This window comes from Micromonospora sp. NPDC047756, from assembly GCF_055587245.1.
Genome location: NZ_JBVJGQ010000003.1, coordinates 671,209 through 786,551, shown reverse-complemented (window position 1 = coordinate 786,551; position 115,343 = coordinate 671,209). Strand labels below are relative to the sequence as shown.

At 71.5% G+C, this 115,343-nt stretch carries 91 protein-coding genes, 5 tRNA genes and 2 pseudogenes (1 of these 98 running past the window's edge); 54 read left to right on the top strand and 44 right to left on the bottom strand.

Annotation, left to right across the window (positions count from 1 at the left end; translation table 11 throughout):
- Window positions 1–13: the start of a peptide-methionine (R)-S-oxide reductase MsrB gene (gene msrB, locus ACZ6NZ_RS12935; RefSeq protein WP_030336225.1), read on the bottom strand. 392 nt of this gene lie to the left of the window's left edge; only the first 13 of its 405 coding nucleotides appear in the window; the start codon lies at window positions 11–13; its stop codon lies off the left edge, out of view.
- 47 nt (window positions 14–60) lie between these two features.
- Between msrB and ligD the strand changes: the two genes are divergently transcribed.
- Window positions 61–1,092, top strand: a complete 1,032-nt coding sequence (gene ligD / locus ACZ6NZ_RS12930) for a non-homologous end-joining DNA ligase (RefSeq protein WP_465858372.1) — start codon at window positions 61–63, stop codon at window positions 1,090–1,092.
- A gap of 13 nt (window positions 1,093–1,105) precedes the next feature.
- Here the strand turns inward: ligD and ACZ6NZ_RS12925 are convergent, their stop codons facing one another.
- Window positions 1,106–1,411: a hypothetical protein gene (locus ACZ6NZ_RS12925; RefSeq protein ID WP_465858371.1), complete on the bottom strand. Its 306-nt coding sequence runs from the start codon at window positions 1,409–1,411 to the stop codon at window positions 1,106–1,108.
- 67 nt (window positions 1,412–1,478) lie between these two features.
- Between ACZ6NZ_RS12925 and ACZ6NZ_RS12920 the strand changes: the two genes are divergently transcribed.
- From ACZ6NZ_RS12920 to ACZ6NZ_RS12870, 11 genes are all read left to right on the top strand, one after another.
- Window positions 1,479–1,667 carry a hypothetical protein gene (locus ACZ6NZ_RS12920; protein ID WP_357221000.1) on the top strand — a complete coding sequence of 63 codons (189 nt, stop codon included), beginning with the start codon at window positions 1,479–1,481 and terminating at the stop codon, window positions 1,665–1,667.
- A 74-nt stretch (window positions 1,668–1,741) separates the two neighbouring features.
- On the top strand, window positions 1,742–2,992 hold the full coding sequence (locus ACZ6NZ_RS12915; protein ID WP_465858370.1) for an HNH endonuclease signature motif containing protein: 1,251 nt from the start codon (window positions 1,742–1,744) through the stop codon (window positions 2,990–2,992).
- A 121-nt stretch (window positions 2,993–3,113) separates the two neighbouring features.
- Window positions 3,114–3,743 (top strand): hypothetical protein, encoded by a 630-nt coding sequence (locus tag ACZ6NZ_RS12910; RefSeq protein WP_465858369.1) that lies wholly within the window; start codon window positions 3,114–3,116, stop codon window positions 3,741–3,743.
- Window positions 3,740–4,354, top strand: coding sequence for a YdeI/OmpD-associated family protein (locus ACZ6NZ_RS12905; protein ID WP_465858368.1), 615 nt, complete (start codon window positions 3,740–3,742; stop codon window positions 4,352–4,354). The genes ACZ6NZ_RS12910 and ACZ6NZ_RS12905 overlap by 4 nt, the downstream gene beginning before the upstream one ends.
- A 48-nt stretch (window positions 4,355–4,402) precedes the next feature.
- On the top strand, window positions 4,403–4,882 hold the full coding sequence (locus ACZ6NZ_RS12900) for a DUF2975 domain-containing protein (RefSeq protein ID WP_465858367.1): 480 nt from the start codon (window positions 4,403–4,405) through the stop codon (window positions 4,880–4,882).
- Window positions 4,882–5,097: a helix-turn-helix domain-containing protein gene (locus ACZ6NZ_RS12895; RefSeq protein WP_030336216.1), complete on the top strand. Its 216-nt coding sequence runs from the start codon at window positions 4,882–4,884 to the stop codon at window positions 5,095–5,097. Before ACZ6NZ_RS12900 ends, ACZ6NZ_RS12895 begins: the two co-directional genes overlap by 1 nt.
- Window positions 5,094–5,258 (top strand): hypothetical protein, encoded by a 165-nt coding sequence (locus ACZ6NZ_RS12890; RefSeq protein WP_366607196.1) that lies wholly within the window; start codon window positions 5,094–5,096, stop codon window positions 5,256–5,258. The genes ACZ6NZ_RS12895 and ACZ6NZ_RS12890 overlap by 4 nt, the downstream gene beginning before the upstream one ends.
- Window positions 5,259–5,373: 115 nt before the next feature.
- Entirely contained in the window at window positions 5,374–8,562 is a 3,189-nt protein-coding gene (locus ACZ6NZ_RS12885) for an FtsX-like permease family protein (RefSeq protein WP_465858366.1), read from the top strand.
- Window positions 8,559–11,267 carry an FtsX-like permease family protein gene (locus tag ACZ6NZ_RS12880; protein WP_465858365.1) on the top strand — a complete coding sequence of 903 codons (2,709 nt, stop codon included), beginning with the start codon at window positions 8,559–8,561 and terminating at the stop codon, window positions 11,265–11,267. The genes ACZ6NZ_RS12885 and ACZ6NZ_RS12880 overlap by 4 nt, the downstream gene beginning before the upstream one ends.
- A 1-nt stretch (window position 11,268) precedes the next feature.
- The gene (locus ACZ6NZ_RS12875; protein WP_366607201.1) at window positions 11,269–12,264 is read left to right on the top strand and encodes an ABC transporter ATP-binding protein; all 996 of its coding nucleotides are present in this window, start codon (window positions 11,269–11,271) and stop codon (window positions 12,262–12,264) included.
- An 11-nt stretch (window positions 12,265–12,275) separates the two neighbouring features.
- On the top strand, window positions 12,276–13,001 hold the full coding sequence (locus ACZ6NZ_RS12870) for an ABC transporter ATP-binding protein (protein ID WP_465858428.1): 726 nt from the start codon (window positions 12,276–12,278) through the stop codon (window positions 12,999–13,001).
- Between the two features lie 258 nt (window positions 13,002–13,259).
- Here ACZ6NZ_RS12870 and ACZ6NZ_RS12865 read toward each other — a convergent pair whose 3' ends face one another.
- Window positions 13,260–13,712 carry a GNAT family N-acetyltransferase gene (locus ACZ6NZ_RS12865; protein ID WP_465858364.1) on the bottom strand — a complete coding sequence of 151 codons (453 nt, stop codon included), beginning with the start codon at window positions 13,710–13,712 and terminating at the stop codon, window positions 13,260–13,262.
- A 297-nt stretch (window positions 13,713–14,009) separates the two neighbouring features.
- Between ACZ6NZ_RS12865 and ACZ6NZ_RS12860 the strand changes: the two genes are divergently transcribed.
- Together ACZ6NZ_RS12860 and ACZ6NZ_RS12855 are read left to right on the top strand one after the other, a co-directional pair.
- Window positions 14,010–17,990 carry a LamG domain-containing protein gene (locus ACZ6NZ_RS12860; protein ID WP_465858363.1) on the top strand — a complete coding sequence of 1,327 codons (3,981 nt, stop codon included), beginning with the start codon at window positions 14,010–14,012 and terminating at the stop codon, window positions 17,988–17,990.
- Window positions 17,991–18,079: 89 nt separating this feature from the next.
- The gene (locus ACZ6NZ_RS12855; protein WP_465858362.1) at window positions 18,080–24,769 is read left to right on the top strand and encodes a polymorphic toxin-type HINT domain-containing protein; all 6,690 of its coding nucleotides are present in this window, start codon (window positions 18,080–18,082) and stop codon (window positions 24,767–24,769) included.
- Window positions 24,770–26,037: 1,268 nt separating this feature from the next.
- Here ACZ6NZ_RS12855 and ACZ6NZ_RS12850 read toward each other — a convergent pair.
- Both ACZ6NZ_RS12850 and ACZ6NZ_RS12845 read right to left on the bottom strand, forming a co-directional pair.
- Window positions 26,038–27,579 carry an alpha/beta hydrolase gene (locus tag ACZ6NZ_RS12850; RefSeq protein ID WP_465858427.1) on the bottom strand — a complete coding sequence of 514 codons (1,542 nt, stop codon included), beginning with the start codon at window positions 27,577–27,579 and terminating at the stop codon, window positions 26,038–26,040.
- Window positions 27,580–27,667: 88 nt separating this feature from the next.
- Entirely contained in the window at window positions 27,668–28,783 is a 1,116-nt protein-coding gene (locus ACZ6NZ_RS12845; protein ID WP_366607214.1) for an ATP-dependent DNA ligase, read from the bottom strand.
- 135 nt (window positions 28,784–28,918) lie between these two features.
- Here ACZ6NZ_RS12845 and ACZ6NZ_RS12840 point away from each other — a divergent pair, with 135 nt between their 5' ends.
- Window positions 28,919–29,131, top strand: coding sequence for a hypothetical protein (locus ACZ6NZ_RS12840; RefSeq protein WP_124858806.1), 213 nt, complete (start codon window positions 28,919–28,921; stop codon window positions 29,129–29,131).
- Between the two features lie 147 nt (window positions 29,132–29,278).
- Window positions 29,279–29,701 (top strand): SRPBCC family protein, encoded by a 423-nt coding sequence (locus ACZ6NZ_RS12835; RefSeq protein WP_465858361.1) that lies wholly within the window; start codon window positions 29,279–29,281, stop codon window positions 29,699–29,701.
- Here the strand turns inward: ACZ6NZ_RS12835 and ACZ6NZ_RS12830 are convergent.
- Window positions 29,676–30,170 (bottom strand): GNAT family N-acetyltransferase, encoded by a 495-nt coding sequence (locus ACZ6NZ_RS12830; protein WP_465858360.1) that lies wholly within the window; start codon window positions 30,168–30,170, stop codon window positions 29,676–29,678. The two genes, ACZ6NZ_RS12835 and ACZ6NZ_RS12830, sit on opposite strands and share 26 nt — an antisense overlap.
- 97 nt (window positions 30,171–30,267) lie before the next feature.
- Here ACZ6NZ_RS12830 and ACZ6NZ_RS12825 point away from each other — a divergent pair, with 97 nt between their 5' ends.
- Window positions 30,268–30,771: a DUF1990 family protein gene (locus tag ACZ6NZ_RS12825; protein WP_357226770.1), complete on the top strand. Its 504-nt coding sequence runs from the start codon at window positions 30,268–30,270 to the stop codon at window positions 30,769–30,771.
- Window positions 30,772–30,792: 21 nt separating this feature from the next.
- On the opposite strand, the gene ACZ6NZ_RS12820 is transcribed toward ACZ6NZ_RS12825, so the two are convergent.
- Window positions 30,793–31,713, bottom strand: a complete 921-nt coding sequence (locus ACZ6NZ_RS12820) for a DNA-3-methyladenine glycosylase family protein (protein WP_465858359.1) — start codon at window positions 31,711–31,713, stop codon at window positions 30,793–30,795.
- 399 nt (window positions 31,714–32,112) lie between these two features.
- On the opposite strand from ACZ6NZ_RS12820, the gene ACZ6NZ_RS12815 reads away from it, so the two are divergent.
- The 5 genes from ACZ6NZ_RS12815 to ACZ6NZ_RS12795 are packed head-to-tail and all read left to right on the top strand — an operon-like array spanning window position 32,113 to window position 41,607.
- Entirely contained in the window at window positions 32,113–33,975 is a 1,863-nt protein-coding gene (locus ACZ6NZ_RS12815) for a stealth family protein (protein WP_465858358.1), read from the top strand.
- On the top strand, window positions 33,965–35,938 hold the full coding sequence (locus ACZ6NZ_RS12810) for a PIG-L family deacetylase (protein WP_465858357.1): 1,974 nt from the start codon (window positions 33,965–33,967) through the stop codon (window positions 35,936–35,938). The genes ACZ6NZ_RS12815 and ACZ6NZ_RS12810 overlap by 11 nt, the downstream gene beginning before the upstream one ends.
- The gene (locus tag ACZ6NZ_RS12805) at window positions 35,935–37,584 is read left to right on the top strand and encodes a stealth family protein (RefSeq protein ID WP_465858356.1); all 1,650 of its coding nucleotides are present in this window, start codon (window positions 35,935–35,937) and stop codon (window positions 37,582–37,584) included. Before ACZ6NZ_RS12810 ends, ACZ6NZ_RS12805 begins: the two co-directional genes overlap by 4 nt.
- Window positions 37,581–39,824: a glycosyltransferase family 4 protein gene (locus ACZ6NZ_RS12800; protein WP_465858355.1), complete on the top strand. Its 2,244-nt coding sequence runs from the start codon at window positions 37,581–37,583 to the stop codon at window positions 39,822–39,824. Before ACZ6NZ_RS12805 ends, ACZ6NZ_RS12800 begins: the two co-directional genes overlap by 4 nt.
- A gap of 25 nt (window positions 39,825–39,849) precedes the next feature.
- Window positions 39,850–41,607, top strand: a complete 1,758-nt coding sequence (locus ACZ6NZ_RS12795) for a stealth family protein (protein ID WP_465858354.1) — start codon at window positions 39,850–39,852, stop codon at window positions 41,605–41,607.
- Window positions 41,608–41,685: 78 nt separating this feature from the next.
- Here the strand turns inward: ACZ6NZ_RS12795 and ACZ6NZ_RS12790 are convergent, their stop codons facing one another.
- The 9 genes from ACZ6NZ_RS12790 to ACZ6NZ_RS12750 all read right to left on the bottom strand — a co-directional run bounded on the left by ACZ6NZ_RS12790 (window position 41,686) and on the right by ACZ6NZ_RS12750 (window position 52,297).
- Complete coding sequence (locus ACZ6NZ_RS12790) at window positions 41,686–42,333, bottom strand: hypothetical protein (protein WP_366607228.1); 648 nt, start codon at window positions 42,331–42,333, stop codon at window positions 41,686–41,688.
- A gap of 206 nt (window positions 42,334–42,539) precedes the next feature.
- Window positions 42,540–43,322 (bottom strand): anti-sigma factor family protein, encoded by a 783-nt coding sequence (locus tag ACZ6NZ_RS12785; RefSeq protein WP_366607230.1) that lies wholly within the window; start codon window positions 43,320–43,322, stop codon window positions 42,540–42,542.
- Window positions 43,319–44,011 carry a sigma-70 family RNA polymerase sigma factor gene (locus tag ACZ6NZ_RS12780; protein ID WP_030488630.1) on the bottom strand — a complete coding sequence of 231 codons (693 nt, stop codon included), beginning with the start codon at window positions 44,009–44,011 and terminating at the stop codon, window positions 43,319–43,321. Before ACZ6NZ_RS12780 ends, ACZ6NZ_RS12785 begins: the two co-directional genes overlap by 4 nt.
- A gap of 125 nt (window positions 44,012–44,136) precedes the next feature.
- On the bottom strand, window positions 44,137–44,994 hold the full coding sequence (locus ACZ6NZ_RS12775) for a spermidine synthase (RefSeq protein ID WP_465858353.1): 858 nt from the start codon (window positions 44,992–44,994) through the stop codon (window positions 44,137–44,139).
- 18 nt (window positions 44,995–45,012) lie between these two features.
- On the bottom strand, window positions 45,013–45,972 hold the full coding sequence (locus tag ACZ6NZ_RS12770) for a hypothetical protein (protein ID WP_366607234.1): 960 nt from the start codon (window positions 45,970–45,972) through the stop codon (window positions 45,013–45,015).
- A 37-nt stretch (window positions 45,973–46,009) separates the two neighbouring features.
- On the bottom strand, window positions 46,010–48,484 hold the full coding sequence (locus ACZ6NZ_RS12765) for an AAA family ATPase (protein ID WP_465858352.1): 2,475 nt from the start codon (window positions 48,482–48,484) through the stop codon (window positions 46,010–46,012).
- Window positions 48,484–49,632 carry an exonuclease SbcCD subunit D gene (locus tag ACZ6NZ_RS12760; RefSeq protein ID WP_366607238.1) on the bottom strand — a complete coding sequence of 383 codons (1,149 nt, stop codon included), beginning with the start codon at window positions 49,630–49,632 and terminating at the stop codon, window positions 48,484–48,486. Before ACZ6NZ_RS12760 ends, ACZ6NZ_RS12765 begins: the two co-directional genes overlap by 1 nt.
- 18 nt (window positions 49,633–49,650) lie before the next feature.
- Window positions 49,651–51,402: an ATP-binding protein gene (locus tag ACZ6NZ_RS12755; protein WP_366607240.1), complete on the bottom strand. Its 1,752-nt coding sequence runs from the start codon at window positions 51,400–51,402 to the stop codon at window positions 49,651–49,653.
- Window positions 51,403–51,550: 148 nt separating this feature from the next.
- A complete protein-coding gene (locus ACZ6NZ_RS12750) occupies window positions 51,551–52,297 on the bottom strand; it encodes a pyrimidine reductase family protein (RefSeq protein WP_465858351.1) in 747 nt (248 codons plus the stop codon).
- 150 nt (window positions 52,298–52,447) lie between these two features.
- On the opposite strand from ACZ6NZ_RS12750, the gene ACZ6NZ_RS12745 reads away from it, so the two are divergent.
- The 6 genes from ACZ6NZ_RS12745 (at window position 52,448) to ACZ6NZ_RS12720 (ending at window position 59,105) form a co-directional block, all read left to right on the top strand.
- The gene (locus ACZ6NZ_RS12745) at window positions 52,448–53,011 is read left to right on the top strand and encodes a plasmid pRiA4b ORF-3 family protein (RefSeq protein ID WP_465858350.1); all 564 of its coding nucleotides are present in this window, start codon (window positions 52,448–52,450) and stop codon (window positions 53,009–53,011) included.
- Between the two features lie 326 nt (window positions 53,012–53,337).
- On the top strand, window positions 53,338–54,624 hold the full coding sequence (locus ACZ6NZ_RS12740; protein WP_465858349.1) for an ABC transporter substrate-binding protein: 1,287 nt from the start codon (window positions 53,338–53,340) through the stop codon (window positions 54,622–54,624).
- A gap of 109 nt (window positions 54,625–54,733) precedes the next feature.
- Window positions 54,734–55,705: a carbohydrate ABC transporter permease gene (locus tag ACZ6NZ_RS12735; protein ID WP_465858348.1), complete on the top strand. Its 972-nt coding sequence runs from the start codon at window positions 54,734–54,736 to the stop codon at window positions 55,703–55,705.
- 10 nt (window positions 55,706–55,715) lie between these two features.
- Window positions 55,716–56,558 (top strand): carbohydrate ABC transporter permease, encoded by an 843-nt coding sequence (locus tag ACZ6NZ_RS12730; RefSeq protein WP_465858347.1) that lies wholly within the window; start codon window positions 55,716–55,718, stop codon window positions 56,556–56,558.
- Complete coding sequence (locus ACZ6NZ_RS12725) at window positions 56,555–57,976, top strand: GH1 family beta-glucosidase (protein ID WP_465858346.1); 1,422 nt, start codon at window positions 56,555–56,557, stop codon at window positions 57,974–57,976. The genes ACZ6NZ_RS12730 and ACZ6NZ_RS12725 overlap by 4 nt, the downstream gene beginning before the upstream one ends.
- Window positions 57,977–58,058: 82 nt before the next feature.
- The gene (locus ACZ6NZ_RS12720) at window positions 58,059–59,105 is read left to right on the top strand and encodes a LacI family DNA-binding transcriptional regulator (RefSeq protein ID WP_366607257.1); all 1,047 of its coding nucleotides are present in this window, start codon (window positions 58,059–58,061) and stop codon (window positions 59,103–59,105) included.
- Between the two features lie 247 nt (window positions 59,106–59,352).
- Here ACZ6NZ_RS12720 and ACZ6NZ_RS12715 read toward each other — a convergent pair whose 3' ends face one another.
- Window positions 59,353–60,564, bottom strand: a complete 1,212-nt coding sequence (locus tag ACZ6NZ_RS12715; protein ID WP_366607259.1) for an acyl-CoA dehydrogenase family protein — start codon at window positions 60,562–60,564, stop codon at window positions 59,353–59,355.
- A complete protein-coding gene (locus ACZ6NZ_RS12710) occupies window positions 60,564–61,643 on the bottom strand; it encodes a phosphotransferase family protein (RefSeq protein ID WP_465858345.1) in 1,080 nt (359 codons plus the stop codon). Before ACZ6NZ_RS12710 ends, ACZ6NZ_RS12715 begins: the two co-directional genes overlap by 1 nt.
- Window positions 61,644–61,793: 150 nt before the next feature.
- Between ACZ6NZ_RS12710 and ACZ6NZ_RS12705 the strand changes: the two genes are divergently transcribed.
- Together ACZ6NZ_RS12705 and ACZ6NZ_RS12700 are read left to right on the top strand one after the other, a co-directional pair.
- A complete protein-coding gene (locus tag ACZ6NZ_RS12705; RefSeq protein WP_366607263.1) occupies window positions 61,794–62,495 on the top strand; it encodes an ACT domain-containing protein in 702 nt (233 codons plus the stop codon).
- Window positions 62,496–62,584: 89 nt separating this feature from the next.
- Entirely contained in the window at window positions 62,585–63,649 is a 1,065-nt protein-coding gene (locus ACZ6NZ_RS12700) for a GNAT family N-acetyltransferase (RefSeq protein ID WP_465858343.1), read from the top strand.
- A gap of 10 nt (window positions 63,650–63,659) precedes the next feature.
- On the opposite strand, the gene ACZ6NZ_RS12695 is transcribed toward ACZ6NZ_RS12700, so the two are convergent.
- A complete protein-coding gene (locus tag ACZ6NZ_RS12695) occupies window positions 63,660–63,938 on the bottom strand; it encodes a VOC family protein (RefSeq protein ID WP_465858341.1) in 279 nt (92 codons plus the stop codon).
- A 213-nt stretch (window positions 63,939–64,151) separates the two neighbouring features.
- On the opposite strand from ACZ6NZ_RS12695, the gene ACZ6NZ_RS12690 reads away from it, so the two are divergent.
- A complete protein-coding gene (locus ACZ6NZ_RS12690) occupies window positions 64,152–67,082 on the top strand; it encodes a glycoside hydrolase family 9 protein (protein ID WP_465858339.1) in 2,931 nt (976 codons plus the stop codon).
- Between the two features lie 68 nt (window positions 67,083–67,150).
- Here the strand turns inward: ACZ6NZ_RS12690 and ACZ6NZ_RS12685 are convergent, their stop codons facing one another.
- The 4 genes from ACZ6NZ_RS12685 to bioB form a co-directional block, all read right to left on the bottom strand.
- On the bottom strand, window positions 67,151–69,304 hold the full coding sequence (locus tag ACZ6NZ_RS12685) for an acyltransferase family protein (RefSeq protein WP_465858337.1): 2,154 nt from the start codon (window positions 69,302–69,304) through the stop codon (window positions 67,151–67,153).
- Window positions 69,305–69,382: 78 nt separating this feature from the next.
- Complete coding sequence (locus ACZ6NZ_RS12680) at window positions 69,383–69,889, bottom strand: GNAT family N-acetyltransferase (protein ID WP_355007074.1); 507 nt, start codon at window positions 69,887–69,889, stop codon at window positions 69,383–69,385.
- A 5-nt stretch (window positions 69,890–69,894) separates the two neighbouring features.
- Complete coding sequence (gene bsaP / locus ACZ6NZ_RS12675; RefSeq protein ID WP_465858335.1) at window positions 69,895–70,086, bottom strand: biotin synthase auxiliary protein BsaP; 192 nt, start codon at window positions 70,084–70,086, stop codon at window positions 69,895–69,897.
- 5 nt (window positions 70,087–70,091) lie between these two features.
- Entirely contained in the window at window positions 70,092–71,087 is a 996-nt protein-coding gene (bioB, locus tag ACZ6NZ_RS12670; protein WP_269680392.1) for a biotin synthase BioB, read from the bottom strand.
- Between the two features lie 156 nt (window positions 71,088–71,243).
- Here bioB and ACZ6NZ_RS12665 point away from each other — a divergent pair, with 156 nt between their 5' ends.
- The 4 genes from ACZ6NZ_RS12665 to ACZ6NZ_RS12650 all read left to right on the top strand — a co-directional run bounded on the left by ACZ6NZ_RS12665 (window position 71,244) and on the right by ACZ6NZ_RS12650 (window position 75,464).
- Complete coding sequence (locus ACZ6NZ_RS12665) at window positions 71,244–72,380, top strand: 8-amino-7-oxononanoate synthase (protein ID WP_465858332.1); 1,137 nt, start codon at window positions 71,244–71,246, stop codon at window positions 72,378–72,380.
- A gap of 76 nt (window positions 72,381–72,456) precedes the next feature.
- Window positions 72,457–73,161 (top strand): dethiobiotin synthase, encoded by a 705-nt coding sequence (gene bioD / locus ACZ6NZ_RS12660; protein WP_465858426.1) that lies wholly within the window; start codon window positions 72,457–72,459, stop codon window positions 73,159–73,161.
- 54 nt (window positions 73,162–73,215) lie between these two features.
- A complete protein-coding gene (locus tag ACZ6NZ_RS12655) occupies window positions 73,216–74,787 on the top strand; it encodes a sensor histidine kinase (RefSeq protein ID WP_465858330.1) in 1,572 nt (523 codons plus the stop codon).
- Complete coding sequence (locus ACZ6NZ_RS12650) at window positions 74,787–75,464, top strand: response regulator transcription factor (protein ID WP_366607283.1); 678 nt, start codon at window positions 74,787–74,789, stop codon at window positions 75,462–75,464. The genes ACZ6NZ_RS12655 and ACZ6NZ_RS12650 overlap by 1 nt, the downstream gene beginning before the upstream one ends.
- 37 nt (window positions 75,465–75,501) lie before the next feature.
- Here the strand turns inward: ACZ6NZ_RS12650 and ACZ6NZ_RS12645 are convergent, their stop codons facing one another.
- The 5 genes from ACZ6NZ_RS12645 to ACZ6NZ_RS12625 form a co-directional block, all read right to left on the bottom strand.
- On the bottom strand, window positions 75,502–76,278 hold the full coding sequence (locus tag ACZ6NZ_RS12645; protein ID WP_465858328.1) for an ABC transporter permease: 777 nt from the start codon (window positions 76,276–76,278) through the stop codon (window positions 75,502–75,504).
- A complete protein-coding gene (locus ACZ6NZ_RS12640; protein WP_465858326.1) occupies window positions 76,275–77,207 on the bottom strand; it encodes an ABC transporter ATP-binding protein in 933 nt (310 codons plus the stop codon). Before ACZ6NZ_RS12640 ends, ACZ6NZ_RS12645 begins: the two co-directional genes overlap by 4 nt.
- 89 nt (window positions 77,208–77,296) lie before the next feature.
- Entirely contained in the window at window positions 77,297–78,145 is an 849-nt protein-coding gene (locus ACZ6NZ_RS12635) for a polysaccharide deacetylase family protein (RefSeq protein ID WP_465858324.1), read from the bottom strand.
- Between the two features lie 24 nt (window positions 78,146–78,169).
- Window positions 78,170–79,360: a cytochrome P450 gene (locus tag ACZ6NZ_RS12630; protein ID WP_465858322.1), complete on the bottom strand. Its 1,191-nt coding sequence runs from the start codon at window positions 79,358–79,360 to the stop codon at window positions 78,170–78,172.
- A 9-nt stretch (window positions 79,361–79,369) separates the two neighbouring features.
- Entirely contained in the window at window positions 79,370–80,038 is a 669-nt protein-coding gene (locus ACZ6NZ_RS12625; RefSeq protein ID WP_465858320.1) for a class I SAM-dependent methyltransferase, read from the bottom strand.
- 150 nt (window positions 80,039–80,188) lie between these two features.
- Between ACZ6NZ_RS12625 and ACZ6NZ_RS12620 the strand changes: the two genes are divergently transcribed.
- Window positions 80,189–81,082 (top strand): hypothetical protein, encoded by an 894-nt coding sequence (locus ACZ6NZ_RS12620; RefSeq protein ID WP_465858318.1) that lies wholly within the window; start codon window positions 80,189–80,191, stop codon window positions 81,080–81,082.
- Between the two features lie 163 nt (window positions 81,083–81,245).
- Here the strand turns inward: ACZ6NZ_RS12620 and ACZ6NZ_RS12615 are convergent, their stop codons facing one another.
- The 3 genes from ACZ6NZ_RS12615 to ACZ6NZ_RS12605 form a co-directional block, all read right to left on the bottom strand.
- On the bottom strand, window positions 81,246–84,176 hold the full coding sequence (locus tag ACZ6NZ_RS12615; protein ID WP_465858316.1) for a M36 family metallopeptidase: 2,931 nt from the start codon (window positions 84,174–84,176) through the stop codon (window positions 81,246–81,248).
- 140 nt (window positions 84,177–84,316) lie between these two features.
- The gene (locus ACZ6NZ_RS12610) at window positions 84,317–84,898 is read right to left on the bottom strand and encodes a TIGR03086 family metal-binding protein (RefSeq protein ID WP_465858314.1); all 582 of its coding nucleotides are present in this window, start codon (window positions 84,896–84,898) and stop codon (window positions 84,317–84,319) included.
- A gap of 70 nt (window positions 84,899–84,968) precedes the next feature.
- Window positions 84,969–85,571: a TetR/AcrR family transcriptional regulator gene (locus ACZ6NZ_RS12605; RefSeq protein WP_366607301.1), complete on the bottom strand. Its 603-nt coding sequence runs from the start codon at window positions 85,569–85,571 to the stop codon at window positions 84,969–84,971.
- A gap of 387 nt (window positions 85,572–85,958) precedes the next feature.
- On the opposite strand from ACZ6NZ_RS12605, the gene ACZ6NZ_RS12600 reads away from it, so the two are divergent.
- The 3 genes from ACZ6NZ_RS12600 to ACZ6NZ_RS12590 all read left to right on the top strand — a co-directional run bounded on the left by ACZ6NZ_RS12600 (window position 85,959) and on the right by ACZ6NZ_RS12590 (window position 86,224).
- A tRNA-Gly gene (locus ACZ6NZ_RS12600) sits at window positions 85,959–86,031 on the top strand.
- 34 nt (window positions 86,032–86,065) lie between these two features.
- Window positions 86,066–86,136 (top strand) — tRNA-Cys (locus ACZ6NZ_RS12595).
- Between the two features lie 13 nt (window positions 86,137–86,149).
- Window positions 86,150–86,224 (top strand) — tRNA-Val (locus ACZ6NZ_RS12590).
- Window positions 86,225–86,286: 62 nt separating this feature from the next.
- On the opposite strand, the gene ACZ6NZ_RS12585 is transcribed toward ACZ6NZ_RS12590, so the two are convergent.
- The 3 genes from ACZ6NZ_RS12585 to ACZ6NZ_RS12575 form a co-directional block, all read right to left on the bottom strand.
- Complete coding sequence (locus ACZ6NZ_RS12585) at window positions 86,287–86,928, bottom strand: winged helix-turn-helix domain-containing protein (RefSeq protein ID WP_465858312.1); 642 nt, start codon at window positions 86,926–86,928, stop codon at window positions 86,287–86,289.
- A 308-nt stretch (window positions 86,929–87,236) separates the two neighbouring features.
- On the bottom strand, window positions 87,237–87,971 hold the full coding sequence (locus ACZ6NZ_RS12580; RefSeq protein ID WP_465858310.1) for a GNAT family N-acetyltransferase: 735 nt from the start codon (window positions 87,969–87,971) through the stop codon (window positions 87,237–87,239).
- A 378-nt stretch (window positions 87,972–88,349) separates the two neighbouring features.
- Window positions 88,350–88,592 carry a DUF6458 family protein gene (locus ACZ6NZ_RS12575; RefSeq protein WP_124819826.1) on the bottom strand — a complete coding sequence of 81 codons (243 nt, stop codon included), beginning with the start codon at window positions 88,590–88,592 and terminating at the stop codon, window positions 88,350–88,352.
- Window positions 88,593–88,738: 146 nt separating this feature from the next.
- Between ACZ6NZ_RS12575 and ACZ6NZ_RS12570 the strand changes: the two genes are divergently transcribed.
- Both ACZ6NZ_RS12570 and ACZ6NZ_RS12565 read left to right on the top strand, forming a co-directional pair.
- Window positions 88,739–88,811: transfer RNA gene (locus ACZ6NZ_RS12570), tRNA-Gly, on the top strand.
- Window positions 88,812–88,837: 26 nt separating this feature from the next.
- Window positions 88,838–88,912, top strand: a tRNA-Val gene (locus ACZ6NZ_RS12565).
- Window positions 88,913–88,984: 72 nt separating this feature from the next.
- Here ACZ6NZ_RS12565 and ACZ6NZ_RS12560 read toward each other — a convergent pair.
- Genes ACZ6NZ_RS12560 through ACZ6NZ_RS12545 form a run of 4 tightly spaced genes read right to left on the bottom strand, consistent with a single transcriptional unit; the run spans window position 88,985 to window position 96,564 of the window.
- Window positions 88,985–91,744 (bottom strand): FtsX-like permease family protein, encoded by a 2,760-nt coding sequence (locus ACZ6NZ_RS12560; RefSeq protein ID WP_465858308.1) that lies wholly within the window; start codon window positions 91,742–91,744, stop codon window positions 88,985–88,987.
- Entirely contained in the window at window positions 91,741–94,905 is a 3,165-nt protein-coding gene (locus tag ACZ6NZ_RS12555) for an FtsX-like permease family protein (protein ID WP_465858306.1), read from the bottom strand. The genes ACZ6NZ_RS12560 and ACZ6NZ_RS12555 overlap by 4 nt, the downstream gene beginning before the upstream one ends.
- Before the next feature lie 7 nt (window positions 94,906–94,912).
- Window positions 94,913–95,635 (bottom strand): ABC transporter ATP-binding protein, encoded by a 723-nt coding sequence (locus ACZ6NZ_RS12550; protein WP_465858304.1) that lies wholly within the window; start codon window positions 95,633–95,635, stop codon window positions 94,913–94,915.
- A complete protein-coding gene (locus ACZ6NZ_RS12545) occupies window positions 95,632–96,564 on the bottom strand; it encodes an ABC transporter ATP-binding protein (protein WP_465858302.1) in 933 nt (310 codons plus the stop codon). Before ACZ6NZ_RS12545 ends, ACZ6NZ_RS12550 begins: the two co-directional genes overlap by 4 nt.
- Before the next feature lie 204 nt (window positions 96,565–96,768).
- On the opposite strand from ACZ6NZ_RS12545, the gene ACZ6NZ_RS12540 reads away from it, so the two are divergent.
- From ACZ6NZ_RS12540 to ACZ6NZ_RS12530, 3 genes and pseudogenes are all read left to right on the top strand, one after another.
- Window positions 96,769–97,287, top strand: a complete 519-nt coding sequence (locus tag ACZ6NZ_RS12540) for an RNA polymerase sigma factor (RefSeq protein WP_366607314.1) — start codon at window positions 96,769–96,771, stop codon at window positions 97,285–97,287.
- Window positions 97,284–97,751 (top strand): hypothetical protein, encoded by a 468-nt coding sequence (locus tag ACZ6NZ_RS12535; protein WP_465858300.1) that lies wholly within the window; start codon window positions 97,284–97,286, stop codon window positions 97,749–97,751. Before ACZ6NZ_RS12540 ends, ACZ6NZ_RS12535 begins: the two co-directional genes overlap by 4 nt.
- Window positions 97,752–97,844: 93 nt before the next feature.
- Window positions 97,845–98,237, top strand: a pseudogene (locus tag ACZ6NZ_RS12530) (Rossmann-fold NAD(P)-binding domain-containing protein); the annotation flags it as partial.
- 115 nt (window positions 98,238–98,352) lie between these two features.
- On the opposite strand, the gene ACZ6NZ_RS12525 reads toward ACZ6NZ_RS12530, so the two are convergent.
- The 4 genes from ACZ6NZ_RS12525 to ACZ6NZ_RS12510 all read right to left on the bottom strand — a co-directional run bounded on the left by ACZ6NZ_RS12525 (window position 98,353) and on the right by ACZ6NZ_RS12510 (window position 103,505).
- Window positions 98,353–99,198 carry a universal stress protein gene (locus ACZ6NZ_RS12525; RefSeq protein ID WP_465858298.1) on the bottom strand — a complete coding sequence of 282 codons (846 nt, stop codon included), beginning with the start codon at window positions 99,196–99,198 and terminating at the stop codon, window positions 98,353–98,355.
- 11 nt (window positions 99,199–99,209) lie between these two features.
- On the bottom strand, window positions 99,210–101,603 hold the full coding sequence (locus ACZ6NZ_RS12520; protein ID WP_465858425.1) for a phosphoketolase family protein: 2,394 nt from the start codon (window positions 101,601–101,603) through the stop codon (window positions 99,210–99,212).
- A 67-nt stretch (window positions 101,604–101,670) separates the two neighbouring features.
- Window positions 101,671–102,531, bottom strand: a complete 861-nt coding sequence (locus ACZ6NZ_RS12515) for a universal stress protein (RefSeq protein ID WP_465858296.1) — start codon at window positions 102,529–102,531, stop codon at window positions 101,671–101,673.
- Window positions 102,532–102,623: 92 nt separating this feature from the next.
- Entirely contained in the window at window positions 102,624–103,505 is an 882-nt protein-coding gene (locus tag ACZ6NZ_RS12510) for an NmrA/HSCARG family protein (RefSeq protein WP_465858294.1), read from the bottom strand.
- Window positions 103,506–103,589: 84 nt separating this feature from the next.
- Between ACZ6NZ_RS12510 and soxR the strand changes: the two genes are divergently transcribed.
- From soxR to ACZ6NZ_RS12465, 9 genes and pseudogenes are all read left to right on the top strand, one after another.
- Window positions 103,590–104,069, top strand: a complete 480-nt coding sequence (gene soxR / locus ACZ6NZ_RS12505; protein WP_366607327.1) for a redox-sensitive transcriptional activator SoxR — start codon at window positions 103,590–103,592, stop codon at window positions 104,067–104,069.
- A 31-nt stretch (window positions 104,070–104,100) separates the two neighbouring features.
- A complete protein-coding gene (locus ACZ6NZ_RS12500; RefSeq protein WP_007457155.1) occupies window positions 104,101–104,337 on the top strand; it encodes an HTH domain-containing protein in 237 nt (78 codons plus the stop codon).
- Window positions 104,337–104,915: a Clp protease N-terminal domain-containing protein gene (locus tag ACZ6NZ_RS12495; protein ID WP_465858424.1), complete on the top strand. Its 579-nt coding sequence runs from the start codon at window positions 104,337–104,339 to the stop codon at window positions 104,913–104,915. The genes ACZ6NZ_RS12500 and ACZ6NZ_RS12495 overlap by 1 nt, the downstream gene beginning before the upstream one ends.
- A gap of 93 nt (window positions 104,916–105,008) precedes the next feature.
- On the top strand, window positions 105,009–106,013 hold the full coding sequence (locus ACZ6NZ_RS12490; RefSeq protein ID WP_366607330.1) for a diacylglycerol/lipid kinase family protein: 1,005 nt from the start codon (window positions 105,009–105,011) through the stop codon (window positions 106,011–106,013).
- The gene (locus ACZ6NZ_RS12485; protein ID WP_465858291.1) at window positions 106,006–107,007 is read left to right on the top strand and encodes a YihY/virulence factor BrkB family protein; all 1,002 of its coding nucleotides are present in this window, start codon (window positions 106,006–106,008) and stop codon (window positions 107,005–107,007) included. The genes ACZ6NZ_RS12490 and ACZ6NZ_RS12485 overlap by 8 nt, the downstream gene beginning before the upstream one ends.
- A gap of 68 nt (window positions 107,008–107,075) precedes the next feature.
- On the top strand, window positions 107,076–108,566 hold the full coding sequence (locus ACZ6NZ_RS12480) for a phosphatase PAP2 family protein (RefSeq protein ID WP_465858289.1): 1,491 nt from the start codon (window positions 107,076–107,078) through the stop codon (window positions 108,564–108,566).
- An 11-nt stretch (window positions 108,567–108,577) separates the two neighbouring features.
- The gene (locus tag ACZ6NZ_RS12475) at window positions 108,578–109,387 is read left to right on the top strand and encodes an endonuclease/exonuclease/phosphatase family protein (protein WP_465858287.1); all 810 of its coding nucleotides are present in this window, start codon (window positions 108,578–108,580) and stop codon (window positions 109,385–109,387) included.
- 547 nt (window positions 109,388–109,934) lie between these two features.
- Window positions 109,935–110,606, top strand: a pseudogene (locus ACZ6NZ_RS12470) (hypothetical protein); the annotation flags it as partial.
- A gap of 51 nt (window positions 110,607–110,657) precedes the next feature.
- Window positions 110,658–111,722, top strand: coding sequence for an FG-GAP repeat domain-containing protein (locus ACZ6NZ_RS12465; RefSeq protein ID WP_366607682.1), 1,065 nt, complete (start codon window positions 110,658–110,660; stop codon window positions 111,720–111,722).
- A 357-nt stretch (window positions 111,723–112,079) separates the two neighbouring features.
- Here ACZ6NZ_RS12465 and ACZ6NZ_RS12460 read toward each other — a convergent pair whose 3' ends face one another.
- On the bottom strand, window positions 112,080–113,042 hold the full coding sequence (locus ACZ6NZ_RS12460; protein WP_465858285.1) for a TIGR03557 family F420-dependent LLM class oxidoreductase: 963 nt from the start codon (window positions 113,040–113,042) through the stop codon (window positions 112,080–112,082).
- 375 nt (window positions 113,043–113,417) lie between these two features.
- Between ACZ6NZ_RS12460 and ACZ6NZ_RS12455 the strand changes: the two genes are divergently transcribed.
- Window positions 113,418–114,779, top strand: coding sequence for a cellulase family glycosylhydrolase (locus ACZ6NZ_RS12455; protein WP_465858283.1), 1,362 nt, complete (start codon window positions 113,418–113,420; stop codon window positions 114,777–114,779).
- Window positions 114,780–114,834: 55 nt separating this feature from the next.
- Here ACZ6NZ_RS12455 and ACZ6NZ_RS12450 read toward each other — a convergent pair whose 3' ends face one another.
- A complete protein-coding gene (locus tag ACZ6NZ_RS12450) occupies window positions 114,835–115,155 on the bottom strand; it encodes a DMT family transporter (protein WP_465858281.1) in 321 nt (106 codons plus the stop codon).
- Window positions 115,156–115,343 lie beyond the last annotated feature (188 nt).

Sequence of the window (115,343 nt, the reverse complement as noted above, 5' to 3'; positions counted from 1 at the left end):
CGTCAAGACTCACCCGTCAACGGTACGTCGAACGTCGGGGGCGTGGCATAAGGTCGCGGGATGGGTGGCACCAAGGCTGCGGCCGCCGAGATCGAAGTAGCCGGGCACACCGTCCGGTTGAGCAGTCCGGACCGGGTGATCTTCCCGCAGCGGGGGTTCACCAAGGCGGACGTCTTCCACTACTACCTCGCGGTCGGCGACGGGATCATGCGCGCCCTGCGGGACCGGCCGACCACCCTGCAACGCTTCCCCGAGGGCATCGAGGGCGAGGCCTTCTTCCAGAAGCGGGTGCCCACCCGGGGCGTGCCGCCCTGGGTGACGACCGCGCAGATCACCTTCCCGAGCGGTCGGAGCGCCGCGGAGCTCTGCCCGGCCGACCTGGCGCACGTGGCCTGGGCGGCGCAGATGGGCACGATCGTCTTCCACCCGTGGCCCGTGCGGGCCGCCGACGTCGACCGCCCCGACGAGCTGCGCATCGACCTGGACCCGCAGCCCGGCACCGACTTCGCCGACGCCGCCCGGGCCGCCGGCGAGGTCCGCGCGCTCCTCGACGAGCTGGGCGCGACCGGCTGGCCGAAGACCTCCGGCGGTCGGGGCGTGCACGTCTACCTGCGCATCCAACCCCGCTGGACGTTCACCGAGGTGCGCCGGGCCACCATCGCGCTGGCCAGGGAGGTGGAACGCCGCAACCCCGACCTGGTCACCACGGCCTGGTGGAAGGAGGAGCGCGGCACCCGGGTCTTCGTCGACTTCAACCAGATGGCGCGCGACCGCACGATCGCCTGCGCGTACTCGCTGCGGGCCAACGCGCGGGCCACCGTCTCCACCCCGGTCACCTGGGACGAGCTGCCCGACGTCGACCCGGACGACTTCGACCTGCGCACCGTGCCGACCCGGCTCGCCGAGCGGGGTGACCCGCACGCCGGGATCGACGACGCACCGTGGGACATCACCCCGCTGCTGGAGTGGGCCGAGCGCGACGCCGCCGCCGGCCAGGGCGACCTGCCGTACCCGCCGGACCACCCGAAGATGCCCGGCGAACCCAAGCGGGTGCAGCCCAGCCGCGCCAAGCGCACCCCCGACGGTCCGTGACCGCCCCGCCGCCTCACGGCGGTGGCAGGGCCGTCCACGCCAGGAACCTCTCGAACAGCTCCCGTGGGTCGGGTCCCGGCTCGGGGTTGAGCTGGTAGAGGTCGGCCGTCGCGTCGAACAACTGGCTCGCCAGGTAGATCGACAACCCCACCCGATCCGTCCCGTACTGCACCCGCAGCAACATCCGAGCGAGTGGGCACGGCCAGGCGGCGGCGCACACCCGACAGAGCCACGTGGGCCGGCGCGGCAGGTGCTGGTGCACCGGATGCTGGTTGCGCAGCGGCCCGTCTCCAGGCGGCTCCCCACTCGACGTAGACATGCCCTTTACGGTGACCGGTAAGTTGCCCCGGGTCAAGGAGTCGGGTCATCTGTTTACCGTCCGGCATATGGATCTGGTGGGCGCTGCGGAGATTCGCGCGATGCTCGGTGGCATCAGCAAGCAGCGCGTTTATGTGATCACCAGCCATCGGAACTTCCCGGAACCCGTGGCCGACCTGGTCCAGGGCAAGGTCTGGCGGAGGTCGGACGTGGTGGCCTGGATCCGGGAGCACCGGCCGGAGTTGGCCGAGGGCTGACCCGGGCCTGATTGGGTCGCCCAGGGCGCTTCGTGCGGCCGCTTGTTGTCGTACACCTGTTCTAGAGTTTGCCTGTGATCGATGAGTTGGCGCGGGCGGAGGGTGCGGTGGCGGCCTGCGCCGACGCCTCGGCCTGGGCCCTCGCCGAGCACGATCTGATCGCGGTGCTCGATGCCACGCACCGGTTGCAGCAGCGGCTGGCGGCGGTGCAGTTGGCGGCGGTCCGCGAGTTGGACGGTCGGGGCACCGCTGTCGCGCAGGGCGCGTCCTCGACGGCTGTGTGGTTGCGCCACCGCCTGCGCCTCGACGTCGCCGCAGCGCGTCGGCTGGTCGGTCTCGCCGCCTCGCTCGACGTGGCTCCGCCCGCCGCGCGCGACGCTCTGGCGAGCGGCGCGGTCAGCGTGGAGCAGGCCCGGGTCATCGCCGACACGGCCGCCACGGTGTCGGCGTCGGCGGGCGTCGAGGTGGCCGACAAGGCGGTCGGCGTGCTGGTCGAGTGGGCGGCGCAGTTCGACCCCAGCCTGCTGCGTCGGATGGGCACCCGGATTCTCGACCACGTCGCCCCCGACCTTGCCGACGCCGCCGCTGCGGCGGCGCTGGCCGCCGAGGCCGCCCGGGCTGACCGCGACCGACACATCACCGTCTCCGAACAGGTCGGCGGGCGGCTCCGGCTCAGCGGCACGCTCGACGCGGAGGCCGCCGCGCTGCTGCGTGCCGTCATCGACCCGCTCAGCGCACCCGTCGGGCCCGACGACAACCGCTGCGCCGGGCAACGTCGCCACGACGCCCTCGCGGACGTGTGCCGGCTGGCACTTCGTGCCGGTGAGCTGCCCGAGAACGGCGGTGACCCGGCCCAGATTGTCGTCAGCACCGACTACGACGGGCTGACGCGGCAGTTGGGCGCCGGCACCCTCGACGTCGGTCTGCGGCTCACCCCCGACACGGTGCGCCGGCTCGCCTGCGACGCCGCCGTCCTGCCCGCCGTGCTCGGCGGCGCGGGCCAGGTCCTCGACGTGGGCCGGCAACGCCGCCTGATCACGGGGCCGCTGCGACGGGCACTGGTGTTGCGCGACGGCGGCTGCGCCTTCCCCGGCTGCGACCGGCCGGCGCGCTGGTGCGCCGCGCACCACATCCGGCACTGGGCCGACGGCGGCCCGACCAGCCTCGACAACGCGGTGCTGCTCTGCGGCCACCATCACCGGCACGTGCACCAGGCCGACTGGGTGGTTCGGCTGGGGGACGACGGCCACCCGGAGTTCGTGCCGCCGGCCTGGCTCGACCCCGACCAACTCCCGCGCCGCAACCACTACCACCGACGAACGTAGGCGGAACGGCATCGACCAGGCGGGAAAGCTGCTGGGTTGTGGGGTGGGCCTTCGGCGGTCTGCCGCTCGGTGACGATCTGCCGTCGACCATTGTGGATCTTGTCGTACTAGTCTGTGCCGCATGGCCTTACGACCGGACGAGTTCTACAACCGCGCGGTCGCCGCCGCGGACGAGGAGCGCCGCCTTCCCCGGGCGCGGATGACCGGGTGGGAGATCAGTCCGTTCGAGTCGGACGGACTTCGAGTGTCGCCGCTACGGCCTCCGGTGCTGCCGGAGCCGGCACGGCACGGCGAGGACCCGGCGGACTGCGATACCTGCCGCAACCGGGACGAGGGAATCTGGTTCAACGAGCGTTGGCGGTTGATCCGAATCCCGGGTGTGGGCGTCCCGCTTCTGCTCATGCTGTTGCCGCTCGATCACCACGACATGGAGGATCTCCCTGACGCGCTGGCTGCCGAACTTGGGCTGTTGAGCACCCGGATCGTTCGCCACATCCGAGCGCTGCCGCACGTCTCGCGGGCGCACGTCTACCGCTTCGGGGATGGCGGGGCTCACCTGCACGTCTGGTTCTTCGCTCGGCCCGAGGGGCAGGCTCAGTTGTTCGGGTCGTGGCTGATCGCCTGGGACGACCTGCTGCCGGAGTACCCGTCGGACGTGGCGGACGCCGACGCCGCGGCCGTCGTGGACGCGTTGATCGAGTCCCACGGAGGTCACCGGCTGTCAGACCCGGCGGATAGCTTGCCCGCATGACGAGCGCCGAGCTGGATGAGCTGATCGTCGCGGACGCCGACGCCCTGCGCGTGTGGTTGTCGGCCAACCACGCCACGTCCCCCGGTGTCTGGCTCGCCCTGACCAGGAAGGGCGGCACGGTCACGACGGTGACCTGGCAGCAGGCGGTCGACGAGGCTCTCTGCGTCGGCTGGATCGACGGGCAGGGTCGCAAGCGGGATGAGGAGTCGTCCTGGATCCGGTTCACCCCACGTCGGCCCCGCAGTGTCTGGTCCCAACGCAACGTCGCCAACGTTGCCCGGCTGGAGGAGCAGGGGCTGATGTTGGCGGCGGGCCGCGCCGCGGTGGACGCCGCGAAGGCGGATGGGCGGTGGGCGGCCGCCTACGCCCCGCCGTCCGAGGCGGAGGTGCCGGCCGACCTGTTGGCCGCCATCGCCGCCGAGCCCGCCGCCCAGGCCATGCTCGACGTGCTCACCAAGGCCAACCGGTTCGCTCTGATCCATCGTCTCAACGCCGTCAAACGGGCCGAGACCCGCGAGCGCAAGATCGGTGAATTCGTCGCCATGCTGGCCCGTCACGAGACGTTCTACCCCCAGAAGGCGAAGCCGGCACCCGAGCCGACGCTGCCGTGACCGAGACAACCGATTGACTTTCGATAGGTAACGAGCGAAACTCGATGCATGGTTAAAGAGCATCGAGCGGTTGCCGCTCTCCGAGTTTTCCTCGTGGTGCTGTTCGGGGTCCTGGTGGTGTTCCAGACCCTCTCGCTGCCCGGGCAGTTCAGGTACATGGCCGAGCAGTCGCCGCAGGACGCCCACCTCAGGTGGCCGGCGACCGCCGTGACGGTCTTCTGGGTGCTCTGCGTCCAGGTGATCATCGTCGCGACCTGGCAGCTGCTCAGCCTGGTCAAGAACGACCGCATCTTCACCGAGGCGTCCCTCAAGTGGGTGGACGCGATCGTCTGGTCCATCGCCGCCGCCTGGGTGGTGCTGGTGGCGGTCTTCCTCTGGGTCGGGTTCAACGCGGACGACCCGGGGCTGCCGCTGCTGCTGTTCCTGCTGACAGTGGGCGTCAGCGTGCTGGGGCTCCTCATGGTGGTGATGCGGGCGCTGTTGCGGCAGGCCACCACCCTGCGGACCGACATGGAAGCGGTGATCTGATGCCCATCGTCGTCCGCATCGACGTGGAGTTGGCCAAGCGGAAGATGAGCGTCGGAGAGTTCGCCGAGCGCGTCGGGCTCACCCCCGCCAACGTCGCGGTGCTGAAGAACGGCCGCGCCAAGGCGGTCCGCTTCAGCACCCTCGAAGCGATGTGCCGGGTGCTCGACTGCCAACCCGGAGACCTGCTGGAGTGGGTCGAGGAGGAAACCCCATGAGGTACGTCCTGATCGTCGGCGTCGTCCTCTCGGTGGCGCTCGGCATCACCGTCGTGGTGCTGGGCGGGGCCGACGACTCCCCGGGACTGCAGCTCATCGGCGTCATGCTGGTGCTCTGCGCGGTGGTCTTCGGCATCCGCAACCGTCGAGGCCGCAACTAGCCGTCCCACCCGACAACTCTCTCCGTAATAACGATCATGTAACGGGCGCGAACCTTTCCCGGTAGGTGGCCTGTCTTGATGGTCGTCGGCCCGCCAGGGCCAGGGGAGGCGTCGGATGAAGCTGGTGTGGAGGCGGGCCCGCGAGGCACGAGGGTTGCTCGTCGCGGCGGTGATCGCTGCCCTCGTCGCCGTCGCGTTGGTCACGGGGCTGTCCGACTACAACCGTCGAGCGGTGGACGCCGGGCAGCGGGCACTGGTCGCCGCCTCGCCCGCCGAGGAGCGCGGCCTTCTGGTCAGCGGCTCGGGTGGGCGGGACGCGGCCGAGTTCGCAACCCGGGACAAGGCGGTCCGAGCCGAGTTCGCCGGCGGGCTCGGCGGCGTCCCGGTCAGCGTCACCGCCGCCCGTTACGGCACCGGCCGGGAACTGACCGGCGACCTCGGGCAGATCCCGCGGACGGCCGACGAACCGGTCTTCGCGAATCTGGCCACGTTCGCCGACCTCGCCAACCACGCCGAGCTGACCAGCGGAGCCTGGTCCAGCCCCGGAGCGAACCCCGTCCAGGTGAGCCTGCCCGAGCGGGTCGCCGGCGCACTCGGCCTGACCGTCGGCGACCGCGTCCCGGTGCGCGACCGGGCCACCGAACGACGCGGGGAGTTGGTGCTCGCCGGCACCTGGCGGCCCCGCGACCCGGCGGACGCGTACTGGTTGCTGGCTCCCGGTGTGGGGGCGGGCAGCGCCGGTTCCGGCACCTCGTACGGACCGTTCACGCTCGACCCGGCCGACTTCGCGGCCACCTTCCCCGGCTCGGTGTCGGCGTCCTGGCTGGCCCAACCGGACCTCGGCGCCGTTGACACCGCCGACCTGCCCGCCGTTCGGAAAGCCCTCGCCGAGGCGGTCACCGCAGTGCCCGAGGCCGCCCAACTGGGCAGCTCCGGGCAGACGGTGACCAAGATGCCGCAGTTGCTGGACCGGATCGGCCGCGCCGACCTGGTGGGTCGCTCGTCGCTGGCCACCCCGCTGCTGCTCATCCTGGTGCTCGCCGGGTACGCGCTGGTGCTGGTCGCCGCGCTGCTGCACGAGGACCGCCGCCCACAGACCGCGCTGCTGCGCGCCCGCGGCGCCGCCCGTCGGCAGTTGGCCGGCCTGGCCGCCCGCGAGGCGACCCTGGTGATCGCCCCGGCCGCCGTGCTCGGTCCGCTGATCGCCGGTGAGGCGTTGCGGTACATCCGACCCGGCGGGTCGGGTGATCTCTATACCGCCGGCGGCAACGCCACCCTGGTCTGGGCGGCGGCAGCGGCTACCGCGGCCGGCTGCCTCGTCGCCATGGTCCTTCCGACGCTGCGTGGCGCCGGGACGTACGTCGCCGACATGGCGGCCCGATCCCGACCGAACCGGGCCGCGAGCGTCCAACGCGCCAGCGTCGACCTGGTGCTCGTGGCGCTCGCCGTGCTCGCCTGGGTGCAGCTACGCCGGTACGCCTCCCCGCTGGCCGGCTCGGGTGGACAGCTCGGACTCGACCCGCTGCTGGTCGCCGCCCCGACGCTCGGCGTGCTGGCCGGTGCCGTGCTGGCGTTGCGGGTGCTCCCGCCGCTCACCCGGTTCGCGGAGCGGTTCGTCGACCGACGTCCCTGGACCGCCACCATGTTCGGCATGTGGCAGGCCGGACGGCGTCCGCACGCCGGCCCGGTGCTGCTGCTCGCCCTCGCCGTCGGCGGTAGCACCCTGGCCTGGTCGCTGATCAGCACCGGCGAGCGGTCCCAGGTCGAGCAGGCTGGCCACTCGGTCGGCGCCGACCTCCGGGTGACCGAACGGACCGGGGGCGCCCCACCGACCCGGGCCGGTGAACTCGCCGCGCTACCGAGCGTGGACCGGGCGCTGCCGGTGTGGCGGGACGAGATCCGGGTCGGACGGGAGAACCTGCCGGTGACGGTGATCGGGGTCGACCCGGCCACCGCCCCAGGCGTCGTCCGGCTGGCCGACCGCCTCGGCGACGGATCGGTGTCGGAGCAGTACCAGCGCATGATCGACGAGCGCGGGACGCCCGCCGGTGTCGAACTGCCCGCCGGGGCGCGGGCGATCACCGGCACGGTCCGTACCCCGGTGAGCAGCGCCGCCCGGTCGGTGAAGGTCGCGGTGACGCTCCTGGTCACCAGCTCCGACGGGCTCGCCCTGCGGCTGCCGGCGGCCAACGCCGACGGTGACGGCCGGGCCACCCGGTTCTCCGTGCGACTGCCCGACGTGGGTGGAGCGCGGCTGCGGCTGGCCGGGTTCGAAGCCGACGGTGGGCTGGCGGCCGGCAACGCCTACCGACTCCAGTTGGACGGGTTGGCGGTGGTCGACGCCGACGGCACGAGCCGACCCGCCGACCTGAGCGGCGACTGGATGCTGGCCGCCCCCGGTGTGGAGTCCACGCCGGTGCGGACCACCGCCGCCGGCTTCGCCGCCGTCCACTCCGTGGAGGTGATTCCCGGCGGGCAGTTCGCGTACCAGCCGCCCACCCGGTTCGCCGTGGTGGCGGGCGGGGAGAGCAGGCCCGCGCCGGTGCTGATGACCCCCCAGGTACGCGAAGCCCTGAGCCTGAACGTCGGCGACACCGTCGACCTCACGCTCCCCGGGGTGACGATGCCGGTGCACCTGGTCGGCGAGCTGAGCGCCGTGCCGACGACCAGCACCGCTGCCGGCGTGCTGTTGGACCTGCCGGCTGCGGTCGACGCGATGATCCGGAGCAGCGGCGCGGTGCGACCCGTTCCGGAATGGTGGGTCGGCGCCGCCGACGCGAACGCCGCCGCCCAGGCGGTCAGCGCGCTCCCGGGCGTCACGGTGCTCAACCGGGAGGCGGCCATCGAGGCGGCCGCCGACGACCCGTACTGGCGCGGCTCCCGAACCGGCATGCTCGCCGCCGCGCTCGGCGCGGTGCTCCTCGCCCTCGTCGGCCTGGTGGTGGACGTGTGGGCCACCGCCCGGCGTCGGCTCGGCGAGTTCGCCGTCCTGCACACCCTCGGCGCCACGCCTCGGCTGATGGCCCGGGCGCTGCTGGCCGAGCAGACGTTCCTCGCCGGCATCGGCGTGGGCGTCGGGTTGTTACTCGGCACCGCGGTCGGCGCGACGATGGCCCCACTGGTCATCCTCACCCCGGCCGCCGGTCGGCCGACACCCCCGGCGGCGTTCGTGCTGCCCTGGGTGCCGATCGGCCTGACCGCGGTCGGTCTGCTGCTGGCGGCGCTCGCCTTCAGCGCGTTCATCGCCGCAGGCATCCGTCAGCGGGTGGCGGCGGTTCAGCTGCGAATCGGGGGAGAACGATGAGCGTCGGGGCGGCCGTCCGGCGGGTCCGGGCGTACGGGGGGCAGTTCCTGCTGCTGGCGGTGCTGACCCTGGTGGTCACGCTGTTGATCAGTGGCGTGCCCCGGCTGGTCAACCGGCTCGCCGAACAGGGGCTGCGAGCACAGCTCACCAGCGAGCCGGCCGCCCGCCGGGACATCTCGTACACCACCAGACTGGAGCCCGCGACGTCTCGGCGGACGGCGATGGGCAACGCCGCCGAGCAGTTCGACGCCCTCGCCGCGGAGATGCCGCCGCCGGTGCGTTCGGCAGTGACCGAGCGGTGGTACAGCGTCGAGACCGCGGAGGCCCGCGTGGTCGGGCCGGACCTGGCGGCCCGCAACCTGCTGGTCGACATGGGCCTGCGGGCCATGCCCGACATCCAGGGCGCGAGCACCCTCGTCGAGGGGGCTTGGCCGAGCGAGACCTACGTTCCCGACCGACCGATCGAGGTGGCGCTCGACGTCGACGTGGCCCGCAAGCTCAATTTGCGCGCCGGCAGTCAACTGCGCATCGGCCGCGCCGACGACAAGGGCAGACTCGTCGACGCCGCCCCGCTGGTGGTGTCCGGGCTGTTCCGCCCCGTCGACCGCGCGAATGGCATCTGGGACGGGCTGCCACAGCTGCTGCAGATCATCGAACCGCCCGGGGACGGCATGCCGTTCATTCTGTTCGGCGTCGTCGCGCAGTCGGTCTTCAACAAGCGGGCCGCGGCGGGCTGGCCGATCCAGTCCACGTGGCGGTACCGACTGGGCGTCGACCGGATCGACGCACAGAAGCTGGACGAGCTGATTGACGGCTTGCAGGTGATGCAGCGCAACCAGCCAGCGGAGGTCACGTTGACCCAGGGCGTCGACGTTCCGTTGCGCGCGTTCGCCGCCCAGATCAACGCCGTCCGGACGCTGCTCGCGGTGATCGCGGCCGGCGTCCTGGCCACCCTGGCGGGGCTCATCGTGCTCGCGGCCAGTCTCGCCACCAGACGGCGTCGCTCGGAGTTCGCGTTGCTGCGCGCCCGTGGCGGCGGAGCCACCGCTGGCGCCCGGCGCAGCCTCGCCGAATCGGTGCTGGTGGTCCCGATCGCCGCCGTGCTGGGCTGGTGGCTGGGCACCCTGGTCCCCGGTGCCCCGGACCCGACCACGCCGTACGTCATCGCGGTGACCGTGCTGGTGACGCTCGCGCTGCCGGTGGCGACACTGGCCGTACCGGCCGGCGGTGCGGCGCGCCGGGACCTGATCCGGGTGCGCCCGTCGGCCCGTCGGCTCACCGCCGAGGTCTCCCTGCTGCTTCTGGCCGGGCTCGCGGCGGTGCTGCTGCGTCGGCGTGGCCTGACCCTCGGCGAGGTGGACCCGCTGCTTGTGTCGGTGCCGGTGCTCCTGGCGGTCGCGGCGGCGGTGCTGGCGCTGCGCGCGTACCCCTGGCCGTTGTTGCTGGTCAGTCGGCTTGCCGCGCGGACCCGGGGCAGCGTGGCCTTCCTCGGCACGGCCCGAGCCGGACGCTCGGCGGTCGCCGCCCCGCTGGTCGTGGTGGTGTTGGCCATCGGCACCGCGGCGTTCTGCGCGGTGGTGGCCGCCGGCGTCGACGCCAGCCGGGAACGGGCCGCCGCGCAGATCGTGCCCGCCGACGCGGTGATCCGCGGGGAGCGCTTCGCGCCCGACACCATCGACGAGCTGGGCCGCCTGCCGGGGGTCCGGGCCGTCACCCGGGTGCTGTACGAGGACGATGAGCGGTTGGCGTCCGACGAGGTCGGCACCGACGCCTTCATCGGGCAGACGGACGTGCTGCTCGTCGACGGCTCGGGGTTGGACAAGGTGGCCCGCGAATCGCAGGTGGACCTGTCGGTTCCGGCCGCGCTGCGCACCGCCGCTCCCGGTCCGGGGCCGCTGCCGGCGATCGTCTCACCGGCGGTCGCCGCCGACCTGGCCAAGGCCGGGCTGGACGACTCCGCCTTCATCTCGGTGCAGGGCCAGCGGTACGAGTTCCGGGTGGCCGGCACCGCCGACGGGTTCCCGATGCTGGCGGCGAACGCCAACCGCTTCGTGATCCTGCCCTGGCAGGCCCTGCCGACGCGGAACACCACACCCGTGCCGACCAGCCTGCTGATCGCCGGGAACTCGCTCGACGCCGAGGCCCTGCGGGTCGCCGGCGACGAGGGGCAGGAGCGTTACCAGCGGGACGGCGCGGTCACCGGTAAGGAACGGCTGATCGGGGTCACCGTCGACACCCGGGCGGACGTACGCCGGGACCTTGGCGAGGGCGGCGCGAACGGCGTGCTGGCCTTCGGCTTCGTGGCCGGGGCCGTCGGCGGCACCGTGCTCGGGCTGTTGGCCATCGCGTTCACCGTGCTGGCCGGAGCGCGCGCCCGGGGTCAGGTGCTGTCCCGGCTGCGTACCCTCGGCCTGTCCCGCCGGCAGTGGCGAGGGCTGCTGCTCGTCGAGTTGACCCCGCTGGTCGCGGTGTCGGTGCTGACCGGCGCGCTGGTCGGTGCGGTACTGCCCCTGCTGCTCAACCCGGTGCTCGGCCTGTCCGCGTTCACCAGTGGTGTGCCGGTCCGGGTGGCTTTCGAGCCCAGCCTGGTCGCCGCGGTGCTCGCGCTCGGGGCGGTCGCCCTCGGCTTCGCGGTCGCCGTCGAGGCCCTGAACAACCGCCGGTTGCGCCTCGGAGAGGTGCTTCGGCTCGGAGAGGAGAGCTGAGATGACCGCTACCGCCCAGACTCCACTGGTGCCTGACCTGGCAGCCCTGCAACAGCGGGCGGCACTTCGCGCCGCCGAGCGGGCCGGCGGGCAGGACCGCCTTCGCGGGCACATCGTCTGCGACGGCCTGGTGCGCATCTTCAAGACCGAGGGGGTGGAGGTGGTCGCCCTGCAGGGGCTCGACCTGGTCATCGACCGGGGTGAGCTGGTGGCGATCGTCGGTGCCTCCGGTTCGGGCAAGTCGACCCTGCTCAACATCCTCTCCGGCCTGGACACCCCGACCGCCGGCATCGCCCGGGTGGCCGACTACGACCTGCTCTCGCTCTCCGCGAAGCGACGGCTGAGCTACCGCCGGCAGCTGGTCGGGTTCGTCTGGCAGCAGACCGGCCGCAACCTGCTGCCGTACCTCAACGCCCTGGAGAACGTCGAGCTGCCGATGCAGTTGGCCGGCAAGCGCAGCAGCAGGGCCCGCCGGGAGCGGGCCCGGGAACTGCTCGACCTGGTCGGTGTCGGCTACTGCGCCGACCGGCGCCCCGGGCAGCTCAGCGGTGGCGAGCAGCAGCGGGTCGCGGTGGCGGTGGCGGTGGCCAACGACCCGGAGGTGCTCTTCGCCGACGAGCCGACCGGTGAGTTGGACGAGGCGACCGGCGCGGAGGTCTTCGCGGCGCTGCGCACCATCAACGCGGAACTGGGCGTGACCATCGTGGTCGTCACCCACGACCACGCCGTGGCCACGCAGGTCCGTCGGACCGTCGCGATCCGCGACGGCCGGACCGCCTCCGAGGTACGCCGGACCGCGCGGATCGACGCGGACGGCAACACCGAGCTGGTCAGCGAGGAGTACGCGGTGCTGGACCGCAACGGTCGGATGCAGTTGCCGGCGGCGTTCGTCGACGCGCTCTCGCTGAAGGAGCGGGTCCGGCTCGACCTGGAGCCGGACCATGTGCAGGTACGGCCCGGCGACCGGGCCTCGGACGGGCGGGGGGCAGGGGCATGAGCCGACAGAACATGGTGGTGACCGGCGCGGCCGGGTTCGGCGGCGCGTCCGGGGAGCACCCCGGCGAGGTGGTCCGGGTCAGTGGGGTGAGCCGGACCTTCGGTCGGGGCGAGCACGCCGTGCACGCCGTGCGGGACGTGTCGTTCAGCGCCAACCGGGGCGAGCTGGTCGCCATCCGGGGTCGGTCCGGGGCCGGCAAGACCACGCTCCTGAACCTGATCGGCGGGCTGGACCGGCCGGACAGCGGTCAGGTGGTGGTGGCCGGGCACGAGGTGACCTCGGCCGGGGAGGCGGAGCTGCTGCGGTTGCGCCGGGGCACTGTCGGGTTCGTGTTCCAGACCTTCGGACTGGTGCCGATCCTCTCCGCCGCCGAGAACGTGGGCGTGCCGTTGCGGCTGGCCCAGGTGCCGGCCGCGGAGCGGGAGGAGCGCGTCGCGGTGCTGCTGGAGCTGGTTGGCCTGGGCGGGCACGCCGCGCAGCGCCCGTACGAGCTCTCCGGCGGGCAGCAGCAGCGGGTCGCGGTGGCCCGCGCGTTGGCCAACGAGCCGGACCTGCTCATCGCCGACGAGCCCACCGGTCAGCTCGACTCGGAAACCGGTCGGTCCATCATGGACCTGCTGCGCGCGGTGGTGCACGCCCGCGGCATGACGGCCCTGGTGGCCACGCACGACCCGGCCCTGATCGACCTCGCCGACCGGGTGCTGGCCCTGCGCGACGGCCGCCTGGTCGACGGCTGACCCTGCTGGGCAGTGGCCTGCGCGACGGCTGCCTGGTCCACGACCCTGCCGGGCAGTGGCCTGCGCGGCTCGCTGTGGAGCTGATGTCGTCAACGAATCGCCACGGGTGACTCGTCTACGACATCAGCTCCACAGCGTTCGTACTGACGAAGAAGTTCCCCTGCCGCGTCTGGGCGTGGCCCGGCCGGCCAGGCGGCAGGGGACGTGCCCCCGGTCGGGGCGACTTTCGCCCCCAGGCCGGGCGGGCGTGACGGCGGGTCAGAGCGCGAGCTTCATGCCCTCGTGGCTGGCCACGAAGCCGAGGCCCAGATAGAAGCGGTGCGCGTCCTCGCGGGTCTTGTCGGTGGTGAGCTGCACCAGCGCGCAGCCACGCTCGCGAGCCTGGTTGACGGCCCAGATCATCAGCTGTCGGCCCAAACCCTGACCACGCCGGTCGGAGCGAACCCGGACCGACTCGATCAGCGACCGCTCGGCGCCGTGCCGGCCGAGGCCGGGGATGTAGGTGATCTGGAGGCAGCCGACGAGGTCGCCGCCCTGCTCGGCGACGATCAGCGCGTTGCGCGGGTCGGCGGTGATGTCCGCGAACGCTCGCTCGTATGCCTCGTCGACGTCGGTGAAGTCGCGGGCCTTGCCCAGCACGTCGTCGGCGAGCAGGGCGATGACGGCGGGCAGGTCCGCCCGGTCCGCAACCCGGAAGATCACGTCACTCATCCGGTGACAATCTCACAGTGCCGGGAATGGGAATGGGCCGGTGGCGACCGTTCAATTTCTGTCGATTCGCCATCCTTCGGTCCATCGCATCGCACATATTTTCGCCGTCCTTGGACGATTTTCGATGCATCCCCACGGCCGTACGGTGAAGCCAATTGATGGCCGATATTGATCGTTCTTACCCATGGTGTTGGGGTCGAACCCTCTGTAGCGTGTGCCGCACATTCGTTGATCACTTTGCCTCACGGGGGTTTGGCAGTGCCGTCGACTCGTTCTGTTTGGCGTGCGTCCACTGTGGTGAGCGCACTGTTGGCGTCCCTGCTTCACGTGGTCTGGCAGGCTGATCGCGCCGCCGCGGAGCAGCCGGATTCCTGTGCGGTCAGGGTGTCGCCGACGGCCGAGTCGGAGCGCGCCGCCCAAGCCTTGGCAGAGTCGTGTGACACGTCCGTCGAGGTGCTCGCGGCGGCAACGGAGACGACCAAGGTCTTCGCCCAGCCGTCCGGTGACTTCACCTTCGAGGCGTGGGCCGAGCCGCGTTGGACCAAGCGGAACGGGTCCTGGCGGCAGGTCGACACGACGCTGACGGTGGGGGTCGACGGCCTCGTGCGCCCCGTCGCGTCGACGGCCGACGTCGTGTTCTCGACCGGTGGAGCGGGTCCGTTCGCCACCATGGCCGGCGCCGGCACCACCTTCTCGCTCGGCTGGCCGAGCCCGCTGCCGGCGGGCGTCATCGACCGGGACACGATCACCTACCCCAACGTCCTGCCCGACGTCGATCTGGTCGTCCGCGCCGAGAAGTCGGGATTCGCCCACCTGCTCGTGGTGAAGACCCCAGCCGCCGCCAAGAACCCGGCGGTTCGTGAGACGCGGTACGTCGTGGGCGGCTCCGCCGACGTGGCAACCGGGAGCGGGGGAGTCGTCATCTCCGGTCCCGACGGCGTGCTCGCCGCCGCGCCGCCAGCGCTGGCCTGGGATTCGGCTCTGCCGCCGGTGGAGTCAGGGGCTCGGCGGTCGGGGCTCGGTTCGTCGAGCGCCGCCCGTGCGCCGGGTGCGCGTTCCAGCGTCCGCGGCCCGGCGGAGACCGCTGCTGTCACTCCGGTCTCGGTACGGGTCGACGACACGACGATGACGGTGGCCGCAGCTCCGGAACTGCTGGCCAGTGACCACTTTCCAATCTTCATCGACCCCGCCTACGACAAGAAGCCGTCCCGGTGGGCACCGGTGAACGACTCGAACGCCGGCACGGCGTGGACCTCCGGAACGGCCTGGCCCCGGGAGATCGTGCGGGTCGGATCCAACTGGGACAACCATGGCGACATCTGGCGGTCGCACTTCCAGTTCGACACCACGGTTCTCGCCGGCAAGCGACTCACCGGGACGGCCAGCGTCGACGCGTACGCCGTGCACTCGGGTGACTGCGACGGCGAGTCGGTCGGCCTCTGGCAGACGGGGAACCTGTCCAGCTACACAAACAGCTGGGACGGCATGGCGGGCCGCTGGATGCACGGCGGCGCCCTGCAGACAAAGTCGGTCAAAGCCAACGGCAGCAGTTGCGGCCAGTCGGCCAACTGGGTGGCGTTCAACGCGGCGGCGATCAAGGAGAAGATCCAGGACAACGCCGACGACGGACTGTCGGCGATGACGTTCGGTCTGCGGATGGGCACCGAAAGCGGCGGCCGCTGGGCGAAGTTCGACCCGAGCAACGTGAAGATGGTCGCGAGCTATCAGCACAAGCCGACATCTCCGGTTGCGATTCGTACGGCTCCGGGCGGCACCTGCAGCAAGACGTCGCCGGGTCCGTGGGTCAACGTCGCCACCCCGACGCTGTACGGGAAGGCCAGCGACGGCGACGGCTCGGTGAAGGTCGTCTTCGACCTGAACGGGCCGACGAGCCCGGCGGAGCACTTCTCCGCGTGGACCACGTCGGGCGGGGAGCGCGGCTGGGCCACCCCCACGCTTGCCGAGGGCGACTACAACTGGCGGGTACGCGGGACGGACGAAACCGACCCCACCGGCTGGACCGGCCTGTGCTACTTCCGGGTGGATCGCACCGGTCCCACCACCCCGATCGTCACGCGCACCTCGGGGACCCCGACCGTCGGGCAACCGGTGACGCTCAGCTTCACCTCGTCCGACGCGCGATCCGGGATGAAGCAGTTCGCCCACGGCATCGGCGTCGACGCAAGGCAGACGTTCGTGGCTGCGACGGGCACGACGTCCATCACGTTCACCCCGGAGGCCGGCCGCACCGTCGTGTACGTGTGGGCGCAGGACAACGCCGGAAACTACTCCGCGAGGGCCGCCTTCAACTTCTTCACCGGCCGCATCACCGAGGCGCAGAACCAGGGTGCCTGGCGGCTCGACGGGGACGGCCTCGACGACTCCGGTGAGGGCCGTGACCTGGTGCTCGGCAGCGGGGTCGGCTACGGACCAGACCGGAAGGGGAGCGCGAACGCCGCGTTGACCTTCAGCAGCGCGGGCTGCGCTCAGGCGTCGCCGGCGGTGCGCACCGACGCCGAGTACACCGTCGCCGGTTGGGTGAACCTGGCCTCGAAGAATGGCAACAAGGCCATCGTCGCTCAGACCGGTTCCGTCGCTTCCGCCTTCGTCCTGAGTTACAACGCCGACGTCGATCGGTGGCGGATCTCGCTGACCAACGCCGACAGCTCCACCGTCACGTACGCGACGGCCGATGGGGCGGCTGCCGCCATTGGCGTGTGGCAGCACGTCGCCGCCACCGTCGACCCCGTGGCGAAGGTCGTCCGCCTCTACGTCGGCGGCGCGCTCGCGGCGGAGAACGCCATCCCCTTCACGCCGTGGAACGCCAAGTCGCGGCTCCTGCTCGGTTGTGCCGGTGGCGCGTCCACGACGTTCCACCACATGACCGGCTCGGTCGATCACGTCGGAGTCTGGCAGGGCCTGCTCTCCGAGGCGCAGATCGCGCGGGCGGCCACCGAACTGCCCGCCGGTCAGGTCGGTAGGTGGCAGCTGCGTGGTGACGGTGTCGACTCGACCGGCTTCGCCCGGGACGCCACTGTCCCGGCGGACCTGAACTGGGCGGACGACCCGTTCGGCCGGGTGGAGTCGGCGGCGCAGATGAACGGCAACCAGTGCCTCGGCACGGCCGGACCGGTGGTACGAACCGATGAGTCATTCACCGTCGCGACGTGGGTCAGACTGACCGATGTGTCGGCCGGTACGCAGACCGCGCTCGGTCAGGACAACGAGCAGGTCAGTGGCTTCCTGCTGGGCACCAGACAGGCCAACGACGGCGCGCGGGTCTGGTCGATGGTCATGAAGGACACGAGCAGTGTGTCGTCGGGTTCGGTGACGGCCAAGGGCAGTGCCGCCGGCAGTTCCGGTAAGTGGACGCATCTGGCAGGCACGTATGACGCCACCAGCAAACGGCTGAGCCTGTACGTCAACGGGACGCTCGCCGAATCCGTGACGCGCAACGCCGCGGGCTGGCAGGCCAACGGGCCGTTGACGATCGGCTGTGGGCGCTACGACAGCAAGGTGGTGGATCGGATCAACGGCGCGGTCTCGGATGTGCGGGCATGGCGTGGAGCCCTGACCGCTGCCGAGGTGGCCGCCGTGCACGGTGGCAACCCGGCGGTCAAGCTGGAGGGGATGTGGCCCCTGGACGGCCCGGCCAGCGACACGCCGACCTACCTGACCGACTGGTCCGGCAACGGCCGGAACCTCACCATCACCGGCCCGTACGCGTGGACCCGCGATCGCGGTTTTGGTCGGGACGGAGCGCTCGGGCTCGAACTGGCCGAGGGCTCCTGCGCGGAAACGTCCGGACCGACGGTTCGCACTGACGCCTCGTTCACGGTCTCGGCATGGGTTGTGCTGGACCAGACGACCGGCCACCACTCGGTCGTCACGCAGATCGCCACCGCCGCTCCCGGCTTCTTCTTCGGATACAACCCGGGGCCCAACCGCTGGCACTTCGGGATGCCCTCGGCGTCCGGTGGCACTCCCACCTGGCACATCGCCGCATCGCAGCAGGCCCCGGAGCTCGGCAAGTGGACCCACCTGGCCGGCGTCTACGACCTGGCGAAGGGCAAGGTCCGTCTGTACGTCGACGGCGTGCTGCAGGACGAACAGGACGGCCCTTCCTCGCCCTGGATGGCGAGCGGCCCCACCCTCGTCGGATGCAACGGAAACGTGAGCGGTACCCGGTTCTCCCGGCTGGGCGGCGTCGTCGACGATGTCCGGCTCTGGACCTCCACAGTCGATCCGGACCGGATCGCTGATCTCGCAGCTGGCTGACCATCTCGGGGTGAGGGTGCGGCTGGACGCCGCGGGCCTTGCCGTACCTGCCGACCTCCCTTGCACCCCTCGCCCGTCAGGAAGAGGCCATGCCGAATTCTCCCACCCTCCTTTCCCGTCCCCGACGGTTGATCGCCCTGGGCAGCCTCGCGGTGCTGGTGGCGTCGACTCTCACGGTTCCCCAAGCCGCTCAGGCATCCCCGGTTCCTTCCGGGGACCGTCCCGTCAAGGCGACCAAGGCGGAGACCGCCCGCCGGGTGCCGGTCGACCGGACCCCGCTTCCGGACGACGGCGGCAGGTGGGCGGGGCCGAAGCACGCGACCTGGCCGAAGGCGGGTGCGGCCACGCTGGCGGTCGCCGAGACGCGGCGCGAGCGGCAACTCGAGGGCGATCGGCAGTCGGCGTCGGCGGTGCGGGGCCTCGCCGGTGGCTTGCCGGTGACGGCCTCGACCGTCACCGGTAAGCGTGTCCCTACCCAGGCGCGCGTGGAACTCCTGGACGAGCAGCACTCCCGCCGACTCGGGGTCAGCGGCCCGGTAATCGTGGTGAACGGCGACGCCGGGACGGTCGACGCGGCCTTCGACTACGCACAGATCCGGCAGCTCTACGGCGCGGGCTGGGGTGAGCGGCTGACCCTCAAACGGCTGCCGGCCTGCGCGGCGACGACCCCGCAGCGGTCGGAGTGCCAGGAGACCGATCGGGTTGACGCGACCAACGACCCGGTCACCAGCACGTTGTCGACCAGGGTCGACTTCTCCGGTGCGGCGCCGATGGTCTTCGCCATCACCGCCGAGGAGTCCTCGGAGGAGGGCGACTACAAGGCCACCGACCTGAAGGCGTCCGGATCCTGGACCGCGGGAGACAGCTCCGGAGGGTTCTCCTACTCGAACCCGCTGCGCCTGCCGCCGGCAGAGGGTCCGCTGCCGGAGATGTCGTTGGACTACTCGTCACAGGTGGTCGACGGGCGGATGGCCGGCGCCAACAATCAGGCGTCGTGGGTCGGCGACGGGTGGGATTACGCGCCGGGCTTCATCGAACGTACCTACGCCACCTGCACCGACGACCGCGACGCGGTCGCCGGCAAGGATCCGAACAACAAGGACAAGAAGACCTACGACCAGTGCTGGAAGGGTGACTCACCGAACGTCACGGTCTCGCTCAACGGCACCAACACGTCCCTGATCAAGGATGACGCCTCGGGAGCCTGGCGGGCGCAGAGCGACAGCAACTGGCGGATCCAGTTGGACGGCAGTCCGGCGACGTCGGGCAGCGCCACGACCGAACGCTGGACGGTCACCACGCCCGACGGCACCCGCTACTTCTTCGCGGGCGAGGCCGCCGCGACCGACTCACGGTGGACGATGCCGGTCTTCGGCAACCACTCCGGCGAGGACTGCCACGCCACCGACTTCAAGGACTCGTCCTGCAAGCAGGCCTGGCGCTGGATGCTCGACAAGACCGTGGACGTGCACGGCAACACGGTCCGCTACTACTACCAGGGCGAGACCGGTCACTACGGCGCGGCTGACGACAAGAACAACCGGCAGTCGTTCACCCGGGGCGGTTACCTGACGCGGATCGACTACGGGCTGCACGCCAACTATTCGAGCGTCGCCGCCACCGGGCGGGTGGTGTTCAGCGTCGCCGACCGGTGCCTGGTGACCGAGTGCCACAAGGACGGCAAGCCGGTCAAGGCGAACTGGCCGGACGTGCCATGGGACAAGGAATGCGCCGAGGCCCCCTGCACGGACAAGCTGGCACCGGTCTTCTTCAGCACCAAGCGACTCACGAAGATCACCACCCAGGTACGTGACGGCAGCGCGTTCCCCGACGTCGAGTCGTGGAGTCTGAGCCACGAGTTCAAGGCGCCGAAGGTGGCCGGTTCGGCGTCGCTGTGGCTCAAGGAGATCGTGCACGCCGGGCACGTCGGTGGCACCGTCACGGATCCGCCGGTGCGGTTCACCGGGGTGGAGTTGGTGAACCGGGCCAATGTCCTGGCGGGTGCGCCGCTGTTTTCCCGATGGCGGATCCAGAACATCCGCACCGAGTCGGGTGCTGACATTCACGTCACGTACTCCGAGGCTGACTGTGACCTGAACGACCTGCCGGGTTCACCGGAGACCAACTCACGGCTGTGTTACCCCGTGTACTGGACTCCGGACGGCTACACCGACCCGAAGCGGGACTGGTTCCACAAGTACGTCGTCACCGAGATCTCCGAGATCGACCGGACCGCCGACCAGCCGGCGATCACGACGCGGTACGAGTACAGCACCGACGGGGGCGGCACGAGCGTCCTGTGGGGCTACGACGACGGTGAGTTCACCAAGAAGAAGCACCGCACGTACGGGCAGTGGCGCGGCTACTCCCAGGTGGTCACGAAGGTCGGTGAGCCGGGTCGGGGCGTACCGCTGACGACTCGCAAGCGGTTCTACCGGGGCCTGGACGACCAGCCGTTGCCGGGCGGTGGCCGGCGCACCGTGCAGGTGTCCGACTCGGAGTCCATCACGTTCTCGGACCATCCGGCGCTGGCCGGTGCCGCGCTCGAGGAGGCGACCCTCGACGGGTCGGACGTCGTCGAGGCGTCCACCACGCAGTACTGGACCCGCCAGACCGCCGCGCGGACCCACACCGGGGGCACCGACCGGGCGTACTTCACCGGCCCGTCGGTCGTGAAGACCCGCAAGTTGCTGGCGCCGAACAAGTGGGCGCGGACCGAGACCCGCACCACCTACGACTCGGACGGCCAACCGGAGACGGTGTCCGATCTGGGGGACACCGCCCGTACCGGCGACGAGACCTGCAGCACCACCACGTACGCCAAGAACGGCACCGCGTGGATCCGCGCGGCGGTGTCCCGGGTGGAGACGGTCGCCAAGTCGTGCGGGGCGACGGTGAACCGCCCGGCGGACGTGATCTCCGACGTGAAGACCTACCACGACGGATCGGACACCCACGGCTCCGCGCCCAGCAAGGGCCTGGTGACCCGCGAGGACACCCTCGACACCTGGAACGGCGGACCCGTCTACGCCACCACCTCCCGGAGCAGCTACGACGCGCTCGGGCGGATCGGAAGCGTGACGGACGCCCGGGGCGGGGTCACCACCACCACGTACACACCCGCCGGTCCGGGGCCGGTCACCCAGACGGTCACCCTCAACCCGCTCCAACACAAGACGACCACCACCCAACAGCCGGCCTGGGCCGAGCCGACATCGGTGGTGGACGCCAACGACAAGCGCACCGACCTGACACACGACCCGTTGGGGCGGCTCACCAAGGTGTGGCTGCCGGGTCGGGCCAAGGCGACCAAGACTCCGAACCTGGAGTTCGGCTACCAGGTACGCGCCGACGGGCCGCTCGCCGTCACCACCAAGCGACTCGGACCCAACGAGACCTACATATCCGAGATCGGGCTCTTCGACTCGCTGTACCGGCCTGTCCAGACGCAGGAGGACTCCCTCGGTGGGAAGCGCCTGGTCGAGTCGACCGGCTACAACGACCGGGGCCTGGAGGCGCATCGGGCAGGTCCGGCTTACCTCACCGGAGCGCCGACCAACGAGCTGCTGCAACTCAACCCGGGCGAGGACCGCGTCCGCACGGTCCTGAGTCATGACGCCCTCGGACGGGTCGTCAACGAGGGCACCTGGTCGGGCCACAGCCAGTTGTGGGCGACGGTCACCAGCTACGGCGGCAACCCGGACGGGTGGCAGGTGTCGGTCACCCCGCCGCGGGGCGGCACGGCCACCGCGACCATCAGCGACGTCCACGAGCGGACCACCGAACTCCGGCAGTTCCACGGGATCACCCCGAGCGGCGGGTACGACGCCACGAAGTACACGTACACCCCGCGCGGAGACCTGGCGACCGTGACCGGCCCGACCGGCAAGGTCTGGGAGTACGGGTACGACCTGCGCGGCCGGGAGGTGCGCACGCTCGACCCGGACAAGGGCGAGACGACCCTCACCTACGACAACGACGACGACGTGACCTCGTCGAAGAACGCCCTCGACGACGTGGTCTCCACCGAGTACGACGTCCTCGGACGGCAGAAGAAGCGCCTGGTCAACGGTCAGCTCGCCGCCGAGTGGGCGTACGACACGGTGGCCAAGGGGCACCTGTCCAAGCAGGTGTCGACCGTCGACGGACACCAGTTCGTCCGGGAGATCTTCGCGTACAGCGACGCCTACCAGGTCGCCGACGAGGAGGCGCGCATCCCGGCGATGTCGGGCCTGGGGACGGCGGCCGGGACGTACGTCTCGACGTACACCTTCAAGGCCGACGGGTCGCCGGACCGGATGAACGTTCCCAAGACCGGTGCCCTGGAGCGGGAGACGATCGGCCACACCTACGACGACCTGGGCAATGTCACGCGACTGGTGGGCACGTCGTACCCGTCGGGAACCAACACCGTCTACGTCGACGCCGCCACCTACTCGCCCTACGGCGAGGTCCTGAAGCGCACCCTCGGCGTCAACAACAAGCCGCAGGCGTACCAGACCTACGTCTACGACGACCCGACCCGCCGGCTCAAGGAGTTCTATTTCGACCGGGACGCGACGGTCAACAACGTCGCCGCCCTCGCCTACGACTACGACCACGAGGGCAACGTCCTGTCGATGGCGAACACGCCGCTCGACAACGACGACAAACCTCGACCTGGCGACAGTGACGTCCAGTGCTTCCAGTACGACCAGTTGAGGCGCCTCAGCCAGGCGTGGACGCAGGCGACCACGACCTGTGCCGCGGAGCCGACCGCGGGCGCCATCAGCGGTAAGTCGCCGTACTGGAAGGCGTACGCCTACCACGCGGACGGTTCCCGCAAGTCGGTCACCGACCGTCGTACCGGTGTCGCCTCCGACTACGGGTACGCCGCAGCCAACGCCGCCCAGCCACACGCGGTTCGGACCGTGACCACCGGCAGCCGGGTGGACCACTACGACTGGGATGCCACCGGCAACCTCACCTACCGCAAGGTCGACGGGGTCACCGAGAACCTGGAGTGGAACCCTCAGGGCAAACTCCAGAAGATCACCGGACCGGGCGGCGAGACCCGGATGGTCTACGACGCCGATGGCAACCGGATCGCCCGGATCGACCCGAACGGTCAGGCCACCGTCTTCGTCGCCGGGCAGGAGTTGGTCGTTCAGGGTCAGGACACCACGGCGACCCGGTACTACCAGCACGCCGGCGACACGGTCGCCTCTCGGGCCGCGTCCACCGCGACGGGTCCGACGGACCTGACCTGGCTCGCCTCCGACCAGCACGACTCGGCGCACTGGGCGGTCAACTCGGTCACCCGGGTGGAGACGGTCCGATACTCCGACCCGTTCGGAAACGCCCGCTCGGGCGGCACCGGCGGCACCTGGCCCTCCGGCCAGCGAGGTTTCGTCGGCGGCATCAGCGATCCGACGGGCCTGTCGCTGCTGGGTGCCCGGTTCTACGACGCGGCGCTGGGCGCGTTCATCTCCGTCGACCCGGAGACTGACGAGTACGACCCGCAGCGGATGCACCCGTTCGCCTACGCGAACAACAACCCGGTCACCTTCGCCGACCCGGACGGCCTCTTCTTCGGGAAGATCAAGAATGCGGCCAGCCGGGCCGCCAACGCGGTGGCAAACACCGCCAAGTCTGCGGTCAAGACCGTGGTCAACAACGCCGGCACCATCTCCGCGGTCGCGGGCGGGATAGCCATGGTGGCGGCGGTGCTGCCGCCCCCGGCCCAGGTGGTGGCGGCCGCTGCCGCCGCCGTGTCGGCGGTGGCAGGCGCGATCGACACCGCGAAGACCTGCAAGGGTGGCGACACGGCGGGCTGTGCCATGGGCATCGCGTCGATGGTGCCGGGCGTCCGGCAGGCGAAGACGGCTGCTCGTGGCGTCGGCGCGGTCAAGAAAGCTGCGAAGGGGAAACGGCCGAGCGGTTGTAACAGCTTCCTGCCCGGTACGCCGGTCCTGATGGCCGATGGCAGCTACAAGGCCATTGAGGAGATTCAGCTCGACGACGTCGTGTGGGCGGCCGACCCGGAGTCGGGCAAGGAAGGCGCCCGACCGGTCACCGCCCTCATCACCGGCGACGGGCAGAAGAAGCTGGTCGACATCAGCATCGACTCCGACAGTGACGGCGTGGCCGACGGCACGGTAACCGCCACCGACGGCCACCCGTTCTGGGTCGACAATCAGGGTGAGTGGCTGCGGGCGGAACACCTGAAGCAGGGTGATCTGCTACTGAGCCCGGACGGTGCTCGGGTCAGCGTCATCGCGGTCGTCGCCTATGGCGCGGTCGCGACGGTTCACAACCTCACCGTCGACGACATCCACACCTACTACGTCCTGGTCGGCGATACCGACGTCCTCGTCCACAATGACACCATCATTGAGGGATGCCCGGTGGATCTGGGGCGGGTATCCACGGGAGAGGCCTTTGAGCAGGCAACGGCCGCCCGAGACAGGCTTATCAGCCTGATGGAATTCACGATGACGAGATCGAAGATCAGAGGTCATTCGACTGTCGTTGGCGCCGTTGACATTCGTACCGGCAACTGGGTGGCTGCCGCTAAGAGTACGGCGAAGGGAAAGAACTATTGTTCTGAGACCCTTTGTCGCAACGCGCTGGTCAAGAGAGGCGCCCGGCCAAAAGATATTCGTTATAGTGTTGCGCTTCGACCCGCAAGTAAGAAGCCCATCAACGTCTGCAAATTTTGTCAGCGATGGTCTCGCCCAAAGAACTATCCGACAACGATCGGCTTTGACCCGGGCTCATGGGGGCGAGGCGGCATCTAGTACTTCAATCGACATCGTAAAGGCGGCTCGGTGTGGGCTTGCCGGGGTAGTGGCTGATGACGTCGTGCTGGGTGATGAGGGGGTGCAGTGGTTTCAGTACGGCCGGCGATGGCCGGCCATCCCGACAGGGGCGGGTAGCGGCGGGCTCGACTGCAGAGCATCGGGGAGATCTATCTCGCCGATGCTTGGTTGGGGCGGATCAGCGGCCAGCGGTGCGCGAGGTGGGCGTCGATGTCCTGTGGCGGCACGGCGCAGAGCGGTCCGTGGCGTCCCCTCTGCGCCTCGACCCGAGGGCACCAGTTGATAGGCGATGGCGGCCAGAAGCAGCCAGCAGATCAGGTCGTGGAACAGTGGCCGGTGATCAGCCGACGCGGGGGGTCACGGCCATGACATAGCCCAGTCGCGCCTGACGGGTATTTGCCGCAGCCGTGGGTCATGGCCGTAAGCCTCGTCGCTGACCACCCTTTGATGAACGTGGATTAAGTGCTGGTCGTAGGGCCCGTCAGGTTCCCCGAACACGAATAGTGCGATGAGGTGGTCCGTCGGCGGTCCCAAATCCCGTCTGAATTAATTCCATGCCCGTGTCGGCGAACCGCCATCGCTGTGACTGAACGATGTCACCACGGAGCCACTCCTGGCGCACGACGGGCCGGCGAAGTTGGGTCTCAAACCAGGACGCTGTTGCCTCTGCGCACTCCTCGACAGTTCCTGCAACCTCGAACGCTAGTTCTGTTGCCTGCTTCGGGAGATTCAGAATAGTGCTGTGGATTCGGTCCCCGCGCACGCGTCCCCCACCCAGGTACGCCCCCAGGCAAAACAGAACGCGACCGTCGAGACCGTCGACAACGTCCATCCAGGCCAACATCTCGTGCCCATCTGCATCCCATGCGGCTACGTCGGCATCGTCTTGCGGGTCAGGCGCCAGGAGATACGTGTCGGCGGGATCTCCAGGCCATGCCGTTGCGCGACGACGCAATATCGCGATAAACGCGGCAAGGTGCGGAGCAAGCGGTTCGTCGTACTCAAACCACTCTGCCATGCCCACAAGCACAGAGTAGCCGAGTGAGTCGTCCGGGGCTCATCGTTGCCGCGGTCACCAAGGGTGAGGCCAAGTATAGAAACCACCGACGGCTTGGGGGCAGCCGTTTTGCCGATCGGCTAGTGGGATCACGCATTTGGCGTTTTCGTCCACTTGAAGGCGTGACGATCAGGGCTTACCGAGCGGGGTCCAATGCCAGTGAAGAAACCTCTAAGCGGCGCGCGGATGGCTAACGGGGTGGGCAGCGCAGGCCCTCGCGAGGGACGGTCAGGTCGATCAGGTAGGCGTTGACCGCGTTGGTGATGCAGGACGTCTGCGGGTAGGCGGTGTGCCCCTCGCCCTCCCAGGTCAGCACCCGACCGACGCCCAGCATCGACGCGAGCCGTGGGGTCTGCTCGTACGGCGTCGCCGGGTCGCCGGTGGTGCCGATCACCACGATCGGCGGTGCGCCGTTCGCCTTCCCGGTCGGGTAGGGGTCACGCCCGCCCGGCCATTCGACGCAGCTCAGCATGCCGACCGCCAACGCCGGCCCGAACAGCGGGTATTTTCCGCGCCACTCGGACTGCAACTGCCGGATCTGCTGCCGGCTCGGCTTCTCCGTCTCGTCGGCGCAGTTGATGGCCAGGTTGGCGTCGAACAGGTTCGAGTAGTGCCCGTTGTCCTCCCGGCCGGCGTACGCGTCGGCGAGTCGGAACACGTCCTTCGGGTCGCCCTCGGCGAGCTTGTCGATCGCCTGGGCCAGCTCCTGCCAGCCGGATTCGGTGTAGAGCGAGGAGATGACGGCGTAGAACACCCAGCCGGCGGTGGCCTCCCGCCCGTCGTCGCCGCGTACCGGGGAGACCTTGGCCTTGTCGATGGCCGAGGTGACGGCGGCGCGGGCGTCCGGGGCGATCGGGCAGCGGCCGGCGTTCGCCGCGCACCAGCGGGTGAAGTTGGTGAAGGCCCGTTCGAAGCCGCGGGCCTGGCTCTCCGAGCCCTCGACCAGCCGCTGCTGCGGGTCGACGGCACCGTCGAGCACCAGCGCCCGCACCCGCTGCGGGTAGAGCTGGGCGTACGTGGCACCGAGCAGGGTGCCGTACGAGTAGCCCAGGTAGGTGAGCTTGTCGTCGCCCACGGCGGCGCGCACCGCGTCCATGTCGCGGGCGGCCTGTTCGGTGCCGTACAGCGGCAACTGGTCGCCGTAGCGGTCGCCGCAACCGCGACCGATCCGCTGGCTCAGACCGACGAAGCCGTCGAATGCCGACTGGCTCGCCGGGTCCGGGTCGAAGCCGAAGCTGGCGTCCAGATCGGCGTCGGAGATGCACTTCACCGGGCTGGAGCGGGAGACCCCGCGCGGGTCGAAGCCGACGATGTCGAAGCGCTCGGTGATCGAGGCGGGCAGCCCGCCGAACTGGGCGCCGAAGGAGAGGTAGACGGCGGTGTCGACACCGGAACCGCCCGGGCCGCCCGGGTTGATGACCAAGGAGCCCACCCGGTCGCGCTGCTTGGTGGACCGGGCGCGCAGCAGGGCGATCTCGAAGGTCTGCCCGGCGCCGGGGCCGGCGCTCGCGCCGTTGCCGGTGCCCCAGTCACGGGGCACCTGAATCCGGGTGCACTCGTAGCGCATGTTCGGTGCGCCCCGCCCGACCAACTCGTCGGGCACCTCCGGGCAGGGCCGCCAGTTCGGTGCGCTGCCGGTCGGGGCGGCCGCGCCCTCCACCTCGGTGCGCGGCGCGAAGGCCGGCAGTGTGCAACCGGCGGTGAGCAGCGCGGCGACGACGAAGGCGGCCAGAGTGCGACGGCCCCCGCGGCTGGACGCCCTCCGAGGCTGGTCGGCGGTGCGGATCACGTGGTCCTCCGGAATCGGGTCGACGGCCAGGCTACGCCGAGCCGGTGGCGGCTCGGTCCACGGTGGCCGTCGGGTCGCCGCGCAGCACCTGGTCCACGTCGAAGCGGATCGGCCGGTCGAGCTGGTCGTAGCGACAGGATCGGGGGTCGCGGTCCGGGCGCCAGCGGACGAACTGCGCGGTGTGCCGGAACCGTTCGCCCTCCATGGCGTCGTAGCCCACCTCGACGACCAGCTCGGGGCGCACCGGCTCCCACTCCAGGTTCTTCGTGCCGGTCCACCGGCTGACGCCACCGGGAATGCGTTGGCCACGCTCGTGGTCGCCGTGCACCCACGGGTGCTCACCGGCGATGTCCCGATAGGGCGCCAGCTCGTCGAGCAACTCGGCGCGGCGGGCCATGCTGAACGACGCGCTCACGCCCACGTGGTGCAGGACCCCGGCGTCGTCGTACAGGCCGAGCAGCAGCGAGCCCACCACCGGCCCGGACTTGTGCCAGCGGAAGCCGGCCACCACCGCGTCCGCGGTGCGGGCGTGCTTGACCTTGAACATCAGTCGCTTGCCCGGCTCGTACGGCAGGTCGGCCGGCTTGACGATCAAACCGTCCAGCCCGGCGCCCTCGAAGACGTCGAACCAGCGCCGCGCGGTGTCCGGGTCGGTGGTGACCTGGGTGACGTGCACCGGCGGGCGCACCCCGGCCAGCGCCTCGACCAGCCGCTCGCGGCGGCGTGGGTAGGGCTGGTCGAGCAGGGCCTCGTCACCGATCGCCAGCAGGTCGAACGCGACGAAGTCGGCCGGGGTGGTCTCGGCCAGCATCTTCACCCGGGACGCGGCCGGGTGGACGCGCTGGGCCAGCAGCTCGAAATCCAGCCGGGGCTGGCCGCTCGGCCCGTCGCGCCGGATCACGATCAACTCCCCGTCGACAGCGCACCGCGGCGGCAGCTGCCGGCGGGCCTGCTCGACCACCTCGGGGAAGTAGCGGGTCATCGACTTGCCGCCCCGGCTGGCCAGCTCGACCTCGTCACCGTCGCGGAACACGATGCACCGGAACCCGTCCCACTTGGGCTCGTAGGTCACCCCGGGCGTGGTGGGCAGCTTGGGAACGCTCTTGGCCAGCATCGGCTCGACCGGCGGGTTGATCGGCAGGTCCACGACGACCAGTCAATCAGACGGCGCCGACAGTCGTGAGGCAGATCACCGTGCGCGGCGGGGCGGCGTGTCCGCCCCCGCGCCGCTCGTCCCGACCGGGCGGATCGGATATCCCCAGGTCAGAGCTACTTTCGCGAGGTGTCCGAGTGGGTCTGTGACTGCTGCGGGCGGTGGCGGGTGAGCGTCGAGCTGATCCGGGGCCGCTACCGCTTCCGGCTGACCCGCCGCTATCCGGAGCGGTTCGGCGGCGGCCGCAACGTGCTCGGCGAGGTGGGTTCGGTGCCGGAGCTGGAGGAGCTGCTGCGGCGGCGTACCCCGCTCACCCTGGCCGACCTCCGCGAGGCCGCCTGATCCGTGCGTGGCGGCGGGCGACCGGACGTTCCCGTGAGCCTCCACTGAGGAGGGACCGACGGCGGTGAACCTCGCTGTCACAATGCTTGCGGCGGCTTCGTCTGCACCCGTGGCGGTGCCGGGCGGCGCCGCCGGGGAGGGGACACCATGCGGTTCGAGGCCGATACCGAGATCGCGGCGGACGCCGAGCAGATCTGGGCGGTGCTTGTCGACGTGCCTCGCTGGCCCGAGTGGACGGACTCGGTGACGCGGGCCGAGCGGGGCGAGCCGGGGCCGCTGACCGTCGGCGCTACCGCACGACTGACCCAGCCGAAGCTGCGGCCGGCCCTCTGGCGGGTCACCGAGCTGACCGAGCATCGGGAGTTCGTCTGGGTCTCCGACGCGCCGGGTGTGCGGACCACGGCAGAACACCGGCTGCTGCCGCTGCCCGACGGGCGTACCCGCGTCGAGTTGGCCTTCAGCCAGTCCGGCCCGCTGGCCGGCCTGATCGGCCGGCTGTACGGGGGGCTGTTCCGTCGCTACGTGCGGATGGAGGCCGACCGGCTCAGGAGTCGCTGCGAGCGGGGCTGACCGCCGGCTTCTCCAACACCGCCAACGGGATGCCGTTCGGGTCCGGGCGGTGCGCCACGATCCGGTAGCCGTGCCGCTCGTACAACCGCAGGTTGCGCGCGCTGTCCGCCCCGGTGAACAGGGTGAAGCGGGACGCCCGCCCGGTGCAGGCCCGCTCGATGGCGGTGAGCAGTTGCGCCCCGACACCCCGCCCCTGCTGGTCCGGGGCGACCGAGAGGCGGCCGACGTGCGCCGTGTCCCCGTCCAGGTGGGCACGCACCGAACCGACCAGCCGGTGCCCCAACCGGGCCGCCAGCACGATGCTCGGGCCGGCCAGCACCGCCGCGACCTCGTCCACCGTCTCGGTCAGCGGAGGCAGGAACGGATCGGCGTAGTGCTGCGCCTCGCTCAGGTACGCGGCGCGCTGGACGGTGAGGATCTCGCCGGCGTCCACGACACCGGCCGCAACGATGCTCGCCTCTGCGGTCATCGGGGCAGCACACCACAGCCGCCGCTGCCATCGACGGGCGGCCCGGCCGCACCGGCCGTACCCTGACCCCTGTCCGGTCGAGGTCGAGGGGGCAACGGTGGCCGAGTTGACGTACCCGGAGGTGGGGTCGACCCGGCACGGGCCGTTGCCCGGCGGGTACCACCACCTGCGCCACCGGTATCCGTTGCCCGGCGGCTGCTTCGAGACCGCCGCCGACGCGGTGTTGAGCTGGCGGCTGCACCGCGCCGCGGGTGTCCGGATCCGCACCGACGCGCCGCGGGCCACCACCGGTGTGCTGGTGGCCTCCGGCCTCGGCGTCGGCCCGGCCCGCCTCTGGGGGCCGTGCCGCGTGGTCTGGAGCGTGGACTCACCCACGCTCGCCGGCTTCGGCTACGGCACTCTGCCCGGGCACCCGGAGCGGGGTGAGGAGGCGTTCGAGGTGGTCCGCGACGACGCCGGCGCGGTCTGGTTCGAGGTCCGCGCGTTCAGCCTTCCGGACCGCTGGTTCACCCGCGCCGGCGGCCCCGCGGTAAGGGCCGTGCAGCACACGTACGCCTGGTGGCTCGGCCGTACCCTGCGTCGGCTGTGCGCGGGTCGCTGAACACCCTGGCGCCGCAGCGACTCAGAACCGGGCGAACGAGCGGATCGGGGCGCGCGGGCCGTACTTCGGTGCCCGGATGCCGGCCGCCTCCAGCAGCAGACACACCCGGCCCCGGTGACCTCGGAACGGCTCCAGCAGGGCCATCATCCGGGCGTCGTCGCCCCTCGGTTCGCCGGCGAGCGCCCAGGCCACCGTGTTCGGGATGTGGTAGTCGCCGACGCTGACCGCGTCCGGGTCGCCGTACGCGATCCGGACCACCTCCGCGGCCGTCCACGGCCCGATCCCGGGGATCGCGGTCAGCCGGCGGGTGGCGTCGGCGGCGTCGGTGCTGCGCTCCAGTCGGTCGGCGAGCGCGGCGGCGCGACGGAGCGTGTCGGCTCGGCGCTGCTCCACCCCGAACGGGTGGAACACCCAGTACGGGGCCGCGGCGACGGTGGCCGCCTCGGGCGGCAGGAGCAGCGGCTGCAGCGGGCCGGGAGCCGGCTCCCGGAAGTGCCGCACCATCGCCGAGTACGCCCGGTAGGCCTCCTTGCCGGTGACCTTCTGCTCGAAGACCGCGCGCAGCAGTCGGGGAAAGACCTCCCCGGTGGCGGGCATCCGTAGCCCGCGGTGCTCCCGGGCCAGTCGGGCGACCAGCGGGTGCGTCGCGGCCAGTTCGGTGAAGCCGGTCAGGTCGTCGCGCAGCCCGGCGATCGCGTCGGCGCGGGCGAGGACGTGCTCCGCGCCGGGCCCGTACCCCTCGGCGAGCAGCTCGCCGCCGGCCGGTCGCAGCGCGAGCGTGGCCGGACCCTCCGGGGTGCGGGTGGCCCACCAGAAGGTGCCGGCCGCCACCCGGGCGCACGGGTCGTACGGGCTGAAGGTGAGGGCGCGGACCGAGGCGGTCAGCCGGTAACCGACCGGCGGGTGCAGCACCCTGGTCGCGGCGGGTCCGGTCTCGGTCACCCCGCTACTCTGCCAGGTCACGATGGGTGCTGGCGACCGCCGTACCGGTTCCGCCCGCGGTTGAGGAGCTTCGCGGGGGTACGTTCGGCCGACCGTCCCGGTCTGGTTGATCAACCGAACGGCCAGGATTATTTTGGCGGACCCTCATATACCGCCCTTATGCCATTTTTGGCGGTGGGTCAGGTATCGATGATGTGGTTGTTTGATGGCCGGCAGGTGAACGAGTGCCTCGGGCCACCTGCGCAGTGTCAACGGGGGATCTGTGGAAGGGCATGCAGTGATGGCTGCGCGAGTCTGTGTCGAATCATCGCGAGGGGGATCTCACCCCGCTACCCGTCCGCAGGGCTGACGGGTGCCCGCTGACGAGGCGGCCGTCCCGAGCGGACGGCGGCCCAGCGCATGATCGCTCTGAAGGTCTACCGACTCCTACCGTCGTCGGCACGGCGACGGGTGCTGGGTCTGCTGCCCGCACACCGGCGGATCGGCCTGGTACAGACGCTCTCCCGCCCGCGCGGCAGCGACACCGTACATGACCTCGGTGCCCGGGTGGCCGTGACCGACGGTGGCGTTCGGACCCGGGCCGAGGTCGTCGCCACGGCGACCCCGTTGCAGCAGTGGCACCGCAACCTCACGGCCGTCACCACGGCGCTGCACGCCGCCGGCATCGAATACCACTGCATTCGTAACGACGACCACCTGCGCAGCACCGTCGCGGTCCTCGACGACCAGCGGGCGGAGGTGCGACGCCTGGTCCGCTCCGCGCCGGCACTGTCGGGCGCCGACGTCCGGGTGGTGCAGGTCCAGCCCCGTCGGGACCAACCGGACGGCGCCCCGACCGAGGTGATCCGGGTCTGCTTCCCGGTGACCGACGCTCGTGCCGGTGTGGTCCTCGGTGCCCAGTTCGCCTGCGAGATCGAGTTCTGGAGCCGACACGGGGACATGGTCCGCGCTCCCCGACGCAACGGGGTCGTCGACGAGGCGCCCGCCCAAGCACAGCCGGTCCGGGTGGCGGCGGCGCTGCTGAGCCACTTCGTGCCCGAGGCCGACGACCACACCTACGGCACCCGCCGGGATCTGGCCGTCCGGGCGCCGGACCGGATCGGCTTTCCGATCGACGCGGTCTACACCTGGGTGGACGGCTCCGACCCGCAGTGGCTCAAGCGCAAGTCGATGGCGCTCGGCACCCCCGGCGGCCCGTTGCACGCGGTCGCCGCCAACTCCTCGCGCTACCACAACCGCGACGAGCTGCGGTATTCGATGCGGTCGCTGCACAGCTTCGCGCCCTGGCTGCGGCGGATCTTCCTGATCACCGACAGCCAACTGCCGAGCTGGCTCGACCCGAGCGATCCGATGATCACGGTCGTCTCGCACGCCGAACTCTTCGCCGACCTCGGTGGCCGGTCGTCGTACAACTCGCACGCCATCGAGTCCCGCCTGCACCGCATCGACGGACTGGCCGAACACTTCCTGTACCTCAACGACGACGTGTTCCTCGGTCGTCCGCTGCTGCCGAACCACTTCTTCCACGCCAACGGGATCGCGAAGTTCTTCCCCTCGCCGGCCCAGTTCGGTCTGGGGGAGGCGAAGCCGGAGGACCCGCCGGTGAAGGCCGCCGGGAAGAACAACCGTCGGCACATCCAACGGCAGTTCGGCGTGACCATCACGCAGAAGATGAAGCACACCCCGTTCGCGCTGCGGCGCAGCATCATGCAGCAGATCGAGGGCACACTGCCGGACGAGGTGGCGGCCACCGCGCGGCACCGGTTCCGGCACCACGGCGACCTGTCCATCCCGTCGTCGCTGCACCAGTACTGGGCGTTCCTGACCGCGCAGGCCGTCCCCGGCGACATCGAGTACGAGTACGCCGACCTGGGTCACCCCTCGACCCCCGCCCGGCTCGCCGAGCTGCTGGCTCGTCGCAACCGCGACGTGTTCTGCCTCAACGACACCGACTCAGACCCGCTGTCGTTCGCCGAGCAGGAGCGGATGCTGGCCGACTTCCTGCCGCGCTACCTGCCCTTCCCCGCCCCGTTCGAGCTGCCCGACGACGTGGTGGCGGAGCGCCGGAACGTGGGCGCGGGGGAGCTGTGGCGGCGTTCGTACCGCCCGGTGCTGGATGCCCGTCGACGCGCCCCGGTCGACGCGCCCACCATGCCCAACAACATGCTCAACACGGTCACCGACTTCAAGGCCGTCCTCGGCTCTCACGAGCAACCGATCCGGCGACGATCGGATCCATCTGGAGAGCGCCATGAGGTCTGACCGCCGTCCGCGGTCCATGGCGATCATGGCCCACCAGGACGACGATCTCTACTTCCTGAACCCGCTGCTCGCGAGTCAGCTGCGACACAGTGCGACACACCTGACGGTCTGCCTGACCTCTGGCGAGGCGGATGGACGCAACGCCCCCGGTGGGTCGCTGGCACACGCCGCGCTGCCGGTGGACTTCGAGGGCTTCGCCGCCGCGCGGTTCAACGGGCTCCGCTCGGCGTACGGGGAGATGGTTCTCGATGATCGGGACGCCAAGTGGCGGCGTGCGGCGATCACCCTGGGCTCGACGGCCGAGGCGGACCTTTCGACGCTCGTCGACGCGCCGTGGATCCGGTTGGTGTCGCTGAACCTCTGGTGTGCGCCGCCCCCCGGCTCGCCGGCCGGAGCCGGGTCGCTGCCGCAGTTGTGGACCGGCGAAGCCACTGTCACGCCCACCATGGTCCCGGTGGGTTCGCCGGTCTCCGCAACGTTCGCCTACTCTCGCGAGGGGCTGATCGAGGCGCTGCTGCACCTGCTGCGCGACGTCGAGCCGACGCTGTTGTGGACGATGGACCCGGATCCCGATCGGCAACTGCACGACAAGGCGAACCCACAGCACGCCGACACCGGTGATTTCTCCGACCACCTCTCCCACACCATCACCGGGCTGTTCGCGCACGCGGCGGCCCAACGCTGGTTCAGTGAGGGCGGTGGCAGCACCACGATCCTCGAGGCGTTCCGCGGCTACTACGTCCGACGGTGGCCGTCCAACCTCAGCCCTGAGGCGCGGGCACTCAAGCAGCGATACAAGGACATCTACGGGTGGGCCGACGGTCGCCCCGCCGACGGACCCGTCGGCCACGGTGACCGCAAGGTCGGTGGCGACCCGATCGGCACCGGGAACGCCGTCGGAACCACGTTGCGCTATCCCGGCTCGCGGACCTGGGCGGCACCGGGCCCGAACGGTGACTTGTCGGCCTTCGCCGTGCGGGGCGGTCAGGTCGTCCACTGGCAGCAGGCCGGCTCGGGCGAGTTTGCCCCGAGCCGGGTGATTCCCGGCGGTGGACTTCTGCCGTACCTCGCCGTGGTGACCATCCCGAGCGGCGGATGGCGGCTCTTCGCGGTGCGGCAAGAAGTCACCGCAGATCCAGATCGGCACGTCCGCGACATCTGGACAACAGTGTTGCCCGCTGTCGGTGACGCCGACGTTCGCTGGGAGTCGCTCGGCAACCCCGCCGGGCGGCATGCCCCGTCGGATCGACGGAACATCGGCATGCCGCACGCTGTCTCCCTACCTGACGGGGGTGTCCTGTTGCTGGTCCGGAACGCCGGCAAAGGACTGAGCGCCCGGCTGTACGACGGGTCGTCCTGGACGCAGTGGCAGGACCTCGGTGGCCGGGACATCCAGGACGGCCTGGCCGCGGTGAGGTTGAACGAGCACCACGTGGAGGTGTTGGCCGCCGGGCGCACTGGAATCGGGCGTTGGCTGGTCTCCGTACCGGAACTCATCGCCGAGTACGTCCAGTTGGAGACGGAGGCACCGGCAGGCCCGCCTGCCGTGACGGGGTTGCCCGACGGAGAGCGACTACTGCTGTTCCGGCGACGGGACTCGGCGTCCGTACTGTCGTACCGGACGCGCGGCGGCGGCCGGGAATGGGACCCGTCAACGGTTGCCGACCTCGGTGGCCACGGCGGCCCCGGCCCGCTGACCGCTCGGTTCGTGTCCGACCCGGGCACGGTCCTGCTGGCGGTCCGGAACGACGCATCGGGCTCCAGCGTCACGTGGCTGGACCCGGCCGGGTCGACGCCCTGCCACTGGCTCCGCGAGCCGACTCCGATCGCTGGTGGCCACGCCGTGCAGGTCGACGCGTCCGGCTGCGCCGTTCTCCTGGCGGTGTCGACAGCGGGCGGGCTCCTCGTCTCGCGACCGGACCAACTCGCATCGTCCTTGAACTGGGTGAAGGAAGTGCCGTGAACAACACGCCGGTGGTACCGCAGTACGCGGGCACGCCATCCCGGGCCGCCGACGCGGCCAGCTCCGCGCCGGTGGCGAGCGCTGGGCGAGACCTTCCCGCGCTTCGCGAGGTCCTGGTCGACGGTGGACGTCGTGCGGCGCACGTGCACGCCAACCTGACTCCGATCCTGGGGCGTCAACTGAACGTCGACGCGGTGAGCGGCGCGCTGGACGCGCACGGGGTGGACTACTTCCTCGTCCGCGGTATGGACGATCGGACGCCGGTGATCGGCGTCAGTGAGGTTGATCGGCTCGCTGCGCTGAGCGCGCTGGAGAAGTTGGGCGGGGTCGAGACCTGTTACGTGAGCCAGGTACTGCCCCGGCCGCCGATCGTCGGCGGCCTCGCGGACGCGTCGGAGGCGCCGGCCTGGACCGAGCTGTACGCCGCCCAGGCGATCAAGCTGACCTGGTTCCGCGCCGACCCGACCCTGAAGCTGATCCTAGGCCCGGCGTACGGCTGCGAGATCGAGTTCTGGAAGCCCGACCGGGAGGCCGGGCTGCTCCGGTCGCCCCGTCCCAACCGGATGATGCGGGCGGTGGCGCTGGAGGGCGCGCCGGTGCAGGTGGACGAGCATCGGCTGACCCGCCTCGCCTCTCCGGCGAAGTGGCACCCGCCCCGGCGGAGCCGCGCGGAGTTCGACCGCCTGCTCCCGGACGACATCGACTTCCCCATAGACGTCGTCTATACCTGGGTGGACGGCGCGGACCCACAGTGGCAGCAACGCCGCGCGGGCGTCCGTGGTGAGTCGCTGCACGCCGAGTCGGCAAGTGAGTCGCGGTACATCAACCGCGACGAGTTGAAGTTCTCGTTGCGGTCGCTACACCTGAACGCCCCGTGGGTCCGCAACATCTACATCGTGACCGACCACCAGCGTCCGGCCTGGCTGGACCTCAGCGCCGGCAACATCTTTCTGGTCAACCATGACGAGATCTTCGCGGCCCGGGACGCCCTGCCGACCTTCAACTCGTGTGCCATCGAGAGTCAACTGCACCGCATCGACGGGCTCGCCGAGCACTTTCTGTACCTCAACGACGACATGTTCTTCGGTCGCCCCCTGGCACCGCAGACGTTCTTCCTGGCCAATGGCAACACCAAGTTCTTCCTGTCACAGAACCGGATTCCGCTCGGCGAGATAACCGAGCTGGACAGCCCGGTGGACGCCATGATCAAGAACAACCGGGCCCTGATCGAGAAGCGGTTCGGCCGTACCCTCACCCAGGGCTCCCAGCATGTGCCCTACCCGTTGCGGCGCAGCATCCTCGCGGAGATCGAGCGGGAGTTCCCGGTCGAGCATGAGGCCACCATGCGCAGTCGGTTCCGTAGCGCCAACGACCTGACCATCACCTACTCGCTGCACCACTACTACGCGTTCCTGACCGGCCGCGCGTTGCCCGGACGCGTCAACTACGGCTACGTCCAGCTCGCGGTACCCGACCTCGAAGCGCGGCTGCGGCGAGCGGAGGCGCGGCGCGACTGGGACACCTTCTGCATCAACGACGCCTTCTCGACATTCGCTCAACTGCAGCACCAGATGACCATCCTCGAGCCGTTCATGGAGGCGTACTTCCCGGTCCCGAGCCCCTACGAACTGAGGACCTCGGGGTGAAGTTCGCCTTTCTGATTCACAACATGTACGGCGTTGGTGGCACCAATCGAGCCGTGCTGAACCTGGCCACCGCCCTGGTGGGCCGGGGTCACGGCGTGGAGATCGTTTCCGTGTTCCGCCGGACCGACGAGCCGATGTTCGCCATCGACGACCGGATCGCGCTCGTTCCGCTCCTCGACACCCGACCCGGGCGTCCCGACCGGGCCGATCCCCGGCTCCGGGAGCCGTCCCTGCTGGTGCCGAAGAGCGAGGAGTTCCACACCCAGTACAGCCGACTGACCGATGAACGGATGATCGACTACCTGCGCTCGACCGGGGCTGACGTGATTGTGGGTACCCGGCCAGGCCTCAACGTCGTGGTGGCACGGCACGGCCCCGACCACGCGGTCCGGGTGGCGCAGGAGCACATGACGCAGGATCTGATCGACGACGTGCTGAAGGAGGAGATTCGGCTGTCGTACGACCGGATCGACCTCGCCTTCACGGTGACCGAGGCCGACGCCGCCGCGTTCCGATCAGGTAATCCGGTGGCGCACACCCGCGTCACGGCGCTGCCGAACAGCGTTCCCCAGCCCACCGTGCCGCCGGCCGACGGCACCAACCGGATCGTGGTCAGTGCGGGACGGCTCGACCCGATCAAACGCTACGATCGGCTCATCGCCGCCTTCGCGCGGGCAGCTGGCGATCAGCCCGACTGGAAACTGCGGATCTACGGGGATGGTCCACAACGCCCCGCGCTGGTCGCACAGGTCCGCGAGTTGGGGATGTCCGACCAGGTCCAACTGATGGGTCGGCGTGAGGACATGTCCACGGAGTGGGTCAAGGGGTCGTTCGCGGCGGTCTCCTCGGAGCGCGAATCGTTCGGCATGACCATCGTGGAGGCGATGCGGCTCGGCCTGCCGGTCGTCAGCACCGACTGCCCGGTCGGACCCCGCGAGATCATCCAGCACGGGGTCGATGGTCTGCTGGTCCCGATGGACGACGTCGACGCGTACGCCTCGGCGTTGCGGACGCTGATGCACGACGACGATCTCCGGGCCCGGCTGGCCCGGCAGGCGTTGGTGAACGCGGCGCGGTTCGACCCGGACACGCTCGCCGACTCCTTCGCCCAGCAGTGTGAGGCCGTGCTGGGCGAGCGAGGTCCAGCGCTCGGGCGACCCGCGCGGGCCGCCCGGTCGGGCAAGGGGCCGCGGCCCGGTCGTTCGGTGCTGGCTCGTCGCGGTGAGCTGGTTCGGGAACCGGATCTGGTCCGGCTGTTGGGCGATCCGTTCCTTCGCGGGATCGCGGGTAGTGACCTGGCCCGTCGGGCGAGCATGGGCGCACTGGTGCGCCTCTCGCGCATTCGGCAGGCCCGCGCCACCTCCGCCCGACTACAGAAGGCGATCCGGCGACGAGCCGCCGCACCAGCCGCCGGGCCGAAAGTGGACTGTCAGGTACTGCCGGACCTCGGTCTCAGCCTGAGTGTCGATGCGCCGGACCTCGCTGCGGGCGCCCACCTGTTGCTGCGCGACCGGGACAGCGGGCACAAGGTGCGCGTGCCACTTGAACCCCAGGACGACGGGGTGCGCCAGGTGGCCGTGCTGCCCGCCGACGCGTTGCCGGAGGGCCGTTGGAACGCGTATCTGCAGCCACCGACCGGGGCGCGGCTGCGACTGTGCCCAGCCCGGATCGACACGCGGGTGCTCGCGGGCGGCCACCGACCGGTGGACGACCCGGCCGGTGGCTACGCAGTCCGTTCGCACCTGCCGTACCGAACGGCGGACGGCTTTCTGGCGGTACGCAGCTGGGTCCGGGCAGAACATGCCGAGGTGCGGCGGGTCGCACTCAGCGGTGAGCGGGTGTCGATCGAGGCAGTCTGGTGCGGGTCCGGGGTTCCCGAGCAGGCCGTGCTCCATCGACGGGGTCACCACGAGTGCGCGGTGTTCGTGCCGGTGGTGCAGACTCGCAGCGGTCATCTGCGTATCGAGGTGGTGGTGGACGAGTTGGCCGCACATCGACTGGGCCGATATGAGGACTGGGATCTGTGGCTGCGGCAGGCCGGCACGGACCGCGAGGTCCGGGTGGGTCTGCTCGTCGACGACATCGTCGACAAGAAACTCGTCTACAACTACCCGGAGATCTACCTGGTGGACGATCCGGGACTGGACCTCGTCGAGGAGGATCCGGCACCACTGCTGCGCGTCCGCCCGTACTACACCCGCGACAGCGAACTGTCGATCGTCGTCGTCGATCGCCCATGAGCACGGACACAAGGAGAAACGAGCGGTGACCGAGTCGAAGCCCACGCCGGGGGAACCGCCCCGGGCGCTGGCCGAGCCCACCGGTTTCGTGGAGGTGTACCGCCGCGTGCTGAGCCCGCAGACCCGGCGGGCCATCGCGACGAAGGTGAGCCCCCGGGCCCGGCACCAGCTCAAGCAGTGGGTCGCCCGGGCCGCGCGGGACGGGCAGCTCTCCGAGCGCCGGGGCGAGCGGCTGGCCCGCCGCCAGCCGGAGTTGCTGGCCGGCGCGGACCGGGTGGTCGTCACCGCCGACCGGGGACCCCGGGTGGCCCGGATCGGGGCCGTCACCCCGCTGATGGCACGGCTGGACAACCTCACCGCGGTGACGGCGGCGCTCGACGAGGCCGGCGTACCCCACTTCCGGGTACGCGGCGAAACCCACCGCTCGTCGGTGGTCGCCGTCGACGCCGCGCACCGCACGCGGGCGTACGCCGCACTGGCCGCCGCCTGCGGTCGGGTCCCCGGCTACGTCGGTGTGCCGGACGGCACCGGTCAGCCGGCGGCCGGCTTCGAACCGAAGACCTGGGACCGGCTCGCCGACGCCGCGGTGTTGCGGCTGACCTGGTACTGGACCGACCCCCAGCGGCGGCTGGTGTTGGGGCAGGCGTACGGGTGCGACGTGGAGTTCTGGACCCGGGAGGCGGACAGCCTCGTCGCCCCGCGGCCCAACGCCGTCGCCGAACAGGTGACCGTGGCGGCGCCGCTGGTCCTCGTACCGGAATCGCGGTTCACCGGCCTGGCGCCCGCCGCCGCACCCGCGACCGCCTGGACCCGCCCCGAGTTCGCCGCACCGCGCCCCGACGACGTGCCGTTCCCGGTCGACGTGGTCTACACCTGGGTCGACGGTGCCGACCCGGCCTGGCTACGCCGACGGGCAGAGGTGGCCGGGGTGCCGTACCACGCGGAGGCGGCGAGCGCGGCCCGCTTCCTCAGCCGTGACGAGTTGCGCTATTCGCTGCGCTCGCTGCACCTGTTCGCGCCGTGGGTGCGCCACGTCTACGTGGTGACCGACGACCAGGTGCCGGCCTGGCTGGATCCGTCCGCCAGCGGGTTGCGGGTGGTCAGCCATCGGGAGATCTTCACCGACCCGACGGTGCTGCCGACGTACAACTCGCACGCCATCGAGAGTCAGCTGCACCACATCGACGGGCTCTCCGAGCACTTTCTGTACTTCAACGACGACGTCTTCCTCGGCACCGAGGTGCTGCCCCAGGACTTCTTCCTGGCCAACGGCATCTCCCGGTTCTTTCCGTCGCCGGCGCTGGTGCCGCCGGGTCCACCCGCCGCCGGGGACATCCCGTCGTCGGCGGCCGGGAAGAACAACCGGGCGTTGATCGCGGAGCGGTTCGGCACCGTGCTGACCCAGAAGATGAAGCACATGCCGCACGCGCTGCGGCGCAGCGTGCTCCAGGAGATCGAGCAGACGTTCCCGCAGCAGTACCGGCGGACCGCGGCGAGTCAGTTCCGCAGCATGGACGACCTGTCGGTCGCCTCGTCGCTGCACCACTACTACGCGTTCCACACCGGTCGCGCGGCACCGGGGAACCTGCGGTACACCATCGCCGAGCTGTCCCACCCGGACACGCCCGCCCGGTTGGCGCACCTGCTGGCCCGTCGGGACCGGCAGGTGTTCTGCCTGAACGACGCGTTCTCCGTCGAGGAGGACCTCGAGGCGCAGTTGGCGCTGCTCATTCCGTTCCTGGAGACGTATTTCCCGGTGCCGAGCCCGTGGGAACGGGCCTGACCCACCCCGGACACGACGGTGGCCGGTCGCGCCCTCCCCGGCGACGACCGACCACCGTGCCCTCGTGGGCGACCAGGCTCAGTACGAGTAGCCCGAGCCGCCAGCGTCGTTCGAGTCGCTGTCCGCCGGCGGTGCGACCGCCTTCGGCGTGCCCTTGGGCAGGCAGCTCAGGTTCTTCTTGCCGTCCGGCTGGACCACGAACCAGGTGCCACCGACAGCCTGGCCCTTCCACTGGCCGGGCTTCTTGTCACCGATGTAGCGGTAGACCGGCCAGCCGCCGACGGTGAGCTGACGGGTGCCGTCCTGCCGGGTCACGCTGCTGACCTTGTCGTCCGAGACGCCGGTGAGCTCCGGGTTGCCGTCGGTCAGTGCCGGGGGCCACACCTCGGCGCACTTGTCGACGCAGTTCGACGACGGCGGGTCGGCGGTGTCCTTGTCGAAGCGGTACAGGATCCAGCCGTCCTGGTCGGTGACCACCTTGCCCATCCGGGCGACGCTCTTACCGATCAACTTCTCGGTCAGGTCGACGTCCGCGGGCGGGGCGTCGGCGGCGGGCGCCTCCGCGGAAGGCGAGGCCTCAGGTTCAACCGTCGCGGTGGGCTCGGCCGCGGCGACGGCGACCGGCTCAGCCGCGCTCGAGTTCGCCCCGTCGTAACCCGCGGGAGCGCAGGCCGTTAGTGCGACCATCGCGCTCGCGACGATGACGGTCCGCTTCATCTGTGCCACGTGCCCTCCTCATTCTTGACAGTTCACCCATAGGTACGGCGGATGGGCTGTCAAGGTTGAAGTAGTAACAGTGGTCAATTTCACTTAAATCAATTGAACCGTTTCCGGCTGCCATGCGTACGCACCCGCGAGGGGACCCTCCGCGCGCAACGACAGATCGGCGCCGGTCATTGTGACAATGACCGGCGCCGATGCGGTAGGCGCACTTACATGGGTACGGTGACCAGCGGACTCGCCACGCCGTTGGCATCCACCGACTGCACCTGGAGCTGCTTGATGTCCTTCGGCAGGGCCGACGTCGAGGCGCTCAGCTCGAGACCCTGCGGCCGGGTGTTGGTGCCGTAGCCACCATCCGGCACCGACCAGGTCGAAATGACCTCGGTGGTGGCGTTCTTGCGTACGACCACCAGTCGGCAGATGCGCGGGCCGGGCAGCTTCCGCAGGCTGAAATTGACCCGGGTGCCGTAGTCCTTGGTCACCAGGAACATGGTGGTCTGCACACCGGTGGTCGGGTCGGTCGCCTCGACCTGGTCGCCCTCCACCTCGGTGCCGCCCACACCCGGGCCGCTCGGCGCGGCCGTCGGCACGCTCGTCGGAGGGTCGTTGGGCGCGCTCGGCGTCGACTCGGCCAGCACCCCCGGCGGTTGGTCGTTGCCGGTCACGCTGACGAAGCCGTACCCGGTCAGACCGCCGAAGACCACCACCGCGGCGGCCGTCGCGAGCAGGTGACGAAACCGGCTACGCCGCCGGTCGGCCCGGACCGCGCCGAGCGTGCGGTCCAGCAGGGCCGGGTCGGTCGCCGTCTGCTCCAGCGCCATCATCGTCTCGCCGTCGATGTCGGAGAGCAGCCCGACGACCGGCACCATCGTCTCCAACTCGGCGGCGCACGCCCAGCAGGTGGCGAGATGTTCCTCGAACCGCTCAGTGTCCTGCTCGTCGAGCACACCGAGCGCGTACGCCGCGACGTCCATGTGGTCCGGCCGGCTCATTCTGTCACCCCCCGCTCCTGCAGAGCCGTGCGCAGCGCGCGCAGCGCGTAGTAGACCCTCGACTTGGCGGTGCCCAACGGCAGGCCCAACTCCTCGGCCGCCTCCGGCACCGTCCGCCCCCGGAAGTACGTCGAGATCAGAATCTCCCGGTGCGACTGACTGAGCGTACGCAGCGCGTCCGCCACCGTCATGGTGCGCAGTACCCGGTCGGTGCTGTCCGCCTCGGCGAACGCGGTGAGGTCCCGGTCGTACGTCTCCGGCGGCCGGGCCTCCTGACTGCGGTGCTCGTCGATGGCGATGCGGCGGGCCACGGTGACCAACCACGGGCGCAACGAGCCCTGCCCCTGCGTGCCCAGCCGGTGCGCGTTGCGCCAGGCCCGCAGCAGCGTCTCCTGGACGATGTCCTCCGCGCGCTGCCGGTCCCCCCCGGTGAGGCGCATGACGAACATCAGCAACGGGCCGGCGTGTTCGGCGTAGAGCTGACGGATCAACTGGTCGGAGTGGCTGGCCTCGGTTGTCGTCGCCTGATGGCGTCCGGGCGCCGGTCGCGGCGTCACCGGACCATTCTGGCGAGTCGACGCCCGTGCGTCGACCCCTCGGGCAGACGAGGTCGACCGTGACGAGGGTCGCGCCGACAACCAGTCAGCGCGTACCGCGTCGCCATGCCAACCGGCCGCCACCGCGTGCATGCAGACCTCCGGGATGTCCGTGACCAACGCCGGCCCACGAGGTGGGCCGCCCGGTGGTACGCAGCGCCGGCCCCAGCGGATCAACAGACGACGAAAAAACTTCCCCGCCCCGGTGGGGTGGACGGTCAGCGGCGTACCGAGAACAGCCCCGGCGGTGGCGGATCGGAGCCGGTGGCGTCCGCGTCCCGAACCACCTGCGCGCCACCGACGAAGCGGTCCAGGTCGTCGCCGGCCACCACCCGGCCGGGAAACCAGTCACCGGCGGCGCGTCTGGTCAGCTCCGGCACCGGCGGTGTGGACCGCCCGGCGACCAGCACCAGATTGCCGTACCGGCGCCCGCGCAGCACCGCCGCGTCCCCGACCAGACAGGCCTGCGGCAGCACCGAACGCGCCGTGGCGACCTGCCCACGGGCGTGCCGCAGCGGCGGACCGTCGGCCAGGTTCGCCAGGTACCACCCGGTGGGGCGGAGCACCCGGGCCACCTCGGTGGCGTACTCCACCGACGTGAGGTGGGCCGGCGTACGCGCACCGGCGAACACGTCGGCGACCACCACGTCGTAGCTGGCCTCCCGGGTGGACGCGAGCACCGCCCGGGCGTCCTGGACCCGGACCCGCAACCGGGCGTCCGACGGCCACGGCAACGCCCGACGGACCAACTCGACCAGCGCACCGTCCACCTCGGACACCCGCTGGGTGGACCCGGGTCGGGTGGCGGAGACATACCGGGGCAGGGTCAGCGCGCCGCCACCAAGGTGCAACACCCGCAGCGGCTCACCGGCCGGTGCGATCAGATCCACCGCGGCAGCCAACCGCCGCACGTACTCGAACTCGAGATGGGTGGGATCGGTCAGGTCGACGTGCGACTGCGGCGCGCCGTCCAGCAGCAGCGTCCACGAGCCGGCCCGGTCCGGAGCCGGCACCAGCTCCGCCAGCCCGGTGTCCACCTGCTCGACCACCCGGTCAGCCGCCCGTTTACGCCCCATCGGAACCAGTGTCCGCGCTCATCGGGCGGCGCGGGCCGCGGCGGTCAACGCACGGTGCAGCAACCGGGAATCGCCGAGCAGGGCCCGCAGCCGGCGCTCCAGGCCGGCGATCGGGATCAGGTTCTGCGGGGCCCGCGGATCCTTGTACGGGGTGGAGGCGAAGCGCGGCAGGGTCACCAGCGACAGGTCGGCCAGCTCGATCGCCGCCTCGACGGGCAGGTCGGCGGAGCACTCCACCCGAACGATGCCCGCCCACGGCGCGCCGATCGCCACCGGCAGCCGCAAATACCACGACCAACCGCCCCAGGCGGTGCCGAGCCGGAACACCGGGGAACGCTCACCCGATGCCATCCCCGTCACCACAGCGGTCAGCCGGGCGTCCAGGTACTGACTGTGCTGCGTCTTGATGTAGCCCAGGGTGCGCGGCAACTGCCGACGAGCGCGCAGCGGGCCGTCCACCACCAACAGATCGCCGTCGACCCGGGCGGCGTCGGACACCGCCACCTCCAACGCGGTCAGCGGACCCTGCACGGCGGCCGGCAACTTCGCCAGCTCACCGGTGCCACCCACCCGGTGCACCGGGTAACGGATCGCGCCCGCCACCACGTCCTGCGCCGACGGGCTCGCGGTGAACAGGCCCCGGCCAACCCGGGTGCCCGCCAACTGCGCCGCACCCCGCCCCAGGTCACACCGGACCACCCCGGCCGCGTACGAGGCGGCCAACCCGGGGAACGACAACCCGTCGGTCTCCGCCGTCCAGATGCTGGCGTCGATGCGCCGAACCCCGTCGACGAGCAACACCACGTCCGGTGCCCGCACCCCGGGGCGTACCCCGATCGCCCGCCAGTCCACAGCCGGCAACTCCACGTCCGCGTCGACCTGGGCGCTGCTCGGCGCGGCCGGGCCGGCGGCGGACGCCTCGAACGACGCCCCGTAGGCCGGATCCCACGAATCCACGAAGAATGCGGCGTCGCTCACCGGGCCGGCCCACCGTCAGCGACCGCGCTCCTCGCGCTCACCGGCCGGTCCGTTCGATACGCGACGAGCGCGCGTCCTTACGCACCTCGAACCGGACCGGGATCCGCTCGGCCAGCGCCGGCACGTGGGTCACCACACCGACCATCCGATCGCCCCGGGCCGCCAGGTTCTCCAGGGTCGCCGCCACCGTGTCCAGGGTGGCGGCGTCGAGCGTGCCGAAACCCTCGTCCAGGACGATCGACTCCAGGCTCGCCGCCGTGGTCGACATGCCGGCCAACTGCTCGGAGAGCGCCAACGCCAACGCCAGCGACGCCTGGAACGTCTCACCACCGGAGAGGGTGCGCACGCCCCGGCGCAACCCCGCGTCGTGGTGGTCGACCACCACGAACTCGCCCTTGTCGTGCACCAGTTCGTACTGACCGGAGGAGAGCTCCCGCAGGATCCCCGACGCGCCGTCGACGAGCAGGTCCAACGCCTCGGCCAGCAACCACCGCTCGAAGTTGTTGGCCCGCAGGTGCCCGGCGAGCGCGCGCGCCACCTGCGCCTCCCGCTCGTGGCCCGCCCGCTGCTCGCGCAACGTACCGGCCTGCTCGCGACGCTCGTGCAGCCGCCGCCGGTCGGCGTCGGCCCGCTCCACCGCCACCGTCGCCGCGTGCACCGGGTCGTCCCCGACCGGCACGTCGGCGGCGGCGAAGATGCCGGCGATGCCCCGCTGCACCCCGTCGGCCACCGACTCGGCCTCCGCGACGGCGTCGGCCCGACCGGCCCGCTCGGCGCGGCGCAGGTCCGCCTCGGTGGTCGCCCACCCGGTCAGCGCCGCCCACGCGGCAGCCACGTCGTCCCGGTCGGTCGCCGGTGGGCCGAACCGGGCCAACCCGTCACGGGCGGTGTCGAAGGCCCGCCACGCCGCCCGTAGCCGCTCCTCGGCGGCGTCCACCCCGGCCCGGGCCTGCCGGGCGGCCTCGCGGCCGGCCCGGACCGCTGTCGCCGCCTCCTCCAGCGCGCGCCGCAAGCGGGCGTGCTCGGCCAGCTCCCGGCGCAGGACGGCCGGCTCGGCCGCGCCGGAGAGCTGCCCGTCCAGCTCGGCCAGCCGGGCCTCCATCTGCTCCTGGCGGGCTCGCGCCTGCACCAGCAGCCGCTCCAGCTCCCGCGCCGCCGCGTCCCGCTCCTGCACCGTCGCCTGTGCGGCCTTGGAAGCGGCCCGCGCCGCCTTGCCCGCCGCCGTCGCGGCGGCCACCGCCGAATCGGCCGGCACCGCCGGCACCTCGGCCACCGGCTGCTCACACACCGGGCACGCCGCACCGGCGTGCAGGTGCACCCGCAGGCTCACCGCCAGGTCGGTGGCCTTCGCCTCCTCGTGCGCCCGGAAGGCCGCCTCCAGCTCGGCGTCGGCCCGCTCGGCGACCACCCGTGCGGCGGCCAGCGCCGCCACCGCGGCGGCGTGCTCGTCGTGCGCCGCGCGCACCGTCGCCCGGACCGTGTCGGCCTCGCCGGACAGCCGATCCCGATCGTCGTACGCCCGCAGTTGCAGTCGCAGCGCGCTCTCGTCACCGGCGGCGGCCAGCTCACCGCGCAGCTTGTCCTCCCGCTCCTCGGCCAGCGACACCCCGGTCGCCGCCGCCTCGGCGTCGGCCCGCGCCGAGGCGACCGCGCGAGCGACAGCGGTCACCCCACCCGGCGCGCGCACCCCGGTCAGCACTGTCAGCTCGTCGTCCAGCGCGGTCAACGCCGCCGCGGCCTCCCGTGCGGTGACCCGCGCCGCCGCCAGCTCCGGCACCGCCTCGGCCACCGCCGCCGCCAGCTCGGCCATCCGCTCGACCCGGGCGTCGGCCTCGGCCAACGCCTCGTCGTCCACGCCGGTCAACCCGACGAGCACCTGGTCGACCGCCTCCAGCCGGGCCTCCGCCTGCGCGGCGCGCGCCGTCGCCTTCTTCTGCACGTCCTCGTAGACGCCGAGGCCCAGCAGGTTGACCAGGATCTGTTGCCGGGTCGCCGGCTTGGCGTGCAGGAAGTCGGCGAACTGCCCCTGTGGCAGCACCACACAGCTGGTGAACTGCTCGTACGGCAGCCCGACCGCCTCCAGCACCGCCTGCTCCATCTCGGCGGGGGTGCCGGCCACCACCTCGCCGAGGTCGTCCGGGCTCAGACCGGTGTCCAGTTTGGTCACGTCGAAACCGGCCGGCATCAGCTGCAACCCGGCGTTCGCGGTCTTCACGTTGCCCCGGCCGTCCCGGCGGACCACCCGGGTCGCGACGTAACGGGCGCCGCCGGACTCGAAGACCAACCGCACCCGCGCCTCGGCCGCCGACGGCGCGAGCGCGTTCGCCAACCCCCGGGCGCCACCCCAGCGGGGCACCATGCCGTAGAGGACGAAGCAGATCGCGTCCAGCACCGTCGACTTGCCCGAACCGGTGGGGCCGATCAGCGCGAAGAAGTCGGCGTCGGTGAAGTCGACAGTGGTCTCGTCCCGGAAGACCGTGAAGCCGGCCATGTCCAATCGCATCGGACGCATCAGTGCTCGACCTCCTCGAAAAGCTCGTCGAAGAGCTCCCGGACACCCTCGTCGGCGTGGCCGCGGCTGTCCAGGTAGTCGGCGAACAACTCCCGAGGCGAACGCCCCGACCGCTGCGCGATGCGCGCGCCGCTGCCCGGCGCGGCCAACAGCTCCGGGTCGATCCGGATCTCCAGGGCCCGGGGGAGCAGCTCCTGGATCTCCTCGCGCAGGCCGGCGCGGGGCTGCTCCCGCACGTACACCCGCAGCCACGCGTCCGGTGCCTCGATCTCGGCGAGCTGGGCCAGGGTGCCGCGCACCGTCCGCAGCGCGCTCGCCGCCGTCACCGGCACCTCCCGCACCCGGGCGGCCGTGCTGGCCGTCACCTCGACCATCGTCACCGAGGGGACGTTTTCCTGCTCACCGAAGTCGACAGCGAGCGGGCTGCCGCTGTACCGCACCGGGCAGGGGCCGGCTACCCGTTGTGCCCGGTGCAGGTGACCCAACGCCACGTAGTGCGCGGTGGCCGGAAAGACCGTGGCCGGAACGGCGTAGCCCAACACGGTGTGCGCGTCGCGCTCGCCACCACCGGCGGCCGCGCCGGTCACCGTCACATGCGCGGTGACCAGGTGCACCCGGTCCGGCTCGGTGAAACCCTCGGTCAGTCGCCCCAGCACCCGGCCCAGGTGGTCGGCGTACGTCTGGTTGGTCTCCGCGGCGGTCAGCTCGTACATCTCCAACGCGCGCACCGCGTACCGCTGGGACAGGAACGGCAACGCGGCCAGCCGCCACCGCTCGCCGCCGGCGGTGGTGCCGTCGATGACGTGCTCGTCCGGGTTTTCCCGCACCCCGCCGCGCAGCGTGATGCCGGCGGCGTCGGCCCACGGACGCAACGCGTCCAGCGCCGGGCCGTTGTCGTGGTTGCCGCCGATCGCCACCACGTCCGCGCCGGTACGACGCAACGCCGTCAACGCCCTGGTGACCAGGCGGGTCGCCTCTGAGCTTGGCGCGGCGGTGTCGTAGAGGTCACCCGCGACGATCACCAGATCCGGTTGTTCCGCGCGGGCGATCTCGATCACCCCGGCCAGCACGGCCTTGTGCTCGTCGGCCCGGGACTGCCCCTTGAGCACCTTTCCCACGTGCCAGTCGGAGGTGTGCAGGATCTTCATGGCTGTGCCGGCCCCTACCTAGAACGGGATGTCGTCGTCGGTGCCGCCGCCGGAGCCCACCACGGCGAACGGGTCGGCGGACTGGGTGATCGAGCGCAGCGTGTCCGATGGTGCCCGGCCCGCCTCGGAGACCCGGGTGGCCCAGGCCGGAAACGGAAACTCCAGGCAGAGCGGCACCGGGATGTCCGGTTGGTTGACGAACATGGTGCCCGGCTTGGCCAGCAACGCCCGCTGGCGCTGCGCGGGCGGCAGGAACCCGTACTCCGGGCGGGACGCCTCGGCCGGGTCGAGCCGGCCGACCACCCGGATCGCCGAGTTGGTGACGATCCGCCGCTCCACCTCGCTGGCCGTCTGCTGCGCGCCGATCAGGATCACCCCGAGCGAGCGGCCCCGCTCGGCGATGTCCAGCAGGACCTCCTTGATCGGCGAGGAACCCTCCCGGGGGGCGTACTTGTTGAGCTCGTCGAGGACGACGAACAGCAGCGGCTTGGCGGTGCCGGACTTCTCCTTGCGCTCGAACTCGCTCTTGAGCGTCACACCGACCACGAACCGCTGCGCGCGGTCCGGAAGGTTGTGCAGGTCGACCACTGTGACCTGGGCCGACTCGCTCGTGTTGATGGAGTGGGGGCGGCGGGTGGCGAGGTCGCCACGGATCAGCCGGGCCAGGTCCTTCTTGCTGCCGATCAACCGCCGGGCGAACGCGTTGACGGTGCCCAGCCCCACGGCGCTGCCCGCCCAGTCGGAGCGGGTCTCGTCGTCGTTGAGCTGGTCGACGATGTGGTCGACCAGATCGCCGTAGGAGCCGAGCCGCACCCCGTCGATGCTCACTCCGCCGTCGGCGGGCTGGGCGTAGCGGGCCAGGTGCGCGGCCACCGAGTGGACCACCATCGTGTACTGCTGGCGCTCGTCGTCGGCGTCGGCGAAGACGTACGGCAGCAGGCGGTCGGTGCAGAACTCGCTCAACGTCCAGTAGAACGAGTCGACGCCGGTGAGCCGGCTGCTCACATCCGGCGTGCCGGCCGAGTCACCGACCCGGGGCGGGGCGTACACCCGCACGTCGGGGAAGGCGCCAGCGCTCAACCCGAGCTTCGCGTACGCGGCGCGGGTGGGCTCGTCGAGGCGGGTGTTCGGGTGGTCCAGGAAGAGCAGATCCTCGCCCTTGACGTTGAAGATCAGTGCCTTGGCGTTGACCGCGTCGCCGCCCAGCACGCCGGAGCGGAACACCGAGTAAAGCAGGAAGGTGGCGAAGCTGGTCTTGGTGGCCACCCCGGAGATGCCGGAGATCGAGACGTGCGCACCCCGGCTGCCGTCGAGGAAGTCGGCGTTGAGGTAGACCGGGACCCCGTCCCGACCCATCCCCATCGGGATGCGCCGCTCCATCCGGTCGAAGTGCAGCGCGCGGGCCCGGGCGTCACCCTCGGCCCGGTGCACCACAGCGCCCGGGGTCGGCGGCACGTACAGCTCCGGATCGACCCGGGTGGTGGTCACCTCGGCCGCCTCCTGCACCTGCGCGGGCAGCGTGCCGTCGGCAATGGCGAACACGTCGGACTCGAACTGGGCGCCCTCGTGCCGAGCGCGGACCTGGGTGACCACACCGGCGATCGTCACCGGCTCCCGGTCCGGCAGCTCGCGCCGGGTGACCACCACGTCGTCGAGCTGGAGGTAACTGCCCGGGGCGACGGCCGTCCAGAACTGCAACGGGGTGGCGTCGGCGGTGCCCAGCACGCGGCCGACCACCCCGCCCGGGCTGTCGAGCTCGGCGTCGGTCATCGGGCGGCTCGGGTCGGTCGGGCATCACGGTCGGCGCGCATGCAGTGCATCCTGCCCGAGGAGTACGACAGGTCGCCACGCGACGCGGCGGACGACACCATGCGCCGTCACACTCACAACGGTGGGTGTGTGCCCCGGCGACGGCGGGTTACCGGCGGGCGTGACGGAGCATCAGAACGCCGTCGTCGGCGGCGAGCACGTGGCGAAGTGGCAGGTGCCGGGGCGGTGCGGTGTCGCCGGCGGTGATCCGGCCGGGGCCGGGCCCGGCCAGCAGCGGCGAGACGGTGAGGCACAGCTCGTCCACCAGGTCGGCTGCGGTGAGCGCGCCGAACAGGTGCGGGCCGCCCTCGCAGAGCAGTTGGGTGAGCCCGCGGCGGTGCAGCTCGACGAGACCGGCGGCCAGGTCGACCCGCCCGGCGCCGCAGCGCAGCAGGTCGGCGACGTCGGTCAGGCCGGGCGGGGGCTCGGCGTCGGCGTGGGTGAGCACCAGCGGGCGGGTCGGCGCGTCGGCGAAGGCGGCCTGCGCCGGGTCCAGGTCGAGGGAGTTGGAGACGACCACCAGCGTCGGGTATTCCGCCAGCCCGTTGGCCAGACGCCAGGCTCGGCGGCGCTCGTTGAGCCGGACCGCCCGGTACTCCTCGTGGCGCAGGGTGCCGGCGGCCACCACCAGCGCGTCGCAGACCATCCGCAGCAGACCGAACACCCGCTTGTCCGGCTCGCCGGAGAGCCCGGCCGAGTAGCCGTCCACGGTGACCGCGCCGTCCAGGCTGGCCACGAAGTTCACCCGCAGTCGGGGCTCGTCGGCGCGGCCGTACAGGACGGTCAACGCGGCGTCGTCGAGCGGCTGCGTCGACGGCTCGGGCCAGAGCCGTCGGATCGGAATTCCGACGGTCATTCGTCGGCCGGACCGGTGACCGGAGGGGTGGGTTCGGCGGTACGGTGCTGGCAGTCGCACCAGTTCCGGCCCGGGCAGTCGTCGTGTCGCCGGGCCCGGCACGCTCGGCAGATCATGCTCGCAGCCTAAGCCGCGGGAGGACAGGACAGCATGGCGCGTCAGATCTTCCAGCTGAAGATGTCCCTCGCCGGGACCCGCCCGCCGGTGTGGCGTCGGGTGCTCGTGCCGGCCGGCTACACGCTGGATCGGCTGCACCGGGTGGTGCAGCACGCGATGGGTTGGCGGGACTGCCGCCTGCACTCGTTCGAGATCGACGCGGTGCAGTACGGCGAGCCGGACGCGGACGGGGAGTTGGCGTTGCACGACGAGCTGGACGTGCGGCTCGACGCGGTGCTCGGCAAGGGCAGCCGGTTCTCCTACACGTACGACTTCGGCGACTGGTGGGAGCACGACCTGGTCGTGGAGGACGCGTTGACCGCCGACCCCGACGAGCGGTACCCGGTCTGCCTGGCCGGGGAACGGGCCTGCCCGCCGGAGGGTGTCGGCGGGTCGTTGGGCTACCAGGCGCTCCTGGAAGCCGTGGACGACGAGAGCGACGCGGTCGACCTCGTCAGTTCCCGCCACGCGATGCTGCGCGACTGGGCGGGGCCGACCTTCGACCCGTCCCGGTTCGACGCCACCCGCGCGACCACCCTCCTGCGCCACTTCTGCTGATCCGCCGCCCGCCCGCCACCCCGCCGCGCCCGAGCGAGCGTTGTCGATCAAGAAGTCCGCGTCGGGGGGACTCCGTTTCCTGGCCCAAAGTTCCTGGTCACCGTATTGGTGCAGGCGGTGTGGGTGGGGTCGGTGCGGTGAAAGTGGTGAGCGGTAACGATCTGGGAACGCTCCCAACGTCCTATTGACACTCCCGTTACCCGCCGGCAATCTCATGGGAGCGCTCCCGGAGGTGGCATGGGTCACTGATGCATCCCCGGCCTGGCGCGATGAGACACCCCCCACCACAACCACCCAGCCTCACCACCGGAAAGAGGGGTCAGCGCATGAGTGTCACCACGCGGCGTACCCGCCTGGCGGCCGCTGCCCTGGCCGCGATCACCGCAATCGGCGGTCTCGCGGCCTGCGGCAACGACGACGACAAGCCGGCGGCCGGCGAGAAGCCGGCCAAGCTGGTCGTCGACACCTTCAGCGAGTTCGGCTACGACGAGCTCGTCAAGCAGTACGAGAAGGACACCGGCATCAAGGTCGAGCTGCGCAAGACCGCCCAGCTCAGCGAGTACCGGCCGAAGCTGGTCCGCTACCTGGCCACCGGCAAGGGCGCGGCGGACGTCACCGCCCTGGAAGAGGGCATCCTCAACGAGTTCAAGACCAACCCGCGTAACTGGGTTGACCTCAACCCGCTGATCGCCGACCACTCGAAGGAATACCTGCCCTGGAAGTGGGAGCTGGGCAAGTCGCAGGACGGCCGGCTGGTCGGCCTGCCGACCGACGTCGGCAGCCTCGCTGTCTGCTACCGCAAGGACCTGTTCCAGACGGCCGGCCTGCCCACCGAGCGCGACCAGGTGTCGGCGCTCTGGTCGGACTGGAACGGCTTCCACGAGACCGGTCGGAAGTACAAGCAGGCCACCGGCAAGGCGTTCGTCGACTCGATCACCGCCGTCTCCAACGGTGTCATGTTCCAGGGCAACGGTGATCTGTTCTACGACAAGGAGAACAACATCATCGCGGACACCAGCCCCGCGGTGAAGAACGCCTGGGACACCGCCACCTCGATGGTGGACATCTCCGCCAAGACGTCCACCTGGTCGCCGGAGTGGTCGGGTGGCTTCAAGCAGGGCACCTTCGCGGTCACCTTCTGCCCGTCCTGGATGCTCGGCATCGTCTCGGACAACTCCGGTCCGGCGAACAAGGGCAAGTGGGACGTCGCGGCCGTGCCGGGTGGCGGCGGCAACTGGGGCGGCTCCTGGCTCGCGGTTCCGGAGCAGAGCAAGTACCCGAAGGAGGCGGCGAAGCTCGCCGAGTACCTCACCAACGCCAAGAGCCAGGTGGAGGCCTTCAAGCTCAAGGGCCCGCTGCCCACCAACCTGGAAGCGCTGAAGAACGAGACGTTCCTCAGCTACACCAACGAGTACTTCAGCAACGCGCCGACCGGCAAGATCTTCGGTGAGAGCGTCGCCAAGATCCAGCCGACCCACCTGGGCCCGAAGCACCAGGCGGTGAAGGAGAACGCGTTCGAGCCGGCACTGCGGGCGTTCGAGAACGGGCAGGCCGACAAGGCGAAGGCCTGGGAGCAGTTCACGAAGGACGCCAAGACTCAGGGTGCCTTCTGAGTGATTCCCTGCCGGTGGCGTTCGGGATTTCCCGGACGCCACCGGCCGGTCCCCTCCGCGTAGCGCCCTGCGCGAGGGCCCCCGGGCCTCGCCGGAAAAGGAATTTCGCATGAGCCTGTCGGCCACGACGGCACCGCCGTCGCCAGCAGCACCGCCTTCCCCCGACGTCTCTTCCCGACGTAGCCGGGGCAGGTTACTCAACCGTCTCGACGTCAAGTACTCGCCGTACCTCTACATCGCGCCGTTCTTCGTGATCTTCGGCGTGTTCGGGTTGTACCCGATGCTGCGTACCGCCTGGATGTCGCTGCACGACTGGGACATGATCGGCGACCACTCGTTCATCGGCTTCGACAACTACACCCGGCTGGTGTCCGACGAGTACTTCTGGAACGCGCTGGTCAACACGTTCGGCATCTTCGCCCTGTCGACCATTCCGCAGTTGCTGCTCGCCCTCTTCCTGGCGAACCTGCTCAACCGGACCTTCCTGCGTGCCAAGACCTTCTTCCGGATGGCCATCTTCGTGCCGAACGTGGTGTCGGTGGCGGCGGTCGCGATCGTGTTCGGGATGCTGTTCCAGCGGGAGTTCGGCCTGTTCAACTGGCTGCTCAGCCTCGTCGGTGTCGACGCGGTCGACTGGGACTCGCAGCGGTGGAGTTCCTGGTTCGCCATCTCCACGATGGTCAACTGGCGCTGGACCGGATACAACACCCTGATCCTGCTCGCCGGCATGCAGGCGATCCCGAAGGACCTCTACGAGGCCGCGGAGATCGACGGCGCCGGCCCGTGGCGGCAGTTCTGGCAGATCACCCTGCCCATGCTCAAGCCCACCTTCATCTTCGTGGTCATCCTGTCCACGATCGGCGGCATGCAGCTCTTCACCGAGCCGCTGCTCTTCGGCAACGGCAACATCCTCGGCGGCGACCAGCGGGAGTTCCAGACGCTGGCCATGTACATGTACGAGATGGGCATCGAGAACCTGAGCACCGCCGGCTACGGAGCCGCGGTCGCCTGGGCGATCTTCATGATCATCGTCGCGGTGTCGCTGTTCAACTTCCTACTCGTCCGCCGCTCGGCGAAGTGAGGAGAGATCGATGATCTCGGCTTCCCAGCGCCTGTGGCGCACCAGCCCACTGACCTACGTGGCGCTCGTCCTGGCGGCGCTGCTGTCGATCTACCCGTTCTACTACATGGTCGTGATCGGCACCCGCAGTCTGGACAACATCAACGACGTGCCGCCACCGGTAACCCCCGGCGGAGCGTTCGGTGACAACTTCCAGCGGGTCCTCGACAACGACGCCGCCAACTTCTTCACCGGCATGATCAACTCGATCATCGTCTCCTCGGTGGTCACCATCTCGGTGGTGCTCACCGGTTCGCTGGCCGGGTTCGCCTTCGCCAAGCTGCGGTTCCGCGGCAGCAACGCCCTCCTGCTGGCGATCATCATCACCATGATGATCCCGACCCAGATGGGGCTCCTCCCGCTCTGGGGCATGATGCAGGACCTCGGGTGGTACGACACGCTCTACGCGGTGACCGTGCCGTTCCTGGTCAGCGCCTTCGGCGTGTTCATGATGCGGCAGTACGCCAGCCAGGCGATCTCCGACGAGCTGATCGAGGCCGGTCGCGTCGACGGGGCCAGCACGTTCCGGATCTACTGGAGCATCGTGCTTCCCGCGCTGCGTCCCGCCGCCGGCGTCCTCGGTCTGCTGACCTTCATGGAGACCTGGAATTCGTTCCTCTGGCCGTACGCCATCCTCACCCCGGAGAACCCGACCCTGCAGGTCTCGCTCTCCTTCCTCTCGTACGCCTACTACACGGACTACTCCCAGGTGTTCGCCGCCACGGCGATCGGCACCATCCCCCTGGTAATCGTCTTTCTCGTGTTCGGCCGCCAGATCATCGGCGGGATCATGGAAGGTGCCGTCAAGTCGTGAGCAACCCCGCCAGCCCACCCGCCGTCGACGTCCTCGACGAGCGCCCCGGGCTGACCTTTCCACCCGGATTCCTCTGGGGGGCCGCGACGGCGGCGTACCAGATCGAGGGGGCGGCGGCCGTCGACGGCCGTACCCCGTCGATCTGGGACACCTTCAGCCACACCGACGGTCGGGTCGTCGCCGGGCACACCGGCGACGTGGCGTGCGACCACTACCACCGGCTCGGCGACGACATCGCGCTGATGGCCGAGCTGGGCCTGAAGTCGTACCGTTTCTCGGTCTCCTGGTCCCGGGTGCAGCCCGGCGGCACCGGCGCGGCCAACCCGCAGGGCCTGGACTTCTACCAGCGACTCGTCGACGAGCTGCTGGCCAACGGCATCGAGCCGTGGCTCACCCTCTACCACTGGGATCTGCCGCAGCCGCTCGAAGACGCCGGTGGTTGGCCGGCCCGGGACACCGCGGCCCGCTTCGCCGACTACACGAGCCTGATGGCCGACGCGCTCGGTGACCGGGTGCGCTACTGGACCACGCTGAACGAGCCGTGGTGCTCGGCGTTTCTCGGCTACGGCTCCGGCGTGCACGCCCCCGGTCGCACCGACGGAGCGGACGCGGTGCGCGCCGGCCACCACCTGATGCTCGGTCACGGCCTGGCCGTGCAGGCGCTGCGGGCCGCCCGGCCGGGCGCCGAGGTGGGCGTGACCGTCAACCTCTACCCGGTCGACCCGGCCAGCGACAGCCCCGCCGACGTGGACGCCGCCCGGCGTATCGACGGGTTGGCCAACCGGTTCTTCCTGGACCCGCTGCTGCGGGGGTCGTACCCGGAGGACCTGGTGGCCGACCTCAGCACGGTGACCGACTTCGAGCACGTGCACGACGGCGACCTGGCGACCATCTCCACGCCGCTGGACCTGGTCGGGGTCAACTACTACAGCCGGCACGTGGTCGCCGCGCCGGTGGAGGGCGCGGAGGCCGACCCGGCCCCCTCGTGCTGGCCGGGCAGCGAGGACGTCCGCTTCGTCACCCGTGGCGTTCCGGTCACGGACATGGGCTGGGAGATCGACGCCCCGGGTCTGACCGAGACGTTGCGCCGGGTGCACGACTACACCGAGCTGCCCCTGTACGTCACCGAGAACGGCTCCGCGTTCGTCGACTCGGTGGTCGACGGGGAGGTCGACGACGTCGATCGGCTGGCCTACTTCGACGCCCACCTGCGCGCCGCCCACGAGGCGATCGACGCCGGAGTGCCTCTGCGGGGATACTTTGCCTGGTCGCTGATGGATAATTTCGAATGGGCCTGGGGTTACACCAAGCGGTTCGGCATGATCCACGTCGACTATGACAGTCAGGTCCGCACCCCCAAGTCCAGCGCCAAGTGGTACGCCTCGGTGATCCGGCGCAACGGTCTGGCCGCACAATAGGCTCGGGCCAGCCATCAGGACGGCCCCGGCGTCCACCTCCCGCAGGTGGCGCCGGGTCCGCCCGCCGTCGGAGGAGCACACGATGACAACGCAGCGCACCCGGTCGCTCGGGCGCCCGACCCTCGACGCGGTCGCGGCGCGTGCCGGCGTCGGTCGGGGCACGGTCTCCCGCGTGGTCAACGGCTCACCCCAGGTCAGCCCGGAGGCCCGGGCCGCGGTCCAACAGGCCATCGCAGAGCTGGGGTACGTGCCGAACCGGGCCGCCCGTGCGCTCGTCACCCAGCGGACCGACTCCGTCGCGCTGGTGGTGTCCGAGTCCGGCGAGCGGGTCTTCACCGAGCCGTTCTTCGCCTCGATCGTGCGGGGGATCAGCTCGGGGCTGCTGGAGACGCCGATGCAGCTCTGGCTGGCCATGGCCCAGTCGCCGGTGGAACGGGAGCGCGTCGAGCACCACCTCACCAACCAGCACGTCGACGGCGTACTGCTGCTGTCGTTGCACGACTCCGATCCGCTGCCGACGCTGCTGGAGGAGCGCGGCCTGCCGGCCGTGCTCGGCGGTCGGCCCGCCCGGATGCTGCAACCCGGCGCCCAGCCGGCCTGGTTTGTCGACGTGGACAACGTTGGCGGGGCCCGGCAGGCGGTGGAGTACCTGGCCAGACAGGGCCGGCGACGCGTCGCCACCATCGCCGGTCCGCAGGACATGGGTGCCGGGCTGGCCCGCCTGGCCGGCTACACCGATGCGGTCAAGGCCACCGGCGCCAGCGTCAACCCCGACCTGATCGCGTACGGCGACTTCAGCGAGGGCAGCGGCGCGGCCGGGATGCGGCGACTGCTGGATGTCTGCCCGGACCTGGACGCGGTCTTCGTCGCCTCCGACCTCATGGCGTTCGGCGCGATGCGTACCCTGCGTGAGGCCGGCCGGCGGGTGCCCGAGGACGTCGCGGTGATCGGCTTCGACGACGCGACCATCGCCCGCCAGGCTGAGCCGCCGTTGACCACTGTCTTCCAGCCGGTGGAGGAGATGGGCCGGCAGATGGCCCGCCTGCTGGTGGCCCGGATCCGTGGCGAGGAGCTACCCGCCTCCCACATCCTCCTGGACACCCAACTGATCCACCGAGCCTCCGCCTAACCCCCACATCCTCACCCTCACCCCCACCCGCCCAGCGTGTCGATCATGGGGTTGGCCTGGACATTTCCGGCATTCCAGCTCGTCAACCTCATGATCGCGAAGGCTGGCGGGGAAGATCGCACTCGATCCTGGATGTAGTGGCCTCCGGGCGAGCGCACACCACTACATCCAGGATCGAGCGCGATCTTGGTGCGGGTGGCGGGGCGGGGCGTGGAGGGGGCGGGGCGGGGCGCGGGGGTGGGCGCGGTTACGGGGCCCAGCGGCGCAGTTCGCGCTTGGCCAGGGAGTTGCGGTGCACCTCGTCGGGCCCGTCGGCCAGGCGCAGGGTGCGGGTCTGCGCCCAGAGGGCGGCCAGTGGCGTGTCCTGACTGACACCGGCGCCACCGTGGGCCTGAATGGCCTTGTCGATCACCCACTCCGCCATCGCCGGCGTGCCGATCTTGATGGCCTGGATCTCGGTGTGCGCGCCCTTGTTGCCGACGGTGTCCATCAGCCAGGCCGTCTTGAGCACCAGCAGCCGAGCCTGCTCGATGCGGACCCGGGACTCGGCGATCCACTCCCGGACCACGCCCTGCTCGGCCAGCGGTCGGCCGAACGCGATCCGCTCCAGCGCCCGCCTGCAGAGCAGCTCCAACGCGCGCTCAGCCATTCCGATCAGTCGCATGCAGTGGTGGATCCGGCCCGGCCCCAGCCGGGCCTGGGCGATGGCGAAGCCGGTGCCCTCGGCGCCGATCAGGTTCTCCGCTGGCACCCGGACGTCGGTGAAGTCGATCTCGGCGTGGCCGCCGTGCGTACCGTCGGTGTAGCCGAAGACGGTCATGCCCCGGCGCACTGTCACCCCTGGGGTGTCCCGGGGGACCAGCACCATGCTCTGCTGGCGGTGCCGGTCGGCGGTGGGGTCGGTCTTGCCCATCACGATGAAGATCTCGCAGCGCGGGTCCATCGCCCCGGACGACCACCACTTCCGTCCGTTGATCACGTACTCGTCGCCGTCGCGGGTGATCCGGGTGGCGATGTTGGTGGCGTCGGAGGAGGCGACGTCCGGCTCGGTCATGCAGAAGGCCGAGCGGATCTCGCCCTCCAGCAGCGGCATCAGCCAGCGTTGTTGCTGCGCCTGCGAACCGAACTCGGCCAACAACTCCATGTTGCCGGTGTCCGGTGCCGCGCAGTTGACCGCCTCCGGCGCGAGGTGCGGGCTGCGCCCGGTCAGCTCGGCCAGAGGGGCGTACTGGAGGTTGGTCAGGCCGGCGCCGTAACGCGGGTCGGGCAGGAAGAGGTTCCACAGGCCGCGCTTGCGGGCCTCCGCCTTCAGTTCGGCCAACACCGGGGTACGCGACCACGGGTCCCCGGTGGCCACCTGTTCCGCGTGCACGGCCTCGGCCGGGTAGACGTGCTCGGTCAGGAACCGGGTCAGCTCGGCGCGCAGCTCTTCGGTCCGGCTGTCGTATGAGAAGTCCATCACCGCTCCCTGGCGGCGGTCAGCCCGTGCGCGACCAGCGGTGCCACCATCTCGCCGATCCGGTCGAAGCCCTCGCCGAGCGTCTGCCCGAGCGTGTGGCGGTAGTGGATGCCCTCACAGATGACCGCGAGCTTGAAACAGCCGAGCGCCACGTGCCAGTACAGCGGCCCGACGTCGACATCGCTGCGGCCGGCGTACCTGTCGATCAGCTCGCTGCCGGTGGGGAAGCCGGCGCGCGGGCCGAGCCCGTCGGCGACGGGGTTGCCCGCGGCGGTGTCGCTGCCACCGAGCACGTCCCAGTAGGTCAGCAGCAGCCCCAGGTCGGCGAGGGGGTCGCCGAGGGTGGCCATCTCCCAGTCGAGCACCGCGTGGACGGCGACCGGGTCGGCCGAGGCGAGGAGGTTGTCCAGCCGGTAGTCGCCGTGCACGATCCGGCCGGCGTTCGCGCCCTCCGGTGCGGTCGCCGCCAGCAGGTCACGCAGCTCGTCGATGCCGGGCAGCGGCCTGCTGCGGGAACGGTCGAGCTGCCCGCCCCAGCGGCGGACCTGCCGGGCGAGGTAGCCCTCGGGGCGGCCGAAGTCAGCCAACCCGACGCTGGACGGGTCGACGTTGTGCAGCGCGGCCAGCGTGTCCATCATCGCCATGGCGAGGCCGCGGCGGCGCTCGTCGCCCAGCGGGTCGGTCTGCGCGCGGGTGCGGAACACCTCGCCGGGCATCCGCTCCATGAGGTAGAACGGCGCGCCGACGACCTCGGGGTCGGTGCAGAGCAGCAACGCGCCCGGTACCGGCACCTCGGTCGGCGCCAACGCCGAGATGACCCGGAACTCCCGTGCCATGTCGTGCGCGGTCGCCAGCACGTGGCCCAGCGGGGGGCGGCGCAGCACCACCTCGCGGTCTCCGAGGCGCAGCAGGTAGGTGAGGTTGGACTTGCCGCCCGCGATCAGGTGGGCTCGTAGCGGCCCGGCGGCCAGCTCGGGTCGGTGCTCCGCCAGGTAGTCGGCGAGACGGTCGAGGGCCAGCCCCGCCGGGGAGACGGGAACGGCCTCCGGCCGTGACGCATCGGCGGCCGGATCACTCATCGGACTAGTTGATGGCAGCCCGCTCACGTTGTCAAGGTCAGAATTTCCGCTCGGGACATGCCCCTGCAACAGGGACGAAATGGTCAACTACCAGGCTGTTGTCAGCCTGCCGGCCGCTTCTTCGCCGGCCCGCCGAGCGGAGGGACAGACATGTTGCTGCGAGTTCGGGTCACCCTGCCGGACCGTCCGGGCACCCTCGGTCAGGTCGCCCGCACCCTGGGCGTCTCCGGGGCGGACATCGTCCAGGTGGTGGTGCTCGAACGGCTCGGCGGGCGCGCGGTGGACGACTTCACTGTCGTCTGGCCGGGTGCGGCGCGGGTGGAGCGGCTGCTGGCCGGCCTCGCGGCGATACCGGGCGTGCGGGTGGACGGTGTGTGGCGGGCGATCGGCGCGCCCACCACCACCGGCCAGGACGCGGAGCTGCTGGCCCAGGTCGCGGCCAACCCGGCCGACGGGTTGGCCACCCTGGTCGACGCGGTGCCGGGGCTGCTGGCCGCCGACTGGGCGGTGGCCGCCGTGGTGCCGGTCGACTGGGCCTCGCGCAGCGGCGGCGGCGGGGCGACCGTGGGGTACGCGAGCTGGCGTGCTCCCGTACCCCCGCGGTTGCCGGAGGTGACCCCGCTGCGCGGCCGGTCGATGACCACGCCCGACGGGACCCACCACGCGATCGCGCCGTTCGGCCGGGCGGGCCTGGTGCTGGTGGTGGCCCGTGAGCGCAGCGAGACCCTCTCCGCCGCGGCGTTCCACGGCACCGAGGTGGATCGGCTCACCCAGCTCGTCCGCGCCTGTGCGGTGATCCTCGGTGACCGACTCGATCTCGTCGGTGCGCCGCCGGTGGTCGCCGGTCCCTGAGCGGCCCGAGGAGTTCCCGGGCCGACACCGCCGGGCAACCGGGCGGCAACAGGCGGGGGTGAGGCTCTTACCGGGGAAGGGAGCCAACCATGACGTTGTGGCGGATCCGAGCGACGGTGGACGACCGACCGGGTTACCTGTCGGTGCTCACGGCAAGCCTCGCGCTGCGTGGGGTCAACATCCTCACCGTGCAGGTGCAGCCCACCGAGCAGGGTGCGGTGGACGATTTCCTGGTCGACGCGCCGGATGCGCTCGACGAGGCTGAGCTGATCGCCGCCGTCGAGCGGGGTCGCGGCCGGGACTGCTGGGTGGCGCGCAGCGAGGCGCGTGGTCTGGCCGACCAGCCCACCCGGGTGCTCGGGCTGGCCAACCGGCTGGTGCGCGACCCGGATGCGACGGGCGAGGCGTTGCGGACCCTGCTCGCCGCCGACGTCGTCAGCTGGCGGCCGGCGTCGGTCGGCGGCGAACGGGGGATCACCGGGGCCAGCATGGTGTTGGCGGACCCGGCGGGTGGCTCGTTCGCGCTGCGCCGGGCCGCCCCCGACTTCACCCCGGCGGAGTACGCGCGGGCGCAGGCCCTCGTCGAGTTGGCCGCCACGGTGGCGCGTCGGGCGGCCGAACAGGTGACCGTGGTGCTGCCCGACGGCGCGGAGGCGGCCGTCCGGCCGGCCGGCGTCCACGATCTGCCCGGCGTGGTGGAGCTGCACGAGGCGTGCTCGCCGGGTAGCCGGCAGCGGCGTTACCTGGGCGGGGCGGCGCTGCCGCAGCCGGCCCGCATGCGTCGACTGCTGGAGCCGAGCCGCGGGCTGACGCTGATCGCCAGCACCACCGGCTCCGACGGCGTGACCGAGTCGGTGGTCGCCATGGCGAACCTGCTCGGCGAGGGCGACGAGGCGGAGGTGGCGCTGCTGGTGCGCGACGACTGGCAGCGGCGTGGGCTCGGCTCGGCGTTGCTGCGCCGGGTGGTCCAGCACGCCGACCGCTGCGGGTACGCGGCGCTGGTGCTGCACGTGCAGGCCACGAACGACCCGATGCTGCGGACGCTGCACCGGCTGGGCCGGCCCACCGATGTGGAACGCGACGGAGGGCTGCTCACCCTCACCGTCGCGCTCGCCGTTCCCGCCGGGGCGGACCGCACGGGCGCGTTCGCCTAGGGCTCTACGCTCACGGCTCGGGCGGCGCGCGGTGGCCCGAGACGCAGAACCGGTTGCCCTCCGGGTCGGCGAGCACCACGTACGGCGGCTCGGTCGGGTGTGGGTCGGTGGGGTAGTCCCGCCAGTCGACGATCCGCGCGCCGAGGGCCAGCAACCGGTCGAGTTCCTCGTCGAGGGGTCGGTCGTCGGCGTCCAGATCCAGGTGGAGCCGGGGGAACTCCCGCACGGGGCTCTCGCTGAGGTCCATCGCGAGGGCTGCGCCCGACACACCGGGTGGCGGTTCCAGCACGATCCACTCGTCGCCGGTGAATCGGGGCTCGCGCCCCCGCCCTCATCGGCAGGCTTCCCAACCGGCGACCCGCCCATTACATTGTCGGTTATCCATGGGAGCGCTTCCATGCCCGTGGTCACACCGCCACCCCGCTGTCGCCGGTGGCCGTGCCGCCCGTACGCCGTCCCGCGTCGGTGCGACCGCCGGCGGCGCCTCCGACAGGAGTCCGCCATGCGCCACCTGACCCGGCCGTTCAGCGGCCAGCCCGGCCGGTCGCCGGTCGCCGACCAGCCCTGGCCGCGGCGGCTGCTGGCCCTCGGCGTCGCGCTGCTCACCGGCGCGTCCCTCGCGGTGACCGCGCCACCGTCCGGGCCCGCCACCGCCGCCTCGGCGGCCAAGCCCGCGTCCGCCGCGCCGGCGGCCACCTACAACTACGCCGAGGCGTTGCAGAAGTCGCTGCTCTTCTACGAGGCGCAGCAGTCCGGGCGGCTGCCCGACTGGAACCGGGTCTCCTGGCGCGGCGACAGCGCGCTCACCGACGGGGCTGGCACGGGGGTGGACCTCACCGGCGGCTGGTACGACGCCGGCGACCACGTCAAGTTCGGTTTCCCGATGGCGTTCAGCGCCACGATGCTCGCCTGGGGCGCGGTCGAGTACCGCAGTGGTTACACCTCGTCCGGGCAACTGCCGCACCTGCTCAACAACCTGCGCTTCGTCAACGACTACTTTATCAAGGCGCACCCGTCGGCCAACGTCCTCTATGGACAGGTCGGCAAGGGCGACGACGACCACAAGTGGTGGGGTCCGGCCGAGGTGATGCAGATGGCGCGTCCCGCGTACAAGATCGATGCGAGCTGTGGCGGCGCGGACCTGGCCGGGGAGACGGCCGCCGCGATGGCCGCCTCCTCGATGGTGTTCCGCCCCACCGACGCGGCCTACGCCGACAAGCTGCTCGGCCACGCCCGGCAGCTCTACACCTTCGCCGACACGGTGCGGAAGGCCTACCACGAGTGCATCACCGACGCCACGAGCTTCTACCGCTCGTGGAGCGGCTGGCAGGACGAGCTGGTCTGGGCCGCGATCTGGCTGCACCGGGCCACCGGCGAGGCCAGCTACCTGGCCAAGGCCGAGAGTGAGTACGACAAGCTCGGCACCGAGAACCAGAGCACCACCCGCTCCTACAAGTGGACCATCGCCTGGGACAACAAGCAGTTCGGCGCGTACGTGCTGCTGGCCAACCTGACCGGCAAGCAGAAGTACGTCGACGACGCCAACCGGTGGCTGGACTACTGGACCGTCGGGGTGAACGGGCAGCGGGTTCCGTACTCGCCCGGCGGGATGGCGGTCCTCGACTCCTGGGGTGCGCTGCGCTATGCCGCGAACACCTCCTTCGCCGCGCTGGTCTACAGCGACAAGACCACCGACACCACCCGCAAGGCGCGCTACCACGACTTCGCGGTGCGGCAGATCAACTACGCGCTCGGCGACAACCCGCGCAACTCCAGCTACGTCATCGGGTTCGGCGTCAACGCACCGAAGAACCCGCACCACCGCACCGCGCACGGCTCCTGGTGGGACAGCCAGACCGTGCCGGTGGAGACCCGGCACACCCTCTACGGTGCGCTGGTCGGCGGCCCGTCCTCGGCCAACGACGCGTACAGCGACAGCCGGTCGGACTACGTGATGAACGAGGTGGCCACCGACTACAACGCGGGCTTCACGTCCGCGCTGGTCCGGCTGACCTCCGAGTACGGCGGCACGCCGCTGGCGAACTTCCCGGTCGCCGAGACGCCGGACATCGACGAGCTGACCGTGGAGACCACGGTGACGCAGGCCGAACCGCGCGCCACCGGGCTCAAGGTGATGGTCTACAACAAGTCCGCGTTCCCGGCCCGCGCGCTGACCGACGGCCGGTTCCGGTACTACTTCCGGCCCGACGGCACCGGCCCGGTGCAGGTCACCGCCGGCTATACCCAGGGCTGCCCGTCCCCGACCACCGCCAAGCAGTTCAGCGGCGACATCTGGTACGTCGAGGTGGACTGCGCCGGGTACACCATCGCTCCGGCGGGTCAGTCGCAGCACCGGATGGAGGTCCAGTTCAAGGTCGGCGTGCCGGAGGGCGGCACCTGGGACCCGACCAACGACCCGTCGTACCAGGCCGCGGCCGGGCCGAACCGGAAGGTCCCGCTCTACTCCGGCACCACCCGGGTGTGGGGTGAGGAGCCGGGTCCGGTGGTGCCGGACACCACCGCGCCGACCGTTCCGGGCACCCCGGTGGCGTCCAACCTCGGACCCCGCACCGTCACCCTGACCTGGGCGCCGTCGACCGACAGCGGCGGCAGCGGCCTGGCCGGCTACGACGTCCGCGAGGTCCAGGTCAACAGCGACACGGTCCTGGTCCGGCCGGTCACCGGCACGACGGTGACCATCACGACGCTGCTGCCAGCGACGTCGTACGAGTTCACCGTCGTGGCCCGCGACGGGGCCGGCAACACGTCGGCCGCCTCGCCGAAGCTCACGGTGACCACGCCGCCGGCCGGCACCGCCGACACCACGGCGCCGAGCACCCCCGGCACGCCGGTCGCCTCGGCCGTCACCGCCACCGGGCTCACCCTGGCCTGGACCCCGTCGACCGACAACGTGGGCGTCACCGGTTACCGGGTCTACCGCGAGGCCGGCGCCACCGACGTGCTTGTCGGCTCGCCGACCGGCAGCACCCAGGCGGTGTCCGGGTTGACCGCCTCCACGGCGTACCAGTTCTACGTGGTCGCGGTGGACGCGGCGGGCAACACCTCCGCGGCGTCCACGCCGGTCGCGGTGACCACGGCGGCCCCGCCGGTCGGTGGCACCTGCACGGTGGGGTACGCCACCACCGACTGGGGCAGCGGCTTCACCGCCAACGTGTCGATCACCAACACCGGCACCACCGCGATCAACGGCTGGACCCTTCGGTTCAGCTTCCCCGGCGGGCAGAGCGTCAGCCAGGGCTGGTCGGCGGCGATCAGCCAGAGCGGCGCGGCGGTCACCGCCACGAACCTGTCCTACAACGGCACGATCGCGGCCGGCGCGTCGGTGAGCTTCGGCTTCAACGGCACGTACAGCGGCGCCAACCCGAAGCCGACCGCCTTCACCGTCAACAACACCACCTGCGCCATCGCCTGACCGGCACCGCGCACGAGATCGTGGACAGTTGCCGCCCCGCGCGGACGGCAACTGTTCACGATCTGCTCTCACGGCAGGTGTTCCGCCGCGAGGTGACGCAACCGGTCGTGCAGCCGTGGGGCGAGGCTGCGGGCGTACGTGGCGGTCAGGTGGTGCGCGTCCCGGTAGACGAGCAGCCCGTCGATCACCGCGGGGCACGGTTCGGTGGGGCAGATGGCGTCGTTGAGGTCGGCCAGGCGTACGCCGGGCACCGCCGCCGCGGCGCGCTCCTGCGGGATGCCCCAGGTGAGCGCGCGCTGCCGGGGCTGCGCGCAGGCGGTGAGCCGCTCGCGATGGGCCGAGACGCATTCGGCGATGTCCACGGTGAACGACGGGGTGTCCCGGATGACCACCAGCGGCAGCCCGGCCCCGGTCATCTCCGACCAGGTCTGCGACAGCGCGGCCGTCTGCGCGTCGGTCGTCGCCGGGCCCGGTGGCGGTGGGCTGCCGTCCACCAGCGGAATCTGGGTCACGCTGGAGACGATGAGCAGCCGGGGCCGCCGCTCACCGGTGAGGGCGGTTCGTAGATTGCGGTTCCATTCCGTGCAGCTGTGGTCCGGCCGGCCGGCGATGCCGATCGGCACGGTCAGGAAGGAACACGTCGTCTTGATGTAGGTGACCAGCCGCCAGCCGCGCTGCGCCGCGATGACCTGGAGGGCCGGCACCCAGTGCGCCGCGTGTGAGTCACCGGCCAGGGCCACCTCGACCGGCGAATCCCGGTCGCCGTAGGTGCAGCTGCGCAGGCTCGCCTCCTGTGCCTGGGTGACGCAGTCGTCCCGGTAGACGTCGGGCAGGTCGTCGCGGGCTTCGAGCGGATCGGGTGTGATGCGGGCGAACCGGTCCACCGGTGCCGCTGCCCGCGCGCCCCCGGGTGACGCGACCGGCGCGGCGGCCCCGGCCAGGGGTGCCTGGCCCGGGACCGGTGGCCGGACCGCCAGTTGCAGTCCGATTCCGGTGAGGACCGTGACGCTGGTGGCGGCCAGTCCCATCCGCAGCACGCGGGCCCTGGAGAACTGTGCGTACCGGAACGGGTTCTCCACCAGGTGGTAGGTCAGCACCGCCGGGACGGCCGAACAGAGGATCATCGCGAGGCCGGCGGTGGTGCCCAGCGGTCCCCAGCGGGCTTCCGCCACCACCAGCAGGGGCCAGTGCCACATATACCACGAGTACGACACGGCGCCGATCGCGCGCGTCGGCCGTCTGTTGAGCAGGAGGGCGGGCCCGTAGCGTCCGGCGCCGGGCCCGGCCGCGATGATCGCCACCGCGCCGAGGGTGGGGAGCAGTGCCAGATATCCCGGGTAGGCAGCCGTCTCCGGTCGGATCAGCGTCGCGGCGAGGGCGACAGTGGCCATCCCGGCCCAACCGAGTGCGATCGCGGCGGGACGCGGTAACCGGGACAGGTGTCCACCCAGGATCGCCAGTCCACCGCCCAGCGCCAGCTCCCACATCCGGGTGGTGGTGACGAGGTACGCCCGCGCCGGCTCGGTCTGGCTGAGGTGAATCGACCAGGCCAGCGACGGGATGCCGACCAGGGCGAAGGCGGCGAGCAGCCACGGGGACATCCGGTCGCCGAGGAACGGTCTGCGGTGTCGGCCCGGCCGACCGCCCGAGATCGGACGCCGCGCGTCGGTGTGCCGGGACGTGCGCCGCGAAACGTGAAGGGCGACGACGAGCAGGAGCAGCGGCCACACCAGGTAGAACTGCTCTTCCACGGCGAGCGACCAGAAGTGCTGGAGGATGCTGGGAGCCTCCTCGGAGCGCAGGTAGTCGGTCGACTGCTCCACCAGACGCCAGTTCATCGCGTACGCGGCGCTGGCCAGCGCGTCCCGGGCGGTTCCCGACCACCGGATCGGGGGCAGGAACAGATAGGTGAGCAGGAGGCTCGCCACCAGGACGACGGTGGCGGCCGGCAGCAACCGTTTGGCGCGTCGGGCGTAGAAGTCGACGATGCGGATTCGGCCGGTCCGGCGGATCTCGTCGACGAGGAGCCCGGTGATCAGAAAGCCGGAGATCACGAAGAAGACGTCGACGGCGACGAACCCGGCGGGGAGCGCGGAGATGCCCGCGTGCCCGACCAGCACCAGCGCCAGCGCGAGCCCACGCAGCCCTTCGATGTCGCCCCGGAACCGGCCCGCGAGGATCGGGCCGGCGCTCGCGTCCGACCCCCTCGTCTCCACCCTCATTCAAGGCACGATAAGCCTGATACGGGCGTTAGGGGATAAATGCCGCAAATGGGCTGACCCTTGCGTGCGGGCTCCCGTTCACTCCACCAGGTCGTCGGCGAGCAGATCCATCAACAGGCCGTCGTGCCAGCGGCCGTCCGCACCGCGCTCGTAGCGCCGCAGCACCCCCACCGGGCGAAAACCAACCTTCGCGTACGCCCGGATGGCGGCGCTGTTCGCCGCGGCCGGGTCGATGGTGAAACGGTGGTGGCCGTACTCGTCGATCAGGTGTCGGGCCAGGGTGCGGATGGCGTCACCACCGAGGCCGGCGCCGCGCTCCGCCGGGTCGAGGAAGACGTCCAGGCTGGCGTGCCGGTAGTCCGGGTCAGCCTCGGCGTACCACTGGATCGCCCCGACCACCCGACCGTCGTGTTCGATCGCGTAGACGTGCAGGTCGTCGTCGGCGAGATCGGCGCGCACGGAGTCGGCCAGGTCGTCGCCGCCCCGCCACCACCGGCGTACCTCCGGGTCGGCCCGGATCGCGGCGAGGGCCGGCACGTCCGCGACCGTCGCCGGTCGTAGTGTCACCGCCCGCCCTCGCAACATCCGGCTCAGCCTCGCATCTCGCCGTGCTCGACGCAGACCGCCGCCCAGCCCACCGGCAGCACCTGAACCTTCATCCGGCGACGGCAGCGGGGGCAGAACCGGGGCGGCTCCAACTGGCGGGCGGACGCGCAGGCCGGGTGGACGGTGGCCGTCGCCGGCTCACCGCACCTGTCGCACCACAGCTCCGTCGTCGTCATCGTCGTCACAGCGTGGCGGAGAGCGCCTTGACCGGCATCTTCAACTCGTCCAGAAGCTCCAGGTCGGCCGTCGCCGGTCGACCCAGCGTGGTCAGGTAGTTGCCGACGATCACCGCGTTGATGCCGCCGAGCAGGCCGTCACGGGTGCCGAGGTCGCCGAGGGTGATCTCACGGCCACCGGCGTACCGGAGGATGGTGCGCGGCATGGCCAGCCGGAACGCGGCGATGGCCCGCAGCGCGTCCTTGCCCTCCACCACCGGACGGTCACCGAGCGGCGTGCCGGGACGCGGGTTCAGGAAGTTGAGCGGCACCTCGTGCGGGTTCAGCTCGGCGAGCTGCGCGGCGAACTCGGCCCGCTGCTCGACGGTCTCACCGAGGCCGAGGATGCCACCACAGCACACCTCCATGCCGGAGTCGCGAACCATCCGCAGCGTCTCCCAGCGCTCCTCCCACGAGTGCGTGGTGACCACGTTGGGGAAGTACGACCTGCAGGTCTCCAGATTGTGGTTGTAGCGGTGCACACCCATGTCGACCAGGTCGTCGACCTGCTCCTTGGTGAGCATGCCCAGCGACGCGGCGACCTGGATGTCGACAGCCGCCTTGATGGCGGCGACGCCCTCGCGCATCTGCTTCATCAGCCGGGCGTCCGGACCGCGGACCGCGGCGACGATGCAGAACTCGGTCGCCCCGGTCGCGGCGGTCTGCTTCGCCGCCTCGACCAGCGACGGGATGTCCAGCCAGACCGAGCGCACCGGCGAGGTGAACAGGCCCGACTGCGAGCAGAAGTGGCAGTCCTCCGGGCAGCCGCCGGTCTTGAGCGAGACGATGCCCTCGACCTCGACCTCCGGGCCGCACCAGCGCATCCGCACGTCGTGAGCGAGCTGGAGGGCGGCGGGCAGGTGCTCGTCGGGCAGGTTCAGCACGGCGAGGATGCCGGCCTGATCGAGGCCGACACCGTCACCCAGGACCTGGGTCCGGGCCTGGTCGAGGATCTCTGGCATGGCTCGTACCCTACAAGGCTCTCCGATCAGCCTGAATGACCTGGCGGCCCGTCGGTGCCCCGCACCGAGTGGAATCGTCGGGCCGATGGCGGCGGGTGGTAATTTCGCCCGGCGGGTGTCGGGCTGACCGGCACACACGGCGGGGGGAGGGTGACGGTGGCGGACTGGCTGGCGGCGCTCGACCGCCGCGCGGAGCTGCGGGCGAAGGCCGGGCTCACCCGGCGACTGCATCCGCGTCCGGCCGACGATCAGATGACCGATCTGGCCGGCAACGACTACCTCGGCCTGGCCACCCACCCGGACGTCGTCGCCGCGGCCACGGCGGCCCTCTCGGCGTACGGGCTGGGGGCTACCGGGTCGCGCCTGGTCCGGGGCTCCACCGACGCGCACCAGGCGCTGGAGGAGGACCTGGCCCGCTGGCTGGGCACCGACGGCGCCCTGGTCTTCTCCTCCGGCTACCTCGCCAACCTCGGCGCGCTGCGGGCGCTCGTTAAACCTCGGACGCTGCTGGTCTCCGACGCGCACAACCACGCGTCGCTGATCGACGGCTGCCGCATCTCCGGTGCGCAGACGGTGGTCACCCCGCACGCCGACGTCGACGCGGTGGCCGCCGCGCTCGCGGCCGCTCCCGGCCGCCCGGCGGTGGTGGTGACGGAGTCGGTCTTCTCCGTCGACGGTGACCTCGCCCCGCTGGCTCGGCTGCACGCGGTGGCCCGCCGTCACGGAGCGCTGCTGCTGGTCGACGACGCGCACGCGCTGGGTCTGACCGGTCCGGCCGGCGCGGGCGCGGTGGCGGCCACCGGGCTGGCGGGCGAGCCGGACGTGGTGGTCACCGCCACCCTGTCCAAGGCGCTCGGTGGCGCGGGTGGCGTTGTCGCCGGCCCGGCCGAGTTCGTCCGGCACCTGGTCGAGACGGGGCGCACGTTCATCTTCGACACGGCACTGCCGCCGGCGGTCGCCGCCGGCGTGCACGCGGCGCTGCGGCTCGCCCAGGCCGGCGACGACCTGCGGGCCGAACTCTCCGACCGGGTGGGACTGGCGGTCGGTCGACTGCGGGCGGCCGGGCTGACCGTCTCCGCCCCGGACGCGGCGGTGATCTCGGTGACCGCCCCGGGTCCGGAGGCGGCGACCGAGTGGGCCGCGGACTGCCGGGACCGGGGTGTCGCGGTGGGCTGTTTCCGGCCGCCATCCACCCCGGACAGCCGCTCCCGCCTGCGCCTGACGGTGAGCGCGGGGGTGCCCCGGGCGGCGTTCGAGCGGGCGCTGGACGTCATCGTGGACAGCGCGCCGTGAGCGCGAGGAGTGAGCCGGGTTTGCGAGCCCCGCAGTCGCGAGCCGAGGTGGAGCCGTGACGGGCTGGGCGGGGCCGGTGCTGGTTACCGGGACGGACACCGAGGTCGGCAAGACGGTGGTGACAGCGGCGATCGCGGCCGCCGCGCAGGCCGCCGGGCTGCGGGTGGCGGTGGTCAAACCGGGCCAGACCGGTACGGCCGGCGGTGAGCCCGGCGACGTGGACGCCGTGAACCGGCTGGCCGCGCCCCTGACCGGTCGGACCCTGGCGAGCTATCCGGATCCGCTCGCCCCGTTGGCTGCGGCGCGGGTCGCCGACCTGCCGCCGTTGGAGTTGTACGCGGCGGTGGACGCCGTCCGCGCGGAGGCCGACAAGCACGACCTCGTGTTGATCGAGGGCGCGGGTGGGTTGCTGGTTCCGATGGGGCTGCGGCCGTCGGGGGAGGCGTGGACGATGGCCGACCTGGCGGTGTCGCTCGGCGCGCCGGCGGTGGTGGTCGCCCGTGCCGGGTTGGGCACGCTTAACCACACCGCGTTGACCCTGGAGGCGCTGGACCGTAGGGCGGTGCCGGCCGGTGTGGTGATCGGGGCCTGGCCGGCCCGGCCGGAGCTGGTGCACTGGACGAACCTCACCGACCTGGTGCCGAATCTGCTCGGCGCGCTGCCGGACGGCGCGGGCGCGATGGACCCGGGCGTGTTCCGGCGGTCCGCGCCGGGTTGGCTCACTCCGGCCCTGCACGGGGTGCTGGACGACTGGCGGGTCTGGGCCGAGGAGAGCGGCTGAACACCTGACTTTCGTCGGTGTCCGCGCAGGTCGGGCGTGGGTAGCCTGACCGCCGTGCGGATCCTCGACCATTCGCCGCCGGGTTGGCTGCACCGGCGGCGTCGCCTGCTGCTGGACGTGCTGCTCTTTGCGGTGGTGGCCGCCCCGGTCGGCTACGCCGAGGTGAGCCCGCCGTATTCGCGGTACACGGTGCCGCTGTTGGTCGGCAAGCTGCTGCTGCTCGGTGTGGCGGTGGCGGCGACTCGACGTCAGCCGTTGGTCGCCCTGGTGCTCGCGGTGCTCGGGTCGTTGGCCGATGGCAACTTCGTGTTCGCCATTCCGGTCTTCAGCTATCTCGCCGGGCGGCGCAGCGCCACGGTGGGTCCGGCGATCATGGTGTTCGTGCTGATCACGGCCGGTGGCACGGCGCTCAACCTGGGGTTCCTCGGCGCGGGCGCGGCCACCTGGTTCCTGCTCGCCTCGGTGCTGCTCTTCGCCGCCGTGTTCCCCTGGTTGGTCGGCCGGTACCGCCGTCAGCAGCAGGAGTTGACCGATGCCGGTCGCCGGCACGTCGACGCGCTGACCCGCGAACAGCGGGGTGCCGCCGAGCGGATCCGGCTGCGTGAGCGGGCCCGGATCGCCGGGGAGATGCACGACTCCCTCGGTCACGACCTCAGCCTGATCGCGTTGCGCGCCGCCGCCCTGGAGGTCGCCGCCGACCTGGACGACCGGCACCGGGCCGCGGCCGGGGAGTTGCGGGCCAGCGTCTCCGCCGCCACCGAGCGACTGCACGAGATCATCGGGGTGCTCCGCGAGGAGGCTGGCGCGTCGCTGCGACCGAGCGGGGAGACGGTGGCCGATCTGGTCGACGGTGCCCGCGAGGCCGGCATGGCGGTACGGCTGGACGCCGCCCCGGCGGTCGCGGACCTACCGGCGATGACCTCTCACGCGGCGCACCGGATTGTCCGGGAGGCGCTCACCAACGCGGCCCGGTACGCGCCGGGCGCCCCGGTGGACGTGCGACTCAGCCGCGACGGTGACCGGGTCGAGGTGGCAGTCGTCAACGACGCGCCACCGGCCGGCCCGCTGCCCGCCCCGCCGTCGCAGGGCAGTGGGTTGCTCGCCCTCGCCGAGCGGGTCCGCCTCGCCGGTGGGACGCTCGACGCCGGCCGTCGGGCCGAGGGTGGGTTCGCGGTACGGGCGGTGTTGCCAGCCACCGCGACGCCGCCGGAGGCGGCCGGGTCGGTGGCCGAGGTCGGGCCGACGTCATGGTCCGAGGAACGCCCCGGCCCGGCCGAGCGGCCCGTGGATGCCGAGCGGCGGCTGCACGACGCCCGCCGGCGGGTTCGACGCAGCCTGCTGGTGGCGCTCGTCGCCCCGGTCGGTTTCGCCCTGGTGCTCTCGTTCGTCTACTACCCGGTGGCGACCGCCGGGACGGTGCTGGACCAGGCGACCTTCGACCAGCTGCGTGTCGGCGCGGCCCGGTCGGAGCTGGTCGGGCTGCCCCGGCGGCAGTTGGAACGCTCGGCGGCTGTCGGCCGGGCCGGCTGCGAGTACTACACCGACGGTAACTTTCCCCTCGCCGCGCCGACCTGGCGGCTCTGTTTCACCGATGGCCGGCTGGTCAGCAAGGAGTGGATCGCCTAGTGGAGACCCACACGACGGGGACACCGCCGATCCGGGTGGTGCTGGCCGACGACGAGGCGATGATCCGGGCCGGCGTCCGGGCCATCCTCGCCAGCGACCCGGGCATCGAGGTGGTCGCCGAGGCCGGCGACGGGCACGCGGCGGTGGAACTGGTCCGTGCCCACCGTCCCCGGGTGGCGCTGCTGGACATCCGGATGCCGCGGCTGGACGGGTTGGCCGCCGCCGCCGAGATCCGCCGGGTCGTGCCGGACACCGCGACGATCATGCTGACCACGTTCGGCGAGGACGACCACGTGGCCCGGGCGCTCGGGCACGGTGCGAGCGGTTTCCTGCTCAAGGCCGGTGACCCGCGTGAGCTGATCGCCGGTGTGCACGCGGTCGCCGACGGTGGGGCGTACCTGTCGCCGAGGGTGGCCCGTCGGGTGATCGAGCTGGGTGCCGACCGGTTGGCCCGTCGACCCGCCGCCCGCGACCGAGCGGCCGGGCTGACCGAGCGGGAGCGGGAGGTGCTGGCCCTGGTCGGGGCGGGCCTTTCCAATGCCGAGATCGCCCGGCGGCTGCACCTCGTGGAGGGCACCGTGAAGAGCTACCTGACCAGCATCTTCACCCGGCTGGACGTCCGCAACCGGGTGCAGGCGGCGATCCTGGCGTACGAGGCGGGGTTGGTCGACGGCTGAGCGGGGGCCGATCGACCCCCGCTCAGCGCGGCCCGCCTTACGCGTCGCGGCGGCGCAGTGCGGCCCGGCCCAGCACCAGTGCGGCGGCGGCCCACCCGGCCAGCAGGAGCAGCCCGACCACTGGCGGGTACGGCTCGGTGTCGCCGGCCAGGAAGTGCCCGCCGGCCACGCCGGGGAACACGTCGGCGATCCGGTTCAGCACGTCGATGTCCGGCTCCTGGAGCGACAGCGGCACGATCATCAGGGTGGCGAGGAGGACGGTGAGCGTGAGCACCGCACTGCGGAGCGCGGCGCCGAGGCCCAGGGCGAGCACACCGACCAGCGCCAGGTAGGTCGCCACCGCCACGATGTCGCCAACGGTGCCGGCGGCGGGGGCGCTGCCCCACTCGCCGAGCACCGGCCCGGCGACCAGGGCGCCGACGCCGCCGAGCAGCAGCCCGAGCACGAAGGTGACCGCCCCGGCGACGGCGGCCTTGGCCAGCAGTACGCGACCGCGGGACGGGGTGCACTGCAGCGTCGTACGGATGGTGCCGCTGGTGAACTCGGCGGTGATCGCGAGCAGGCCCAGCGCCAGCACCACGTACTGGGTCAACTCGACCGAGTCGATGAGCACGCTGCCGACGGTGACGATTCCCCGGTCGTCGGTCGGGTCGTCGTTGGTGTTGTCGTTGGCGGCGTAGATGGCCAGCTGACCGGCGCTGGCGGCCATCACCAGCAGCCCGGCCAGCGCCGTCCACCAGGTGCTCCGGACCGAGGAGAGCTTGGTCCACTCGGCGGCCACCGCGCCGTGGCGGGTGCTGGTGCTGGTGCTCATCGCGCCCCACCTCCGGTCGGGCCACCGGCGTACTCGACGCTGTCGGCGGTCAGCTCCATGAACGCCTGCTCCAGCGACGCCGCGTGTGCGCTCAGCTCGTGCAGTCGTACCCCCAGGTCGTGGGCCAGGTCGCCGACCTGGTCGGCGGTGGCGCCGGTGACGGTCAGCTCGTTGCGGTCGGCCGCCTCGACGCTCGCCCCGGCGGCCCTGAGGCGCGCGGCGAGCGCGACCAGCCCATCCGGGTGCGGGCTGCGGACCCGAACCGCGACAGTGCCGCGGGCGATCACCTCGCCGATCGGCTCGTCAGCGAGCAGTCGCCCCCGGCCGATCACCACGAGCTGGTCGGCGGTGAGCTGCATCTCGCTCATCAGGTGGCTGGACACGAAGATCGTCCGCCCCTCGTCGGCCAGCGAGCGCATCAGCTGCCGCACCCAGCGCACCCCGTCCGGGTCGAGGCCGTTCACCGGCTCGTCGAACATCAGCACCGGCGGGTCGCCGAGCAGCGCGCCGGCGATGCCGAGCCGTTGGCCCATGCCGAGTGAGAGCGTCCGACCCGGCTTGGCGGCGGCCCGCCCGTCCAGCCCGACGGTGTCCAACACCTCGTCGACCCGGCGGGCTGGGATGCCGTTGCTGTGTGCCATGGCCCGCAGGTGCGCCCGGCCGGACCGGGCCGGGTGAATGGCGCGGGCGTCGAGCAGCGCGCCCACCTCGTGCAGCGGCCGGCGCAACTCCCGGTACGCGCGCCCGCCGACCAGGGCCTGCCCGGCGGTGGGACGGTCCAGCCCGAGGATCATCCGCATGGTGGTGGACTTGCCGGCGCCGTTGGGGCCGAGAAAGCCGGTGACCCGGCCGGGCGCGACGTCGACCGTCAACGCGTCGACCGCGACCGTCGACCCGAACCGTTTCGTCAACCCACGTAATGTGATCATGCGCTGACGCTAGGCGAGCGGGCCGCCGCGCCGCCGCGCCCGAACGGCACCAGCCGTCCCTGACTTTCGTCAGGTCGGTGGCGGGATGATCACTGTACGTACTGCTCCAGCAGGGCCGGCGTGAGCCCGGCGCGGTGGATCGCCTTCAACGCCGCGAGCAGGTCGTCCATCAGCGCCGGCCGGAAGTGCATCAGCAGCACGTCGCCGGGCTGGACCACCTTCTCCGGGGTCTGGTAGCGCACCTTCCCCTCGTGGACGGTCTCGGTCCAGTGGAAGACGGCCTTCGCGCCGCAGTCGTGCGCGGCCTTCAGGGTGGTGCTGTCATGCTCACCGAACGGTGGCCGGAACAGGGTGGGCCGCTTGCCGAACAGCTCCTCCAACTTGTCGGCGGCGCCGCAGATCTCCTGCTTCTGGTAGTCGTACGACCGGCCGGCCAGCGAGTTGTGGTGGATGGTGTGGTTCTCCACGACCCCGCCCACCGCCTCGATCTGCCGGAAGTAGTCGGTGTGCTCCGCCGCCGCCGGCGAGTTGAGGAACATCGTCACCGGGATGCGCGCCTCCCAGATGAAGTCGATCACTCCCGGCGGGCGGGCCAGCCCACCGTCGTCGATGGTGATGAAGGCGACCTTCTGGTCGGTCGGCAGGCGATGCCAGAACGCGGCCGAACCGGTGGTGGGCAGCGGCACCGGTTGCGGCAGTGGCGCCTCGGGGAACGTCGGCACCTGCGACACGTACCAGGCCAGGCTCTTGAACGCGGGCTTCGCGCTCGGGGACGGCGAGGTCGAGGGGGTCGCCGCCGAGACGGACGGCGTCGGCTTTGCCGCGGCGACCTGCCGGGCGTGCGCCGGATAGCTCGGACCGACTGTGCAGGCAGTCAACGCCAGCAGGGCCAGAAGCGTTACGACGGCAGGGATCCGACGGGTGGAGGTGGCTGACACGCCCGGAAACATACCGAGCGGATGTCAGGATCCGGTCAGCCCGGTGTCCCCGGTGCGGCGGCGGACCACGAACGCGTCCGGCATCCGGAAGGTGAGATTGTCCGGGCACCAGGGCGGACGGAGCACTGTCACCCCGTCCAGCAGCGGCGCGGCCTCGGCCACCACCACGGCCGCCTCCATCCGGGCCAGCACGTCCCCGACGCAGCGGTGCGCGCCCGCCCCGAACGCCAGGTGCCGGCGCGATCCACGCTGGCCCGGACGGAACTCGTCGGGCGACTTGACGACCGCCGGGTCCCGACCGGCGCGGCCCAGCCACAGCACGAGGCTGCTGCCCGCCGGCACCCGCGTGCCGCCCAGCGTGCTCTCCGTCACCGCCACCCGCCGCCAGGTGACGATCGGTGGTTCCAGCCGCAACCCCTCCTCCACCACGTCGGCCACCGCGATCTCGCCGCCGCGCAGGCCGGCCCGGACGGCCGGCTCGTCGGCCAGCCGGTGCAGGAGCAGGGTGAGGAACTGCGAGGTGGTCTCCTGCCCGGCGACCAACAGGAAGAAGAGCGCGCCGACCACCACGTCCGGCGGGTGCCCGGCCGCCCGCAGTTCGGCGGCCAGACCGCCACCGACGGCCGCGAAGTCCCGCAGCACGCTGTGGAACCGGCCCACCTCGGTGGCGAGCGCCAGCTGCCGGTCGGGGTCCAGCGGTGCCCAGAACAACTCCAGCGCGGCGCGGGCGAACTCCTTGACCGCGCCGACCGGCGCGTCCGGCAACTCGACCAGCCGGGCCAGCACCAGCAGCGGCAGGTCGGCGGCGAGATCCGCGTACAGGTCGACAGCCGCGCCGGCGTCGAGCGCGGCACCGATGCGGGCGACCCGGTCCCGGACCAGCGCGGTGAGCCAGGGCCGTTGCGCGGCCACCCGGGCCGGGTGCAACGCCTGAGCGACGATGGCCCGGATCTGCGGATGGCTGGCGCCCGAATTGTTCGCCAGGGTCGGCGGCAGCCGGAACCGGTGCCCGGCGAGCACCCGCAGCGCGGCCACCGGCATCGGAGTCACCGCGTCCAGCGCGTTGTCCGGTCGGTAGGTGACCGGGTCGGCGAGGACCTCGCGGACCAGCGCGTGCCGGGTCACGACCAGGTGGGTGCCGCCGACGTGGTCCGGCACCCGGGACACGTCCGGCCAAGCGGGGTCGGCCACCTGCGCCCAGCTGCGGAACAGCACCCGGACACGCTAGCCGGAGGCCCCCGGCAGCCCGGCGCGCAGCCGCCAGACGGTGGTGCGCTTCACCCGCACACTCTCCAACGCCTCCGGTACCGGCACGTCGTATCCGGCCACCTCGTCGAAGCGGTCCCGGGGCAGGAACGCCCGGCCGGGGTCACCGACGAGCGCCGGCGCGCCGGCCCGGGTGGCGCGCAGCAGGAAACGCAGGACCCGGCGGGCCATCGCCTCGCTGTAGAAGACGTCTCCGGCGAGCACCACCTCGGCGTCCCCGGCGTCGCCGTCGAGGATGTCGCCGAACTCGGCGTCGACGCGTACCCCGTTGGCCTCGGCATTGAGGGCGACCGCCGCCACCGCCAACTCGTCCACCTCGACGGCCCGCACGGACGCCGCGCCGGCGCGGGCCGCGGCGATGGCCACCAGGCCGGAGCCGGAGGCGAGATCGAGCACCCGCCGGCCGGCGACCAGCTCCGGGTGGTCGGTGACATAACGGGCGAGGGACTGCCCGCCGGCCCAGGCGAACGCCCAGAACGGCGGCGGCCGGTCGCTGGAGAACTCGCCCTCGGTCAGCTCCCACAGGCCGATCGGCTCGTCCGCCTGGTGCAGCCGCACCTCAGGTACGAAGGGGACCGGGGCCAGCCGGGCGTGCAGCCGGACGAACGTGCTGGAGAGTTCGGACACGGCGTGATTGTCCCAGCGGCCCGACTGCCGGCGTGTCGCGGGGGAGTGGTGACCGGTTCACCACGGTCGGTGAAAACCCACCCCGTCCTTACCGTCCGGTGCGAACACACCCGTCTGGTTGGTGCCGTCGGACGCTTCTAGCGTTGCGAGGTGGAGGCGACCGAACGGAGGACGGCGGTGGTGACGGTGTGGCGGTATGCGCTGAGGGCAGGGGTGGTGCTGGCCTGTCTGAGCGGGGTGGAGCTGGCGGTGGCCGCCCCGGCACAGGCGGCCTTCACCACCGAGATGAGCGGCCTGCCGGGACGGTTCACCGCCGGTGAGCAGGTGCGGACGATCTCCGCGGTGGTCACTCAGACGGACCGGCGCGCCAGGTGCGCGAAGGTGCGCTGGTCGATGGTGCTCAGCGTGCAGGGCGGCCTGCGGCTCGACCAGGTGAAGATGGACCGGGTGGAGGAGACCGGCGACTTTCCGCTGCAGATCCGCACCGAGGGTGACACCGCCCGGCTGACCGACCGGCAACTCGATCCGGGCACGCTCTGCCCGGGTCGCACTGTCACGGCCCGCTACCGGGTGGCCTTCGCCGAGGACGTCACCCAGGGGCGGGTCACCCTCGCCGCCGAGGCGTACGACGCCAACCTGCGCCTGCTGGCCCGGCAGACCGCCACCCGCTCGGTGGTGGGGGTGGGCGGCGCGCCGAGCAGCACCCCGCAGCCGACGAAGACCCCGCCGAAGCCCACCGAATCGGCCAGCGCGCCGACCGAGGACGAGAGCACGGCGACGGAGGAGGCGGTCGAGGAGTACCCGGCCGACGCCGCGCCGCCGGCGGCCAACCGCCCGGTCTCGCAGTCCGGCGCGTTCGGCGTGGTGCAGGCCGCGTTCCTCCTCGGCGGGCTGCTGCTCTTCCTCGGGGTGGGGCTGCTGCTGCGGCTGCGGCAGCTGACCCGGGCCGCGCCCGCCGACGCCGACGGGGGTGACGATCCCCCGGTGGACCGGCGCTGGGAGCGCCCGGCCGTCGCCGACCCGTGGAGCCGAGCTCACCGCTGATCGAGGGTCCGCGAGCAGGTGGCCGCGGAGGGTTCCCGCCGTCGGGTGGAGCCGTCCGGCGGTAGCGCTCGCTGATCGGGGGTCCGCGACGGGAGCCGTCCGGCGTCAGCGCTCGCTGATCGGGGGTTGTGGGGCCGGCGGGATTTCCGCCGGCCCCACCGTGTCACTTCGAGAACGCCTGGAACTCGGCGATCCGGACCTGGCTCCGGGCCGGGCTGGCGGTCGCGCAGTCCGTCGTCGTGGCCGGGTCGTCGTCCTGCTCGCCCGCGTAGTTCGGGCCGCCGGTGCACTGGCTCGCCAGCACCTCGAGACGCAGGTGGGTGGCGAGGGTGGTGGGCACCGCGAACGTCCGGAGGTTGATGTCGCGGCTGTACGCCCGGTACGCCCCGCCGGGGAACGCGTCCCCCGCGCTGGTGTAGATGCGCTGCCAACGCGCCGGATCCGCGCAGTCGGTGGTCGTCGCGTTGCAGGCGGACACCGCGAACGAGCGCAGCGCACTGAGCGCGTTCTGCGCGCCGGTGTCGGCGTCGCCGGTGATCGCCGGGCGCAGCATCGCGCTGACGTTGACCCGCTTGACCGTCTGCGGGGCGTCACCCGCCAGTGCCACTGTGAGCTGCCGGCCGGCGACCCCGTCCAGGGACGCCCAGTTCGTCGCCTCAGTGTCGTCGACGACCCGGTCCAGGTTGACCCCGTCGCCGGTGACGGTGGCGCCGGACGCGGTGGAGGCGAGGTTGCGGCTCATCCGCAGGTCGACGTACCCGTCCTGACCGGCTCTGGCGACCACGCTGAGCCGCTGGTGCCCGAACCCGGGGGCCACGGCGAGCAGGTCGTACGTGCCGGCCACCAGCTCCACAGTGTCCGGGATCGGGGTCGCCGGGTCGGTGTCGGCCACCGGCACGGCCCGCGCCTCGTACGCCCCCACGTACACCCGGATCGGCGCTTCGGCGCTGTCTCCGCGCGGGCGCAGGGTGAGCGTCGCGTTGCCACCGCGCGGCGAGGCGAAACTCGGCGTCGGGTCGGTGTCACCGGCGCCGTTCGTGGCGGCGTCCCGGCCCATTCCGGAGCGGGCGAACTCGGTCCAGATGAGGTCCTGGTTCGCGCCGCCGAAGCGGAGCAGGTCGGCGGTGAGCATGTTGTCGCGCATGTCGAGCATGCTGACCTGGCTGGCGGCCTGGAGCAGGAACGAGTCGAAGACCAGCTGCGACCAGCGCCGGTTGCCCGGGCACTGATCTGCGGCGACCGTGCCCAGCGCGCAGTCGAGCTGCCGTTGCGGGGTGCCGAGGCCGTACCGCTTCACCAGGGCGGAGCGGACCCGGAAGTTGGTCGCGCCCCAGATCTCCCCGTCGGCGTGCACGGCCGGGCCGGCGGTGTTGTAGCCGATGTCGGAGTAGTTGAGCGGGCTGCGGCTCAGGTCGTAGTTGCGGATGCCGCTGACCAGGTTGCCGGTGACGTAGCCGCCGGTGATGAAGGGCGTCTCGCCCGGCGCGCGCAGCCCGTGCTGGAAGAGGTACTCGGCGGCGAGCAGGTCGCCCCAGGACTCACCCATCGCCCCACCCTGGTGACCGCTGATCCCGCTGTCCGGGCCGGCGATCATCCGGTTGGTGATCGCGTGGGTGTACTCGTGACCGATCACCGTCATGTCGTAGTCGCCGTCCACACACGGCGGGTACGGCCCGCCGGCCTGCGGCTGCCAGAGGTACATGTTGGTGGTCGGCGGCAACCCGTCGCGCGGGGTGCCCTGGTTGGCGTTGTTCCGGTTGCCGGTCAGCGCGCCCTGCTGGGCGCGGCCCTGCTCGGCGTCACCGCCCAGCCCGGACGGGGTGAGGTTGACCGCCTGGAGGTTCCACGCCGACTCGGTGAAACCCAACTGGTACGACCAGTCGTGCATCCGGTTGTGCATGGCGAAGAGGTTGGCGATCGACGCGTCCGCGTCGTTGCGCTGCGCGGAGGTGAACACCCCCGGGTTGCACCGGGCCTGGTGCCACTGGTCGGTGAAGGGGTACTCGTAGCGACGTTCCGGGCTGGTGGGGGCCGGCACGACCGGGGTGCTCGCACCCCAGGACAGCACCGTGTTGGCCGAGTTGCCGCGCGAGGTGAAGGTCGGCGTGCCGGTGGCCGCGTCGACGTCCCACGGTTGGCCGGTGGCCGGGTCGCGGAAGGCGGCCTGGCAGCCGGGGGCCGGGTCGCCGCACCAGCGCACCCGGGGGTCCTGCCCGGGGCCGAGGTCGCGAGGCGGGGTGGCCGGGAAGACCGCCCAGCTCGGGTTGTCGGAGTCGAAGTCGACGAGATCCTCGCGGACCAGCACCTGCCCGGTGCTGCCGTCCACGTAGCTGGTGAACGCGGCGGGGTGCTCGGTGTCCGCGCCGATCATGGTCACCTCGTAGCCGGCCCGTGGCCCGTCCAGCGGGGTGGGCACGGCCACCGACCGGACGGTGTGGCTGGCCACCGCGTCGGCGGTCAGCTTGGCGTCGGCGAGCGCGGCGGCGTACGCCTGCTCCGCGGTGCGGGTGGCCGGCGCCGGCGTGCCGGTGTCGCGGGCCAGCGAGGAGCTGACCGAGAGCACCGCGCCGTCGGCGACCGCGAGGGTGACGAGACCGTCCGGCCCGGCGGGCAGATCGCCGAAGCGTTGCCGCAGGGTGACCACGGTGCCGCTGCCGATCGGTCGGATCAGCACCCGTTCCATGCTGGCCACCGTGGCGGCGTCCATGCCGAACAGGTCCTGGTTGGCGGCCAGGTAGGCGCGGGCGGCGTCCTCCGGGTCGGCGGGCAGCCCGCTGGCCAGCGGGGTGCGGCCGGGGCCGAGCGCCTGTGGGGTGCCGAGCCGGTTCCACCGGGCGTCGGGGTCGGCGGCGCGGGCCAGGCCGCGTTGGCGGGCGTCGGGTGCCGCCGTACCGGCGCGGTAGTCGGCGTCGGCGGGGGTGTGCCCCTCGGCGAACGGTCCGGACCGGCGCTCGGTGGATGTCGCCCCGCCGGTGGGGGCGGCGGTGCTCATGCCGGTGGGGAGCAGCGCGGCGACCGTCGCCGTCGTCGCCAGGATGGCGATGAGCCGGCGTCGACGCCGGCTCATCGGGGGTGACCACTCCGGTTGTGGCACGGGACCTCCTCGTGGGAGCGGGATGGCCGGCGAGTCGCCGACCACAGATGCGCGGTAACGCATGCGCATCTGTGGATATCAGTCTCCCGAGGTCACGGCAAGGTCCGGCGCCGCTGTCGCGCCAGTGGATCGAGATTCGCTCAGGCGCTCGGCGCCCAGTCGGGGTCGCGGCCGAACGCGGCCAGCAGGTGGTCCTGCTCGTCGGCGTCGTCGGGCACCTGTACGCCGGTGTGGACCAGGTTGTTGCGCCGGTAGGCGTCGATCTCACCGGCGAACCACTGGGCGGCGGCGTGCACCGCGTCCGGGTCGAACCGTGGCTGCGCGCCGATCGCCACCGCCACGTCCCAGCCGTGCACGAGGTGCTCGGCGAGGAGCTGCCGCAGGTATTCGGTGGCCGGAGTGTCGCCGCCGGACAGGTGCACGGTGCGATCGAGCGCGCCGGGGTGGGCGGCGGCGATCTCGGCCTGCGCGGCGGCCTCCCGAGCCGTCGCGATCGGGTCGGCGCCGAGTTGGTCGCCGTCGAGCCGGTCGCCGACCTCGTCGATGGTCCGGCCGGCGAGCAGCGGAACGCTCCACCGGTCCTCGGTCACCACGTGGTTGACGAGCGTGCGGAGGTCCCAGTCCGAGCAGGGTGTCGGGTCGGACCACTGGCCGGGCTCGATCTGATCCACCCGGTCGATGAATTCGGCCAGGCTCCGGCGGTACGCCTCCAAGAGGTCCATGCCGCCGATTGTTCCGGTCGACGGGGTGGGCTGAGTCCGTTTTGCCCGGCTCGGTGCTGGTTGGCCCAGCTCAGTCGAGGTCGGCCGGGTCCAGGCCGAGCTCTCGGGCGGTGACCAGCCGGACCCACTCGCCGAACTGACGGCGGGAGATCACCCGGTCGTGCACGGCGAGTTGGACGGCGAGGCCGTCCATCACCGCGCTGATCCGCCACGCGGCCCCGTCGGCGTCGGCGCACTGGAAGGTGCCGTCGGCCACCCCGGCGGTGATCACCGCGGCCAGGTCCTGTCGCCAGCGCAGGTCGAGCCGCCGGGAGACCTTCTCCAACTCCGGGGTGCGCAGCGACTCGGACCAGCCGTCGATCCACATGGACCAGGAGGTCGCCCGACCGGCCGGGGTGTAGAGCTTGAGGATCCGGCGGAGCTTGGCCAGCGGTGCGGCCGAGGAGCGGGTCACCGCGTCGAGCCGGGCCAGATCCTGCTCGACCGCGTACGCGAAGGCCTGCGCGAGCAGCCGTTCCTTGGTGGCGAAGTGGTAGAAGACCAACGCCTGACTCACGCCCGCGGCATTCGCCACGTCAGCCGTCCGGGTGTTGGCCAGACCGCGCTCCACGATAACGTCGCAGGCGGTGCGCAGCAGGGCATCCAGGCGGATCTCGGCCGCACGTCTCGTCACGACCGTTACCGTAGCCCATCCGACTGAACACGAACAGTTACCACCGCGCGCCGATCCGCACCGTGGCAGTCGGAAGCCGGACACTTCTTTCGGGTGTCGTCAGTCGTTCCACGGAGAGTGTTCACCGAGGTCCGCTGCCCGGTGCCGGGTCGTCGAGACGTCGATGGTCAGGTATGCGACGCGATGATGACGATCATTGCCGAGGAATGTCGGAGCGTGACGGTCAGTGCTGGATTCAGGGACCAGGCCAGCCACCTAGGAAGCCGGCCGGGGGTGATCCCGGTCCAGCCCCAACCAGCCGGGACGCGCCGAGGCGACCCCGAGTTGGCAGTCAAACACCTACTCGGCTAAAGTTCTCATCCGTCACCCGGGAACGTCCGGGGGCGTGCGGACGTAGCGCAGCTGGTAGCGCATCACCTTGCCAAGGTGAGGGTCGCGGGTTCGAATCCCGTCGTCCGCTCGGAGCTGCCGCCACGCATGACGGGGGCAACCTCGGTGGGGTGGCCGAGAGGCGAGGCAACGGCCTGCAAAGCCGTGTACGCGGGTTCAAATCCCGTCCCCACCTCGGCAACAAGCACGGGCGATTGGCGCAGTGGGAGCGCGCTTCCTTGACACGGAAGAGGTCACTGGTTCAAACCCAGTATCGCCCACCAAAGGAGAACGGCTCGTCACCGGAAGACCGGTGGCGAGCCGTTTCGCTTGCGGTGCCGCGTCATCAGTCGACGCTGAGCCGGTAGCCGACGCCTCGTACGGTGTGCACGCGCAGGGCGTCGTCGACGGCGTGCAGTTTGCGACGTAACCGCTTCACGGCCGAGTGCAGGCTCGACGTGTCGCCGAGGAACGCGCAGCCCCAGACCGATTCGAAGAGCTGCTGGTACGTCCAGACTCCGACCGGCGCGGTGGCGAGTTGAGTGAGCAGGTTGCGCTCAAGTCGGGTCAAGATCAGCCTCTCTCCGCGCCACGTCACCAGGTGGTCGTGCGGGTAGATCTCAAGGTCACGCAGGCTGATCCGTCCCGAGGTCACCGCAGGGACGGGCGCGGCGGCGGCCCCCGATGCTGCGGCGGCCCTCACTGCGGGAGCGGTTTCGGCGGCGGCTTCGCGGGCGGCGGCTTCGCGGGCGGCGGCTTCGGGCGCTGCGGCTTCGCGGGCGGGGGCTTCGCGGGCGGCGGCTTCGCGGGCGGGGGCTGATGCGTTGTCGGCACCGGGCGGGGCGGGGTTGAGGAGTGAGGCCGGCCCGTTGACCATGGGCGGGCCGATCATCGCCTGAAGCTCGGCGAGGTCGGTGCAGATGACCAGAGTGCCGAGCCCGTCGAGCCGCCGCACCATCCGCTCGCGTACCGACACGTCAGCGCTCACACAGAATACGAGGGACAAATCGTCGACCATCGTTCCCCTTCCCCAGGTGCCACAGGAAAGACAACGCTGTCTGACCGCCGTAGTCAATGGTTTCGCCGGCAACCATCGCCGGGCGGCCGGCACCGCGCCAAGGTCGCGCCCGATCCTGGATGTAGTGGTATCGCGCCGTCGATGAGCCCACTACATCCAGGATCCAGCACGATCTTGGCGCGGTGCCGGGCGGCGGGCGGCGGGCGGCTAGCGGCGAGCGGGCGGCGGGCGGCCGTCGAGCGGCGGCGAGCGGTGGGCGGTGGGCGGTGCGGGTCGGTTCAGAAGGTCAGCAGGCGGAACTCGCCCACCGGCCGGAAGCCGAGGCTGCGGTAGACCGACTCAGCGACGGCCGTCGAGGTGAGGGCGGCGGTGCGGGCGCCCCGCTCGGCGGCCAGGGTGAGGGCGGCTCTGGTCATGGCCGCGCCGATGCCTTTGCGGCGCTGCTCCGGCCGGGTGCCGACGAAGTAGAGGGTGACCAGACCGTGGCTGATCCAGGCGACCGCCGTAGCGGCGATCCGGCCGTCATCGAGGCGACCGGCGAGCCGCAGCACTGTGCCCTCGCCGGTGAATGCCTTCTCCCGTTCGATCGTTGCCGCCACACCGTCCGCCGGGATCCCGGACACCCGGGCATAGGCGGGGACGAACGCGGTGAGGTCGGTGGTCTCGGCGATGCGCACGCCGGCCGGAGTCGGCACCTCCGGCACCGCCCCGATCCCCACGGTCATGATCGGCATCCGGGCGACCTGCGCCGCGCCGAGGGAGACCAGGCCGTCCGCGGTGCCGGCGTCGCTGTCCGGGCCGACCCACCAGATCCGGGGTACGCCGTGCAGGCGCGTCCGGGCCTCGCTGAGCGCGTCCTGCGGCGTGCGCCCGACCACCCGCAGCACGCCGTTGAGGGGTGCGTGCGGCACATCGCTGCGGTAGGTCGGGAGATCCGGCCCCCCGGCGACGCCGATGTTCCAACCGAGCAGGTACGCCCGGTGCGCGGCCAGCACCGTGTCGAGGGGCTTCATGATCTGGATCGTAGCGCGGGGGCGGCAACCCCCTTGGCCAGCGCCGATCTTGCAGTTTCGGCTGTTGATAGGGGGTGAAATGCAACTTGTGTCGGCGCAGAAAGTGCAAGATCGCGGGCGAGGGCGGCGGGCCCGTCGATCATGGCGTTGTGGTGCCTGCTTTGTCTTGTCGTGAGTAGCTTGTCACGCAGCACCACGCCATGATCGACTAGGCGGTGTTGGCGAGGACATCACCGGCGGCGGCCGGCACCTTTGTTGCCTCTGTCCCATCCTGCGCTGCCACCGATCGCGTTCACGGACGGGCCGGCCGCCTTCAGCGAGGCGGCCGGCCCGGGTCCGCTGTGGTCTGGCGGCTCGTCCAGCGGTGAAGTAACCGGGTCACAGCGGCGGCGCGATGTCCCGCCGCTCCTCGACCCGCTGGTACTCCACCGGCTGCTCGGTTGTGGTGACGACCTGGCGGCGGCGACCCCAGATCAGCGTGGTCATGATCAGGCCGAGCACGCCGGCGCCCATCAGGATCCAGCCGACCACGTCGAGGTTGATGCCGCCGACGCTCGCGTCCAGTGCGAAGGTGAGGATCGCGCCGAGCGCGATCAGGAAGATGCTGGTGCCGATACCCACGACAGCCTCCTTAGGGGGTGTGGTGCGCTGTCGTGCCCATCAGTACCCCGGGCGGGACCAGCGCAACCGCGACCGCCCAGGGTGCCGTTCGAAGCGATCTTGGCATCGGGTAGAGTTCACCTGTCGCCGGCGCTCGCCGGGGACGTGCGGACGTAGCGCAGCTGGTAGCGCATCACCTTGCCAAGGTGAGGGTCGCGGGTTCGAATCCCGTCGTCCGCTCGCGATGTGCCCCACGGGGCCGCCACGGGCGATTGGCGCAGTGGGAGCGCGCTTCCTTGACACGGAAGAGGTCACTGGTTCAAACCCAGTATCGCCCACCATCCACACGGAGCGATCAGAAGGCCCGTTGCCGGAATCCGGCGACGGGCCTTTTCTTCATGGGTGGCCAGCGGTCATTCGCCGGCGCGGAGTACCTCGCTCAGCCGGTCACGTCGCCGCAGCGCCGACTCGACGGGTACGACGGTGGCCGCCGCCGCCAGCAGCGCCACGCTCAGCAGGCCCAGCAGCCACCACGGTCGGGCCGCCGCCGGGTCGGCGGCCTGGCCGGTGAGCAGCCGCAGGTCGAGCGGGCCCAGCGTCAGGCGTGCGAGCAGGGCCCCGAGCAGCGGGCCGCACACCGCGGTGACCACGACCGGCGGGAGCAACTCCCCGGCGGCGACCCAGCGGACGTCGCGTGGCCGCAGACCGAGGGTCCGCAGCCGGGTGAGGGTCTGCCACCGCTGCGACGCACCGGCGGCGGCGGCCAGCGTGAGGCCGAGCAACCCCAGCGCCAGCAGCACCGCGGCAGCTGTCCATGCCAGCCGTACCAGCCCGGCCGTCAGCGGAGCCACCCGCTGCGCCCGCAGGACGTCCGTACGCAGCACGACGTCGGAGGCGACTCCGGTGTTCGACACGGCCCGTCCCGCGCCGGGACCGGTCACCCAGATGGTGTTCGCGACGGCGGGCAGCCCGGCGCGGGCAAGGGCCGTGGCGTCCACGATGACGACGTCGTCGACGCCGCCGACGGAGGGAGCGGTGCCGACGGCGGCGAGACGGATCGCCGGGGCGTCGTCGCGGGGGAGTTGCAGCCGCGAGCCGGTGTGCAGATCGCCGGATGTCGAGCGGACCAGTGCGGGGACCTCCCCGGGGCTCGGGCCGGGGGCCGTGAGCCGGGCCAGCGCCGGCGCGTCAGGCAGCGCGGTGGTGGCCAGCAGGCGCTGGAACGCGGTGGCGTCCACGATGACCAGGCGCGGGGTGAGCAGTGTCGATTCGGTGAAGACGCGTGCCGAGTCGGTCACCTGCGCGACGACGACCTGTGCCACCCCGGGTGCGGCGGCGATGCGCTGGGCGAGTGCGGGCGTGGCGGTCGCGGCGTCCGCGCCGACGTCGAGGCGGGCGTCGGCGCCGACGGTGCTCCACGCGCCGTCGGTCAGGCCCCTGGTGACGGTGGTGCCGAGGATGAGCGCGAACGACGCGAGCGCCGTGGTGCTGACCAGCACCAGCAGGGGCAGCGCGCGTCCGGCCGTCGTGGTCGCCTGGGAGGCACTGAACACGGCCAGGGGGCGGCGTGAGCGCAGGGCCTGCCGGAGCGCGAACCGCGCCCCGAGGGGCAGTAGCCGGACCAGGCCGAGCGCGCCAACGAGCGCGCCCAGGGCGAGGGCGCTGACCGGCAGGATGAGGTCGCCGGTCAGTTCACCGGTGTCGCCGTCGGCGGCGACGGGTAGGAGCCCACGCTGGTGCAGTGTGACGAAGGCGGCGACCGCGGCGATCAGGACAGCGCCCTCCACGGCGGCGCGGCGCAGCTGGCCGGTGGCCCGGATCCAACGCCGAGCGGCGGGGTTGGCGGGTTGGCGTCGGTCACGGCTGGCGCGGGCGGCGGCGAGGGTGCCGAACGCCGGCCCGGCGACCACGCCGGCCAGGACCACGGGAACGGCCCAGGTCCAGGCGACGCCTCCAGCGGCAGCGCGCGCGAGCGCGAGCCCGACGGCGGCGGCCGACAGGGACACCACCGCGGACTCGATGACCAGTTCCGCGCCGAGGTCGGGGAGCGCCGCCCCACGCTGCCGGGCGATGCTCAGCACCGGGGCGCGGCGGCGGACCAGCAGGTCGGCGGCGAGCAGCAGGACCAGCACCGCGGCGGTGAGTACCCCGGCGAGCAGGACGGCGGCCTGCGCCGCAGCGGCGTTGTTACGGGTACGGGCGTCGCGCAGGACGGCGTCGAGCTGCGATTCCCACTTCAGGGACTGGTCGCGGTCGCTCGACGCGCCGGAGGTCGCCTTGAGCTTGACCACCTGGCTGGCGAGCGCCGTCGCGGAGTCCGAGGTGAGCGCGTCGGGACCGGGTGCGAAGTGGACGGTGCGTCGCAGTTGGTCCTCGTCGACGGCGAGCCGGGCGTCCGGTAACGACTCGCCCGACAGCAGGCCGTTGAACCGGGTGGTCCCGACGCCGTCCGCGCCGGGTACGGGACGCAGCAGTGCCGGGGCGAGTCGCCAGGCCGGGTCGGCGCTGTCCGCGGGTCGGTAGATCCCGCTGACCCGGACGTCCTTGTCGCGACCCTCGCCGTCCTTGACCGGGATCCGATCGCCGGGGCCGAGGTCGAGTGCGGCGGCGTCCGCCTCGGAGAGGCCGATCTGCACCGGCCAGGGGGGCCCGTCGTAGGGGACCTCGACGTACTGGTCGGAGACGGTGGGACCGGGCGGGCTGCCGGCGATCCAGGTGACGTCCGGGCCGCCGAGGTCACCGGCCAGGTAGGTGAACTGGAAGGTACGCGGCGCGTTGCCGTCGGTGATGTTGAGGATCGGGCCGTTGACGACGGTGACGGGCGGCAGCAGCGCGGCGTCCAGGTCGGGCCCGAGCGCGGATGTCGTTCGGGCGAGGAAGGCGTCGACCGCCTCGGCGAGGTTGGGCATCCGGACCCGACCACCGGTCGGTCCGTCGTCGCGTTCCCAGTCGGCGTGTGCCAGGACGTTCGAGTCGGTGCCGGCGTCGCGGACCGTGTCCCGGACGGCGTCGTCGGCGGCGGCGCGGAGCAGCGGCGGTACGGCCCCGGCGAGCAGCGCGACCGTCGCGATCACGGCGGCGGTGAGCAGCAGCGGCCCGACGCCGCTACGGCCACGGCCACGGACGCTGGGCCAGTGCGGCGTCGGCCACCGCCGGGTCAACCACCGGTTCACGGTGCCACCCGCAGGTGCGCGGCATCGGCCCGGCGGACCTGGACGGTGACCACGATGGCGACCGCCAGCACACATCCGGCCAGCAGGACGGCGAGCAGGGCGCTCTCGGCCGGCCACGGCCAGTGCGGTTGGGCGACCGGGACGGGCGCGGCGCCGGTGTCGGAGCGCACCAGCAGGGGAGCGACGACGTGGGTGGCGAGCGCGCCGACGGCCGTGCCCGCCGCGAGCAGGGGCAGCAGTACACCGGCGTGTTGGCCGAGCAGCACGGCCCGGGTGTCGCGTCGGGACATCCCCAGGCCGCGCAGCCGCGCCACCTCGACGGCGCGGACCCGCAGATCACAGGTGACGTGCAGGACGACGCCGGCGAGCAGCAGCAGTGCGGCGGCCGGGACGATGAGCCGGAGAGCTGCCGGCAGCCCGGCGCTCAGCGGGCCGTCGGTGAGACGGGCGGTCTCCGCGTCGCGGGTCGTGACGGTGCCCAGGTGCAGGGCGGTGGCCCGCTCGGCGGCACCGGGCTCGGCCGGGTGGCCGACCCACCAGGCGTCGACCGGGAACGTCAGGTCGCCGGTGACGACGCGTGCGCGGGACAGTGTGTCCAGGTCGGCCAGCACGGCGGCGGCGCCGGGGGCGGACGGTACGGTCGGGATGACCTCGGTGACGACGACCGGAACGGGCGTGATGCCGACCGTGACGCTGAGTGTGCTGCCGCGATCGGCGCCGACCTCGCTGGCGAAGTGGTCGGAGACGGCGACGGGCACCGGGCCGGGGTCCGGGAAGGCGGTGGCGACGAGGGTCCGGGCGGCGTCGTCGGCGCCGGCGAGGTCGACTGTCGTGGCCATCCGCAGCGCGGTTCCCGTCGGCGTGGCGGACATCATGACCGTCGGGTCGACCAACCTGCCCGGGACCGGCGGCGCGGACGTGGCGGTCCAGTCCGACCCGTCGGAGGACCTCTCCGCCGAGCCGGCGGGCGGCACGGTGAGCGTGACGGCCACGGCGACGCGTCCGCCGACCGGGTCGGCGGCGATCGGCAGGGCGACCGCGACGAGCCGCAGTCCGTCGGCCGACGCGCAGTCGGGCAGCCGAACCTCCCGACCGTCGAGTGGTACGGCGGGACCGGTGCAGGTCGTGCGCAGGCCGGTGGCGTCCTGCAGCAGCAGTGTGGGCGTCACGGTGAGCGGGGTGCCGCCGGAGGCGGTTCCGCTCAGTACGAGCGGGGCGCCGGCCGGGACGGCGAGGCCGGTGACCCGGGTGCGTGGTGCCAGCGCGGTGCCGACGTCCGCCCATCCGCGCTCGCTGTCGAGCCGCCCGCGCAGCAGCGCGTCGGCGCGGGTGGTGTCGACGGCGACCAGACGCGGCGCGTCGCCGGCGGTGCCGAGCCACTGACCGACCGTGGTGCCACGGTCGAGGGCCGGACTCACGGCTCCCGTGGTGGCCGCGCTGACGACGGCGCCGTCTCCGGCCACCGGCGCCGTGCTGAGGGTGAGTGCCAGGTCGGTGCCCACGGAGAGCGCGGCCTGGTCGCGTTGCGACTGGTGCCACGTGCTGTCGAAGGCGAGGCCGAAGGTTCCGGCCGCGCAGGCCAGCCCGACGAGCAGCCCGGCGGCTACGGCTTGTGGTCGGCGGGCAGCCTCGGAGACCGCCAGCGGAAGCGCCAGCCCGCGGGCGCGGTACGCCAGCCGGTCGGCACCGCGCAGGGCGGGGAGTACCACCCGGAGGGCCAGGGCGGCACCTGCGGTGAGCAGCAGTGCCGGCGCGAGCACCCGGACCGCGTCGGCGCGCGGGCTGGCGGTGGTGGGCTGCGCGTACAGCTGCCACCACCCGACGGCGGCGAATACCGCGAGCAGCAGGTCGGCGCCGGATCGGGCCAGCAGTTCGCGGCGGGTGCGCCGCTCGCCGGCCGCCGGGACGGGTCGGATCGCCAGGACGGTGAGTACGGCGGCGAGCACCAGCGCGCCACCGACGACCGCGAGGACCTGGACACCGGCGACGGCTGGCCGGACGGTCAGGCCGGCGCCGTCCAGCGGTGGCAGGTGCGTCAGAGCGGAGTGCAGGGCCGACGAGGCAGGTATCGCGAGCGCGACGGCGACGGCGGCGACGAGCCCGGCCTCGACTGTCGCGGTGGCGGCGAGTTGGCGACGGCTGGCGCCCAGGGCGGCGCGCAGGGTGGTCTCGTCGGCGCGGATGCCCGCGGTCAGCCGGCCCGCGAGGACGAGTGCCGTGGCGGCCAGGACACCGCCGAGGACGGCGACGGCGAGTACGACGGCGGCGGTGACGTGCCGTTGGTCGTCGGCGGCCCGCAGGGTCAGCGGCAGGTTGGAGGCGACCCGTGCGAGCTGGACGCGCTCGCCGAGGGTGCCGGCCAGCCGGCGGTCGGCGTTGTCGACGGCCCCGGCCACGGTCTCCAGGTCGCTGCGGCTGTTGTGGGACAGGTCCGGATGGGCGGTGACCTCCATCCGGTCGACTGTGGCGCCGGTGGTGACCAGGTCGGCGAGGTCGACGAGGAACGGGCCGTAGGCGTTGACCGGCTGCATGAACCGGCCGTCCCGGTAGCCCATCGCGGAGCCGGCCGCGGCCAGCGGGTCCCGGTCCCAGCCGCGTCCCGCGAGGGGGCGCACCACACCGACGACTGTCACGTCGATGGCCGGGACGGGTGCGTGGGCCAGCTCGGCGCCGAGGCGTACCCGGCGACCGGGGGTGAGGCCGAGCAGGTGCGCGGTGGACTCCAGCAGCACCGCGTCGCCCGGGTGCTGTGGCCAGCGCCCGGTGACCAGTTCGGCGCGGGTCGGCAGGTCGTCCAGCCCCGACAGGTAGGCCTGCGGTGGGACGGTGGTGCCCGTGGCGAGCGTGGGCGGCAGCGCCCGCAGCACCGTCGACGCCCGCGCGGTTGTCGTCACCGGGATCGGTGCGAGCGTGGAGGCCACCACGGTACGGGTGTCGGCGGCGACGGACTGCGTGTCGCGGCCCTCGACGGTGCCGGTGTAGACGGTCACGTCGACGTCGGCGGGAGCGGCGCGGGCCATGGCGACCTCCAGCGCCCGCTCGGCGGTGCGGGTGACGAGCAGGGTGCAGGTGCCCAGCAGGGTCGCGCCGATCGTGACGACCCCGAGGAGGGCTGCCAGCAACGGCCACTGCGCGCGGGCGCGCCGGCTGACCAACCTCATCGTCGCGTCACCGTACGTCCGGCACGGGTGCGTACGGCTGCCCGGCCGCCTCTTCGTCGAGGTGCCCGTCGTGAATGCGGATCACCCGGTCGGCCAGGGCCATCATCACCGCGTCGTGCGTCGACACCAGCACCGTGACGCCCTCGGATTCCACGATCCCGCGCAGCAGCGCCATCACCGACAGGCCGGTCTCGGCGTCCAGTTGCCCGGTGGGCTCGTCGGCGAGCAGCAGTCGGGGCGAGGCGGCCAGCGCGCGGGCGATCGCCACCCGCTGTTGCTGGCCGCCGGACAACTCGGCCGGCCGCTGGTGGGCGTGGTCGGCCAGGCCGACCAGATCCAGCAGCAGTTCGACGCGCCGCTCGCGCTCGGTCGGGGCGACGCGGGCCATCCGCAGCGGGGCAGCCACGTTCTCCGCTGCCGACAGCACCGGGATCAACCCGAAGCTCTGGAAGACGTACGACAGCTTCTCGCGTCGCAGCCGGGACAGGCCGTCCTCGTCGAGCGCTGTGACGTCGGTGCCGTCGACGTGCACGGTGCCGGCGTCCGGGCGGTCCAGGCCACCGATGACGTTGAGCAGCGTGGTCTTTCCCGAGCCGGACCGGCCGACCAGCGCCACCATCGAACCGGCGGCCACGTCGAACGACACGCCGCGCAGGGCGTGTACGACGGTCGGCCCGGCCTGGAAGCGCCGGTGTACGCCGCGCACGCTCAGCAGCGGCTCGCTCGTCATTCGCCGCTTCCCGAGTCGGGGCGGATCGTGATGTGGTCGGGTTCCAGGGCCAGCCGGACCCGCCGGGTCAGCGCCAGCGCCTGGCGGAACTCCCGGGGCACCTGGACCCGTCCGGCCCGGTCCATCACGGCGTACTCCTCGGCGATCATGTGCGTGTCGCCCTCCGCGTCGGTGGTGGTGCGGCGCAGCACCTCACTGCTGGTGCGCCCGTCCCGGATCGCGACGGTCCGTTCGACCTGACCGCTGACCTCCGGGTCGTGGGTGACCACGACGACGGTGACGCCGTAACGCTGGTTGACGTCGCGCAGCACAGCGAAGACCTCGGCCGACGTGGCGGCGTCCAGCTCGCCGGTCGGCTCGTCGGCCAGCAGGACCCGCGGCTGGTTGGCCAGCGCCACCGCGATCGCGACCCGCATCTGCTGCCCTCCGGAGAGTTGCCCGGGGCGGCGATCGGCGCAGTCGGCGACACCGAGGCTGTCCAGCAGCTCGCCCGCGCGCTCGCGGCGTTCCCGCTTCGAGGTTCGGGCCGCCGTCATCGGCAGGTCCACCATCTCCCGTGCGGTCAGGTAGGGGATCAGGTTGCTGGCCGTCTGCTGCCGTACGAACCCGACGGTGTGCCGTCGGTAATCCACCCGGTCGGCGCGGGACATCGCCAGCAGGTTCCATGCCTCGACCCGGACCCGCCCGGCGGTGGGGGCGTCGATGCCGGCCAGGATGGAGAGCAGAGTCGACTTGCCCGAGCCGGAGGCACCGACGACCGCGACCAGCTCACCGCTCTCCACGGCCAGGTCCAGGCCCTGCAGTGCCTGCACTTCGATCGAACCGGTCTGGTAGATCCGCACCAGGTTCTCGCAGACGATGAGCGCGTCGCGGCCGAACTCGGGCGCCCGCGCGGAGGGCTGCGGCAGGGACAGCGGGGTGCTGGACATTCCCTGCTCCGTCCGGGTTGTGCTGAGGAAGATTGAAGCAGTTTCGCAATCGGCGGCTTCGTTGACCATGCCCGGGGTGGCTTTCCTGCATTCTGAGCGGGGGTCTACCGTCGCGACCCCCCACCCGCCGACGCCGGTTTTTCGCTGTGGCGGGTCGTGAACCTGCCGGGCTTTCACGCCGACTGAACAGGCGAAGGAGGGCCGATGAGCGATGAGTTGCTGGTGGTCCGCTGCCAGTTGGGCGAACGGGAGGCGTTCGCCGAGCTGGTGCAGGGCTGGCATCCGGCGGTCGAACGGTACGTCGGGCGGATGCTCGGTGGGTCCGACGACGACGTGGTGCAGGAGATCTGGTTGGCGGTCGTCAAGGGGCTGCCGACGTTGCGGCAGCCGGACCGGTTCACCCCATGGCTGTTCATCATCGCCCGCCGGGCGGTGATGAACCGGCTGCGGGAGGCGTACGCCCGCCCGGAGCCCGAACCGGTCGACGACCTGCCCGGCGGCGACGAGGCGCAGGAGGTCGTCGACCGGGAGACGCTGGCCGGGGCGCTGGCGGCGCTCCCCGCCCGGGAACGGGAGGTGCTTCTGCTGTTCTACCTGGAGGACCAGCCGCTGGACGCGTGCGCGCTGATCTGCGGCGTACCCGTCGGCACTGTCAAGTCGCGGCTCAACCGGGCCCGCAGGTTGTTACGTCACGAGCTGGTGCGGAAGGGGTACGAGGCATGACGCCGGAAGAGGTGCTGGCGCGACTGGACGCGCCGTTGTCGCTGCGCAGGCGGGTCGGCTACCTGGCCCTGGCCTTCACCGGTCTCACCGCCAGCGCCCTGATCGGCCTGCTCTGGGCCACCGAGCCCGGGTTGCCGACGCGCACCAACGTGGCCTTCGCCGTCCTGGTGGCGATCGGCCTGTGCTGGGCGGTGTTCGGTGGTTGGGCCGTGACCCGACGGACTCCGCTGTTCGCCCGGGATCGGGTGGTCGCCGGTTGGCTCGGCGTCGGGGCCTGGCTGGCATTCAGCGTCGGCGCGCTGATCATCAGCCTGCTGCGACACGAACTGGAGCCGGCGCTGCTGGGCGTCGTGCTCCTGCTCGGCGCGGTGGCGGCCCTGAACCTACGGGCGGCCCGTCGGGCGCGTGCGGCGCTGCTGCGCCGCAGGAGCGCGCTGGCCGAGTCGGCGATCGGCAACAGGTGAACGACGGCAGCGCCGTCCGGTTCTGCCACGGGCAGATCCGCTGTCGGCAAACGGGGCTGCCCGTCGCCGGCCGGTGCCAGCAGGGTGGAGCGCATGAGACTGCTGGTGCTCGGTGGTACGGGCTTCGTGGGCGGGGCGACGGTCGCCGAGGCGGTGCGCCGCGGCTGGTCGGTGACGGTGTTCAACCGAGGGCTGCACGGCACGGTGCCGTCCGGCGTACACCGGTTGCGGGGTGACCGCACCGCGCCGGACGGCCTGGCCGCTCTGGCGGGCGGCGAGTGGGACGTCGCTGTGGACACCTGGGACGGTGCGCCGCGGGCCGCCGGCGACGCCGCGCGCGCCCTGGTCGACACGGTCGGTCACTACGTGTACGTGTCCAGCGGGTCGGTCTACACCGACCATGCCGCAGCGGGGTTGCACGAGGACTCCCCGGTGGTGGACGCCGACCCGGGCTCCGTCGACGGCGACTACCCGCAGCTCAAGGCCGTCGGTGCGGTTCCGCCGCGCGCCGGGCGACCGCACCGCAGCTCGATCGGGCTGGACCCGACGCTGGAGGCCACGGTGCTCGCTGCCTGACCGTCTCTCGCAGTCCGCGACACGGTCAGCGTTCGCGGACCACCGCCACCGGGCAGGCGGCGTGCTGGATGAGCTGTTGGCTGACCGAGCCGAGCAGCATCCCGGCCAGTCCACCCCGGCCGCGGCTGCCGACCACGACCAGCCGCGCGTCCCGGCTCGCCTCGATCAGCATCGCCGCCGGGCTGGCCGGAACCAGGTCGACGGTGATGGTCAGCTCGGCGAACGTCCGCCGCCACGGCTCCAGCGCCTGCTCCACGGCGGCCCGCTCGTCGGGCACCCCGGCCGCCCCGCCGGGGCCCGGCGTCCAGGCGTGCAGCACACGCAGGGGCACCTGCCGCTGCGCGGCCCGTTCGGCCGCGAAACCGAGCGCCACCAGCGACGCGTCCGAGCCGTCCACGCCGACCGCCACCGGGCCGGCCAGGGCTCTGTCGGCCCCGTCCCGGACCACCACGACCGGGCAGTGGGCGTGCGCGGCGACCGAGACCGCCGTCGACCCGGCCAGCAGGCCGCCGAACCCGCCGTGACCCCGGCTGCCGAGCACCAGCATCCCGGCCTCCGCCGAGCGTTCCTGCAACACCAGCGCGGGCGGCCCGTCGTACACCTCGCCGGTGATGGTCAACCCGGGGTTCGCCGCCGTGGCGTCCGCCGCGGCCCCGCGGACCAGGTCGTCGACCTGCCGGCGGGCGGTGTCGTCCGGCCACACGCCGGGGGCCACGCCCGGGCCGACCCAACTGGCCACCGTCAGCCATTCGAAGACGTACGCCAGCCGCACCGGCTGGCCAGTGTGCCGTGCCTCGTCGATCGCCCAGTTCAGGGCCACCGAGGCATCGGTGGAGCCGTCGTAGCCGACCAGGATCTCCGCGTCGCGCACGTCGTCCTCCTTCAGGGGGTGGTCGGGTCGGTTTCGCGGACCCAGCGCCACTCGGCGACCTGGGGGTCGTCCTCCCCGTACTGCCGGGTGTAGTCGCGGGCCGCCTGCCGGGCGTCGACCATCCGTTGGCGCAGGTGCGCGGCACCGGCGGCCAGCCCGGGCACCCGGTCGATGACGTCGATGACCAGGTGGAAGCGGTCCAGGTCGTTGAGCATCACCATGTCGAACGGAGTGGTGGTGGTGCCCTCCTCCTTGTAGCCGCGCACGTGCAGGTTCTCGTGGTTCGTGCGGCGGTAGGTGAGGCGGTGGATCAGCCAGGGATAACCGTGGTACGCGAAGATGATCGGTCGGTGCTGGGTGAAGATGGTGTCGAACTCGTTGTCGGTCAGGCCGTGTGGATGCTCGGTGTCCGGCTGGAGTCGCATCAGGTCGACCACGTTGACCAGGCGCACCTTCAGTGTCGGCAGGTTCTCGCGCAGCAGCTCGGCGGCGGCCAACGTCTCCAGGGTGGGCACGTCTCCGCAGCAGGCGAGCACCACGTCCGGTTCGGTGTCGCCGTCGTTGCTGGCCCACTCCCAGATGCCCAGGCCACGCCGGGTGTGCTGGATCGCCTCGGTCATCGTCAACCAGTTCGGGGCGGCCTGCTTGCCGGCCACCACCACGTTGATGTAGTGCCGGCTGCGCAGGCAGTGGTCCATGGTGGCGAGCAACGTGTTGGCGTCCGGCGGCAGATAGACCCGCACCACCTCGGCCTTCTTGTTGACGACGTGGTCGATGAAGCCCGGGTCTTGGTGGGAGAAGCCGTTGTGGTCCTGCCGCCAGACGTGGCTGGAGAGCAGATAGTTGAGCGAGGCGATCGGTTGCCGCCAGGGGATGGCCCGGGTGACCTTCAGCCACTTGGCGTGCTGGTTGAGCATCGAGTCGACGATGTGGATGAACGCCTCGTAGCTGGTGAACACGCCGTGCCGGCCGGTCAGCAGATAGCCCTCCAGCCAGCCCTGGCACAGGTGCTCGGAGAGCACCTCCATGACCCGACCGTCGGGGGAGAGGTGGTCGTCGCCGGGCACGGTGGCGGCCACCCAGGCCCGGCCGGTGACCTCGAACGCCGCGCCCAGCCGGTTGGACGCGACCTCGTCCGGGCCGAACAGCCGGAACGTCTCCGGGTTGGCGCTGATGACGTCGCGGATCCACGGGCCGAGCACCCCGGTCGCGCCGGCGATCGGCGTGCCCGGTTCGGGAACCTCCACGCCGTAGTCGCGGAAGTCCGGCAGGGTCAGGTCGCGCAGCACCACGCCGCCGTTGGTGACCGGGTTGGCGCTCATCCGCCGGTCACCGCGCGGCGGCAGCGTCAGCAGCTCCTCCACCGGCGCGCCGGTCGCGTCGAACAGCTCCTCCGGCCGGTAGCTGCGCAACCAGTGCTCCAGCTCGGCCCGGTGCGCCGGGTTGTCGCGTACGCCCGACAGCGGCACCTGGTGGGCGCGGTAGGTGCCCTCCACCTGGGTGCCGTCGACCTCACGCGGGCCGGTCCAGCCCTTCGGCGTCCGCAGAACGATCATCGGCCAGCGGGGGCGTTCGACGACGCCCTCGGAGCGGGCCCGCCGCTGGATCTCGGCGATCTCGCCCAACACGCGGTCCAGCGTCGCGGCGAGGGTCCGGTGCACCCGGGCGGGCTCGTCACCGGCCACCACGTACGGCTGGTAGCCGGATCCGCGCAGGAGGTCGAGCAGGTCTTCCTCGGGGATCCGGGAGAGCACCGTCGGGTTGGCGATCTTGTAACCGTTGAGGTGCAGGATGGGCAGCACCGCGCCGTCGCGCGCCGGGTTGAGAAACACGTCGGAGAGCCAACTGCCGGCCAGCGGGCCGGTCTCCGCCTCGCCGTCGCCGATCACGCAGGCCACCAGCAGGTCCGGGTGGTCGAACGCGGCGCCGTAGGCGTGGCTCAACGCGTACCCGAGCTCGCCGCCCTCGTGGATCGAACCCGGCACGTCCGCCGCGACGTGGCTGGGGATGCCGCCCGGGAAGGAGAACTGGCGGAAGAGCCGGGACATGCCGGCCTCGTCGCGCGCCACGTCGTGGTAGCGCTCCGACCAGGTGCCCTCCAGCCAGGTGTTGGCCACGATGGCCGGCCCACCGTGGCCGGGGCCGGTGACCAGCATGGCGTTGAGGTCGCGCGCCACGATCACCCGGTTGAGGTGGGCGTAGATCAGGTTGAGGCCGGGGCTGGTGCCCCAGTGCCCGAGCAGCCGGGGTTTGATGTCGTCGGGGGTCAGCGGCTCGCGCAGCAGTGGGTTGTCCAGCAGGTAGATCTGCCCGACGGTGAGGTAGTTGGCGGCGCGCCAGTAGGCGTCCAGCCGGCGCAGCTCGTCGTCGCTGAGGGCGTGGTGCACGTCGAGAGCGGTCTCCATCATGCTGCCTCTCGCGGGTTGGAGTGGGGCGTCCGGCACCGGGCGCGGCCGCTGCGGACGCCGTGGGTCAGGGTCGTTGGTCCCGTGCCGATCGGGCGCCGGGCCCGGTCAGCGGCACCTCGGCCAGGCCGCGGACGACGACCACCGGGGCCGGGGAGTGGTAGAGCAGGGACTGGGCGACCGCGCCCAGCATGGCCCGCCCCGGCTCGTCGCCACGGGCGGCGACCAGCGCCACCTGCGCGTCACGGGAGGTGTCGATCAGCACGTCGGCGGGGTCGCCGCGTACCACGCGACACTCGGTCGGCACGGCGTGGTCCCGCCCGGCGTGCCGGGCCAGTGCCTCGGTGAGCTGCTCGGCGACCGCGTCGGTGTCCTCGTCGTACTCGACCACCCGCAGCGCCAGCAGTCGGGCTCCCCGGCGGGCCGCACACCGCACGGCCCACTGCAGGGCGAGGTGTGAGCTGGGGGAGCCGTCGACGCCGACCAGCACCGGGCCCTGCGGTGGCGGTTCACGGCGAACCACCAACAGGGGGCAGCCGGCGCGTGCGGCCAACTGCACGGCTGTCGTATCGGCCGGAACACACTGGCCGCTGCCCGCCATGCCGCTGTCGCCGACGGCCAGCAGAAAGGTGCCCTCCGAGCGGCGGATGAGGGTGGGCAGCATGGTGCTCTCGACGATCTCCCCGCGTACGGTCAGCCCTGGCTCGGTCTGGTGGGCGAGTTGGGCGGCGCGGGTGATCAGTTTTTCGGCCTGGTCGCGGGGAGCGGCGACGGTGTCCGCGGCGAAGGCCGCGCGCCAGTCGAAGGTGTGCAGCAGGTGCAGTGGCCGGCCGTGTCCGGCGGCCTCCTGCGCGGCCTGTTCGACGACCGGGAGGTCGAGTTCCGACCCGAGGCCGACCAGCACCGCTGCGTCGGCGGGTGCGGCCATCCGATATCACCTCCCGGGCGTCGCGCCCGGCACGACCAAGCTGTCCCTGACCGAGGGTAGTCGGATGAGCGGGGCAGCGTAGCGTCGTTGCGTTATCGCCCGCTCGTCCGACCGGAGAGGACCCGGTCCCAGTCGACGGTGCGTGCCCAGTCGGCGTAGCGGTGCCAGGCGACGTCGGGGTACGTGGCGTGCAGCGCGTCGACGTCGACGAAGTCGGTGTTGCCCTCGAAGCGCTGGAACATGTCGGCGATCTCGTCGCCGGCCCACTGCCGGACCTGGTCCAACGGCAGCTGCTGGTACGGGATCTCGCGGCCGAGCACGTCGCTGAGGATGCCGGCCGCCTCCTCGCCGGTCACCCGGTCGGAGACGACGTCGATCCGCTGGCCGACGAACCGCTCGGGATGCTCGATGGCGTGCACGGCGAGGCCGGCGATGTCCCGGACGGTGACCTGGTCCAGCGGCTTGCCCCCGGACAACGGGTTGGCCAGGATCCCGTCGGTGAGGCGGCTGAACCCGGTGTTCAGGACGTTCTCCATGAAGTAGACCGGCCCGAGGACGGTCGCGCGTACCTCCCGCGCGCGCAGGTACGCCTCGATGCGTTGTTTGCTGTCGGCGTGGTCGATGTCGGTCTCGACCATCCGGTCGGCACCGCGTACCGAGGAGTAGACGAGGTGCGACTCGGTCACCGCGTCGACCAGGAGGCGACCCTGGGCGATCTCCTCGTCCTTTCCGCCGGATCCGAACGGCACGGACAGCCCGAAGACCGCGTCGACACCGCGAGCGGCGGAGGCGAGCGCCACCGGGTCACCCAGGTCGCCGACGACGAGCCGTGCTCCCGCGGCGGACAGCGCCTGGGCGCGCGGCGACTCGGGTGAGCGCACATAGGCGGTGACCTCGTGGCCGTGCTGGAGCAGTAGATCGACGACGGCGCCGCCCTGCTGCCCGGTGGCGCCGATGACGAGAACTGTGGTCACGGAGAGGCTCCTTGCTCGCGGTTTCGGGACGCCGCTGATCCTCTGGCCTCAACCATGGTTGAGGTCAAGCGGTACGGTCGATCCATGCCCAGGCCCCACACCACGTTTCACGAACTCACCGTCGGTCAGGTCGCCGACCGCAGCGGTGTCGCCGTCTCGGCGCTGCACTTCTACGAGCGCAAGGGCCTCATCCGCAGCACGCGGACGACGAGCAACCAGCGCCGGTACAGTCGCGACACCCTGCGGCGGGTCGCGTTCATCCGGGCCTCCCAGCACGTCGGCATCTCGCTGACGGCGATTCGCGAAGCCCTGGACCAGCTGCCCAGCGAACGCACCCCGAACCCCGACGACTGGGCCCGGCTGTCGGCGGCCTGGCGTATCGAGCTCGACGCCCGCATCGCGCAGTTGCAGGCGCTCCGGGACGACCTGAGTGACTGCATCGGCTGTGGCTGCTTGTCGCTGCGGGCCTGTCATCTGACCAACCCGCGCGACGTGCTCGGTCGTGAGGGCTCCGGTGCGCGGCGGCTGCTGTCACCGCGAACCGATCATGTCAACCAGGGTTGACGGGAGGGCGTTGTCAACGTATGTTGACGGCATGAGTCAGGCGACAGAACTAGCGGCGGCAGCCGGCAGCACCGACCCCCGGGTCGGGCTGCGCGCCGTCCGCGCGCTGCGCCGGCTCCTCGAGCGGCTCGAGGTGGTCCAGGTCGACAACGCCCGACGACAGGGCTGGTCCTGGCAGGAGATCGCCGACGCGCTCGAGGTCAGCCGGCAGGCAGTGCACAAGAAGCACGCCGGGCGACCGGCGGTCAACTCATCCTGGGAGGCGTGATGTTCGAACGGTTCACCGACCGGGCACGCGACGTGGTGCGACGGGCGCTGGAGGAGGCGCGGGTCGAGGGCCAACGCCCGGTCGGCACCGAGCACCTGCTGCTCGCCCTGCTCGCCGACGACGCCGGGCTGGCCAGCCGGGTGCTCGCCGAGGCCGGGGTACGCGGCGACGATCTGCGCGAACGCATCCGCCGGCACACGGTCAGCGGCGGCGCCGGCCTCGGCGACGCGGACGCGGCGGCCCTGCGGGAGATCGGCATCGATCTGGCCGCGATCGTGGCCCGCATCGAGCAGTCCTTCGGCCCCGACGCCCTACGGGAGGCGGTGCCGGCGCCGCGCCGCCGCTGGGGGCGTCGGCGGTACCTCGGCGGCCCGTTCTCGCCCCGCTCGAAGAAGGCGCTGGAACTGTCCCTGCGCGAGGCCCTGCGACTGCGACACAAGCACATCGGCACCGAGCACATCCTGCTCGGGGTGCTCCGGGAGGGCCACGGGCTGGGGGCGGTGGTGCTCACCGAGTCCGGGGTCGACCTCGACGATCTGCGCAGACGGGTGGAGGTCGCGTTGCGGGCGGCGGCCTGACGGGCGCGAGCATTCTGAAACCTGTCTGTGGAACTTCCGACGCCGGTTGGCCGCCGGCTCGCTGAAGCGGGCCGGGTGCTGCACACTGACGCCGTGAATGCTGGACAGGACAGGCGGCCCGCCGGCGGCGACGGCGGGTTGCGCTCCGCCGTGGTGGTGAACCCGTCGAAGGTCGACGATCTCGACGAGCTGCGCCGCACCGTCGACGACGCCCTCGCCGCGGCCGGCTGGCCCGAGCCGAAGTGGTACGAGACCACTGTCGAAGACCCCGGCCGGGGCCAGACCGAAGAGGCCGTCAAGGCCGGCGTCGACCTGGTCTTCGCCTGCGGCGGCGACGGCACCGTGATGGCCTGCGTCAGTGGGTTGGTCGGCACCGACGTGGCCCTCGCCGTGCTGCCGCAGGGCACCGGCAACCTCCTCGCCGCCAACCTGGGGCTCTCCACCGATCTGGCCGCCGGGCTCCAGGTCGCCGTCGAACGCGGCCGGCGACTGCTCGACGTCGGCGCGGTGGAGGACAAGTACTTCACCGTGATGGCCGGCATGGGCTTCGACGCCCAGATGCTCGAAGCCACGAACGAGACGACGAAGGCCCGCATCGGCTGGCCCGCGTACGTGGTGGGCGCCGTCCGCCACCTGCGGGACCGGCCGATGCGGGTGCAGATCCGCATCGACGACCGGCCGCCGGTGCGCCGCCGGGCCCGTTCGGTCCTGATCGCCAACGTGGGCCGGTTGCAGGGCGGAGTGACGCTGCTGACCGAGGCCGAGCCGGACGACGGCTGGCTCGACGTCGCCGTGCTCACCCCACGAAACCTGCGGCACTGGCTCGCGCTCGGTTGGGCGGTGATCCGCCGCAGCGGTCAGGTGCCGCAGTTGGAGGTGTTCCGGGGTCGGCGTGTGGTGGTCAGCAGCAACCGGGCGCAGCCTCGGGAGCTGGACGGCGACCTGATCTCCCCGGGTCGGCACCTGCGGGCGGAGATCCGGCCCCAGGCGCTCTGGCTCTGCGTTCCGCAGCCCGAGGACGCCCCCGACCTGGCCGTCGACGCGCAAGGCGCCGGGGAGCGGGGCGAGCAGCTGATCGAAGAAGCGCGCCGTGAGTAGCACCCGGATCGTGCCGGAGACCCGGCTGATGGCCGACGAGGAGCTGTCCGCCGACGACGCCTGGCACACACTGCGCCGGCAGGGCGGCTGGCACCTGCTGCGGGACGCGTTCATCCGGTTTCGCTACGGCGACGGCTTCAGCCACTCCCGGGCCTTCGCGCTGCAACTCTGCCTGGCCGTGGTGCCGTTCCTGATCGCGCTCACCGGCCTGATCACCGAGCTGGGCGTCGAGGAGGGCGGCCGGGTCGTCGCCGACACCGTGCTGGCCCTCACCCCCGGTCAGAGCGCGGAGGTCGTCGGTGACCTGCTCGGCGAGGGCGAACGCGCCGAGGACGCCGGGGAGCTGGCACTGACCCTTGGTCTGCTCACCGGCCTGTTCGCGCTCACCACCACGATGGCCCAGATCGAGCGGGGCGCCAACCGCATCTACGGCGTCGAGCGGGACCGCCCGGCGCTGCGCAAATACCTGCGGGCCGCCGTGCTGGCCGTCACCGCAGGCCTGCCCGCGCTCGCCGGCTTCCTGATCCTGGTCGGCGGCGGTGCGATGGGCGACTCGGTGCGCAGGCACTACGAGTGGGGCGCGCTCGCCCACGTCATCTGGGAGGTGATCCGCTTCCCGCTGAGCCTCGGGTTGACCATCGTCGCCGTCGCCGTGCTGTTCCGACACGCGCCGCGCCGCAACCAGCCCGGCCTGTCCTGGCTGTTCTTCGGGGCCGGCATCGCCACCGCGCTGTGGTGGCTGGCCAGCCTGCTGCTGGCCGCGTACGTACGGTTCAGTGACGGTTTCGGGCAGACCTACGGCGCCCTGACCGGCATGATGGCGCTGCTGCTCTGGGCCAACCTGACCGGGATGGCGCTCTTCGGTGGGCTGGCCTTCGCCGCTCAACTGGAGGCGTTGCGAATCGGTGCGCGGGAGCCCGCCCAACCGGATCTGTGGGAGCCCGACCCGGACCGCGCCGAGCTGTACGACACCGGGGACATGTCGGCGCTCTAGCGCTGTGGCGTGTACGACGGACGCGGATCGGGTAAAGCGCCTCGCCAGACAGGAAAGGGAGGTGCGGGGTGGCCGCGGTCAAAGAGGTGGCGCACCGTCCGGTCGGTCATTTCGCCGAACGGAGCATTGCCGGTCTGGTGGCCGTCACCGGTGCCGGGGTGGCCTTCGGGCTGCTGTTGTTGCTCGTCCGGGTGCAGTGGAACCCGTTGCAGGACGCCGACCACGGACTCGCCGAGTGGTTCAACGGGCTCGTCGCCCCGCACCACGCGCTGGTCACCGTGCTCCAGGCGGTGACGGATCTGGGCGGTCGGCCGATCCTGATCTGGCTGGTCACCATCGCCGTGGTCGGACTGCTGATCCGGCGGCAGCCCCGCCTCGCCCTCTACCTGATTATCACGGGGGTCGGTGGCCTGATCCTCGACCCGTCACTGAAGACGCTTGTCGGCCGGCTCCGTCCGGTGGTGGACGTGCCGATCGCCAGCGCGCCCGGCAACAGCTTCCCGAGCGGGCACGCGCTCGGCTCGTTCGTCGCGTACGGAGCGCTGCTGCTGGTGTTCCTGCCGGCGATGGCACCCCGCTGGCGCAAGCCCGCCATCGTCGGCGTGGGTGTGCTGGTGGCACTGGTCGGACTGACCCGCATCGCGCTGGGAGTGCACTTCGTCTCCGACGTGATCGCCGCCTGGCTGCTCGGGGCAGCCTGGCTGGGCGTCACCGCGTACGCGTTCCGACTGTGGCGGCGGGAGCGGGGCAAGCCGGTGCCGCCGCTGACCGAGGGCCTGGAGCCGGAGGCGGGGCACGACATCGCCCCCGCCCCGGCCGAGGAACACGTGCTGGCTCATCCCCGCTCGGCGGTGGCCGAGCTGCTGGTCGGCTGGGTGATCGTGTTCGGCGCGCTGTACGGGTTCGGCACGTACGTCAGCTACCACGCCAAGGGCACCTTCTTCGACACCCTCGACACGGAGGTGCCGCGGTGGTTCGCCGAACGGCACACCGAGGTGTTGACCGACGTCAGCTGGTGGTGGAGCAAGTTCGGTGACACCCATGCCATCCTGCTGATCGCGCTGGTGTTCTGCCCGCTGGTGCTGGCGGTGTGGCGGCGCTGGCGCCCGGTGCTCTTCGTGGCGCTGGCGATGGTGGGGGAGTTGACCCTCTTCCTCGCGTCGGCCCGCGCGGTGGACCGGCCGCGTCCGCCGGTGGAGAACCTGGACGGGCCCATGCCCACCTCGTCGTTCCCGTCCGGGCACATCGCGGCCACGATCTGCATCTGGCTGGCGATCACCCTCATCGTGTTCCCGCGTACCGACCGGTGGTGGCGCTGGATCTTCGTGGGGCTGGCCGTGCTCATGCCGGTCGGGGTGGCCACGTCCCGGATGTACCGGGGGATGCACCACCCGACCGACTTCATGGGCGCGATCGTGCTCTCCGCGCTCTGGGTCGGCCTGCTCTACCTGGTGATCCGCCCCAACGAGGATCTGAAGGAAGGTAACCAGCCGGCCATCGAGTCGGAGGACGTGGACACCCTCGACGACGAGCTGGCGCGGGCCGGCCGGGCCGACTAGGCGTCGCCGTCGTGCTGCGGGTGATGACCTGGAACATCCGCACCGGCGGCCGGGATCGCGGCGGCCTCGACCGGCTGGATCAGGTGGTCCAGGTCGTCGACGAGCAGGCACCGGATGTCCTGGCCCTGCAGGAGCTGCGCGGCTTCGACCGGGACGGGTTGATGGCCGGTGTGGCGGGCCGGGTGGGAATGGTTCCCCACCTGGCCCGGTCCTGCTTCGGGCAGCCGGTGGCGGTGCTGGTCCGGCCGCCGTACCGGGTCGTCGACGCGAGGCCGGTGCGTCGGCCGTTCCACCATGCCGCCGCCCGCGTCGTGGTGGCCACGTCCGCCGGCCCGTTCACGGTGCTGGGCACCCACCTCTACCCGTACTCCGGGGGTCGGCGGCGGATGGAGGTGGACTGGTTGATCGCCGCGATGCGCCGCAACCAGGGGCCGTTGACGCTGATCACCGGTGACCTCAACTCGCTCGATCCGAGCGTCGACCACACCGACCGGCTGGCCGGTATGCCCACCCTCTACCGGCGGCGGCACCTGCGTCGCTCCGGCGACACGGTGGACACCCGGGCGGTCGCCCGGTTGCTGGCCGCCGGTCTCGTCGATCTCTGGCCGTCGGGCAACGCCGACGCGCCGGAGGCCGCCGGCTACACGGTGCCGACCGGGCTGGGCGGGGCCGAGTTCGCCGGGATGCGGTTGGACTACCTGCTCGGCAGCACCGCTGTGGCGCAGCGGGTGCGCGACTGCCGGGTGATCCGCGACGGCGTGGCGGCCACCGCCTCCGACCATTACCCGCTGCTCGCCGAGTTGGACCTCGCCGACGGCTGAGCGCTGGGGGTGGCCGCGGACCCCGTCGCGGCGCTTCTGCCCGCCACGTCAACCTGACGTCGAATCCTCAATTTTTGGGTGGCTCGGCAAATGATTGACATGGGTAAATCATCTGGATAGAGTCGGTGATCATTGACCCCGTGTTCGACCCGAATACGGCGCGAACTCATCGTGGCGCGGGCCTGCTCACAGGTCGTCCAGATTCGAAAGAGGAGAGTTGCATTGAGTACGGGGGCCCTCTTGCGTGTGCACGAACGCCGAGAACCGATCAACGGTTGGTGCGATGCCCGCCGCGACAGTTGCCTGTCTGTGGCGACTGCCAGCGACGGATGAGCGAATAGTTTCGTCCGCCACACCGCACTGGCGTTACAGCCGACCCATCCTCTAGCGCTTCCGCGCGCTCGGAGGATGGGCTGCCCGGCTTGTCGGTGACCGGTTCAACCGGTCCAGGCTTCGTCAACACGCGTCCCTCGCTGGGATTTCTGAATCTGTCGTTCCTCAAAGGAGCACGATGTACCCCTCCATGCCCAAAATCTCTATCCGCGAAATGCCTAAACCGCGCGCTCTCCGCATTCTTGCTGTTGCCACCTCGGCGCTGATTGTGGCGAGCGGCGTCGTGGCGCCGAGCCCGGCGAGCGCGGACGAGAACCCGAATCCTGCCAGGAACACCGCGGCCGCCTGGTGGTTGATGGAGGAGCTCCGAAGCCTTGAGCCCGGCACCGAGAACGGCGGCCTCTGGGTCGACAAACCCGGGTACCACAACACCCGGGCGGGCAACGACCCTGACAACTACTCCGTCCAGGACGCCGAGGACCAGGGCGGTCCGTCCGACAAGGGAGCCGCCTACGACTGGACCTTCCCAGAGGCGCAGGGCTTCTCGCTGATGGCTGGCCAGGCAGCCAACCCGGATCTGGTCCTTCCGTCCACGGTGCGGGCCGCGGCGGGCGACTACAGCAACATCGCCCGCTACTCCAGCCGCCTGTTGGCCTCAGGTCGGGACGCCAGCGACCCGCGCCTGGACGGGTGGCGGGAATTCTTCGGTCAGGCCGACAGCGACAGTGAGGTGGAGGGATGGGACTTCCGGCGGGACGAGCCGGCGTCGTCTGACAACTCACACCTGTGGCACATCCACCTGAGCGAGGACCGCGACAAGGTCGAAAGTTACGACAACAAGGCCGCCCTGCTCAGTGTTCTGCGCGGAGAGAGCGTCGAGCAGTGGCTGAGTCAGCCCGGCGCACCGGGGGTCACGCCCGTCCAGGACCCTGCTGTCGTGCAGAAGTCGGGAGACTTCAACGGCGATGGCCGTGACGACGCCGTGATGCTCTATCGCTACCGCGACAACTCCATCGAGTTGTTCACCTCGTTGGGCGACAGCAACGGTGGGTTCGGCGCCTTCGCCGGCAGTTACAAGATCCCCGCGAATGCCTGGAAATGGAACTCCTTCCGTACCATCGTCGGGGATTACAACGGTGATGGCCGCGACGACCTGGCTGCGATGTACTACCAGTTCGACGGCTCCATCACCATGAACACCGCGTTGGCCAACGAGGCGGGCGGGTTCGGCGCATTCACCGGCAGCCTGACCGTTCCGGCCAGCGCCAAGTGGCAGTGGGATGCCATTCGCCTGACCACCGGTGACTTCAACGGTGACGGGCGCGACGACGCTGGCATGTTGTACGGCTACAAGGACAGCTCGATCGAGTTGTTCACCTCGCTGAGCAACGCCAACGGTGGGTTCGGCACCTTCACCGGCAGCTACAAGATTCCCGCCAACTCCTGGTGGTGGAACTCTTTCCGGACGATCGTCGGGGATTACAACGGCGACGGCCGCGACGACCTGGCTGCGATGTACGCGCGGTCCGACGGCTCCATCACCATGAACACCGCGTTGGCCAACGAGGCGGGCGGGTTCGGCGCATTCACCGGCAGCCTGACCGTTCCGGCCAGCGCCAAGTGGCAGTGGGATGCCATTCGCTTGACCACCGGTGACTTCAACGGTGACGGGCGCGACGACGCTGGCATGTTGTACGGCTACAAGGACAGCTCGATCGAGTTGTTCACCTCGCTGAGCGACACCAACGGTGGGTTCGGCACCTTCACCGGCAGCTACAAGCTCCCCGTCAACTCTTGGAGGTGGAACTCGTTCCGCAGCATCACCGGCGACTTCAACGGTGACGGTCGCGACGACCTGGGCGCGATGTACGCGCAGTCGAACGCGTCGATCACCATGCACACCGCGCTGGCGAACACCTCGGGCGGGTTTGGTGCCTACACCAACAGCCTGATCATCCCGGCCAGCGCCGCCTGGCAGTGGGACGCGATCCGACTCCTCTGACGTCGGGGACGGTGTGGGAGGGCTCATCCGAGCTCTCCCACACCCGCAGCTCGGGGCGAGATTCGGCAGGCGTCAGAGCACCAGGTTGAGCAGGACGGTCAGCACCACCGACGCCACGATCGAGAAGAGAATCATCAGGAAGCAGCCGAGGCCACCGCCGAGCGGGCGGATCTCCGTGTTACCGAAGCGCATGATGGTCACCTGTCCGTGAGTGCGGAATGAGCGGCGAGCAACTGCCGGATCGCGTCCCGACCGCCAGCAAGTCGGTCGTCGCCAACTTGTGCGGCCGCCGGGAGCGACCACCACGTCGGCGTCCGGCACCAGCCGGGTCACCTGGTCGTCGGGTCGCGATCCGGTTCACAGTTGGCGCAGTCGGGGCAGCAGTTGCTCCTGGGCCCAGTCCAGGAACATCGGCTGGGTCTCCCCACCCACCTGGATGATCGCCACGTGCGTGAAGCCGGCGTCGACGAACTTGCGGAACGCCTCGACGTGCGCGTCCACATCCGGGCCGCAGGAGATGCCCTCGGCGACGTCCTCCTCGCGGACGAACTGGGTGGCGGCGGCGAAGGACTCCGGGCCGGGCAGGTCGGCGTTGACCTTCCACCCCATGCCAAACCAGCGGAACTGGTCGTGCACGATCTTGCGACACTCCGCCTCGTCGGGGCCGTAGCAGATGGCCACCTGACCGTAGCGGGGCTGCCCGGCGCCCCCGGCGTCGTCGTACATCTCGATGATGTGCCGGTCGGGTTCGGTGGAGATCAGGCCGTTGCCGTACTCGGCGGCCAACGTCGCGGACTGTCGACCGGACGCGGCGATGGCCATCGGCACCGGCCGCTCCGGGCGGTCCCAGACGTAGGCGTCGGGCACGTCGAAGTGGTTGCCGGAGAAGGTCAACGTCTCGCCGTTGAGCAACGGCCGGATGATCTGCAACGCCTCCTCGAACATCTCGTGCCGCTGCTGCACGTGCGGCCAGCCGCCGACCACGTGCTCGTTCAGGTTCTCCCCGGCACCCAGGCCGAGGGTGAACCGGCCGTCGGAGAGCGCGCCGACGGTGCTGGCCTTCTGCGCCACCACGGCCGGGTGGTAGCGGCGGATCGGGCAGGTCACAAACGACATCAGCTCCGCGCGGGAGGTGGCGTGGGCGACAGCGCCGAGCACCGACCAGGCGTACGGGGAGTGGCCCTGGGAGTCCAGCCAGGGGTAGTAGTGGTCGGACACCACCAGTTGGTCGAAGCCAGCCGCCTCGGCCCGTACCGCATGGTCCACCAGCTGCTTGGGCCCGGCCTGCTCGCTCATCAGGGTGTAGCCGACGCTGACCATCCTGGTATCCCCTCTCACTGACGGATCGTTCCCGGGATACCCCGGTGCACGGCGGTCAACCCTCCCGTCCGGTTCGGCTGCCGCGATGCTTGACGGAAGCCGGCCGCCTGCCTACCGTCGCTCTTAACCGGTTAAGACCCGGGTGTGGCGCACATCCTGTGGTGGGGATGACCGCCCCGTGACGGCCCGCGTCCGCGTGGGCCGTTGCGGCTGTCCGGGCTGCGGGCCCGTCAACTGAACCGGTTGCGAGGACCCAATTCATCGTCCTACGCTGATCCCTGCGCCGGGAGCCGGGCGCGGCTGCCGGGCTGCAGCCGCCTTCCCCTGCCACGTCCCACCCCTGTCGGGCACCGGGGGTCCTCCCTGAGGAAGGCCATGAAGACTCGACTCTCCGTCGCCGGCGCGACAGTGCTCGCGTTGCTCGTCACCGTGCTGGCGTTCGGCCAGCCGGCGCACGCCGCGGCCGGGTTCTCCGTCGCTGGCGGCACGCTGTACGACGCCAACGGCGCCGAATTCGTCATGCGCGGCGTCAACCACGCGCACACCTGGTACCCGCAGCAGACCAGCTCGTTCGCCGACGTCAAGGCGCTCGGCGCGAACACCGTGCGAGTGGTGCTCTCCAGCGGCGACCGGTGGACCCGCAACACCAACGCCGACGTCGCCAACGTCATCTCGCTCTGCAAGGCCAACCGGCTGATCTGCGTGCTGGAGGTGCACGACACCACCGGGTACGGCGAGCAGAGCGGCGCGATCACCCTCGACCGCGCGGTCGACTACTGGCTCAGCCTGGCCGACGTCCTCGCCGGCCAGGAGCGCTACGTCATCGTCAACATCGGCAACGAGCCGTACGGCAACTACAACTACGGCTCGTGGGCCACCGACAGCGCCAACGCGATCAAGCGCCTGCGGGCCGGCGGGTTGACCCACACCATCATGGTGGACGCGCCGAACTGGGGGCAGGACTGGGGGTTCCTGATGCGCGACAACGCCGCGTCGGTCTTCGCCGCCGACCCGGCCCGCAACACCGTGTTCTCCATCCACATGTACGGGGTGTTCGACACCGCCGCGGAGATCAGCGACTACCTGGGCCGGTTCCGCGCCGCGGGGCTGCCCATCGTGGTCGGAGAGTTCGGCTTCAACCACTCCGACGGCAACCCGGACGAGGACGCCATCCTCGCCTACAGCCAGGCCAACGGGATCGGCTGGCTGGGCTGGTCCTGGAGCGGCAACGGTGGCGGCGTCGAGTATCTCGACCTGGCCACCAACTTCAACCCGGCGAACCTGACCGACTGGGGTCAGCGCCTCTTCAACGGGGCCAACGGCATCCGGCAGACCGCCCGTGAGGCCACCGTCTTCGGCGGCACCCCACCGCCGACGACGCCCCCGCCGACCACGCCTCCGCCGACCACGCCCCCGCCGACCACGCCGCCCCCGAGCGGTGGCTGCACGGCGACGTACACGGTGACCAACCAGTGGCAGGGCGGCTTCCAGGGTGAGGTACGGGTGACCGCCGGCGCGAGGGCGATCACCGGCTGGACCGCCGGGTGGACCTTCGCCAACGGCCAGCGCGTCACCCAGTCCTGGAATGTGGCCCTCACCAGCAGCGGAACCACGGTGACCGCCCGCAACACGGACTACAACGGGCGACTGGCCGCCGGCGCCAGCGCCAGCTTCGGCTTCCTCGGCAGTTGGACCGGTGCCAACGGCCTGCCGGCGGTGAGCTGCACGGCGAGCTGACCGTCGGACCGGTGGCCGGGTCCGCACCGGGCCCGGCCACCGGAAACCGTCCCGGTCAGTGCTCCCCGGCGAGGTTGACGATGACCACCCCGGCGATGATCAGTACGATGCCGGTGAGCTTGGCGAACCCCACCGACTCCCCCAGGAACACCGCCCCGATCGCCACGATGGCCGCGGTGCCCAGACCCGACCAGAGGGCGTACGCCACCCCGACGGGGATCTCCTTGACGGCCTGGGCCAGCAGGAGGAACGCCAGCGCGTAGCCACCGAGGCACGCCACCGTCGGCCAGAGCCGGCTGAACCCGGCGGTGCTCTTGATCAGGCTGGTCGCCACCACCTCGGCGAGAATGGCGATCCCCAGCAGCACGTACGCCATGCGTCCCCTCGGTCCTTCGTGGTCGATGAGCCCGTTGCCCCCAGGCTAGTGCCGGCAAGGTCCCCGCCCGGTGGGTCCGAGCACGTGACGTCCGCACACCCGGCACCTGCCACCGAACGCCTTTGGAGCTGATGTCACAAACGAATCGGCCACCTAGCGCCCCGCCACCTCCGCCTCCCCGGCCTCCG

Coding starts and splice junctions, on each gene's coding strand:
- ACZ6NZ_RS12885 (WP_465858366.1), top strand. CDS start 5,374: ATGAAGCTGGTGTGGAGGCGGGCCCGCGAGGCACGAGGGTTGCTCGTC.
- ACZ6NZ_RS12870 (WP_465858428.1), top strand. CDS start 12,276: ATGGTGGTGACCGGCGCGGCCGGGTTCGGCGGCGCGTCCGGGGAGCAC.
- ACZ6NZ_RS12450 (WP_465858281.1), bottom strand. CDS start 115,155: ATGGCGTACGTGCTGCTGGGGATCGCCATTCTCGCCGAGGTGGTGGCG.
- bioB (WP_269680392.1), bottom strand. CDS start 71,087: ATGCCAGAGATCCTCGACCAGGCCCGGACCCAGGTCCTGGGTGACGGT.
- ACZ6NZ_RS12540 (WP_366607314.1), top strand. CDS start 96,769: ATGAGCGATGAGTTGCTGGTGGTCCGCTGCCAGTTGGGCGAACGGGAG.
- ACZ6NZ_RS12755 (WP_366607240.1), bottom strand. CDS start 51,402: ATGACCGACGCCGAGCTCGACAGCCCGGGCGGGGTGGTCGGCCGCGTG.
- ACZ6NZ_RS12645 (WP_465858328.1), bottom strand. CDS start 76,278: ATGAGCACCAGCACCAGCACCCGCCACGGCGCGGTGGCCGCCGAGTGG.
- ACZ6NZ_RS12920 (WP_357221000.1), top strand. CDS start 1,479: ATGGATCTGGTGGGCGCTGCGGAGATTCGCGCGATGCTCGGTGGCATC.
- ACZ6NZ_RS12875 (WP_366607201.1), top strand. CDS start 11,269: ATGACCGCTACCGCCCAGACTCCACTGGTGCCTGACCTGGCAGCCCTG.
- ACZ6NZ_RS12910 (WP_465858369.1), top strand. CDS start 3,114: ATGGCCTTACGACCGGACGAGTTCTACAACCGCGCGGTCGCCGCCGCG.
- ACZ6NZ_RS12715 (WP_366607259.1), bottom strand. CDS start 60,564: ATGGACTTCTCATACGACAGCCGGACCGAAGAGCTGCGCGCCGAGCTG.
- ACZ6NZ_RS12925 (WP_465858371.1), bottom strand. CDS start 1,411: ATGTCTACGTCGAGTGGGGAGCCGCCTGGAGACGGGCCGCTGCGCAAC.
- ACZ6NZ_RS12535 (WP_465858300.1), top strand. CDS start 97,284: ATGACGCCGGAAGAGGTGCTGGCGCGACTGGACGCGCCGTTGTCGCTG.
- ACZ6NZ_RS12775 (WP_465858353.1), bottom strand. CDS start 44,994: ATGGGGCGTAAACGGGCGGCTGACCGGGTGGTCGAGCAGGTGGACACC.
- ACZ6NZ_RS12495 (WP_465858424.1), top strand. CDS start 104,337: ATGTTCGAACGGTTCACCGACCGGGCACGCGACGTGGTGCGACGGGCG.
- ACZ6NZ_RS12580 (WP_465858310.1), bottom strand. CDS start 87,971: ATGAAGCCCCTCGACACGGTGCTGGCCGCGCACCGGGCGTACCTGCTC.
- ACZ6NZ_RS12545 (WP_465858302.1), bottom strand. CDS start 96,564: ATGTCCAGCACCCCGCTGTCCCTGCCGCAGCCCTCCGCGCGGGCGCCC.
- ligD (WP_465858372.1), top strand. CDS start 61: ATGGGTGGCACCAAGGCTGCGGCCGCCGAGATCGAAGTAGCCGGGCAC.
- ACZ6NZ_RS12905 (WP_465858368.1), top strand. CDS start 3,740: ATGACGAGCGCCGAGCTGGATGAGCTGATCGTCGCGGACGCCGACGCC.
- ACZ6NZ_RS12855 (WP_465858362.1), top strand. CDS start 18,080: ATGCCGAATTCTCCCACCCTCCTTTCCCGTCCCCGACGGTTGATCGCC.
- ACZ6NZ_RS12780 (WP_030488630.1), bottom strand. CDS start 44,011: ATGCACGCGGTGGCGGCCGGTTGGCATGGCGACGCGGTACGCGCTGAC.
- ACZ6NZ_RS12760 (WP_366607238.1), bottom strand. CDS start 49,632: ATGAAGATCCTGCACACCTCCGACTGGCACGTGGGAAAGGTGCTCAAG.
- ACZ6NZ_RS12880 (WP_465858365.1), top strand. CDS start 8,559: ATGAGCGTCGGGGCGGCCGTCCGGCGGGTCCGGGCGTACGGGGGGCAG.
- ACZ6NZ_RS12830 (WP_465858360.1), bottom strand. CDS start 30,170: ATGACCGCAGAGGCGAGCATCGTTGCGGCCGGTGTCGTGGACGCCGGC.
- ACZ6NZ_RS12460 (WP_465858285.1), bottom strand. CDS start 113,042: ATGGTCAGCGTCGGCTACACCCTGATGAGCGAGCAGGCCGGGCCCAAG.
- ACZ6NZ_RS12680 (WP_355007074.1), bottom strand. CDS start 69,889: ATGTTGCGAGGGCGGGCGGTGACACTACGACCGGCGACGGTCGCGGAC.
- ACZ6NZ_RS12455 (WP_465858283.1), top strand. CDS start 113,418: ATGAAGACTCGACTCTCCGTCGCCGGCGCGACAGTGCTCGCGTTGCTC.
- ACZ6NZ_RS12640 (WP_465858326.1), bottom strand. CDS start 77,207: ATGATCACATTACGTGGGTTGACGAAACGGTTCGGGTCGACGGTCGCG.
- ACZ6NZ_RS12705 (WP_366607263.1), top strand. CDS start 61,794: ATGTTGCTGCGAGTTCGGGTCACCCTGCCGGACCGTCCGGGCACCCTC.
- ACZ6NZ_RS12865 (WP_465858364.1), bottom strand. CDS start 13,712: ATGAGTGACGTGATCTTCCGGGTTGCGGACCGGGCGGACCTGCCCGCC.
- ACZ6NZ_RS12810 (WP_465858357.1), top strand. CDS start 33,965: ATGAGGTCTGACCGCCGTCCGCGGTCCATGGCGATCATGGCCCACCAG.
- ACZ6NZ_RS12890 (WP_366607196.1), top strand. CDS start 5,094: ATGAGGTACGTCCTGATCGTCGGCGTCGTCCTCTCGGTGGCGCTCGGC.
- ACZ6NZ_RS12710 (WP_465858345.1), bottom strand. CDS start 61,643: ATGAGTGATCCGGCCGCCGATGCGTCACGGCCGGAGGCCGTTCCCGTC.
- ACZ6NZ_RS12520 (WP_465858425.1), bottom strand. CDS start 101,603: ATGGAGACCGCTCTCGACGTGCACCACGCCCTCAGCGACGACGAGCTG.
- ACZ6NZ_RS12745 (WP_465858350.1), top strand. CDS start 52,448: ATGGCGCGTCAGATCTTCCAGCTGAAGATGTCCCTCGCCGGGACCCGC.
- ACZ6NZ_RS12750 (WP_465858351.1), bottom strand. CDS start 52,297: ATGACCGTCGGAATTCCGATCCGACGGCTCTGGCCCGAGCCGTCGACG.
- ACZ6NZ_RS12835 (WP_465858361.1), top strand. CDS start 29,279: ATGCGGTTCGAGGCCGATACCGAGATCGCGGCGGACGCCGAGCAGATC.
- bsaP (WP_465858335.1), bottom strand. CDS start 70,086: ATGACGACGACGGAGCTGTGGTGCGACAGGTGCGGTGAGCCGGCGACG.
- ACZ6NZ_RS12765 (WP_465858352.1), bottom strand. CDS start 48,484: ATGCGTCCGATGCGATTGGACATGGCCGGCTTCACGGTCTTCCGGGAC.
- ACZ6NZ_RS12895 (WP_030336216.1), top strand. CDS start 4,882: ATGCCCATCGTCGTCCGCATCGACGTGGAGTTGGCCAAGCGGAAGATG.
- ACZ6NZ_RS12735 (WP_465858348.1), top strand. CDS start 54,734: ATGAGCCTGTCGGCCACGACGGCACCGCCGTCGCCAGCAGCACCGCCT.
- ACZ6NZ_RS12785 (WP_366607230.1), bottom strand. CDS start 43,322: ATGAGCCGGCCGGACCACATGGACGTCGCGGCGTACGCGCTCGGTGTG.
- ACZ6NZ_RS12685 (WP_465858337.1), bottom strand. CDS start 69,304: ATGAGGGTGGAGACGAGGGGGTCGGACGCGAGCGCCGGCCCGATCCTC.
- ACZ6NZ_RS12555 (WP_465858306.1), bottom strand. CDS start 94,905: ATGAGGTTGGTCAGCCGGCGCGCCCGCGCGCAGTGGCCGTTGCTGGCA.
- soxR (WP_366607327.1), top strand. CDS start 103,590: ATGCCCAGGCCCCACACCACGTTTCACGAACTCACCGTCGGTCAGGTC.
- ACZ6NZ_RS12610 (WP_465858314.1), bottom strand. CDS start 84,898: ATGGACCTCTTGGAGGCGTACCGCCGGAGCCTGGCCGAATTCATCGAC.
- ACZ6NZ_RS12690 (WP_465858339.1), top strand. CDS start 64,152: ATGCGCCACCTGACCCGGCCGTTCAGCGGCCAGCCCGGCCGGTCGCCG.
- ACZ6NZ_RS12720 (WP_366607257.1), top strand. CDS start 58,059: ATGACAACGCAGCGCACCCGGTCGCTCGGGCGCCCGACCCTCGACGCG.
- ACZ6NZ_RS12550 (WP_465858304.1), bottom strand. CDS start 95,635: ATGACGAGCGAGCCGCTGCTGAGCGTGCGCGGCGTACACCGGCGCTTC.
- ACZ6NZ_RS12700 (WP_465858343.1), top strand. CDS start 62,585: ATGACGTTGTGGCGGATCCGAGCGACGGTGGACGACCGACCGGGTTAC.
- ACZ6NZ_RS12515 (WP_465858296.1), bottom strand. CDS start 102,531: ATGGCCGCACCCGCCGACGCAGCGGTGCTGGTCGGCCTCGGGTCGGAA.
- ACZ6NZ_RS12900 (WP_465858367.1), top strand. CDS start 4,403: ATGGTTAAAGAGCATCGAGCGGTTGCCGCTCTCCGAGTTTTCCTCGTG.
- ACZ6NZ_RS12815 (WP_465858358.1), top strand. CDS start 32,113: ATGATCGCTCTGAAGGTCTACCGACTCCTACCGTCGTCGGCACGGCGA.
- ACZ6NZ_RS12500 (WP_007457155.1), top strand. CDS start 104,101: ATGAGTCAGGCGACAGAACTAGCGGCGGCAGCCGGCAGCACCGACCCC.
- ACZ6NZ_RS12730 (WP_465858347.1), top strand. CDS start 55,716: ATGATCTCGGCTTCCCAGCGCCTGTGGCGCACCAGCCCACTGACCTAC.
- ACZ6NZ_RS12740 (WP_465858349.1), top strand. CDS start 53,338: ATGAGTGTCACCACGCGGCGTACCCGCCTGGCGGCCGCTGCCCTGGCC.